The 115343-nt window shown below is 53.6% G+C and carries 100 protein-coding genes and 4 pseudogenes (2 of these 104 only partly in view); 48 read left to right on the forward strand and 56 right to left on the reverse strand.

Annotation, left to right across the window (positions count from 1 at the left end; translation table 11 throughout):
• Positions 1 to 446, forward strand: the 3' end of a protein-coding gene (locus JQ822_RS06410) for an S-(hydroxymethyl)glutathione dehydrogenase/class III alcohol dehydrogenase (protein ID WP_135321901.1). Its footprint begins 673 nt before the window's first position; 446 of the gene's 1119 nt are visible here — the last part of the coding sequence; the start codon falls outside the window, past its left edge; it ends in the stop codon at positions 444 to 446.
• A gap of 169 nt (positions 447 to 615) precedes the next feature.
• Positions 616 to 2304, forward strand: a complete 1689-nt coding sequence (locus tag JQ822_RS06415) for a methyl-accepting chemotaxis protein (RefSeq protein WP_213132739.1) — start codon at positions 616 to 618, stop codon at positions 2302 to 2304.
• A gap of 46 nt (positions 2305 to 2350) precedes the next feature.
• Here the strand turns inward: JQ822_RS06415 and JQ822_RS06420 are convergent, their stop codons facing one another.
• Entirely contained in the window at positions 2351 to 3274 is a 924-nt protein-coding gene (locus JQ822_RS06420) for a LysR substrate-binding domain-containing protein (RefSeq protein WP_213132740.1), read from the reverse strand.
• Positions 3275 to 3495: 221 nt separating this feature from the next.
• Between JQ822_RS06420 and JQ822_RS06425 the strand changes: the two genes are divergently transcribed.
• From JQ822_RS06425 to JQ822_RS06440, 4 genes are all read left to right on the forward strand, one after another.
• A complete protein-coding gene (locus JQ822_RS06425) occupies positions 3496 to 4398 on the forward strand; it encodes a manganese-dependent inorganic pyrophosphatase (RefSeq protein ID WP_213132741.1) in 903 nt (300 codons plus the stop codon).
• A 121-nt stretch (positions 4399 to 4519) separates the two neighbouring features.
• A complete protein-coding gene (gene hglS / locus JQ822_RS06430; protein ID WP_213132742.1) occupies positions 4520 to 5863 on the forward strand; it encodes a 2-oxoadipate dioxygenase/decarboxylase HglS in 1344 nt (447 codons plus the stop codon).
• A 193-nt stretch (positions 5864 to 6056) separates the two neighbouring features.
• Positions 6057 to 7712 (forward strand): glucan biosynthesis protein D, encoded by a 1656-nt coding sequence (locus JQ822_RS06435; protein WP_213132743.1) that lies wholly within the window; start codon positions 6057 to 6059, stop codon positions 7710 to 7712.
• Positions 7713 to 7878: 166 nt separating this feature from the next.
• Positions 7879 to 8103: a YdcH family protein gene (locus JQ822_RS06440; protein WP_003833168.1), complete on the forward strand. Its 225-nt coding sequence runs from the start codon at positions 7879 to 7881 to the stop codon at positions 8101 to 8103.
• Positions 8104 to 8159: 56 nt separating this feature from the next.
• Here JQ822_RS06440 and JQ822_RS06445 read toward each other — a convergent pair whose 3' ends face one another.
• Positions 8160 to 8606: a VOC family protein gene (locus JQ822_RS06445; RefSeq protein WP_213132744.1), complete on the reverse strand. Its 447-nt coding sequence runs from the start codon at positions 8604 to 8606 to the stop codon at positions 8160 to 8162.
• Positions 8607 to 8742: 136 nt separating this feature from the next.
• On the opposite strand from JQ822_RS06445, the gene rimL reads away from it, so the two are divergent.
• Entirely contained in the window at positions 8743 to 9288 is a 546-nt protein-coding gene (gene rimL / locus JQ822_RS06450; RefSeq protein WP_213132745.1) for a 50S ribosomal protein L7/L12-serine acetyltransferase, read from the forward strand.
• On the opposite strand, the gene ydcK is transcribed toward rimL, so the two are convergent.
• Positions 9280 to 10260, reverse strand: coding sequence for a YdcK family protein (gene ydcK, locus JQ822_RS06455; protein ID WP_213132746.1), 981 nt, complete (start codon positions 10258 to 10260; stop codon positions 9280 to 9282). The genes rimL and ydcK overlap by 9 nt on opposite strands.
• 113 nt (positions 10261 to 10373) lie before the next feature.
• Here ydcK and tehA point away from each other — a divergent pair, with 113 nt between their 5' ends.
• The 3 genes from tehA (at position 10374) to JQ822_RS06470 (ending at position 12812) form a co-directional block, all read left to right on the forward strand.
• Positions 10374 to 11375, forward strand: a complete 1002-nt coding sequence (gene tehA / locus JQ822_RS06460) for a dicarboxylate transporter/tellurite-resistance protein TehA (RefSeq protein ID WP_213132747.1) — start codon at positions 10374 to 10376, stop codon at positions 11373 to 11375.
• The gene (gene tehB, locus JQ822_RS06465; protein ID WP_213132748.1) at positions 11375 to 11971 is read left to right on the forward strand and encodes a tellurite resistance methyltransferase TehB; all 597 of its coding nucleotides are present in this window, start codon (positions 11375 to 11377) and stop codon (positions 11969 to 11971) included. The genes tehA and tehB overlap by 1 nt, the downstream gene beginning before the upstream one ends.
• A 169-nt stretch (positions 11972 to 12140) precedes the next feature.
• Positions 12141 to 12812: a DUF3313 domain-containing protein gene (locus tag JQ822_RS06470; protein ID WP_213132749.1), complete on the forward strand. Its 672-nt coding sequence runs from the start codon at positions 12141 to 12143 to the stop codon at positions 12810 to 12812.
• Positions 12813 to 12846: 34 nt separating this feature from the next.
• On the opposite strand, the gene JQ822_RS06475 is transcribed toward JQ822_RS06470, so the two are convergent.
• A complete protein-coding gene (locus JQ822_RS06475; RefSeq protein ID WP_213132750.1) occupies positions 12847 to 13755 on the reverse strand; it encodes a DMT family transporter in 909 nt (302 codons plus the stop codon).
• 189 nt (positions 13756 to 13944) lie between these two features.
• On the opposite strand from JQ822_RS06475, the gene JQ822_RS06480 reads away from it, so the two are divergent.
• Positions 13945 to 14814 carry a helix-turn-helix domain-containing protein gene (locus JQ822_RS06480; RefSeq protein WP_213132751.1) on the forward strand — a complete coding sequence of 290 codons (870 nt, stop codon included), beginning with the start codon at positions 13945 to 13947 and terminating at the stop codon, positions 14812 to 14814.
• On the opposite strand, the gene JQ822_RS06485 is transcribed toward JQ822_RS06480, so the two are convergent.
• Positions 14797 to 15963, reverse strand: a complete 1167-nt coding sequence (locus JQ822_RS06485; RefSeq protein WP_213132752.1) for a benzoate/H(+) symporter BenE family transporter — start codon at positions 15961 to 15963, stop codon at positions 14797 to 14799. The two genes, JQ822_RS06480 and JQ822_RS06485, sit on opposite strands and share 18 nt — an antisense overlap.
• 105 nt (positions 15964 to 16068) lie before the next feature.
• On the opposite strand from JQ822_RS06485, the gene JQ822_RS06490 reads away from it, so the two are divergent.
• Together JQ822_RS06490 and JQ822_RS06495 are read left to right on the forward strand one after the other, a co-directional pair.
• The gene (locus JQ822_RS06490) at positions 16069 to 16605 is read left to right on the forward strand and encodes a helix-turn-helix domain-containing protein (RefSeq protein ID WP_213132753.1); all 537 of its coding nucleotides are present in this window, start codon (positions 16069 to 16071) and stop codon (positions 16603 to 16605) included.
• Between the two features lie 78 nt (positions 16606 to 16683).
• A complete protein-coding gene (locus JQ822_RS06495; RefSeq protein WP_213132754.1) occupies positions 16684 to 18645 on the forward strand; it encodes a peptidase U32 family protein in 1962 nt (653 codons plus the stop codon).
• A gap of 3 nt (positions 18646 to 18648) precedes the next feature.
• On the opposite strand, the gene JQ822_RS06500 is transcribed toward JQ822_RS06495, so the two are convergent.
• The 4 genes from JQ822_RS06500 to JQ822_RS06515 all read right to left on the reverse strand — a co-directional run bounded on the left by JQ822_RS06500 (position 18649) and on the right by JQ822_RS06515 (position 21606).
• Positions 18649 to 18879 carry a DUF2554 family protein gene (locus JQ822_RS06500; protein WP_192464852.1) on the reverse strand — a complete coding sequence of 77 codons (231 nt, stop codon included), beginning with the start codon at positions 18877 to 18879 and terminating at the stop codon, positions 18649 to 18651.
• Between the two features lie 188 nt (positions 18880 to 19067).
• Complete coding sequence (locus JQ822_RS06505) at positions 19068 to 19193, reverse strand: DUF2474 domain-containing protein (protein WP_213132755.1); 126 nt, start codon at positions 19191 to 19193, stop codon at positions 19068 to 19070.
• Complete coding sequence (gene cydB, locus JQ822_RS06510) at positions 19193 to 20203, reverse strand: cytochrome d ubiquinol oxidase subunit II (RefSeq protein WP_213132756.1); 1011 nt, start codon at positions 20201 to 20203, stop codon at positions 19193 to 19195. Before cydB ends, JQ822_RS06505 begins: the two co-directional genes overlap by 1 nt.
• Entirely contained in the window at positions 20203 to 21606 is a 1404-nt protein-coding gene (locus tag JQ822_RS06515; protein WP_213132757.1) for a cytochrome ubiquinol oxidase subunit I, read from the reverse strand. Before JQ822_RS06515 ends, cydB begins: the two co-directional genes overlap by 1 nt.
• Before the next feature lie 168 nt (positions 21607 to 21774).
• Between JQ822_RS06515 and JQ822_RS06520 the strand changes: the two are divergent.
• The 7 genes and pseudogenes from JQ822_RS06520 to patD all read left to right on the forward strand — a co-directional run.
• Positions 21775 to 21858 (forward strand): annotated as a pseudogene (locus tag JQ822_RS06520) (type II toxin-antitoxin system HicB family antitoxin); the annotation flags it as partial.
• 93 nt (positions 21859 to 21951) lie between these two features.
• Positions 21952 to 23361, forward strand: coding sequence for an aminotransferase-like domain-containing protein (locus tag JQ822_RS06525; protein ID WP_213132758.1), 1410 nt, complete (start codon positions 21952 to 21954; stop codon positions 23359 to 23361).
• 328 nt (positions 23362 to 23689) lie between these two features.
• The gene (gene ydcS, locus JQ822_RS06530; protein ID WP_213132759.1) at positions 23690 to 24835 is read left to right on the forward strand and encodes a putative ABC transporter substrate-binding protein YdcS; all 1146 of its coding nucleotides are present in this window, start codon (positions 23690 to 23692) and stop codon (positions 24833 to 24835) included.
• A 16-nt stretch (positions 24836 to 24851) separates the two neighbouring features.
• Positions 24852 to 25868, forward strand: coding sequence for an ABC transporter ATP-binding protein (locus JQ822_RS06535; protein WP_213132760.1), 1017 nt, complete (start codon positions 24852 to 24854; stop codon positions 25866 to 25868).
• A complete protein-coding gene (locus JQ822_RS06540; protein WP_213132761.1) occupies positions 25869 to 26813 on the forward strand; it encodes an ABC transporter permease in 945 nt (314 codons plus the stop codon).
• Positions 26803 to 27609: an ABC transporter permease gene (locus JQ822_RS06545; RefSeq protein ID WP_213132762.1), complete on the forward strand. Its 807-nt coding sequence runs from the start codon at positions 26803 to 26805 to the stop codon at positions 27607 to 27609. The genes JQ822_RS06540 and JQ822_RS06545 overlap by 11 nt, the downstream gene beginning before the upstream one ends.
• Positions 27610 to 27630: 21 nt before the next feature.
• On the forward strand, positions 27631 to 29058 hold the full coding sequence (patD, locus tag JQ822_RS06550; RefSeq protein WP_213132763.1) for an aminobutyraldehyde dehydrogenase: 1428 nt from the start codon (positions 27631 to 27633) through the stop codon (positions 29056 to 29058).
• Positions 29059 to 29254: 196 nt separating this feature from the next.
• Here patD and JQ822_RS06555 read toward each other — a convergent pair whose 3' ends face one another.
• Positions 29255 to 30379, reverse strand: a complete 1125-nt coding sequence (locus JQ822_RS06555; protein WP_213132764.1) for a multidrug effflux MFS transporter — start codon at positions 30377 to 30379, stop codon at positions 29255 to 29257.
• Positions 30380 to 30480: 101 nt separating this feature from the next.
• Between JQ822_RS06555 and JQ822_RS06560 the strand changes: the two genes are divergently transcribed.
• Positions 30481 to 31260, forward strand: coding sequence for an AraC family transcriptional regulator (locus JQ822_RS06560; protein ID WP_213132765.1), 780 nt, complete (start codon positions 30481 to 30483; stop codon positions 31258 to 31260).
• Positions 31261 to 31381: 121 nt separating this feature from the next.
• Here the strand turns inward: JQ822_RS06560 and yncL are convergent, their stop codons facing one another.
• A complete protein-coding gene (gene yncL, locus JQ822_RS06565; protein ID WP_071524268.1) occupies positions 31382 to 31477 on the reverse strand; it encodes a stress response membrane protein YncL in 96 nt (31 codons plus the stop codon).
• A gap of 192 nt (positions 31478 to 31669) precedes the next feature.
• Between yncL and JQ822_RS06570 the strand changes: the two genes are divergently transcribed.
• On the forward strand, positions 31670 to 31843 hold the full coding sequence (locus tag JQ822_RS06570) for a GhoT/OrtT family toxin (RefSeq protein WP_096756988.1): 174 nt from the start codon (positions 31670 to 31672) through the stop codon (positions 31841 to 31843).
• 8 nt (positions 31844 to 31851) lie between these two features.
• On the opposite strand, the gene JQ822_RS06575 is transcribed toward JQ822_RS06570, so the two are convergent.
• Genes JQ822_RS06575 through JQ822_RS06585 form a run of 3 tightly spaced genes read right to left on the reverse strand, consistent with a single transcriptional unit; the run spans position 31852 to position 38301 of the window.
• The gene (locus tag JQ822_RS06575; RefSeq protein WP_213132766.1) at positions 31852 to 34011 is read right to left on the reverse strand and encodes a virulence factor SrfC family protein; all 2160 of its coding nucleotides are present in this window, start codon (positions 34009 to 34011) and stop codon (positions 31852 to 31854) included.
• Positions 34008 to 36989, reverse strand: a complete 2982-nt coding sequence (locus JQ822_RS06580; protein WP_213132767.1) for a virulence factor SrfB — start codon at positions 36987 to 36989, stop codon at positions 34008 to 34010. Before JQ822_RS06580 ends, JQ822_RS06575 begins: the two co-directional genes overlap by 4 nt.
• 4 nt (positions 36990 to 36993) lie before the next feature.
• The gene (locus JQ822_RS06585; protein WP_213132768.1) at positions 36994 to 38301 is read right to left on the reverse strand and encodes an SrfA family protein; all 1308 of its coding nucleotides are present in this window, start codon (positions 38299 to 38301) and stop codon (positions 36994 to 36996) included.
• Positions 38302 to 38580: 279 nt separating this feature from the next.
• Here JQ822_RS06585 and JQ822_RS06590 point away from each other — a divergent pair, with 279 nt between their 5' ends.
• Entirely contained in the window at positions 38581 to 40179 is a 1599-nt protein-coding gene (locus tag JQ822_RS06590; protein ID WP_213132769.1) for an ABC transporter substrate-binding protein, read from the forward strand.
• A gap of 17 nt (positions 40180 to 40196) precedes the next feature.
• Complete coding sequence (locus JQ822_RS06595; protein ID WP_213132770.1) at positions 40197 to 40430, forward strand: YdcY family protein; 234 nt, start codon at positions 40197 to 40199, stop codon at positions 40428 to 40430.
• Positions 40431 to 40475: 45 nt separating this feature from the next.
• Here the strand turns inward: JQ822_RS06595 and JQ822_RS06600 are convergent, their stop codons facing one another.
• Both JQ822_RS06600 and JQ822_RS06605 read right to left on the reverse strand, forming a co-directional pair.
• Positions 40476 to 40925, reverse strand: a complete 450-nt coding sequence (locus tag JQ822_RS06600) for a DMT family transporter (protein WP_213132771.1) — start codon at positions 40923 to 40925, stop codon at positions 40476 to 40478.
• Entirely contained in the window at positions 40922 to 41440 is a 519-nt protein-coding gene (locus JQ822_RS06605; RefSeq protein ID WP_213132772.1) for a GNAT family N-acetyltransferase, read from the reverse strand. Before JQ822_RS06605 ends, JQ822_RS06600 begins: the two co-directional genes overlap by 4 nt.
• Positions 41441 to 41477: 37 nt before the next feature.
• Here JQ822_RS06605 and JQ822_RS06610 point away from each other — a divergent pair, with 37 nt between their 5' ends.
• The 4 genes from JQ822_RS06610 to JQ822_RS06625 all read left to right on the forward strand — a co-directional run bounded on the left by JQ822_RS06610 (position 41478) and on the right by JQ822_RS06625 (position 44786).
• The gene (locus tag JQ822_RS06610) at positions 41478 to 42053 is read left to right on the forward strand and encodes a helix-turn-helix domain-containing protein (protein ID WP_213132773.1); all 576 of its coding nucleotides are present in this window, start codon (positions 41478 to 41480) and stop codon (positions 42051 to 42053) included.
• Between the two features lie 69 nt (positions 42054 to 42122).
• Positions 42123 to 43157 (forward strand): NADP-dependent oxidoreductase, encoded by a 1035-nt coding sequence (locus JQ822_RS06615; RefSeq protein ID WP_213132774.1) that lies wholly within the window; start codon positions 42123 to 42125, stop codon positions 43155 to 43157.
• 209 nt (positions 43158 to 43366) lie between these two features.
• Positions 43367 to 44428: a 7-bladed beta-propeller protein YncE gene (gene yncE, locus JQ822_RS06620; RefSeq protein WP_213132775.1), complete on the forward strand. Its 1062-nt coding sequence runs from the start codon at positions 43367 to 43369 to the stop codon at positions 44426 to 44428.
• 136 nt (positions 44429 to 44564) lie between these two features.
• Positions 44565 to 44786, forward strand: coding sequence for a YgdI/YgdR family lipoprotein (locus JQ822_RS06625; RefSeq protein ID WP_135321865.1), 222 nt, complete (start codon positions 44565 to 44567; stop codon positions 44784 to 44786).
• Between the two features lie 43 nt (positions 44787 to 44829).
• Here JQ822_RS06625 and ansP read toward each other — a convergent pair whose 3' ends face one another.
• Together ansP and JQ822_RS06635 are read right to left on the reverse strand one after the other, a co-directional pair.
• Entirely contained in the window at positions 44830 to 46272 is a 1443-nt protein-coding gene (ansP, locus tag JQ822_RS06630; RefSeq protein ID WP_213132776.1) for an L-asparagine permease, read from the reverse strand.
• Between the two features lie 169 nt (positions 46273 to 46441).
• Positions 46442 to 47983: a methyl-accepting chemotaxis protein gene (locus tag JQ822_RS06635; RefSeq protein ID WP_213132777.1), complete on the reverse strand. Its 1542-nt coding sequence runs from the start codon at positions 47981 to 47983 to the stop codon at positions 46442 to 46444.
• 508 nt (positions 47984 to 48491) lie between these two features.
• Here JQ822_RS06635 and JQ822_RS06640 point away from each other — a divergent pair.
• The 6 genes and pseudogenes from JQ822_RS06640 (at position 48492) to JQ822_RS06670 (ending at position 55106) form a co-directional block, all read left to right on the forward strand.
• Positions 48492 to 49490, forward strand: coding sequence for an MsnO8 family LLM class oxidoreductase (locus JQ822_RS06640; protein WP_213132778.1), 999 nt, complete (start codon positions 48492 to 48494; stop codon positions 49488 to 49490).
• Positions 49490 to 50611, forward strand: coding sequence for an amidohydrolase (locus tag JQ822_RS06645; protein ID WP_213132779.1), 1122 nt, complete (start codon positions 49490 to 49492; stop codon positions 50609 to 50611). The genes JQ822_RS06640 and JQ822_RS06645 overlap by 1 nt, the downstream gene beginning before the upstream one ends.
• A gap of 25 nt (positions 50612 to 50636) precedes the next feature.
• A pseudogene (locus tag JQ822_RS24335) lies at positions 50637 to 52894 on the forward strand (NtaA/DmoA family FMN-dependent monooxygenase).
• Between the two features lie 9 nt (positions 52895 to 52903).
• Positions 52904 to 53413, forward strand: coding sequence for a GNAT family N-acetyltransferase (locus tag JQ822_RS06660; RefSeq protein WP_213132782.1), 510 nt, complete (start codon positions 52904 to 52906; stop codon positions 53411 to 53413).
• A 9-nt stretch (positions 53414 to 53422) separates the two neighbouring features.
• Complete coding sequence (locus JQ822_RS06665) at positions 53423 to 54349, forward strand: amino acid ABC transporter permease (RefSeq protein WP_213132783.1); 927 nt, start codon at positions 53423 to 53425, stop codon at positions 54347 to 54349.
• Complete coding sequence (locus tag JQ822_RS06670; protein ID WP_213132784.1) at positions 54333 to 55106, forward strand: amino acid ABC transporter ATP-binding protein; 774 nt, start codon at positions 54333 to 54335, stop codon at positions 55104 to 55106. The genes JQ822_RS06665 and JQ822_RS06670 overlap by 17 nt, the downstream gene beginning before the upstream one ends.
• 36 nt (positions 55107 to 55142) lie before the next feature.
• On the opposite strand, the gene JQ822_RS06675 is transcribed toward JQ822_RS06670, so the two are convergent.
• On the reverse strand, positions 55143 to 56132 hold the full coding sequence (locus tag JQ822_RS06675; RefSeq protein WP_213132785.1) for a zinc-dependent alcohol dehydrogenase family protein: 990 nt from the start codon (positions 56130 to 56132) through the stop codon (positions 55143 to 55145).
• 89 nt (positions 56133 to 56221) lie between these two features.
• Entirely contained in the window at positions 56222 to 57151 is a 930-nt protein-coding gene (locus JQ822_RS06680; RefSeq protein WP_213132786.1) for a LysR family transcriptional regulator, read from the reverse strand.
• A gap of 142 nt (positions 57152 to 57293) precedes the next feature.
• Between JQ822_RS06680 and JQ822_RS24545 the strand changes: the two are divergent.
• Positions 57294 to 57386, forward strand: a pseudogene (locus JQ822_RS24545) (glutathione S-transferase); the annotation flags it as partial.
• Positions 57387 to 57429: 43 nt separating this feature from the next.
• Positions 57430 to 57657 (forward strand): tautomerase PptA, encoded by a 228-nt coding sequence (gene pptA, locus JQ822_RS06685; RefSeq protein ID WP_213132787.1) that lies wholly within the window; start codon positions 57430 to 57432, stop codon positions 57655 to 57657.
• A gap of 38 nt (positions 57658 to 57695) precedes the next feature.
• Here the strand turns inward: pptA and JQ822_RS06690 are convergent, their stop codons facing one another.
• Positions 57696 to 59672 (reverse strand): alkyl/aryl-sulfatase, encoded by a 1977-nt coding sequence (locus JQ822_RS06690; protein ID WP_213132788.1) that lies wholly within the window; start codon positions 59670 to 59672, stop codon positions 57696 to 57698.
• A gap of 217 nt (positions 59673 to 59889) precedes the next feature.
• Positions 59890 to 60462 (reverse strand): flavin reductase family protein, encoded by a 573-nt coding sequence (locus tag JQ822_RS06695; RefSeq protein WP_213132789.1) that lies wholly within the window; start codon positions 60460 to 60462, stop codon positions 59890 to 59892.
• A 158-nt stretch (positions 60463 to 60620) separates the two neighbouring features.
• Here JQ822_RS06695 and nhoA point away from each other — a divergent pair, with 158 nt between their 5' ends.
• Complete coding sequence (gene nhoA / locus JQ822_RS06700; protein WP_213132790.1) at positions 60621 to 61466, forward strand: N-hydroxyarylamine O-acetyltransferase; 846 nt, start codon at positions 60621 to 60623, stop codon at positions 61464 to 61466.
• Between the two features lie 45 nt (positions 61467 to 61511).
• On the opposite strand, the gene narI is transcribed toward nhoA, so the two are convergent.
• From narI to JQ822_RS06730, 6 genes are all read right to left on the reverse strand, one after another.
• Positions 61512 to 62192, reverse strand: a complete 681-nt coding sequence (gene narI / locus JQ822_RS06705; protein WP_213132791.1) for a respiratory nitrate reductase subunit gamma — start codon at positions 62190 to 62192, stop codon at positions 61512 to 61514.
• On the reverse strand, positions 62189 to 62884 hold the full coding sequence (gene narW / locus JQ822_RS06710) for a nitrate reductase molybdenum cofactor assembly chaperone (RefSeq protein ID WP_213132792.1): 696 nt from the start codon (positions 62882 to 62884) through the stop codon (positions 62189 to 62191). Before narW ends, narI begins: the two co-directional genes overlap by 4 nt.
• Positions 62884 to 64428, reverse strand: a complete 1545-nt coding sequence (gene narH / locus JQ822_RS06715) for a nitrate reductase subunit beta (RefSeq protein WP_213132793.1) — start codon at positions 64426 to 64428, stop codon at positions 62884 to 62886. Before narH ends, narW begins: the two co-directional genes overlap by 1 nt.
• Positions 64425 to 68165 (reverse strand): nitrate reductase subunit alpha, encoded by a 3741-nt coding sequence (locus JQ822_RS06720; RefSeq protein ID WP_213132794.1) that lies wholly within the window; start codon positions 68163 to 68165, stop codon positions 64425 to 64427. The genes narH and JQ822_RS06720 overlap by 4 nt, the downstream gene beginning before the upstream one ends.
• A 37-nt stretch (positions 68166 to 68202) precedes the next feature.
• Positions 68203 to 69588, reverse strand: coding sequence for a NarK family nitrate/nitrite MFS transporter (locus JQ822_RS06725; RefSeq protein ID WP_213132795.1), 1386 nt, complete (start codon positions 69586 to 69588; stop codon positions 68203 to 68205).
• 206 nt (positions 69589 to 69794) lie between these two features.
• Positions 69795 to 70373, reverse strand: a complete 579-nt coding sequence (locus JQ822_RS06730; RefSeq protein ID WP_213132796.1) for a TetR family transcriptional regulator — start codon at positions 70371 to 70373, stop codon at positions 69795 to 69797.
• Between the two features lie 121 nt (positions 70374 to 70494).
• On the opposite strand from JQ822_RS06730, the gene JQ822_RS06735 reads away from it, so the two are divergent.
• A complete protein-coding gene (locus tag JQ822_RS06735) occupies positions 70495 to 71982 on the forward strand; it encodes an MFS transporter (RefSeq protein WP_213132797.1) in 1488 nt (495 codons plus the stop codon).
• On the opposite strand, the gene JQ822_RS06740 is transcribed toward JQ822_RS06735, so the two are convergent.
• The 3 genes from JQ822_RS06740 to yddG all read right to left on the reverse strand — a co-directional run bounded on the left by JQ822_RS06740 (position 71983) and on the right by yddG (position 74945).
• Positions 71983 to 72423 (reverse strand): GFA family protein, encoded by a 441-nt coding sequence (locus JQ822_RS06740; protein WP_446715001.1) that lies wholly within the window; start codon positions 72421 to 72423, stop codon positions 71983 to 71985. It lies immediately after the preceding gene.
• Between the two features lie 83 nt (positions 72424 to 72506).
• Positions 72507 to 73604, reverse strand: coding sequence for a porin OmpD (gene ompD / locus JQ822_RS06745; RefSeq protein WP_213132798.1), 1098 nt, complete (start codon positions 73602 to 73604; stop codon positions 72507 to 72509).
• Between the two features lie 459 nt (positions 73605 to 74063).
• Positions 74064 to 74945 (reverse strand): aromatic amino acid efflux DMT transporter YddG, encoded by an 882-nt coding sequence (gene yddG / locus JQ822_RS06750; protein WP_213132799.1) that lies wholly within the window; start codon positions 74943 to 74945, stop codon positions 74064 to 74066.
• 232 nt (positions 74946 to 75177) lie between these two features.
• Between yddG and fdnG the strand changes: the two genes are divergently transcribed.
• Genes fdnG through fdnI form a run of 3 tightly spaced genes read left to right on the forward strand, consistent with a single transcriptional unit; the run spans position 75178 to position 79772 of the window.
• A complete protein-coding gene (gene fdnG / locus JQ822_RS06755) occupies positions 75178 to 78225 on the forward strand; it encodes a formate dehydrogenase-N subunit alpha (RefSeq protein WP_213132800.1) in 3048 nt (1015 codons plus the stop codon).
• Positions 78226 to 78238: 13 nt separating this feature from the next.
• Positions 78239 to 79123 (forward strand): formate dehydrogenase N subunit beta, encoded by an 885-nt coding sequence (gene fdnH / locus JQ822_RS06760; protein WP_115258486.1) that lies wholly within the window; start codon positions 78239 to 78241, stop codon positions 79121 to 79123.
• A complete protein-coding gene (fdnI, locus tag JQ822_RS06765) occupies positions 79116 to 79772 on the forward strand; it encodes a formate dehydrogenase-N subunit gamma (protein ID WP_213132801.1) in 657 nt (218 codons plus the stop codon). The genes fdnH and fdnI overlap by 8 nt, the downstream gene beginning before the upstream one ends.
• Positions 79773 to 79827: 55 nt before the next feature.
• Here fdnI and JQ822_RS06770 read toward each other — a convergent pair whose 3' ends face one another.
• The 5 genes and pseudogenes from JQ822_RS06770 to sra form a co-directional block, all read right to left on the reverse strand.
• Positions 79828 to 80112, reverse strand: coding sequence for a HigA family addiction module antitoxin (locus JQ822_RS06770; RefSeq protein ID WP_213132802.1), 285 nt, complete (start codon positions 80110 to 80112; stop codon positions 79828 to 79830).
• A gap of 28 nt (positions 80113 to 80140) precedes the next feature.
• Positions 80141 to 80218, reverse strand: a pseudogene (locus JQ822_RS24550) (type II toxin-antitoxin system RelE/ParE family toxin); the annotation flags it as partial.
• 187 nt (positions 80219 to 80405) lie between these two features.
• A complete protein-coding gene (locus JQ822_RS06775) occupies positions 80406 to 82121 on the reverse strand; it encodes an ABC-F family ATP-binding cassette domain-containing protein (RefSeq protein ID WP_213132803.1) in 1716 nt (571 codons plus the stop codon).
• Between the two features lie 309 nt (positions 82122 to 82430).
• On the reverse strand, positions 82431 to 84128 hold the full coding sequence (gene maeA / locus JQ822_RS06780; RefSeq protein WP_213132804.1) for a malate dehydrogenase: 1698 nt from the start codon (positions 84126 to 84128) through the stop codon (positions 82431 to 82433).
• Positions 84129 to 84306: 178 nt separating this feature from the next.
• The gene (gene sra, locus JQ822_RS06785) at positions 84307 to 84447 is read right to left on the reverse strand and encodes a stationary-phase-induced ribosome-associated protein (RefSeq protein ID WP_181619429.1); all 141 of its coding nucleotides are present in this window, start codon (positions 84445 to 84447) and stop codon (positions 84307 to 84309) included.
• Between the two features lie 228 nt (positions 84448 to 84675).
• Between sra and osmC the strand changes: the two genes are divergently transcribed.
• Positions 84676 to 85107, forward strand: a complete 432-nt coding sequence (gene osmC, locus JQ822_RS06790; RefSeq protein ID WP_135321831.1) for a peroxiredoxin OsmC — start codon at positions 84676 to 84678, stop codon at positions 85105 to 85107.
• A gap of 42 nt (positions 85108 to 85149) precedes the next feature.
• Here the strand turns inward: osmC and JQ822_RS06795 are convergent, their stop codons facing one another.
• The 6 genes from JQ822_RS06795 to JQ822_RS06820 are packed head-to-tail and all read right to left on the reverse strand — an operon-like array spanning position 85150 to position 90865.
• Complete coding sequence (locus JQ822_RS06795) at positions 85150 to 85920, reverse strand: 3-hydroxybutyrate dehydrogenase (RefSeq protein WP_213132805.1); 771 nt, start codon at positions 85918 to 85920, stop codon at positions 85150 to 85152.
• An 11-nt stretch (positions 85921 to 85931) separates the two neighbouring features.
• Positions 85932 to 87326, reverse strand: coding sequence for a GntP family permease (locus JQ822_RS06800; protein WP_213132806.1), 1395 nt, complete (start codon positions 87324 to 87326; stop codon positions 85932 to 85934).
• A gap of 43 nt (positions 87327 to 87369) precedes the next feature.
• Positions 87370 to 88293 carry a 3-hydroxyacyl-CoA dehydrogenase family protein gene (locus tag JQ822_RS06805; RefSeq protein ID WP_213132807.1) on the reverse strand — a complete coding sequence of 308 codons (924 nt, stop codon included), beginning with the start codon at positions 88291 to 88293 and terminating at the stop codon, positions 87370 to 87372.
• Entirely contained in the window at positions 88283 to 89488 is a 1206-nt protein-coding gene (locus JQ822_RS06810; protein WP_213132808.1) for an acetyl-CoA C-acetyltransferase, read from the reverse strand. Before JQ822_RS06810 ends, JQ822_RS06805 begins: the two co-directional genes overlap by 11 nt.
• A 10-nt stretch (positions 89489 to 89498) precedes the next feature.
• Complete coding sequence (locus JQ822_RS06815) at positions 89499 to 90155, reverse strand: CoA transferase subunit B (protein WP_213132809.1); 657 nt, start codon at positions 90153 to 90155, stop codon at positions 89499 to 89501.
• Between the two features lie 2 nt (positions 90156 to 90157).
• Positions 90158 to 90865, reverse strand: coding sequence for a CoA transferase subunit A (locus tag JQ822_RS06820; RefSeq protein ID WP_213132810.1), 708 nt, complete (start codon positions 90863 to 90865; stop codon positions 90158 to 90160).
• A 142-nt stretch (positions 90866 to 91007) separates the two neighbouring features.
• On the opposite strand from JQ822_RS06820, the gene JQ822_RS06825 reads away from it, so the two are divergent.
• Positions 91008 to 91898 (forward strand): LysR family transcriptional regulator, encoded by an 891-nt coding sequence (locus JQ822_RS06825; protein WP_213132811.1) that lies wholly within the window; start codon positions 91008 to 91010, stop codon positions 91896 to 91898.
• Between the two features lie 27 nt (positions 91899 to 91925).
• Here JQ822_RS06825 and JQ822_RS06830 read toward each other — a convergent pair whose 3' ends face one another.
• Genes JQ822_RS06830 through JQ822_RS06860 form a run of 7 tightly spaced genes read right to left on the reverse strand, consistent with a single transcriptional unit; the run spans position 91926 to position 98847 of the window.
• Complete coding sequence (locus JQ822_RS06830; protein WP_213132812.1) at positions 91926 to 92864, reverse strand: ABC transporter ATP-binding protein; 939 nt, start codon at positions 92862 to 92864, stop codon at positions 91926 to 91928.
• Entirely contained in the window at positions 92857 to 93843 is a 987-nt protein-coding gene (locus tag JQ822_RS06835; protein WP_213132813.1) for an ABC transporter ATP-binding protein, read from the reverse strand. Before JQ822_RS06835 ends, JQ822_RS06830 begins: the two co-directional genes overlap by 8 nt.
• Positions 93840 to 94733: a D,D-dipeptide ABC transporter permease gene (gene ddpC, locus JQ822_RS06840; protein WP_213132814.1), complete on the reverse strand. Its 894-nt coding sequence runs from the start codon at positions 94731 to 94733 to the stop codon at positions 93840 to 93842. Before ddpC ends, JQ822_RS06835 begins: the two co-directional genes overlap by 4 nt.
• The gene (locus JQ822_RS06845) at positions 94730 to 95752 is read right to left on the reverse strand and encodes an ABC transporter permease (RefSeq protein ID WP_213132815.1); all 1023 of its coding nucleotides are present in this window, start codon (positions 95750 to 95752) and stop codon (positions 94730 to 94732) included. The genes ddpC and JQ822_RS06845 overlap by 4 nt, the downstream gene beginning before the upstream one ends.
• Before the next feature lie 48 nt (positions 95753 to 95800).
• Positions 95801 to 97363 (reverse strand): ABC transporter substrate-binding protein, encoded by a 1563-nt coding sequence (locus JQ822_RS06850; RefSeq protein WP_213132816.1) that lies wholly within the window; start codon positions 97361 to 97363, stop codon positions 95801 to 95803.
• Between the two features lie 15 nt (positions 97364 to 97378).
• Positions 97379 to 97966 carry a D-alanyl-D-alanine dipeptidase gene (gene ddpX / locus JQ822_RS06855; RefSeq protein ID WP_213132817.1) on the reverse strand — a complete coding sequence of 196 codons (588 nt, stop codon included), beginning with the start codon at positions 97964 to 97966 and terminating at the stop codon, positions 97379 to 97381.
• Positions 97967 to 97980: 14 nt separating this feature from the next.
• Positions 97981 to 98847 (reverse strand): MurR/RpiR family transcriptional regulator, encoded by an 867-nt coding sequence (locus JQ822_RS06860; protein WP_213132818.1) that lies wholly within the window; start codon positions 98845 to 98847, stop codon positions 97981 to 97983.
• A gap of 399 nt (positions 98848 to 99246) precedes the next feature.
• Between JQ822_RS06860 and hdeB the strand changes: the two genes are divergently transcribed.
• Both hdeB and JQ822_RS06870 read left to right on the forward strand, forming a co-directional pair.
• Entirely contained in the window at positions 99247 to 99576 is a 330-nt protein-coding gene (gene hdeB / locus JQ822_RS06865; RefSeq protein ID WP_213132819.1) for an acid-activated periplasmic chaperone HdeB, read from the forward strand.
• Positions 99577 to 99731: 155 nt separating this feature from the next.
• Positions 99732 to 101675 (forward strand): methyl-accepting chemotaxis protein, encoded by a 1944-nt coding sequence (locus JQ822_RS06870; RefSeq protein WP_213132820.1) that lies wholly within the window; start codon positions 99732 to 99734, stop codon positions 101673 to 101675.
• A gap of 49 nt (positions 101676 to 101724) precedes the next feature.
• Here JQ822_RS06870 and JQ822_RS06875 read toward each other — a convergent pair whose 3' ends face one another.
• Both JQ822_RS06875 and JQ822_RS06880 read right to left on the reverse strand, forming a co-directional pair.
• Complete coding sequence (locus JQ822_RS06875; protein WP_213132821.1) at positions 101725 to 102864, reverse strand: HlyD family secretion protein; 1140 nt, start codon at positions 102862 to 102864, stop codon at positions 101725 to 101727.
• Positions 102865 to 102866: 2 nt separating this feature from the next.
• Positions 102867 to 103205, reverse strand: a complete 339-nt coding sequence (locus JQ822_RS06880; RefSeq protein ID WP_213132822.1) for a DUF3302 domain-containing protein — start codon at positions 103203 to 103205, stop codon at positions 102867 to 102869.
• 196 nt (positions 103206 to 103401) lie between these two features.
• On the opposite strand from JQ822_RS06880, the gene JQ822_RS06885 reads away from it, so the two are divergent.
• The 3 genes from JQ822_RS06885 (at position 103402) to JQ822_RS06895 (ending at position 105779) form a co-directional block, all read left to right on the forward strand.
• Complete coding sequence (locus JQ822_RS06885) at positions 103402 to 104040, forward strand: helix-turn-helix domain-containing protein (RefSeq protein WP_213132823.1); 639 nt, start codon at positions 103402 to 103404, stop codon at positions 104038 to 104040.
• A gap of 163 nt (positions 104041 to 104203) precedes the next feature.
• Positions 104204 to 104518 (forward strand): helix-turn-helix domain-containing protein, encoded by a 315-nt coding sequence (locus tag JQ822_RS06890; protein ID WP_135321811.1) that lies wholly within the window; start codon positions 104204 to 104206, stop codon positions 104516 to 104518.
• Positions 104511 to 105779 (forward strand): type II toxin-antitoxin system HipA family toxin, encoded by a 1269-nt coding sequence (locus JQ822_RS06895; protein WP_213132824.1) that lies wholly within the window; start codon positions 104511 to 104513, stop codon positions 105777 to 105779. The genes JQ822_RS06890 and JQ822_RS06895 overlap by 8 nt, the downstream gene beginning before the upstream one ends.
• A gap of 18 nt (positions 105780 to 105797) precedes the next feature.
• Here JQ822_RS06895 and JQ822_RS06900 read toward each other — a convergent pair whose 3' ends face one another.
• The 5 genes from JQ822_RS06900 to JQ822_RS06920 all read right to left on the reverse strand — a co-directional run.
• On the reverse strand, positions 105798 to 107165 hold the full coding sequence (locus JQ822_RS06900) for a glycoside hydrolase family 10 protein (protein ID WP_213132825.1): 1368 nt from the start codon (positions 107163 to 107165) through the stop codon (positions 105798 to 105800).
• Positions 107166 to 107177: 12 nt separating this feature from the next.
• On the reverse strand, positions 107178 to 107462 hold the full coding sequence (locus JQ822_RS06905; RefSeq protein ID WP_213132826.1) for a VF530 family protein: 285 nt from the start codon (positions 107460 to 107462) through the stop codon (positions 107178 to 107180).
• 158 nt (positions 107463 to 107620) lie between these two features.
• Positions 107621 to 108955 carry an HlyD family type I secretion periplasmic adaptor subunit gene (locus JQ822_RS06910; protein ID WP_213132827.1) on the reverse strand — a complete coding sequence of 445 codons (1335 nt, stop codon included), beginning with the start codon at positions 108953 to 108955 and terminating at the stop codon, positions 107621 to 107623.
• A gap of 2 nt (positions 108956 to 108957) precedes the next feature.
• Positions 108958 to 110697, reverse strand: coding sequence for a type I secretion system permease/ATPase (locus tag JQ822_RS06915; protein WP_213132828.1), 1740 nt, complete (start codon positions 110695 to 110697; stop codon positions 108958 to 108960).
• Positions 110698 to 110707: 10 nt separating this feature from the next.
• Positions 110708 to 115343 carry the 3' portion of a peroxidase family protein gene (locus JQ822_RS06920; protein ID WP_213132829.1) on the reverse strand. It continues 689 nt past the right edge of the window, so only the last 4636 of its 5325 coding nucleotides appear in the window; the start codon falls outside the window, past its right edge — the gene reads right to left on this strand; the stop codon is at positions 110708 to 110710.

The raw sequence follows: 115343 nt of genomic DNA on the forward strand, positions 1-115343 counted from the left end.
AACTGGCTGGCGAAATGGGCGCGACCGATTTCATCAACCCGAACGATTACGATAAGCCGGTGCAGGATGTGATTGTTGAACTCACCGACGGCGGCGTGGACTTCAGCTTTGAGTGTATCGGTAATGTTAACGTGATGCGTGCTGCGCTGGAGTGCTGCCATAAAGGGTGGGGCGAGAGCATCATCATTGGCGTGGCGGGTGCTGGTCAGGAGATCAAAACGCGTCCGTTCCAGCTGGTAACCGGGCGCGTCTGGCGCGGCTCAGCGTTTGGTGGCGTAAAAGGCCGCACGCAGTTGCCGGGTATGGTTGAAGAGGCAATGAGCGGGAAAATTCAGTTAGATCCGTTTATTACGCATCGCCTGCCGCTGGAGCAGATCAACGACGCGTTCGATTTAATGCATCAGGGCAAGTCTATTCGTACCGTTATCCACTTTGGCGATAACTGATTCATCCGCCAGCGGAACTCTCCGTTGGCACTTTCCTGAATTTTTTAGAATGATGTTGTGAAAGTGTGACGAATCCGGCGCTTTTCGCGGTAAGCAATCCTGGCGGATTGCCGATGACTATCTAACGGGCGTGTTTTCACGCATAAACCCTACAAGAGAGTCGACGGTCATGGACAACACAACATCGATGCAGGCCCAGCATAAACTGGGCTTTCTGCATCAAATCCGACTGGTTCCGCTGTTTTCCTCCATTCTCGGTGGCATCCTTCTGCTTTTCGCCTTAAGTTCCGGGCTGGCGAGCTATTTTCTTATGCAGGCCGATCGCGATCTGCGCGATGTGACCGATGAGATCCAGGTCAGGATGGGGTTATCTAACAGCTCTAACCACTTGCGCACCGCGCGTATAAATATGATCCATGCCGGTGCAGCGAGCCGTATTGCCGAAATGGACGATATGAAGGCCAATATCGCGGAGGCGGAAAAGCGGATTCAGCAGTCACAGGATGGTTTTAATACTTATCTGTCACGGGCGGTGAAAACAGCCGCCGGAGAAGCGTTAGACGCCGAACTAAGCGCCAGCTTTAAGGCGTATGTCGACGGTTTGCAACCGATGCTCAAGTACGCCAAAAACGGCATGTTTGAAGCGATCATCAACCATGAAAATGAACAGGCCAGGCCGCTGGATTCCGCCTATAACAAGGTGTTGCTGAAAGCGATAGAAATTCGTACCGCAAGGGCGAATCATCTCAGTGAGCAGGCTCACCAGCGTACGCAACTCGGCATGGCCTTTATGCTGGGTGCATTTGTTCTGGCGCTGGCCTTGACGTTGATGACGTTTATGGTGCTGCGCCGTGCTGTTATCCATCCGCTGCTGCGTGCAGCCCAGCGTATTGAGCAAATCTCAGCAGGCGATCTGACGATGCCGGATGAACCGACCGGGCGCAGTGAAATTGGTCGCCTGAGCCATCATCTGCAGACGATGCAGCATTCGCTGGGGAAAACCGTGGGTACCGTGCGTCAGGGGGCGGAAGAAATCTATCGCGGCACTAGTGAAATCTCCATGGGGAACACCGATCTGTCCTCACGTACTGAAGAACAGGCGGCGGCGATTGAACAGACGGCGGCCAGTATGGAAGAGCTGACGGCCACGGTGAAACAGAATGCCGATAATGCGCATCATGCCAGCAAGCTGGCGGAAGATGCTTCCGGTAAAGCCAGTCGGGGCGGCCAGATGGTTTCTGGCGTGGTGCAAACCATGGGCAATATATCGACCAGTTCGAAGAAAATCTCCGAAATTACGGCCGTTATCAACAGCATTGCTTTCCAGACTAATATCCTGGCGCTGAACGCGGCGGTCGAAGCGGCGCGGGCAGGCGAGCAGGGGCGCGGGTTTGCGGTGGTTGCCAGTGAAGTGCGCACGCTGGCAAGCCGTAGCGCCCAGGCAGCAAAAGAGATTGAAGGTTTGATCAGCGAATCCGTACGGCTGATTGACCAGGGCTCCGGTGAAGTGGTGGCTGCAGGCAATACCATGACGGATATCGTCGATGCGGTAAAACGCGTGACCGATATTATGCTGGAAATTGCCGCAGCCTCCGATGAGCAAAGCCGGGGTATTGTGCAGGTGAGCCAGGCGATTTCAGAGATGGATAAGGTCACGCAGCAAAACGCCTCGCTGGTTGAGGAAGCGTCTGCCGCTGCAGCCTCGCTGGAAGAGCAGGCGGCGCGTTTAACCCAGGCGGTCGGCACGTTTCGCCTGCAGGGTGGCAGCGTGAACAAACGCGTTCCCCTTGCCGCCACGCCGGTTTATTCACCGCCGCCAACGGCAGCATCCCACACCGAGAACTGGGAAACGTTTTAACCATAAAGGGACCATAAGGTCCCTTTATTTTTAACAGTGATAAACATCAAAAAGGAACGGTTTTACGGATTGCAGCGATGAGGATCTGCGCGGCAGCGGGAAGCTGAACGTCTACGCGGGTCAGAATACCGATTGGCTCGCCGGACCCTTGAGTGGGAACGGGCAGTGACACCAGCGTCGCCTGGCGCAAATCTTCTCGCACCGCGCCTGAAGGCACAAACCACACGTAGTCGTAATCCACCGTTAGCTGGCGTGACAACGATGCCGATAGTGTTTCAATACAACCACGCGGCAGTTCACATCCCTGGCTTTGTAGCAGAGCTTCCGCATGCTGCCGCGGAGCGGTTCCTTTTGGTGAAACCACGACCGGCCACTCCATCACCCGGCTTAGCGTGATGGTTTCCTGCAATAGCGGGTGGTTAGGACGTACTACCAGCTTGAGTGACTCAAGAAATAATAATTCGTAGTTCAGGCCAACCATTAATTCCGGATCGGCCATCCGGCCAATGCCGAGGTCGATTTCACCGGATTTTAACCCGGCCAGGATCATCGGGTTGCTCATGGTGGCAACCTGCAGCGTGGTCTCCATTTGCTGCTTGTGAAACGGACCAATGACAGCGGGAAGAATGCCCAGCGCCGCCGTCGGCAGTGCCCCGATGCGCACGACATCATTATGCGCTTCCTCCCGACGATTTAATGCCTGACCGGCGGTATTGAGCGCGTCAAGAACTCTTACCGCATGGGTAAGGAACTGTTCGCCGGGCAGCGTTAGCTGCGCACCAAGGCGACCACGATCAAAGAGGCGTGTCCCGGTCAGTTGCTCCAGTTCGTTGAGTGTTTTGGAGAGGGCGGGTTGACTCAGATTTAGGGTTTCAGCCGCGCGCCCCAGCGTTCCCTGTTGGGCAACGGCGACAAAAGTGTGAAGGTGGCGCAAGCGAATACGCTGATTGAACAGAACATTTTTTTCCATAAGCGATGTTAAGAACAGAGCCGTATCGGTAGCAAGTAGAGTTGTTGGTTTTTGATAACCTGATAGCAAAATATTATTAACATTTATCATGTTTTACTTACAAATAATTTATTTTGCTTATGTTTTGCACTGCCATCGCTGCGCAGTGGGATCATGGAAGGGAATGAACCCGGTCGTTATACTCTGCCTATTGTTCTTTTCTCATTATAAGGCACTGATTAATGATACATGTAATAGGGCACCTTAACCCCGATAGCGATGCTATTTGCACCGCCGCGATGACCGCTCGCTGGTTGACCTTACGCGGTCAACAGGCAACGGCATGGCGCGCGGGGGAACCTAACCGCGAAACGCAATTCATCTTTGAGCACGCGGGACTCACGATGCCCGAACTGCTGACGTTTCCGTTGACCGATCTCGATGTCTGGCTGGTTGATTTTACCGAACCCGCTCAGGGACCGGATTCCCTGGCTGAAAGTAACGTCGTCGGTATCATCGACCATCATCGCCTCGGTGGTTTAGTCACCCGTCTGCCGCCGGAAGTGTGGGTTAAACCGGTCGGCAGTAGCGCAACGCTGCTATGGCAACTGATGTCGGAAGAGGAGCGTAGCCAGATCTCTTCCACCGAGGCCGTTTTGCTGTTGGGGGCTATTTTGAGTGACACTGTCACGCTACGTTCACCCACCACCACGCCTGACGACCGCCAGGCGGTGGACGCATTGACTAAAAAAACAGGGGTGAGTCTGGAGACGTTCAGTCGCGATCTGCTGTCGGCCAAAACCAGCGTGGAAGGCATGAGTGCCCGGCAGCTTCTGAATAAAGATTGCAAAACGTTCACAATCCACGGGCATCAGGTCTGCGTGGCACAGCTCGAACTGTACGCGCTGGATCAGGTTGCGCCGGTGCTGGACGATTTGCGTCAGGAAATGGTGCGCTATGCGGAAGAAAGCCACGCCGCGCTGGTGGTTCTGATGCTGACGGATATCAACAAGGGTGACACCAGTTTGTGGTTTGCCGGAACGGAGCTGGCTGACATCGAGCAGCCCTGCATGGTCGAAGGGATGTTAAGCCGCAAAAAACAGATGCTGCCGTGGCTGGAAAGTCATTTAAAACCGCGCCAGTAAGCTCCGTTCACTGTCTACGTGGGTGGGGGAATTTATGCGGGATCACAGTTTGTAAATTCTTCCCACCGGACTCGGTGGCGTTCTCTACACTCCAGGTAATATTCACTGGAGACATGACATTATGGCGAACACCATCACGGCAGATGAGATTCGGGAACAATTTTCGCAGGCAATGTCAGCAATGTACCAGCAGGAAGTCCCACAGTACGGCACATTGCTGGAACTTGTTGCTGATGTGAATCTGGCGGTACTGGAAAATAATCCAACGCTGCATGAGAAACTGGCCAATGCGGATGAGTTAGCGCGGCTGAACGTTGAGCGCCACGGTGCGATCCGGGTGGGTACCGCGCAGGAACTGTCCACACTGCGGCGGATGTTTGCCATTATGGGCATGTATCCGGTCAGCTATTACGATCTCTCTCAGGCGGGTGTGCCCGTCCACTCTACGGCGTTTCGTCCCATTGACGATGCTTCGCTTTCGCGTAATCCGTTTCGGGTGTTTACCTCGTTATTACGCCTTGAATTAATCGATAACGTGGCGTTACGCCAGCGGGCTGCGGAGATCCTCGCCAGACGCGATATTTTTACGCGCCGTTGTCACGAACTGCTGGACGAGTTTGATGTGCAGGGCGGTTTTACGTCCGTGCAGGCCCAGGAGTTTGTACATGAAGCGCTGGAAACCTTTCGTTGGCATCAACACGCCACGGTAGATGAAGAGACCTATCATGCGCTGCACAACGAACACCGACTGATTGCCGATGTAGTGTGTTTCCCCGGTTGCCATATCAACCACCTGACGCCGCGCACGCTGGATATTGACCGCGTGCAGTCGATGATGCCAGAGTGCGGTATTGAACCGAAAATCCTCATTGAAGGGCCCCCGCGTCGTGAGGTTCCTATTCTGCTGCGTCAGACCAGCTTTAAAGCGCTGGAGGAAGCGGTGCTGTTTGCCGGCGAAATGCGTGGCACCCACACCGCACGTTTTGGTGAGGTAGAACAGCGTGGTGTAGCGCTGACGCCAAGAGGCCGGGCGTTGTACGACGAACTGCTGAGCAAAGCGGGTACGGGCAAAGATAACCTGACACACCAGTTGCATCTTCAGGAGGTGTTTAAAGCCTTCCCGGACAGTGAGTTTTTGCTACGTCAGCAGGGACTGGCCTGGTTCCGCTATCGCCTGACCCCGTCGGGTGAGGCGCATCGACAGGCGATTCGTCCGGAGGACGATCCGCAGCCGCTGATCGAGCGGGGTTGGCTGGTGGCTCAGCCCATCACCTACGAAGATTTCTTACCGGTGAGCGCCGCAGGCATTTTCCAGTCCAATCTGGGCAATGAAACCCAGGCACGCAGCCACGGTAATTCCAGCCGCGATGCGTTCGAACAGGCGCTGGGCTGTGCGGTGTATGATGAGTTTGCACTGTATCAGGAGGCGCAAGATCGCAGTAAACGACGCTGCGGTTTACTTTAATCGAATTTACACGGGATTCAGTCTGTTCCCATCGACATAAAATATTTTCGATTTTGTACAGATAATCGGCGACCAACAATTGGATTATTAATGAATTTTGTCTAGAGTGAGCGGTCAGAAATGTGCACTCTCTTGCCGCTGATAAAGACCAGCGCGGGACCATTCACACGACCAGAAGGACTTACTTTCAGGCATGAATCGTAGACGATTTATTAAAGGTTCAATGGCAATGGCCGCCGTGTGCGGAACCAGTGGTATTGCATCACTCTTTTCCCGTGCGGCCTATGCGGCAGAGTCTGACATTGCAGACGGAAAAACCGTACGTTTTGATTTTTCCGTACTGCAATCAATGGCCCACGATTTGGCACAGAAACCGTGGGGCGGCGCGCCGCGCGCGTTACCGGATACGCTGGCTAAACTGACGCCGCAGGCTTACAACAGCATTCAATACGACGCCGAGCAGTCTCTGTGGAACAATGTTGAAAATCGTCAGTTAGACGCGCAGTTTTTCCATGTTGGCATGGGTTTTCGTCGCCGCGTGCGCATGTTCTCGGTTGATGACAGTACGCATATGGCGCGTGAGATCCACTTCCGTCCTGAATTGTTCAAATACAACGATGCGGGCGTGGATACCAAACATCTGGAAGGGCAAACCGATCTCGGTTTTGCCGGTTTCCGCGTGTTTAAAGCCCCTGAACTGGCTCGTCGCGATGTCGTTTCCTTCCTCGGTGCCAGCTATTTCCGCGCCGTAGATGACACCTATCAGTACGGTTTATCGGCGCGTGGCCTGGCAGTAGATACTTACACCGACAGCAAAGAAGAGTTTCCGGACTTTACCGCGTTCTGGTTCGAAACGGTCAAACCGGGCGCGACCAGTTTTACAGTGTATGCGCTGCTCGATAGCCCAAGCGTAACCGGCGCGTTTAAGTTTGTGATCCACTGTGAGAAAACTCAGGTGATCATGGATGTGCAGAACCATGTCTACGCCCGCAAAGACATCAAACAGCTCGGCATTGCGCCGATGACCAGCATGTTCAGCTGCGGCAATAACGAACGCCGGATGTGCGACACCATTCACCCGCAAATTCACGACTCCGATCGCCTGGCAATGTGGCGTGGTAACGGCGAGTGGATCTGCCGCCCGCTGAACAACCCGCAAAAACTGCAATTTAATGCCTATACCGATGACAACCCGCGCGGGTTTGGCCTGCTGCAGCTGGATCGTGATTTCTCCCACTATCAGGACATTATGGGCTGGTACAACAAGCGCCCAAGCCTGTGGGTCGAACCGCGTAACCAGTGGGGCAAGGGGACCATTGGCTTAATGGAGATCCCAACCACCGGTGAAACGCTGGATAACGTCGTCTGCTTCTGGCAGCCGGAGAAGGCGATCAAAGCCGGTGACGATCTGGAGTTCAAATATCGCCTGTACTGGAGCGCGCAGCCACCAGTGCGTTCGCCGCTCGCGCGCGTGCTGGCAACCCGCACCGGCATGGGCGGATTCCCGGAAGGATGGGCGCCGGGTGAGCATTACCCGGAAAAATGGGCGCGTCGTTTTGCCGTTGATTTCGTTGGCGGTGATCTGAAAGCCGCTGCGCCGAAGGGCATTGAACCGGTGATTACGCTCTCCAGCGGAGAAGCGAAGCAGATTGAAATCCTCTACGTTGAGCCGATCGATGGTTATCGGATTCAGTTTGACTGGTATCCAACCTCGGACTCAACCGACCCGGTAGATATGCGCATGTTCCTGCGTTGTCAGGGCGATGCAATCAGCGAGACCTGGCTATATCAGTATTTCCCGCCAGCGCCGGATAAACGTCAGTACGTTGACGATCGCGAAATGCGTTAATCGCTATTTCTGTGGCTCTCCTGAAGGGGAGTCACAGACCGCATTCCTCCTGAAACATTCTGTACGCTATTTACTCGATCCTGTTCGCATTTTTCCCTATGTCAAATGGGTAAGCTGAAGGTGTGTATTTCTTCTACACATTTTTGTCCACTAACAGGGAGAAAGTATGTTTCCAGAATACAGAGACCTCATTTCCCGACTGAAATCCGAGAACCCTCGCTTTCTGTCTTTATTCGAAAAACACAACAGCCTTGATCATGAGATTTCCAGACTGGAAGGTTCGGATGGTCGGGGATACAGTTTGGATATTGTTCGCCTGAAGAAACAGAAACTTCACCTGAAGGAAGACCTGCTTAAAATATTGCAAAAAGAGAGTGTCAGTGAGAGCTAAATAGCACGACTCTCACTGCTTTATTAGGTTTAATGCCTGATTCTCGGGCATTAAACCTACAGCTTTTGTGCGATATCCCAGATAAACCCAAAAGGATCTTTAACGCGCGCTTTTAAATCCCCCCAGAACATTTCAGCGGGGGCATTCAGTACCGTTGCGCCAGCCTGCACCATTTCATTTACCAACGACGCAACATCATCAACGTACATATAGAAAATGAAAGGTGTCGGGGATTCAGTTGTTTGCGGACTTTTCAGATCAGAATCCCAGCCTTCTTTGTTAATCGTAAAGTTCGTGCCACGGTAGCGAATTCGGGCAAACAGCATCTCACCGTCATCACCTTCCAGTTCTGCAATGGCGACCATGTTCATTGCGCCGGTATAGAAATCAACGGCAGTTCTGACATTCGGCACGTTAAGCGCGGTGGTCAGCCAGGTGAGTCCTGAACCTTCCCATGGGTGAGTGCGGTTTTCAACGTTATTGAACCAGTTCAATTTATTCATTACAGTTTGCCTCACATCTTCTCAAAGTATAAAAATGTTGCCCGTTAGTGCTGGGGATATGTTATCAAAACCTTAAAAAAACACTGTATGAAAAAACAGGGTTGGCATTTTTTGCACAATCGTAATGGAAAGGAACATGCCAGAAATTATAACCATTAATGAAACGCTGGAACTGCGTGCGGTCGAAGAGCAACACGTCACGTCATTGCATCAATTGGTGCTCAAAAATAAGTCCTGGCTGCAGCAGTCGCTGAACTGGCCGCAGTTTGTGGAATCCGAGGATGACACCCGCAAGAACGTGCAGGGCAATATGATGCTGCACCAGCGCGGCTACGCCAAAATGTTCCTGATTTTTGAGCAAGAAAGTGTGATCGGGGTGATCTCATTTAATCAGATTGAACCGCTGAACAAAGCAGCCTACATCGGCTACTGGCTGGATGAGGCGCATCAGGGGCAAGGCATAATGTCCCGTGCACTACAGGCGTTGATTCAGCATTATGCGCAGCGCGGCGAGATCCGTCGTTTTATCATTAAATGCCGGGTGGATAACCGTGAAAGTAATCAGGTGGCGCAGCGTAACGGCTTCCTGCTGGAAGGTTGTATGACGCAGGCGGAGTACCTCAATGGTGAGTACCATGACGTGAATCTCTATGCCCGAATCATTGATAACACCTCAGAATAAACCAGCCAGAGGCGTGCGCGTAATACGCTGTTCACCATTAATCACTTTCGGGCCGCGCAGATGAATCGCGTCGTCCTCAAACGCCTCGATGTGAGTCTGATCAGTAACCTCAATGTGATGCTCGATCAACACTTCTCCCTGGATACAGGCGTGGCCTTCAATGAGGATGTAATCGTCAAGCAGGATTGGACCGCCGCGCAGATATGCATGACCCCCAACCAGTACGTGATGTTTCAGAACGCAGTTGCCCTCGACCACCGCGTGTTCCGCCACCTGTGAGCTATAGCGCAAAGTAGGGATGGCATCTTCATGAGTGCCGGCGATAAGTCGGGCATGCCCGTACACTTTCGCGCAATCGCAGATCCAGACGTTATTTTCTTCATTGCCTTCTATCCGCGCAAAATCAAAAACTTCAGCGCGATGTTCAATAAAAGCGTAGCTGACGACGGCGTCGCCATAGATCTGCACCTGATGCACCACGCGTGAATTACTGACAATGGCGCGGTCGTAAATGTGCAAAACCTGGTCACTTTCGCGGGTTAATCCTTTGGCGGCAATAATTTCTGAACGGCACAACACACGGGCTTCACCTGACAGGAGGCATTCCCCACGGACAGTGGAATCTCTTATCGTGACGTTGTCACGTATTTGTGCGCCATGGCTGATTTCCGCCTGATCAATCCATGCGTCATCACCAACCTGCGCACTATCTCTGATGATGCTTGCCTGAGTAATGCGGGCATTGCCGGAGATAGTCGCCCCGGCAAACGCCAGCGCATTCTCATCGTAAATCCAGCAATCGCCGTTTTGCGCCAGTACGCGTTCATCGTCAATCCAGCCACCCCGCGTCCCGGCTTGCACATCATTAAAGTCGGTGAGGGCGATTATCTGACGTAGCAATACGCTTTTTTTGTTGCCATTATCCTGATAACTGAAGGAACGTGGCTCATCGCTCAGACGGTATTTGGTCATAGAGAATTTCCCAGTTGCGCACCTTAGTTAAACGTAGCAAAGTTTTCCGCACTGGCTATACAGTCGGAAATTCCATAAAATGTATTTCAAATATACTTTAAAAAATAAACAAAATGAGTAATAACAAGCAGAGTGAGCGAGTCCTTAATCTTCCGGCCGGTTATTTTGGCATGGTACTGGGAACCATCGGTATGGGATTTGCCTGGCGCTATGCCAGTCAGATATGGTCGGTGAGCCACTGGTTCGGTGACGGATTAGTGATCCTCGCGATGGTCATTTGGGGATTGCTGACGCTGGCATTTCTTACCCGTCTGCTGCGTTTTCCCCACAGCGTGCTGGCGGAAATACGCCACCCGGTGATGAGCAGTTTTGTCAGTCTCTTCCCCGCCACCACCATGCTGGTGGCGATTGGTTTTGTTCCCTGGTGTCGACCATTAGCCGTGGGTCTGTTCAGTATTGGCGTGGTGATACAACTGTCGTACGCGGCCTGGCAAACGGCGGGGCTGTGGCGAGGGGAGCATCCAGAGGAAGCCACCACGCCGGGTCTGTATCTACCGACCGTAGCCAATAACTTCATCAGCGCCATGGCCTGTGGCGCACTGGGTTACAATGATGCGGGACTGGTGTTTTTGGGCGCCGGAGTATTTTCCTGGCTGAGCCTTGAGCCGGTTATCCTGCAACGTTTACGCAGCTGTGGAGAACTACCCGCAGTATTACGTACTTCACTTGGCATTCAGCTGGCTCCGGCTCTGGTCGCCTGTAGCGCCTGGCTCAGCGTTAATGGCGGAGAAGGTGATACGCTGGCAAAAATGTTGTTCGGTTATGGCCTGCTGCAGCTGCTGTTCATGTTACGACTGATGCCGTGGTATCTGTCTCAGCCGTTTAATGCGTCATTCTGGAGCTTCTCATTCGGCGTGTCGGCGTTGGCAACTACGGGGCTGCATTTAGGCCACGGCAGTGGGACAGGTTTTTTTCATACGCTGGCGATCCCGCTGTTTATTTTTACCAATTTTATCATTGCACTATTACTGATACGTACGTTTGCATTGCTGATGCAGGGAAAACTGCTTATTCGCACGGAACGTGCAGCATTACTGAAATCTGAGGATAAATAATGACCCGTTGTGACGAAAACTACTTTACTGAGAAATATGATTTAACCCGCACGCATTCCGATGTTGTCGACGCGGCAAAAATTGTTGCCCCAGGCAAAACGTTAGATCTGGGCTGCGGGAATGGCCGTAACAGTCTTTACCTGGCGGCTAACGGTTATGACGTTACCGCATGGGATAAAAACCCGATGAGCATCGCTAATCTGGTGCGCATTAAAGATGCAGAAGGGCTGACCAATCTGCACGCGGAGGTGGCAGACCTCAATGCGTTACGCTTTGACGGTGAATACGATTTTATTCTTTCTACCGTGGTGATGATGTTCCTGGACGCGAAAACTATTCCGGGCCTGATCGAGAATATGCAGCGTTGTACCAAACCGGGTGGGTATAACTTGATCGTCGCGGCAATGGATACCGATGATTTTCCGTGCACCGTTGGGTTCCCGTTTGCGTTTAAAGCAGGGGAGTTACGCCACTATTACGCCGGTTGGGAGCTGCTGAAATATAACGAAGACGTGGGTGAACTTCATCGTACGGATGAGAACGGCAATCGCATTAAACTACGCTTTGCGACAATGCTGGCGCGTAAAACGGTCTGACCTACCCATTTGTGATAACCCTTTCTACGTTCAGCATTTTTTGAGTGCTGAACATTAAGATAACGTTAAGATAAAATTGTGCGGTCCTTACCATTTTTAGTTCATCCAAAATGATTTCCTTTTGCTATTATTTCAGATGCATATGTGCAATATACTAAGGGATCGTTCCATGCGTGCTCAAACTTTATTTAAAGTTGCAGTGCTTACGGGTTTACTGGCGTTATCAGGCTGTGCCTCAAAAATAACGCAGCCTGATAAATATTCAGGTTTTTTAAAAGATTACTCTGGCCTGAAGGAAACAAAATCTGCCACCGGACAACCGGTGCTGCGTTGGGTTGATCCCAACTTTAATGAGTCCAAGTACGATAACATCGTTTATAACCCGATCACGTATTATCCGGTTCCTAAACCAACCACCCAGGTCGGTCAGCAGGTTCTTGATAAGCTGCTGAACTATACCAACACTCAGATGAAAACCTCCATTGCTAAGCGTAAGCCTTTGGTGACGACCCCAGGTCCGCGTAGTCTGATTTTCCGTGGAGCAATCACCGGTGTTGCGACCAGCAAAGAAGGGCTGCAGTTCTATGAAGTGGTCCCGGTTGCGCTGCTTGTTGCCGGTACGCAAATGGCGACGGGGCACCGTACCATGGACACCCACCTCTTTTTCGAGGGTGAGTTGATCGATGCGGCAACCAATAAACCCGTGATTAAAGTTGTACGTCAGGGTGAAGGTAAAGACCTGAATAACGAAAGTACGCCAATGGCGTTCGAAACGTTGAAGAAAGTTGTTGATGACATGGCGACCGATGCCTCCATGTTTGATGTGAACAAAAAACAGTAATGATGGGCGCACCATCTGTAGATGGTGCGTTTTTTCAGGCAACTCGTCGACGGTACAGCAGTTTCCCCATCAGCACTTCCGGGCGGGTAAACATCACCATATTCCCCAGCAAAATTAGCACTAATCCGGCAATCGCATTAACCTGCCAGACATATCCTTCGTACAACGTAGACAGCGTTAGCGCCACCAGTGGAAAAAGCAACGTGCTGTATGCCGCTTTACTGGGGCCGATGCGACCGACTAACGTGAAATAGGCGCCGAAGGCGATCACCGAACCAAAAATCGCCAGATACAACAGCGCGCTGAGATAACTGAAGGTCCACTGTGGCGTGAAGTTATCGCCGCGCACCAGCGCAATGGCGGCAATCAACACGGTGCCATACAGCATTGCCCAACTGTTGGTGGTCATTACCTCGAGACCTTTTTTCTGATGACGCAGGCTTATCATATTGCCCAGTGAGAATCCAAAAGTGCCGAGGGCACTTAAACCAATACCCAACAGCAGCGAGTGATTCAACCCACTGTTGACCAAATCCGGCCAGAATAAGGTGACGATACCTGTCAGCCCCAACCCGGCGGCAACATAAAAACGTCGTGGCGGTTTTTGACCAAAGAACAGGTAGCTATTGACCGCATTAAACAGGACCGCCATCGAGAAAATAACCGATTCGAGGCCGGTATTGATCCACGCAGCGGCAGTGTAAAAACACCAGAAGTTAAAGCAAAAAACGCATCCGCCTTGTAACAGACAAAACAGATGATCGCGCCCCGACAGCTTACGTAATTTCCCGCTTACCAGCAGGATGGCTATCATCACGGTGCTGGCGACGGCAAAGCGCCAGAAGATGGAGACCGGTGCGGCAACCGGGCCTTGTTGCAGGTAAATCGCAATCCATGTCGTTCCCCATATCACCACCACCAGACAGTACAACAGTGCGTTCATATATCGCTCTCATTTTGGCTATTCAGAGGCAGAATGTGCCACGCCAGTTCTGCGAATGCTTTCATCAGATTGCGGATAACTTGCAAAATCTTGCGCTTTTTTTTGTGTAAAGCTGAAAAGAGGGCTGTTAACACCCTGTTGCTGAGATAGACTGAAACTCTGCTAACAACGTCTTTTGAAAGTGATGGTATGCCTCAGCCCTACGATGCCTTTGAAAACTTACGCAAACATAATGCCGTGTTGCATGAGTCAGTTGCGTTACATTCAGGGATCCAACTGGCGGCGTGGTCGAACAAACGCGATACCATCACCCAATATTGCGATCACCACACGCTCAGTTTGTATGTGGCAGATGGCTACGAGAGTTACCACAAAACGGCGGGCGGCTGGAAGAACGGCGGCGGCCCGGACCGCTTCTGCCTGATGCCCAAAGAAAGCGAATCCAGTTGGGACATTCGCGACGATCTCTCCTTTGTTCATCTCTACTGTACCGACGCGCATCTGCGCGAAGTCGGGGAGAAAGTCTGGGACAAAAGCCCTTTTAGCTTCACGCTGGACGAACATACCTTCGGCAGCGATCCGGGGATCACCGCCGTGTATCGCCAGTTTTTACTCGGCAATGACTGGCAACAGCCCGCCAATCACCTCACGCTCAGTGCTGCGTCCTCGCTGTTATTAACGCACCTGATCCAGCATTACAGCAACGTACAATGGCGTCCGCCGGTGGTCACGGGAGGACTGGCGCCCGTCACGTTGCGTAATGTGCTGGCCTATATCGAGGCGCATTTGGCGTACCCCATCACGCTGAGCGATCTCGCGAGTGAAGCGGCGTTGAGCGATTTTCACTTTGCCCGAATGTTCCGCCAGTCGATGAACATGGCGCCCCATCAGTATGTGATGCAGCGTCGTATGGCGCTGGCGCAGCAGTTGGTCTGTTATTCTGCCCGCAGCCTGTCTGATATCGCGATGGCCTGCGGATTCAGCTCCGCCAGCCACTTCAGCAACCGCTTTAAACAGGTGACGGGTAAGACGCCCTCGCAGCTACGTGCTGCGCGCTAATCTTAGCACCGTGTAGCACAGCCCTCCGGCAATTAATCCCCAAAATGCAGAGCCAATCCCCAGCAGCGTCAAACCGCTGGCAGTGACCAGAAAAGTGATAATCGCCGCGTCGCGCTCGGTTTCATGATGCAGCGCCTGATACAAACTGCCGCTAATTGTCCCGAGCAATGCCAGACCGGCCAGCATCTGGATCCAGCTAACCGGCAGGGCTGACATCAATCCGGTGACCGAACCGCCAAACACCCCAGCCAACAGATAGAAGACGCCAGCCGCCGCCGCCGCGAGCCAGCGTCGTTTTGCATCAGGGTGTGCTTCCGGGCTTTGGCATATTGCGGCGGTGATGGCGGCAATACAGATGGAATAGACGCCAAAAGGCGAAAACAGCAGCGCCAGCAGGCCGGTAAACACGATCAGCGGTGAAACGGGTAATGAATAGCCGGAGGCTTTCATGGTGGCAATGCCGGGGGCATTTTGTGAGGCCATCGTCACCAGAAACAGCGGTAGGGCAATACTGATGCTGTGGGCGAGGGAAAAGTGGGGCGCTATAAACTCCGGCATTGCCGGTGAAATATTGACACCTTTAGTGACAACGACACCTTTTATCAGAGCGATAGCTATTCCCACCAGCATCGCAGCGATCACCGCATAGCGCGGTGCCAGAACTTTGAGCACCAGCCATGCCAGCAGCATACTGCCGCACAGCAGGAGTTCACTGTTCATACTGTTGAATGCCTGTAGCCCAAAACGTAGCAGGATCCCGGCCAGCATCGCCGACGCCAGCGAGTGAGGAATAACCTGCATCAGACGGGCAAACAGCCCGGTCACGCCGCACAGGACAATCAATGCATTGGCAACAATAAAGACGCCAATCGCTTCCTGAATGGTTAAACCCTGCAAACCAGTAACCAACAGTGCCGCGCCGGGCGTTGACCAGGCGGTTAATATTGGGGCGCGGTACCATAAGGACAGCGCCAGCGTGCTGACGCCCATCGCTATGCCTAGCGCGGTCATCCAGCCCGCAATTTGCCCGGTGGTTGCCCCGACGGCCATCGCCGCTTGCCAGATAATGGCCGCCGAACTGGCGTAGCCGACCAGGACGGCTACGAAACCAGACAGTATGGTAGGCAAAGGAAGTGAAAATGTGCGCATAGCGACTCCGCGTGCGTTATAACGGTCACTCACAGTAGCACTGTGCGTTATAGCGCACAAGTGATAGGCTATGGCTTTGCCACACGAGATTGAGGGAGCAAACGAATGGATAATGTCACTCACTATCTGGCGGCCACGCTCAGGGTATTACGTCAGAAACGGGAATGGAGCCTTTCGCGTCTGGCCCAGGAGACCGGTGTGTCAAAAGCCATGCTGGGGCAAATTGAGCGCAATGAATCCAGCCCGACCGTGGCGACGTTATGGAAAATCGCCACTGGACTGAACGTCCCATTTTCGACCTTTATCTCGCCGCCGGAAGCGAACTGCACGTCCACGTTTGATCCTCAACAGCAGGCGATGATTGTCACGCCGCTGTTCCCGTGGGATCCACAGCTCTGCTTTGACCATTTTTCGATACTGCTGGCGCCCGGCGCGCTGAGTGAATCCACCCCGCATGAAACCGGCGTTATTGAACATGTAGTGGTGATTAATGGCCTGCTGGATATGTGCATTGATGGCATGTGGCGAACATTAAAAAACGGTGAAGGGGTGCGTTTTGCCGGGGATACTGCGCACAGTTATCGAAACAGCAGCGGGCAAACGGTTCACTTTCATTCGCTCATCCATTACCCACGCAGTTAATCAGGAAAACTATTTCGCAACGTCGTGCTTCTGACTACAATAGCCGCCATTTTACCGCTTTTGGATGGTAACAACCGTATGCCTCAGCAACCTCATCGTCTTGAATTGTTAAGCCCGGCCCGTGATACCGCGATTGCGCGCGAAGCCATTTTGCACGGCGCAGATGCCGTTTACATTGGTGGACCGGGGTTTGGAGCACGCCATAATGCCAGTAACAGCCTGAAGGATATCGCTGAACTGGTGCCTTTCGCCCATCGCTATGGGGCGAAAATCTTTGTGACGCTGAATACGATTTTGCATGATGATGAGCTGGAACCCGCTCAGCGGTTGATTACAGATCTGTATCAGACCGGCGTTGATGCCCTGATTGTGCAGGACATGGGGATTCTGGAGCTGGATATTCCGCCCATTGAACTGCATGCCAGCACCCAGTGCGATATTCGCAGCGTCGAGAAAGCAAAGTTTCTCGGCGACGTTGGTTTTACCCAGATTGTGCTGGCGCGCGAACTGAGCCTGGAGCAGATTAGCGCCATTCATCAGGCCACCGACGCGACCATCGAGTTTTTTATTCACGGTGCGTTGTGCGTGGCGTATTCCGGCCAGTGTTATATCTCCCATGCCCAAACCGGACGTAGCGCTAACCGTGGTGATTGTTCTCAGGCTTGCCGCCTGCCGTATACCCTGAAAGACGATCAGGGGAGAGTGGTGTCATACGAAAAACACCTACTGTCGATGAAAGATAACGATCAGACCGCCAACCTGGGCGCGTTGATCGACGCCGGCGTGCGGTCCTTCAAAATTGAAGGCCGCTACAAAGACATGAGCTACGTGAAGAACATTACTGCCCATTATCGCCAGATGCTGGACGCGATTATCGACGAGCGTGGCGACCTTGCCCGCGCATCGGCAGGGCGCACGGAACATTTCTTTACCCCCTCCACGGACAAAACGTTTCACCGCGGCAGCACTGATTATTTTGTCACCGCCCGCAAAGGCGATATCGGCGCATTCGACTCGCCGAAATTTATCGGCTTGCCGGTAGGCGAAGTGTTGACGGTGGCAAAAGATCATCTTGACGTCGAAGTAACGGAACCGCTGGCTAACGGCGATGGCCTGAACGTGCTTATCAAGCGCGACGTGGTCGGGTTTCGCGCCAATACCGTCGAGAAAACAGGGAACAACCGATATCGGGTCTGGCCGAATGAAATGCCTGCCGATCTGCATAAAGTGCGCCCGCATCACCCGTTGAATCGTAACCTTGATCATAACTGGCAGCAGGCGCTAACCAAAACGTCCAGTGAGCGCCGCGTGGCGGTTGATATTGAACTGGGGGGCTGGCAGGAGCAGTTGATCCTGACGCTCACCAGCGAGGAGGGCGTGAGTATCACCCACACGCTGGATGGTTTGTTTGAGGAAGCGAACAACGCGGAAAAAGCGCTGAATAATTTGCAGGAAGGGCTGGCAAAGCTTGGTCAGACGCTGTATTACGCCCGCGATATTCAGATCAATTTGCCGGGCGCGCTGTTTGTGCCGAACGGTCAGCTTAATCAACTGCGTCGTGAAGCTGTCGAGATGCTGGATGCCGCGCGGCTGGCCAGCTATCAGCGTGGCAGTCGTAAACCGGTCGCCGATCCTGCACCGGTTTACCCGCAAACACATCTGAGTTTCCTGGCAAACGTCTATAACCGCAAAGCGCGTGCGTTTTACCACCGTTATGGCGTTCAGCTTATTGATGCTGCTTATGAAGCGCATGAAGAAAAAGGCGAAGTGCCGGTCATGATCACCAAGCACTGCCTGCGTTTTGCGTTTAACCTGTGCCCGAAACAGGCCAGGGGCAACATCAAAAGCTGGAAAGCGACGCCAATGCAGCTGGTGAACGGCGATGAAGTGCTGACGTTGAAATTTGATTGCCGACCGTGCGAAATGCACGTGATCGGCAAGATGAAACATCACATTCTGAAAATGCCGCTGCCGGGCAGTATCGTTGCCTCCGTCAGCCCGGATGAGCTGATGAAAACGTTACCGAAGCGTAAAGGCTAAGCGTTAACTTTGATGGGTATCGGGTTTGCGTGATTTTTGCCAGTGATGGTGCTCGCGGAGATCGGCGGCGGAGTCTTCCGCCGTCACCCGCAGTTCATCGCTGTCAGCCGTGTGTCGTAATAAGTGATCGGCATCCTGTACCTGAAGATATTCATGTCCCTGATTAGTAGCGAAAAGCTGGCCGGAGAAAAGCGCGCTGGTCAGCAATAACACCGTTAACCCTTTCTTAAACATCATGCAGCCTCTGGTACGTTTTAACAAAAATGGCGGTAATTTCGACGAGTGACTATTCAATATTTTAATCGGATAAATGGCAATCTCTGTTTTGCCAATTCGATGTTTTTTACATTTTTGTTTAGTCAACGTTAGGGTTTGTAACAACCGGGAAGCGCAGCGCCACCCGGTTGTTATCTGGAAGGGAATCAGGACTTAAAGCCAGCTGCCGTCATGAGAACACGAAAGAACATGCCGACAGCGGCCAGGGCCAGCACGCTGCCGCCCCACAGGACAACCAGCCACATCAGGCGTTTCCATATTGATTGTTGCATCAATGATACCCCTCACCATGTTGAACTTTGCCGCGAAAGACGTAATAACTCCAGAAGGTGTACACGAGGATTATCGGGATAATCAGTAACGCCCCCACCAGCATAAAGCCCTGACTTTGCGGCGGTGCCGCCGCCTGCCAGAGAGTAATAGACGGCGGAATAATATGTGGCCAGATGCTGATCCCCAGCCCGCTGAAGCCGAGGAAAATCAACCCCAGCGTCAGGATAAACGCCAGTGCATGACTCTGTTGCTGGCCCAGCGAACGCCACAGCCACAGGCTAATTAGCGCAACCAGTAGTGGAACCGGCATCAGGAACCACAGGTTTGGCAGGCTAAACCAGCGTTCAGCAATCGCACTGTGCGCCAGCGGCGTCCACAGGCTGATAATGGCAATCACCACCAGCAGCGCCAGTAGCAGTTTTTTGGCGACACTGCGCATTTTATCCTGCAGCGGGTTTTCGCTTTTCATCACCAGCCACGTCGCGCCCAGCAGTGCATAGGCCACTACCAGACCCACGCCGCAAAACAGCGTAAACGGGGTGAGCCAGTCGAAAGCTCCGCCGCTGTAGCTGCGCCCTGTGACCGAGAATCCATTGAGCACCGCACCGACGACAATGCCCTGGGTGAAGGTTGCAAGGATCGAGCCGCATAAAAACGCTTTATCCCAGAACGGCCGGTGTGCGGGCGTCGCTTTGAAGCGAAACTCAAAGGCCACGCCGCGAAAAATAAGGCCGATTAGCATCAGGGTTAAGGGGATGGTCAGTGCATCGACAATCACCGCGTAGGCCAGAGGAAAAGCGCCAAACAAGCCTGCGCCACCCAGCACCAGCCAGGTTTCATTGCCGTCCCACACCGGCGCGACGCTGTTAACCATCACATCGCGATCGTCAGGGTCCTGAATAGCCGGAAATAAAATGCCGATCCCGAGGTCGAAACCGTCCATCACGATATACATCAGCGTGGCGAACACGATGATAACGAACCAGATAACTGATAAATCAATGCCCATTAGCGGTGTGCCTCCGGTTGAGAATCGAGGACTGCAGCGGAAAGCGGTCGTGCAGGGGTGCCCGTTGGCGGTATCGTCGGATCATCTTCCTTAGGCCCTATACGGATCAGGCGGATCATATAGCTGTAGCCCACGCCGAAAACCGAACTGTACACTACAAAGAAAGCCAGCAGGCTGATACTCATATGTAGGTTGCCATGCGCGGAAACCGCATCAGCCGTGCGCTGCAGACCGTAAACGACCCACGGCTGACGACCCACTTCGGTGGTAACCCAACCTGCAAGAATGGCGATCAGGCCTGAAGGTCCCATCCATAACGCGAAGCGCAGGAAAGGACGTGAGGTGTACAGCCGTTGTTTGTAGCGTAGCCACAGCGCGAAGGTGCCCAGCAGAATCATCAGCATGCCCAGGCCTGCCATAATGCGAAACGACCAGAACACCATAGCGGAGTTGGGACGGTCTTCTTTTGGAAACTCTTTCAGAGCCGGAACCTGTTTATCCAGACTGTGGGTCAGGATCAGGCTACCCAGCGCCGGGATGGCCAGCCCGTAGCGGGTACGTTCCTGTTCCATATCCGGCCAGCCGAACAGCAGTAGCGGGGTGGGTTCGCCGGGCCGGTTTTCCCAGTGACCTTCAATGGCAGCAATCTTGGCAGGCTGATGCTTCAACGTGTTCAGCCCATGCATGTCGCCAATCAACGCCTGTAACGGGGCGACGATCAGCATCATCCATAGCGCCATAGAAAACATGGCGCGGATTGCCGGTGTGTTATTCCCGCGTAGTAAATGCCAGGCCGCCGACGCCGCAACAAACAGAGCGCTGCTCAGGAAGGCGGCAACGGACATATGCAGCAGACGATAAGGGAAGGACGGGTTGAAAATGACTGCAAACCAGTCCACCGGCACCACTTGTCCGTTGACAATTTCGTAGCCCTGCGGCGTTTGCATCCAGCTGTTGGAGGCGAGGATCCAGAACGTCGAGATAATAGTTCCCAGAGCGACCATACAGGTGGCGAAGAAGTGTAAGCCAGGACCGACGCGGTTCCAGCCAAACAACATCACGCCAAGGAAACCCGCTTCCAGGAAGAATGCGGTTAACACTTCATAGGTTAGCAGCGGTCCGGTGATGCTCCCGGCGAACTCGGAAAACCCGCTCCAGTTGGTGCCGAACTGATAGGCCATCACCAGGCCAGAAACCACGCCCATACCAAAGTTGACGGCGAAAATTTTCGACCAGAAATGATACAGCGAACGCCAGGTGGGATTTTTGGTTTTCAGCCACAGACCTTCAAGAACCGCCAGATAGCTGGCAAGACCGATAGTTATGGCCGGAAAGATGATGTGAAACGACACCGTAAACGCGAACTGAATCCGCGCCAGGTGAAACGCGTCAAGACCGAACATGCTTAACTCCGCAGGCAAAATTGATTTAGCGCAATTCTATGCCTGGGGAACGGTAGGGGGCAGAAACAGAACAGTTCTTTTTAACCATAACAGTTGTGGCGATGTTATCCGTTGGCGGAACTGATATGAAATCTGGACGCTGAGTTACTGTTATTAATTCGCGTTCTCCTTCTTCAACATGCGACGAAAATTGATGCCGTGCAGATTGCAGCACGCGCGCTAGGCAAAGAGCTTTCGTTAACCATGCAATGAAACTGTAAACCATAACAGTTGCCAGAATGTTGTTTATTTTACTGACTGATATACACTGCGGGCGTCACCTGCATCTGGCCCGCGAGAATTACTATGAAAAAATATCAACGACTGGCGGAACAAATTCGCGATCAAATCGCCTCTGGCGTCTGGCAACCCGGCGACCGTCTGCCTTCTTTACGCGAGCAGGTAGCGACCAGCGGTATGAGTTTTATGACCGTTGGCCACGCCTATCAATTGCTGGAAAGTCAGGGGCGAATAATTGCCCGACCGCAATCTGGTTACTATGTTGCCGCGCGCCCCGAACGTGAGACGGGGATCCCGCAGGCGCAGGTCGTGCGCGACGAAGCGGTCGATATCAACACCTATATTTTTGACATGTTGCAGGCCAGCCGGGATGCATCGGTTATGCCGTTTGCGTCCGCCTTTCCCGATCCTAGATTGTTTCCCCTGCAACAGCTTAACCGCTCACTGGCGCAGGTGAGCAAAACGGCAACGGCAATGAGCGTGATTGAAAACCTGCCGCCCGGTAATGCCGAACTGCGTTATGCCATTGCGCGTCGCTATGCCCAGCAAGGGGTAACCATCTCGCCGGATGAAATAGTGATTACCGCCGGGGCGCTGGAAGCCCTCAACCTGAGTCTGCAGGCGGTGACCGAGCCCGGCGACTGGGTGATCGTCGAAAATCCCTGTTTTTACGGCGCATTACAGGCCCTCGAACGCCTGCGTTTGAAAGCGCTGTCTGTTGCCACCGACGTGAAGGAAGGGATTGACCTTGTCGCACTGGAGCTGGCGCTGCAAGAGTATCCAGTGAAAGCCTGCTGGCTGATGACCAACAGCCAAAACCCGCTGGGGTTTACGCTCAGCGCAGAGAAAAAGGCGCATCTGGTCGCACTGCTGGAAAAATATAACGTGATGCTGATAGAAGATGATGTCTACAGCGAGCTGTATTTTGGCCGTGAGAAACCGCTGCCCGCCAAAGCCTGGGATCGCGGCGACAGGGTGTTGCACTGTTCATCGTTTTCAAAATGCCTGGTGCCCGGATTTCGCATCGGCTGGGTGGCGGCAGGGAAGCATGCACGGCGTATTCAGCGGCTCCAGTTGATGAGCACCTTGTCAACCAGTTCCCCAATGCAGCTCGCGTTGGTGGACTACCTGTCTACCCGACGTTATGACGCGCATCTGCGTCGACTGCGTCGCCAACTGGCAGAACGCAAACAGCAAGCCTGGCAAACGCTGCTGCGCCATCTTCCGGCGGAAGTCAACATTCACCATAATGATAGCGGCTATTTTCTGTGGCTCGAACTGCCCGAACCGCTTGATGCTGGTGTCCTCAGTACACAGGCGCTGGCGCACCATATCAGCATTGCGCCGGGGAAAATGTTCTCAACATCGGGAACCTGGACACGCTTTTTTCGCTTCAATACCGCATGGTACTGGGGTGAACGCGAGGAGCAGGCGGTGAAACAGCTTGGAAAATTAATTCGCGAGATGATGAAATAATATTGAGTGCGCTATTCAATATAAAAGAATAGCGCGTTCTTATTTTTGAAATAGCGCCAGCGAAATCACAGTGTTATTTCTTTCGGGTACAACCATACAAAATATCAATAGTTATTATTATTGCCCCTCTGTACCTAACCCCTTGTCTATACTCCAGAAGATTAAGTCACGCTGTTGCAATTACTAACGTAATGAGCGTTAGCTCACAACCTGATTAAATTTCCTTGCGCTAGCAGGAACGCAGGCGGCACCCCGACTACTTTTAGGAAAGGACATATATTTACGGCAAGGCTGCCGCTCAATATTCTTTCGACAGGAGTAAGACGTTATGAGCAAGCAATTTGCCCTCACGAGCCTGTGTGCGCTCAGCATGACGCTGATGACCGCCCACGCAGCCCAACCCCCTGGATCATTAGATAAGCCTGAAGGGCGCCTGGATATTATTGCCTGGCCGGGTTATATCGAACGTGGTCAAACGGATAAACAATATGACTGGGTCTCGCAGTTTGAGAAGGAAACCGGCTGCGCGGTTAATGTGAAAACGGCGGCTACCTCAGACGAAATGGTCAGCTTGATGGCAAAAGGCGGATATGACCTGGTCACGGCATCAGGTGATGCGTCACTGCGTCTGATTATGGGCAAACGTGTCCAGCCCATTAACACTGCGCTCATCACGAACTGGAGCACCATCGACCCGCGGGTCGTCAAAGGTGAATGGTTTAACGTCGGCGGAAAAGTGTACGGCACGCCGTATCAGTGGGGGCCAAACCTGCTGATGTACAACACCAAAACGTTCCCGACGCCGCCAGATAGCTGGAAAGTGGTGTTCGTTGAACAAAATCTACCTGACGGAAAAAGCAATAAAGGCCGTGTCCAGGCTTACGATGGTCCGATCTATATTGCGGATGCCGCGCTGTTCGTCAAAGCCACTCAGCCACAACTGGGCATTACCGATCCCTATCAGCTTACCGAAGAACAGTATCAGGCCGTCATCAAGGTTCTGCGCGATCAGCACGGGCTGATCCACCGCTACTGGCATGACACCACCGTGCAAATGAGTGATTTTAAAAACGAAGGCGTTGTGGCCTCCAGCGCCTGGCCGTATCAGGCTAACGCCCTGAAAGGTGAAGGTCAGCCTATTGCCACCGTTTTCCCTAAAGAAGGCGTTACCGGCTGGGCTGACACCACCATGTTGCACAGCGAAGCGAAACATCCGGTCTGCGCTTACAAATGGATGAACTGGTCATTAAGCCCGAAAGTTCAGGGCGACGTTGCCGCCTGGTTTGGATCGCTGCCGGTTGTGCCTGAAGGTTGCAAAGCCAGCCCACTGCTGGGTGAAAAAGGCTGTGAAACCAATGGGTATAGCTACTTCGACAAAATTGCTTTCTGGAAAACGCCAATCGCAGAAGGTGGGAAGTTCGTGCCTTATAGTCGCTGGACGCAGGATTACATAGCCATTATGGGCGGTCGCTGATTCCGCTGGGGGTTTTATGACGTACGCAGTGGAATTTGACAATGTCTCGCGATTGTACGGGGATGTTCGTGCCGTCGATGGGGTTAGTATTGCGATAAATGATGGTGAGTTTTTCTCCATGCTGGGGCCATCCGGCTCCGGCAAAACCACCTGCCTGCGCCTGATAGCAGGTTTTGAACAGCTCTCAGGCGGTGCAATTAGCATTTTTGGTAAGCAGGCCAGTGAGTTGCCGCCCTGGGAACGGGACGTTAACACGGTATTTCAGGATTACGCGTTATTTCCGCATATGTCGATCCTCGACAACGTGGCCTACGGGCTGATGGTTAAAGGGATGGATAAAAAACAGCGCCATGCCAGGGCGCGTGAAGCACTGGAAAAGGTGGCTCTCGGCTTCGTTTTTGAGCGTAAGCCGTCACAGCTTTCCGGTGGACAGCGTCAGCGCGTGGCGATCGCCCGTGCGCTGGTTAATGAACCGCGCGTTCTGCTATTGGATGAACCGCTCGGGGCATTGGATCTTAAGTTGCGTGAACAGATGCAGCTTGAGCTGAAAAAATTACAGCAATCCCTGGGCATCACCTTCATTTTTGTCACCCACGATCAGGGGGAAGCCCTGTCGATGTCCGATCGCGTGGCGGTGTTTAATAACGGTCGCATTGAGCAGGTCGATTCTCCTCGTGAACTCTACATGCGCCCGCGTACGCCGTTTGTGGCGAGCTTTGTCGGCACGTCAAACGTCTTTGATGCGGCGATGTCGGCGAATGTGTGTGGCCTGCAAGGCATGTTTTCCCTGCGCCCGGAACACATTCGGCTGAATGATTCTGGCGGCGAAGTGCAGACGCCGGGCGTTATCCAGGCGGTGCAGTACCAGGGGGCGGCGACGCGATTTGAGCTAAAACTGGCCGGCGGTGAAAAATTGCTGGTGAGCCAGGCGAACCTGACGGGAGAAACGCTGCCGTCAACGCTGTCGCCGGGGCAGCACGTCATGGCTTCGTGGTCACGTGACGTGATGGTGCCGCTGGTTGAGGAGAGGTGAATGGCTATGAACGTTTTACATTCGCCTCCACAGACCAGCGGACTGAATAAAATCTCGGGCTATTTCTGGCGCAATCCGGGGATGGGGCTGTTTTTACTGCTGCTCGGGCCGCTGATGTGGTTTGGTGTCGTCTACTTTGGTTCATTACTGACGCTACTGTGGCAAGGGTTTTATACCTTTGACGATTTCACCATGTCCGTGACGCCAGACCTGACGCTGGCGAATCTACGGGCGCTGTTTAACCCGGCTAATTACGACATCATTTTGCGTACGCTGACTATGGCGGTGGCCGTGACCATTGCCAGCGCGATTCTGGCGTTCCCGATGGCGTGGTATATGGCGCGTTACACCAGCGGCAAAATGAAAGCCTTTTTTTACATCGCCGTGATGTTGCCGATGTGGGCAAGCTACATTGTTAAGGCCTACGCGTGGACGCTGCTGCTGGCTAAAGACGGCGTGGCGCAGTGGTTTTTAACCCATCTCGGACTGGAACCTGTCCTGACCGCTTTTCTGACGTTGCCCGCTGTGGGCGGTAATACGTTGTCGACCTCAGGGTTAGGGCGCTTTCTGGTGTTCGTCTACATCTGGCTGCCGTTTATGATCCTGCCGGTACAGGCCGCGCTGGAGCGGTTACCTCTGTCATTGCTACAAGCCTCGGCGGATTTAGGCGCGCGTCCACGTCAGACCTTCCGCTATGTGGTGCTGCCGCTGGCTATCCCCGGCATTGCCGCAGGTTCAATCTTTACCTTCTCATTGACGCTGGGCGACTTTATCGTGCCGCAACTGGTAGGACCGCCGGGCTATTTCATCGGCAACATGGTCTATTCGCAGCAAGGTGCTATCGGCAATATGCCAATGGCGGCGGCATTCACCCTGGTGCCGATTGTGTTAATCGCACTGTATCTGGCGTTCGTGAAGCGTCTGGGAGCGTTTGATGCACTCTGAACGCGCACCGTTCTTACTCAAACTGGCCGCATGGGGTGGCGTAATTTTCCTGCACTTTCCCATCCTCATCATTGCAGCCTATGCTTTTAATACCGAGGAAGCCGCCTTTAGTTTTCCGCCTCAGGGGCTCACGCTGCGCTGGTTTAGCGTGGCGGCACAGCGTAGTGATATTCTGGAATCTGTGACGTTGTCACTTAAGATTGCCGCGCTATCGACTACCATCGCTCTGGTGTTGGGAACACTGGCGGCGGCGGCCCTGTGGCGGCGAGACTTCTTTGGCAAGAACGCAATATCGCTGTTGCTGCTATTGCCGATCGCGCTACCGGGCATTATCACCGGTCTGGCACTGCTGACTGCATTTAAAACCATCAATCTTGAGCCGGGGTTTCTGACTATCGTAGTGGGTCATGCGACGTTTTGTGTAGTGGTGGTCTTTAACAACGTCGTGGCCCGTTTTCGTCGCACCTCATGGAGTCTGGTTGAAGCATCGATGGATCTGGGTGCGAATGGCTGGCAAACCTTCCGCTATGTCGTGCTGCCGAATCTTGCGTCGGCGCTGCTGGCTGGGGGCATGCTGGCGTTTGCCTTGTCGTTTGATGAAATCATCGTGACTACGTTCACGGCCGGACATGAAAGAACACTTCCGCTGTGGCTACTCAATCAACTGGGACGTCCGCGTGATGTACCGGTGACTAACGTTGTGGCATTGCTGGTGATGCTGGTCACAACACTTCCGATTTTAGGGGCCTGGTGGCTGACGCGTGAAGGCGACACACTCGCCGGAAACGGTAAATAAACGACAATATGGGAAATTGCTATGCAACATCAATTACTGATTAACGGCGAACTGGTCAACGGTGAAGGTGAAAAGCAGCCGGTCTATAACCCTGCTACCGGTCAAGTCATCCTCGAAATTGCCGAGGCCTCAACCATGCAGGTTGATGCTGCCGTCCGCGCAGCGGACAATGCTTTTGCCAGTTGGGGGCAAACCACGCCGAAAGTGCGCTCTGAGCTGCTGTTGAAACTGGCGGACACCATCGCCGAAAACGCGCAAACATTTGCCGAGCTGGAATCGCTGAACTGCGGTAAACCTTTCCACTGTGTGCTGAATGATGAAATTCCGGCCATTGTCGATGTTTTCCGTTTCTTTGCCGGTGCTGCACGCACGTTGAATGGCCTGGCGGCCGGGGAGTATCTGGAAGGGCACACGTCAATGATCCGCCGCGATCCGTTGGGGGTGGTGGCGTCCATCGCACCGTGGAACTATCCGTTGATGATGGCCGCCTGGAAACTGGCACCGGCGCTGGCGGCAGGTAACTGCGTGGTGATCAAACCGTCCGAAATTACCCCGCTCACGGCGCTGAAACTGGCGGAGTTCGCGAAAGATATTTTCCCGGCAGGCGTAATTAACGTGCTGTTTGGTCGCGGTAAAACCGTGGGTGATCCGCTAACCGGCCATGAAAAAGTACGAATGGTTTCACTGACCGGTTCCATTGCCACCGGTGAGCACATTATTGGACATACCGCGCCGTCTATTAAGCGCACACATATGGAGTTGGGCGGCAAAGCCCCGGTCATTATTTTCGATGATGCCGATCTGGATGCGGTGGTAAGCGGCGTACGCACGTTCGGTTATTACAACGCCGGGCAGGATTGCACCGCAGCCTGTCGCATCTACGCACAAAAAGGCATTTATGACGCGCTGGTCGAAAAACTGGGTGCTGCGGTTGCCAGCCTGAAAACTGGTTCACCGAATGATGAATCGACAGAGCTGGGGCCGGTAAGCTCCCAGGCGCATCTCGATCGCATCACCAAAGCGGTGGATGAGGCCAAAGCGCTCGGACATATCAAAGTCATCACCGGCGGTAAAAAAGTGGAGGGCGCAGGCTACTATTTTGCCCCGACGCTGCTGGCAGGCGCGAAGCAGGACGATGCCATCGTTCAGCGGGAAGTCTTCGGTCCAGTGGTCAGCATCACCGTCTTTGATGACGAGGCTCAGGTGCTGGCATGGGCCAACGATTCGAAGTATGGGCTGGCGTCCTCGGTCTGGACGCGAGATGTCGGTCGCGCGCATCGTCTTAGCGCCCGTTTGCAGTATGGCTGTACCTGGGTCAACACCCACTTCACGCTGGTGAGCGAAATGCCGCACGGTGGGCAAAAACTCTCTGGCTACGGTAAGGACATGTCGGCTTATGGGCTAGAGGATTACACGGTTATCCGCCATGTGATGATTAAACATGAGTAATATACTAAGCCGCGAACGGTGAATGGGGCACGGATAGCTAAATATTGGCTGACGTGGCTCTATACTATGCGCGCCACTGGCCTCGTCGCCATCGGACGGCGGTAAGTTGGAATTATCCGCGAGGTCAGGCTAATTTGTAACAGAGCCACGACAGTTTGTCGTGGCTCTGTTGTTTAAGGAGCCTCAGTCCGCTTTATCAACGGCGCAAGCTGAAAAGCCAGGCGATGAACGCGCAGACGGTCAGAACCAGCCCCAGTTGCTGCACCATGCCAGCGAATCCCAACATCAATCCCAGTAGCAAGTAGTAGCTTAATCCGAACAGAGCACCGGCGGCACCTGCCTGTTGGCGATAGTGGTGCAGCGCCTGGCTAAGTACATTGGGGATAGCGATGCCATAGGCCACCACAACCCCGGCTACCGGTATCAGGATCCATGCTGAGTGCTGAACCCACCATGCCGCGAAACCCGACAACAATGCCAGTACACAGGCATGACGTACCAGTTGTTCCGGTGTTCGACCTGTCGTTAACAGCTTCCGGTTCAGGAGGCTGCCTGACAGTGAAGCAAGCGCCAGTACGAACCCCGTAAAGCCAAAGGCCCTGGAGCTCCACCCCAACTGCCCAAAAAGAAATGGAGCCAGGCTGTAATAGCTGAACAACATGGTATTCAGCAGGGCAACCAGCATTGCATTTTTCCAAAGCCTACCGTCCTGTACCATGCGGGAGACCAGACCCGTAAACTGGGGTTTGAGCGTATTTTCCGGTCGCGTTTCTGGCAGCAAAGCTGCTGTCAGTGTTAGCAGCAGTATCGCCAGCAAGATAAGCGTGACAAATACACCGGTATGGCCGTAGCGGCTTACCAGCCAGCCTCCACTCACCAGTCCGAACACCGGGCTTATTGCCAGTGCGGCTCCCAGAACGGAAAAGACACGTGACAGCATGGTGGATTCATAACTGTCCCTTAACATCGTCTGCACTACAACGGAACCGGCCGCTGCTCCCATGGCCGATACCATACGGGCCAGCAGCAGCACGCTGAAATCGCTGGCAACGACTGCCATTGCAGAACCTGCCCCGTAGCAGAGAAGGCCAGCCATCATTGCTCGCCGACGTCCGATGCAGTCGCTCAGCCAGCCCCACAGCGCCACGCCGACGGCAAAGGCGACAAAATAAACGGAAAGTGTTTGAGCAGCCCGCTCACTGCTTATTTGAAAAGAGGCCGCGATATAGGGCAACGCCGGGCTGTAAATGGTTTCCACCAGTTGCGGAAACATAATCAGCAGTGTGAGTAGCCATAAGGGCGGCCGGGTAAAGGTATTCATAACAACATCCAGAGAGACAGAAAACAGGAGGGGATTATTGCTGAAAAGAAAATGTCTCGTTACCATTAGAAGGACTATATATATTAAATATCGGACAGATAATGAAAATTGCCCCTGATGATGTTTTCGATGCGGATAGCTTTGCTGGACCGGTAGTCGGTATTGCTTCCGATATGGGAGTACATGATTCAGGGCGGCACAGCCACCTTCGTCATCAGCTACTTTTTTCAGCGGCAGGATGCATCACTATTGAGCTGGAGAACACTCTGTGCCTGCTTCCCCCCCGTCGCGCGGTCTGGATCCCGGCAGGTACCGTTCATCGCGCCATTATGCGTGGCGTGATGGCCTATCGCTCTCTGTATTTTTCAACTTCACTATCGTTATCTGAGCTTCCACTGCAGATAGTCGAGGTAAACCCTCTCTTTTTTGAAGTGATAGAACGGATGGCCTTCTGGTCATGGGAAATGCCGGAAGCGCAACAGGCCAACCTCATTCGCGTTTTTTGTGAGGAAATAAGAGCCGCACGCAGTGAAAACTGGACATTACAGTTTCCCTCAGATACACGCCTCAACGCATGGTTGGACGGGGTTCGTATGGGGGAATTACCCCCACGGCTTAATCAGTTATCCCGACAGGTTGGCGCGTGTGAGCGGACAATCAGTCGACTCTTTATCCGGGATACAGGGATGAATTATCAGAGCTGGAGGCAGCAGTTTAGACTGTTAAAGGCAATGGAAATGCTGGCAGATGGGTGTCATATCAGTCAGGTGGCGCAACAGCTGGAATTTGTCAGCGACAGCGCTTTTATCGCATTTTTTCGCCAGCATACCGGTACAACACCGACGCGCTATCCATGGGACATCATGCCGCAGAAGGATTAGGGGGATTACATATTAAGGATAATTTACCGGGCGGCGGTGGAGTGGGAAGATCGTTCACTAATGGCAGAGAGAACAACGTCTCTCTGCCAGCAGGCGCTGCAATTAATCAAGCAAAGTCACATCAAGCAAACCAGCCGAACCTTGCGGATATCAGGCTGAAAAGTCCTACAGCAGCAAAGATATTTATCAGTACCACGGTTTTACTGGAAACATTCATTTTTGCCACCTTTCGATTTAACCCTTATGGGTATAGTACGGGTTAAAACTATCCGCAATAGTACTAAATCTGAACATGACGAAGAACGGTTCTTTTTCATCCGTTTTTCTTAAAAAAATGAATAAATCTTGATGTGCGTCATAAAAAAGAGCATATTGCGCGCGATTTTCTCTTCTGGCCCGGATGCCCTAAATGTCTTTGTACCAAAATATGTTGGTTTTTTATGCGGTAATGGCCGCTATTGCGGCAATCATCACCTGGTTTCTTTCGCGCGATAAAAAGCGCATCCGCTTTCTCAGTGCAGTATTAGTTGGGGCGACATGGCCGATGAGCTTTCCCGTCGCACTCCTGTTTTCTCTTTTCTGATGACGAGATCAGCTATTCAGCAGCGAGAGTAATCGCGATCTGTCTGCTTCAGTCACATCCAACGGATGCCGATAGCCCACGTTTTCATTGGCGCGGGTATACAGGGCAACCAGCCAGTCATAAACGTATCGGCTTGCGCCGTGCAGAGGTTGCTCGTCCAGTTTTGCCAGTCGACTCATCGGCTGTTGCTGCGGGGCGCTAAAAATAGCCGCACCTTTTTGGATCCTGCTGGCAGGGCGCTGTTCCTCTGCAACACTAGCAAACCCAAGCCAGGTAATAAAATCACCGATATCCGCATGCAACTGCGCTGCACAGACGCTCTCGCGCTGCATAATACGCTGCAATCGTTGCGGCATCTCCAGTCGGTAACTGGTGGTAACAAGGATGTCGGCAACCTGTCTTAGGGTTTGCGGCTCCAGGCGCAGGCGACGTGCGTTATTTTCATTACGACACCACTGGCGCACATGGTTTACCCACATTTTATGCACCTGATATCCGGTCTCTTGACTCTCTTGCTGACGAGTGGTGTCCCGCACGTCGGCAAACAGGTCGATCGCATCATTAAATAATCCGCTAACCTGTTCCTCACGCGGTTGCTGAATGTGCAACAGCGACTCAAAGCTGCGCATCGGCGGTAGCAGCCCCTCCAGCAGTTCGCCATGCTTTGCCGCCTGAGCCTGTAGCTGGCGGATAAGTGATTCGCTCGCGCCAGTCTGCTCATCACCGATGTGAAGCCAGCTCATCAGCATGGCGCGAATTCGCTGTTGGTGCTGCTCGCGCAGGGAGGTAAACCGGGCCTGACGCTGAACGGGTGAGGTAGCCTGTGACAACCATTCAACCAGGCGCTGTAAGCTGTGCTTATCCAGCGCCTGCAGCGTGCCCCAGTGCAGTCCGGGTTTGCCCATTAATTGCTGAACGGCCTCATCGAGGTTTTGCTGGGTGCTAAAACGCGCATCCTGTGGGGTAATGGCCCACACCACGCCCGGTAACGCGGCGTCATGCAGCGGTTGGGTATCATTTACCCAGCCGAGCAGCGTACGGGTGATGGCGGGGGTTTGCGAACGGGCGGACACCGCGTTGCAGATAACCAACACATCGGGTTGCAGATGCTGGCGGTAATGCTCCAGCATCCAGCCTAATTTTGCCCGCCATAGCGGGTGTGGGTGCGCATCTGCAGCGAGGGGGATATCCAGCAGGTCCGCGCTCTCCAGCATCGTGTCTTCTACCGTCAACACCAGTTCACGGGTCAACAGCGCCAGAGACTCCAGCGACAGGCTGACCGCATTGAGCAACTGGTTATCGGCGATGGGATGCACCACCACATCGCTTGGTGCGTTATTCGCGGTCAGTGCGGCCTGGGTTAAAAAGCTTTCAGCGGGCAAGCCGAAATGGTCGACCAGCAGGCTGAGTGGCGCGGCTAATTCGCCCGCATGTCCGGTCTGTTGCAGCGTATGCGCCAGTGCCAAAAACTGCTGCGTAAGCTCCGGTTGTTCCCCCCACAGCAATGCCCAGGCGTGCGCCCGGGTGGTGAGATCCAGTGCCGGAATTAGTGTGGCAAACTGATGCCATAGCGCATCGTCAATTTGCTGCTGATTTGAGGGAACACGGGAGCGCCAGAAACGCGCAATGGCCGCCACGTCTTGTGCGCAGATCCCCTGTACAGGATGACGCTGGCGCAGCGCCTGCCATTTTTCTAACCGCGTCTCAATAATCGCTTTTTCAACCTGGCGGTTGTCGGGTGACGAACAGAACTGAGCGATAAACAGCTGAACCAGTTCCGCCTCGCTAATCAGCCGCAGGCGCAGCGGCCACGCACTGTCAACCAGGGTTTCTTCGCGCGTAAAGCGCAGTACCATATTGGTTGGTGCGTGACCGGGGTTAATGTGCGTAGAGTAATCGAAGCTGCGGTCCGGGGTGGTGATGTTCAGTTTTCCACCGGCATTGCTGCACAATGCGGATAACAAATGCGCTTTTGCTGCCTGTGAATGGCCGTACAATCCCACACACCCTTGCGACGCAAAGGTCGCGTTTAGCGCGGTTTCATTAACGGCCGCTAACGTGAGCTGAGCCAGCAGAGAATCCGCTTCATCATCCAGGCGTGCCGCGCGCGTGCGCGCATCCGTTACCCATTCGATGGCGGCCTGTGCGGTGTTTAACATCTTGCTCATTTCAGGTACACACTCCCGCTATCAATCCAGTAATGGCTGCCGCTGTGGCGGCGGTCTGCCAGCGTATTCAGTTTTAAGGTTAAGGCATTGGCCGCAACGGGCGTGCCGTCCTGCAGCCAGGCATCGCTAAGGACAAAAAATTCCGGGCCGGTTTCTTTGCTACCACCGCGTAATTGCAGACGCACGTTTAATACGCCATCACCGGCGATAGTTTTCGCCAGTTCAGCAGAGTTGATACTGAGCGTATACAGCGGGGTGGCAGGCCAGCGGCTGTTCGCCAGTTGACGGAAACCTAACGTCACGTTGCCACGCAGTGGGAAATTCAGACGCGCATCCAGCTTTGCACCCGGTTTATCGAGGTCGATATCGTGATACCAGATATTCTCATCGCGCAGCGTATTGACCGTATTATCCAGCACGCCAAGATAACGCACCGTCGAATACGCCCCGATATCGGCGGCTTTAAAGTTAAAGCGTGGCAGACGCAAATCCAGCGCCAGACTGCACAGCATAGCGCCAACGGCGGCGGTAGACTTCGGATTGCCAATGCGTCCTTGCTGGCTAAACGGATACCACTCGTGTACGCGGTAGCTGTCCATCCAAATCATGCGATTAGCCGGAACGGGTTGCAGGTGACGAATCAACGCCTGCACGCCAGGTAAACAGGCGGGTCTGCCGGTCACCAGCAAAATGTCGCAACGATAGTGCGAGATGGCTTCACAAACGGCGTGCAGCGGAGAGGTCAGGGTAAACTGGCCTGCTAGCAAGGCTTCTTGTAACTGTCTGAACTGCACCTGCAGCGGTACGCTCAGCACGTCAAAGGCTGGTGAACCTGCAGGTAATGCGTGATCGATAGCCTGTTGGATATAGTTCATCACGTTGCGCGTCGGGGGCTGGGCCAGCAGCTCGCCAAAGGTCGCATGCAGTCCCGCCACCAAATCGTTAACGTCGCTTTGCTCCCAGGCCGAGAGTACCGCATGACCGAGCGGCATAAACAGTTGCAACGCCGTTTGCTGGCGTAAGATCGCCTGGGTGTCTATGCGCCCTGAGTCGCCAAACAGCGTGGCCAGCAGAGCGGCCGCGTCGGTAACGCCCGCCTGTTGTAAGCGGGTTTGCAGGGCGGGTAGCACACAGCGCTGGATGACATCCAGCAGCATGTCATCTCCGGCGACCTTAAATCCTTCACGAAACAGCAGGTGCGGCGTAATTTTGACATTCGCCCCTACGCCGTCATCCAACTGATAGTGGACCACGGCCATATCCGTGGTGCCGCCGCCAATATCGATCGAGGCCACGCGCAGGGCGCGACCTTTGACTTCATCCGGCTCCGGCAGACGATCCGGACGGGCGAGGGCGTTGAAGAACGACTCGGTATGTCCGTCATAATGTGAAATCGCTTCGTTATATAACCACACCAGTTGTCCACAGCTGGCTTCATCCCATTCCATCTGGATCTCCGGGACGGGAACGACGCTTTTTTCCTGCTGTTTGCGGGTGGTAAAGTCTTCATCCTGCGGGTGCCAGCCCATCGCTTTCCACACCAGTGCAATGGCCTCAAACATGCGCAGGCGGAAGATCTCGCGCTCTTGTTTCGGCATAGCAGACGGTAGGGTCAGGATCAGCGTACGTAGCTGACGGGGAGAGGCCGGAAAACCGAGGCGCAGACGCGTCGCCACACTGTTAATTTGCCCCAACGCCTGCGCCAGAATTTCACACAGCATATGGGTCATCAAGGTGCTGCGACTGTACTGCGGAGAGAAGACCGGTAGTCGATCATCCTGCGGCAGGCTAAACAGCGGCTGCCCGTCATCGTTCATCAGATTCATTAGCGGGAAGGCGGTTGCCAGCGGTTCGCGCTGGGTTTTGCCATTCATCTGGCTAAAGCGCCAGTCATGTAAAACCGGCGTTTCATCCCACAAATAGCGGCGCGGGCTGGAGATGCCGCTGCTGCCTTCGGTGCCGACACGCTGCATTGCCAGCTTGCGGGCCTCATCGCCGACGCGAACAATCGACGGCCAGATAAAGGCATCGTCACGGCCGCTCTCTACGGAAAAGTGCTGCTTACCAAAACGCGCCTCGGAAAACTCCAGTCGGCTGGTGAACAGCGGGTCATTGAGGTATTGAGGCTCGCTCAATGAACGCACCTGCAATTCAGCGGTCTGACGCAGGCCGTCGTTGGCGTCGCCGTGATCTTCAATCAATACGCCGCAGGTATGGGTGTTGCCGATATCCAAAATGAGATCGACAGGAATGGCGGGCGTACTCAGGGTGTGCGTCACCAGCTTCACTTCCGGAATGGAAAGCTGCTCGCCTAATAAGGTCAGTACATTCAGCCAGTGCGCCTGATACTCAAAATTTCGCAGCGCGAGCTGGATCTCCTGTTCGGCACGGTTTTCTTCTTGCGCGACATGGCGCAAAAAGGATTCACGCAACCAGCCGTCAATCCACGTCTGATCGAGGAAATCAGCAATTTCGTTATCGTGCCAGGCCAGCGCAAATCGCGTGCCGTTGAGCAGATCGTTCGCATTTGGGGTCAATGCGGCGGGGGCATGCTCGGTCAGCTGACTGTCCAGCGCCACGGTAACACGGTGAGTGTTACCTGCGCTGTCCGGCTGCGTCAGCTTGCGTACCTGAACGCGCGCCCAGTTATCCGGGCCTTCGACGAACGTGCGCGGCGGGTTAAAGCGCAGGAACGGCAGTGGCAACCAGACGCCGTCGAGCACGTCCAGTGAGTAATGTAATGTCTGGGTACTTTCCGGCTTGACCACTTCGGGTTGCCCGCCGGTGCTGCCCGGTAACGTATAGCGACCCGTTGTCAGGTCGAAATCCAGTCGTAGCAGCGGACCATTGGCCGTTTTGCGCACAAAGCGCCCGTGATGCGCGGATTCCTGCGGCGTCAGGCCAAAATCCAGAAACTGCACGCCGCTATTGGCTATGAGCGTTACGCTCTGTTTGTAATCACACAGATTCACCAACATAAAATCAGGCACCTATCTTTTTGATGGTCATTGGTATCTCAGCGTGATCGTCATAACGTGCGGTACAGGCGGCGACGTCGTTGGTTCCCGCTTTACAGGTGATTTCCGGCATCGGATAACGCGAGCCGTCCGTACAACGTGCGTTCCCGCGACTTTTAATCATTAATTCACCCGACTGATGCAGACCGGAGAAAATCTCCGCGCGACAAACCACATTGTCGCCATGGACAACCCGCGCTGTGCCTTTATTGGTCTGGATCTGATAACGCAGTGATGGCGCTTTGCCGCTGACCGGATCTTTAATGTCGACCATCACGCGCCAGTTGCCGTTGAGAAAACGGGTGGTACCGACCTTCATCTGATTCGCCTCCATCACCAGCGCATCTTTCGGGATAGCGGCAATCACCACTGGTCCTTCGACGGGCTTCTCTTTTTGGGCCGTCGGGATCACTTCCGCCCGATGCAGCGGCAGCGAAGGCGTCAGTGCGGGTAGCGGTTTAACGTCAACCTTTGCAATCTCAACCGGTTGCGTTGCGGGCGTGGGATGTGTTTCCTGTTGTTTCCACAGCAGCGGCCCAACGATGGCGGCAATGATGACTGCGGCAACCGGCAGGCTCCACAAAGGCAGCCGATGCGCAGATTTCGGCAATACTGGCGGTGGTGTGGCCTCGGGTTCACTCACGATGACCGGGGGTTGCGGCTCAGGCTCTGCGGGTTTGGGTATTTCAACGACCGGCGTCAGTAACGGAGCATCGGCTTCGGTGAAGGTGATTTCCGGGGCTATTTCTTCTTCAGGTTCGGGTTCCGCTGCGGGGACAACCGGGGGAACATCAGTAATCCGCAGGCAGTCGAGTACATCGTCACGGGTATTTTCATTCAGATTGACGAAACCCCAAAACGTAATCACCGGTTTGCCGTCAACCAGAAAAACGTGATTATCCCCGGGAAACTGTACCGCTTTCTCGAGCAGTGAGCCGAACAACTGCAGGGAAGTTTTGCCCGATTGCAGGCTTTTACGACTGAGGGCCGCGGCGTTATCCAGCGTACTGGCCAGATAGCGCAGCGCCCGAAAACGCGCGTCTTCATCAGCGGCTTTCCACGCAATGGCCTGTCCTTCAATCGGGGAATACCAGTCAACCCGATCGCCGTTATCGTTAATTTGCGGGATCGCCAGACAATCGGCCATTGCCTGCTGTTTTCGCAGGCGAAGCGTTTCACGAATTTGCAATGCTGAATCAAAAACGGCCTGACCACCGCCGCCCACGGCCTGATAGTCATCCAAATTGCCGCTGCGCAAGAGAGTTTTTGCCACGTTGTTATCCCTTAGACTTCTTCACACATCTACTTTACGGCTTATAAAAACGAGCAAACGGCGGAAGAGAGGCAAAAAGGGGTGAATTTTCATGGCATAGAGCGTTGGGAAAAATCTTGACGTTTTGAAAAAGACTTAAGGGAAATTATTTCACCGGCGCTGTCGAATTAATCAGCGAAAACCACCGAATTAGAATAACCTGATAGTGATTTGTTATTAGTGAGTCTTTGCCAGCTATGCTCTGATATACGACTTAATAAAATAAAAAGGCTTATCACCATGATTGCAAGGAAAACGCTGCTCGTGCTGGCGCTCAGCGCGATATTACCGACCGGCGCTGCATTCGCGGCAAATACCGACACCATCATCTACTGCTCAGAAGCGTCTCCCGAATCATTTAACCCACAAATCGCCAGCTCAGGCCCGTCGTTTGTGGCCAGTTCGCAGGTGCTGTATAACCGGCTGATCAATTTTGATCCGGTAAAAAATACCCCGGTACCGTCTCTGGCAACCGACTGGACGATTTCCCCGGACGGCTTGACATATACCTTTACCCTGCGCCAGGGCGTGAAGTTCAACAGCAATAAATTCTTTAAACCGACCCGTGATTTTAACGCCGATGACGTGGTGTTCTCGGTATTACGCCAGAAAGATGCCGATCATCCGTATCATAAGGTATCGCAGGGCAGTTACGAGTACTTCAACGATGTCGGGCTGGACAAGCTTATTAAAGAAGTAAAGAAGGTTGATGATTATCATGTCCAGTTTGTGCTTAACGAACCCAATGCGGCGTTTCTGGCCGACTGGGGAATGGACTTCGCATCCATTCTCTCTGCGGAATATGCTGACCAAATGCTGAAAAAAGGTACACCGGAAAACGTCGACACCTGGCCGATTGGCACCGGACCCTATGTGCTGCAACAGTACAAGCAGGATTCACAAATTCGCTATCTGGCAAACCCGAACTACTGGGATGGCGCGGTCCCGACGAAACATCTGATTTTCTCTATTACGCCAAATGTGCAAACGCGGCTGGCGAAACTGCAAACCAATGAATGCCAGATAATCCCCGCGCCTGCGCCGGTACAGTTTGAAGAAATTAAGAAAAACAGCGAGCTGACGCTGCACTCGGTTGACGCGCTGAACGTCGGTTATCTGGCGTTTAATACCGAGAAAAAACCGTTTGATAATGTGCTGGTACGCCAGGCGCTGAACTACGCGACCGACAAAAAAGCCATCATTAACGCCGTCTTTTTAGGCTCTGGCACGGTGGCGAAATCGCCGATTCCGCCAAATATGTTGGGATTCAATAAAGATCTGAAGGACTACGAATACGACCCGCAGAAAGCGAAAGAACTGCTGAAGAAAGCGGGGCTGGAGAACGGTTTTGAGGCGACGCTGTGGTCGATGCCGGTTCAACGTCCGTACAATCCGAACTCCCGTCGGATCGCTGAGATGATCCAAAGCGACTGGGCGAAGGTTGGCGTGAAGGCAAAAATCGTGTCGTACGAGTGGGGCGAATATCTCTCCGGAATGCGTAAGGGCGAGCATGATACCGCGCTGTTTGGCTGGATGTCCGACAACGGCGATCCGGATAATTTCGCCGATGTGCTGCTGGGCTGCAACAGTATTAAAACCGGTTCAAACGCCGCACGCTGGTGCGATAAAGCGTATAATGCGCTGGTGCAAAAAGCGAAACTGGTGAGCAAACCGCAAGAACGCGCCGCGCTTTACCAGCAGTCGCAAGAGATTTTCTACCAGCAGGCTCCGTGGATTGCGTTAGCTAACGGCAAAACGTTCTATGCCACACGCAGTAACGTCAGCGGGTACAGCGTGAGCCTGATGGGCAGTGATTTTTCAAAAGCGAAATTAAATTAATCAGTTAAGGAGAAAGTATGTCGCACCTGGATGAGGTCAGCGCACGCGTCGACGCCGCTATTGCAGAGGGCGTCATTACGCATATGAACGAACTGCTGATTGTGCTCAGCGATGACGCAGAACTGAGCCGGGAAGATCGCTACACCCAGCAACAGCGTCTACGTACAGCGATTGCGCATCATGGTCGTCAGTATAAAGAGGATATGGAAGCCCGTCGCGAGCAGCTCACCAAAGGCGGTTCCATTCTCTGATACTTCTGGCCTACGGATACGTTATCTGTAGGCCGTATCAGGCAGTTAAAACGAGCGTCTGGCCACCAGCCAGGCACCTACGACCAGCAAAACCGCACCGCAGACTGGCCCCACCAGCGCACGCAGCGGTACGCCGTGACTGCGCAGAATATCCAGCACCAGCCCTCCGATAAGCTGACTGGCAACCAGCACCGCAATGGTGGTGGCGGCCCCCACGTTTTGATAACCGCTAATGCTGGCAAAAACAAAGAACGAACCGAGTAAGCCGGGAATTAACGTCCACCAGCGCACGCTGGAGACCAGCTCGCCAAACCCCGCAACACCTTGCTTAAACCACAGTATGCTGACAAACAGCACGATACCCACCAGCGAATTGAGCAGCATGGCAATCAGGATGGTGGAGGATGTCTGGGTAATACGCACCATCAAGGTGTTTTGCACCACCAGACCAATGCCTGCGGCAATCAGAAAGGAGAGGGTCAGCGTCTGGTTCATCCGCGCGCATCCGGTTCGCTGCGATCGTCCAGCTGCAGCTGCATAAAAGTCAGATCCAGCCAGCGCCCAAATTTAGTCCCGACCTGCGGCATTTGCGCTGTTAATACAAAACCCAGCGTGCTGTGCAGGTGCAACGATGCCTGATTCTGCGACTCAATTCCCGCCACCATTACATGCTTACCGCAGGTGCGTGCCTCATCAATCAATCGGCTGAGTAACGCGCGCCCCAGGCCTTTTCCCTGATGGTCCGGATGCACGTACACCGAGTGTTCGACGGTATGACGGAAACCATCAAAATTACGCCAGTCGCCGAAAGAAGCATACCCGGTGACCACATCATTCTCTTCGCTCACCAGCACCGGATACCCCATCAGCTGCCGGGCTTCATACCAGGAAATACGGTTTTCAGCATCGACAGTTTGATCGTTCCAGATAGCCGCCGTATGCAGCACCGCGTGATTATAGATCTCTGCAATGGCGGCGCAGTCTTCTTTGCTGGCAAATCGAATGGACATGTTGAACCTCAGGTGTTGTTCACTATAGTATTACAATATGAATACTATTGAAGACAACATAAATCAACGGATCGGTGCAAGAATTCGCATCGAGCGGGAATCTCGCGGCTGGTCGCTGACGGAGCTTGCCGAGCGAGCGGGCGTGTCGCGGGCGATGATCCATAAAATTGAGCGCGGAGAGAGCAGCCCAACGGCAACGTTACTGGGGCGGCTTTCCGGGGCGTTTGGCATCAGCATGTCGATGCTGATTGCGCGCGCTGAAATGCAGGAGGGCAAGCTGCTGCGCTTCGCCAACCAGCCCGTCTGGCACGATCCGCAAAGTCATTACCTGCGCCGCCATGTCTCTCCGCGTAGCGATCTGCCCATCGATCTGGTGCAGATAGAGCTGCCTGCCGGGAGCGACGTTCCCATGCCTGCCTCGTCCTACGTGCAGGCCAGACAGCTTATCTGGCTCCAGCAGGGTGAGCTCGTGTTTGTCGAAGGGGACACGCGCCATGAAATGAAGGCGGGCGATTGTCTGGAACTGGGCCCACCGAATGACTGCCGGTTTATCAATGAAACCGCGCAATCCTGCGTTTATCTGGTTGTGCGGTTAAACTCCGTCGGCAATTAATGTGAAAGCATCGCCAGCGGAGGACGTCTACTATTGATGGATTCATGCCAAAAGCAGAGGAGAACATCAATGGGTCAACAACTGCAACGTAATCGTCGCTGGGTCCTGGCTTCACGTCCCCATGGCGCACCGGTACTCAGTAATTTCCGCCTGGAGGACGAAGCGGTCGCCACGCCAGGCGAAGGACAACTGTTACTGCGCAACGTTTATCTGTCTCTCGATCCCTACATGCGCGGTCGCATGAGCGATGAGCCCTCGTACTCCCCACCGGTTGAGATCGGCGCGGTGATGGTCGGCGGTACCGTCAGTCGCGTGGTGATATCGAATCATCCTGACTATAACGTGGGTGAATGGGTGCTGAGCTACAGCGGCTGGCAGGACTTTGCCCTCTCTGATGGCAGCGGGCTGGTAAAATTAGGCGCTAACCCGGAACATCCGTCATGGGCGTTGGGTTTGCTGGGTATGCCGGGCTTTACCGCGTATATGGGCCTGCTGGATATCGGTCAACCTAAAGCCGGAGAAACGCTGGTGGTGGCGGCCGCTACCGGACCGGTAGGCGCAACCGTCGGGCAAATAGGTAAACTTAAAGGATGCCGGGTAGTCGGTGTGGCCGGTGGAGCGGAAAAATGTCGTCATGCGACAGAGGTTCTCGGCTTTGACATTTGCCTCGATCACCATGCCACCGATTTTGCGCAACAGTTGGCGCAGGCGTGTGCGCAGGGTATCGACATCTATTATGAAAATGTCGGGGGAAAAGTCTTCGACGCCGTTCTGCCGTTACTCAACACCTCCGCGCGAATTCCTGTTTGTGGCCTGGTCAGCGGGTATAACGCCACGGCGTTACCGGCTGGGCCCGATCGTTTACCGTTGCTGATGGCAACGATACTGAAAAAGCGTATCCGGATGCAGGGCTTTATCATTGGTCAGGATTACGGGCATCGTATTCATGAGTTCCAGCAGGAAATGGGACGCTGGGTCAAAGAAGGTAAGATCCAGTACCGTGAGCAAATTACGGATGGTCTGGAAAACGCACCGGAAGCCTTTATCGGCCTGCTGACCGGGAAAAACTTCGGCAAGGTTGTGATTCGGCTTGCTGAGGATTGATCGTTAAAACCCTGCGTGCCGCTCTGTTTGTGAGCGGCACGTTAAGCATTCATGGAGAAAATAAGAAGGTTGTTGCCAGAAAGCGAATAAACGCTCCACTTTGAGATAAATAATGATTACTATTCTCATTCTTAAAAAGGCAAAACCATGATTTTGCTTATTGAAGCTATGTGAAGCAGTAACAAACGAATTTATCAAAGGGAGTCGTCATGTCTTTACGTCATCTGTTTTCGCCGCGTCTGCGTGGTTCTTTACTGTTAGGTTCACTGCTCGTTGCATCATCATTCAATACGCAGGCGGCGGAAGAACTGCTGCGCAAAGCCGTGGGCAAAGGTGCCTACGAAATGGCGTACAGCCAACAGGAAAACGCGCTGTGGCTTGCTACCTCCCAGAGCCGTAAGCTGGATAAGGGCGGGGTGGTTTACCGTCTCGACCCAGTCACGCTGGAAGTGACTCAGGCTATTCATAACGATCTGAAACCGTTTGGCGCTACCATCAACAACGCGACGCAGACGCTGTGGTTTGGTAATACCGTCAACAGTGCGGTGACAGCAATGGATGCCAAAACCGGCGACGTAAAAGGCCGTCTGGTACTGGACGCGCGTAAACGTTCTGAAGATGTCCGTCCGCTGCAGCCTCGCCAACTGGTTGCCGACGACGCCACCAACACGGTTTACATCAGTGGGATCGGCAAAGAGAGCGTGATCTGGGTCGTTGACGGTGAAACCATCAAACTGAAAACCACCATTGCGAACACCGGTAAAATGAGCACCGGTCTGGCTGTCGACAGCAAGGCTAAACGCCTGTACACCACCAATGCTGACGGTGAATTTATTACCATCGATACCGCAGACAATAAAATTCTCAGCCGTAAAAAGCTGCTGGATGATGGCAAAGAGCATTTCTTTATCAACCTGAGCCTGGACACCGCGGGTAACCGCGCGTTTATCACCGATTCAAAAGCGGCAGAAGTGCTGGTTATCGATACCCGTGATGGCAAGGTACTGGCGAAAGTGGCCGCGCCGGAATCGCTGGCCGTGTTGTTCAACCCGGCGCGCAATGAAGCCTATGTGACGCACCGTCAGGCCGGTAAAGTCAGCGTGATTGACGCGAAAAGCTACAAAGTCGTCAAAACGTTCGACACCCCAACTTTCCCGAACAGCCTGGCGCTCTCCGCTGATGGCAAGACTCTGTATGTCAGCGTGAAACAAAAATCCTCACGTGAGCAGGAAGCCACGCAGCCGGACGATGTGATTCGCATCGCGCTGTAATTGCCCGGAGGGGGAAACCCCTCCTGTCATTTATCCATACCCCACGATACGCCTCGTTACACCCCGCCAGTAGCCTGACCAACGTCATGGACTTACACTACGCCCTCAACGGCTAACTGAATAACACGGGAATACCATGAAAAAGCCATTTATCTGTCTTTGTGCAGGCGTAATGCTGTTTACGTTGGCAGGATGCACGACCGATTACGTCATGACTACGAAGAGCGGACAAACCATCACCACCCAGGGTAAGCCAAAACTGGATAAAGAGACGGGGATGACCAGCTATACCGACCAGGATGGCAATGCGCGGGAAATTAACAGCAATGATGTGGCGCAGTTAATCGAAGCCAACTAAAAAAGAAGGCCTGACGGGGAGACGTTGTCAGGCCTGAATGCGATTACGGCGCGGTGCGCTGGATTTCCGCCACGCGTTTACGCACGCCATACCATCCGGCGACTAACAGAATGGCAATCAACGGTAAAGACGCGATGGTGTAGGTACCGTTCGGATAGTCAAAGGCCATCAGCACCAGGACACTCAGCAGGAACAACAGCGTTAACCACGATGTAAACGGCGCACCCGGCAGCTTGAAGCTGACGTCTGCCGCTTTGCCTTCCTTAATGGCCCGACGCAGACGCATCTGGCACACCACGATGAATCCCCACGACGCAATAATGCCCAGCGAGGCGAAGTTCAGCACGATCTCAAACACCTGCGATGGCACCAGATAGTTGAGAAAAACCCCCACCACATAGACCACCAGAGTGGCGAGGATCCCGGCCCAGGGCACCTGTTGGCGGCTCATTTTAGCCATAAACTTCGGCGCAGAACCGCCCATCGACATCGAACGCAAAATACGTCCGGTGCAGTACAATCCCGAGTTCAGGCTGGAAAGGGCGGCGGTCAACACCACAATGTTCATGATACTGCCGATATACGGCACGCCGAGTTTCGAGAAGAAGGTAACAAACGGGCTTTGCCCCGCCTGATAGGCGTTCCATGGCAGCAGCAACACCAGCAGCACAACGGAGCCGACGTAGAACAGACCAATGCGCCAAATGACGCTGTTGATCGCTTTAGGCACCATGGTTTGCGGATCTTTGCATTCCCCGGCGGCCGTTCCTACCAGTTCAATGGAGGCAAAAGCAAAGACCACGCCCTGCACCAATACCAGCGCGGGTAACAGGCCGTGCGGGAAGAAACCGCCATTGTCGGTGATCAGATGAAAGCCGGTGGTGTTCCCGTCCAGCGGTTTTCCTGTGCCTAAAAAGACTGTACCGACCACCAGAAAAATCACAATCGCCAGCACTTTTACCAGAGCAAACCAGAACTCCATCTCCGCGAACCATTTCACGCCGATCATGTTCATGGTTCCGACAATCGCCAGTGCACCGAGGGCAAACACCCATTGCGGGACGTCGCCAAACGCGCCCCAGTAGTGCATATACAACGCTACGGCGGTGATATCAACAATGCCGGTCATCGCCCAGTTGATGAAGTACATCCAGCCTGCCACGTAGGCCGCTTTCTCACCCAGGAACTCGCGTGCATAAGAGACAAAACTGCCGCTGGAAGGGCGGTGCAATACCAGTTCCCCGAGCGCACGAAGAATAAAGAATGAAAAAATACCGCACACCAGATAAACCAGCGCCAGAGCAGGACCGGCCATCTGCAAGCGTGCACCTGCGCCTAAAAACAACCCGGTACCAATTGCGCCGCCAATGGCGATCATCTGCACCTGACGGTTGCCCATCGCTTTGTGATACCCCTCTTCGTGAGCATTCAGCCAGCGTCGTTTCGCCGCATGTTGCTCTGCGGCTTGCGTGTTGTGTGTGTTCATTACGTTTCCTGTTGACCTGACAAAAATACAAAATCCTTTTTGCCGCACCTATTGCGGCGAAAACAGCGTTACCCTTCATTGTGTTACAGGGGAAAACCGCCGGCCGAGCATCCTACATTCAATTAATCAGTGACGCAAAGCCTGGCCCGTAAGAAGAGGGTGATTTGTATTATGCCGAAACGCCAAAGACCTGAACGGCCTGCTGCAGTCGTGAGGAACGCTGGGTTAAATCGGCGGTGGCGTCAGTGACGCGTTCCACCATATCGGCGTTATTGTGGGTCATGGTGCCTACACGTGAAATCGAATCATTGATCAGATCCAGCGCCTGAGTTTGCTCCCGAGTGGCGAGACTTATCTCTTTGATCATCATCGACATTTGCAACACGTTACCAATCATACCTGTGAGGTGCGTTTCCGTCTGCTCCACCATTTTCACGCCGGAATTGACGTTCGCGACGTTCTTTTCAATAAGCTGCTTGATCTCTTTAGCCGCTGATGCAGAGTGTTGCGCCAGATTTCGCACTTCTGCCGCCACGACGGCAAAACCGCGCCCGGACTCTCCGGCACGCGCCGCCTCGACGGCAGCATTCAGTGCCAGAATATTGGTCTGAAAGGCAATACTGTCGATAACACCGATAATGTCGACGATCTGACTGTTATCCCGTGAGATAGCCTGCATCATGGCGATAGTTTGTTTCATGATATCGCCGCCTTCTGCCGCATTGACGCTGGTCTTATCGGCCATCGACATCGTCTGCGCGGCGGTATCTGCGGTTTGCTGCACCGCGCTGCCGATTTCCTCGATGGCGGCAGCCGTTTGTTGCAGATCGGCGGAGGTCTCTTCGGAACGCGTATGCAGCGCAACGCCTTCCTTTGATACCCGCTGGCTGATCGCACGGATCCCCGCGATTTGGGTACTGACGTCATCCACCAGTGAATTTAGATTCAGCCCGGATTGATTAACCAGTCGCATCAGCATCCCAATTTCATCCACGCGATGTAAATGACAGTTATCGGGTTTACGACCGGAGACGACTTTTTTCATTTGATTGAGCAGCGTATTAACTGGCTGACAAATTTGGCACTTAAGGTAAATGGCGAATAATAAAAACAGCGCCAGTAAACCACCTGCCTGAATAAATGAATTTACTGGTGCGAATGTTAACAATACGGAGAGTAGGGCCATTACTCCCAGCGCATAATTGACGCGCTGACTAACGCTCAACCATGTAAACATGGAAGTCCATGCCATTACGCCGCGGCGAATAACGATACCTTTAAACAGTCGGAAACCTTTAAATTTCTGGCTATTTATTTTTTCGTACAGTTGTTCACTCTGGGCTATTTCTTCCCGTGATGGCACGGTGCGCACCGAAATATAGCCGGTTAATTTCTCATGGTGCCAGACGGGCGTGACGTTGGCGCGCACCCAGTAATGATCACCATTTTGTCGGCGATTTTTCACCATCCCCGTCCAACTGTCGCCCTGTTGTAGGGTGTGCCACATGTCGGCGAAAGCGGCAGAGGGCATATCTGGATGGCGAATAATATTATGCGCTTCGCCCATAAGCTGAGATTCATTAAAACCGCTGGCGTCGATAAAAGCGGAGTTTGCATAGGTGATATGACTTTCTTTATCCGTCGTCGACAGCAACGTCGCTTTAGCGTTAAGCGTGTGCTCAATTTGTGTAACGGGCGTGTTACTTTTCATAAAGGCCCCATGATGGTATGTATAAGTCATACAAAAAATCCCCGGAATAAAACCAGGGAATATTAAAAAGCTGTTTTAAACCGTTTTAATAAGAACCGCTGCATTCTCTACTAATCATCAGTTCGGCGAAAGTATTTAAAATAAAATTTTTACTGTGTATTGTTAGTGAATAGTCATAAATATGAAACAATAAATACAACCGCATAACCTGAGAAGTCGTTTCAACTGACTTAAATTAAATTCAGCGTAAATGTCGTGCGCAAAAATAAAACTAACTCAAAATGATATTGTGGGGTTTTTAGCATAAACAAAAAGCCTATTATATTTTGTAGGGTATGAATACAAGACATTTTTTCTGATTGGTGTGACGGCCATTGTGAGGTCTTAGCCACACGAGAACCAGGGTCGGTTAGCTGTTTTTTAGCTGAGCAAATGTGAATTAAATGCTTCTGTATGGTTATTTGATAACTTAATAATAATGACATGTTAATAAATGTGGGCCTGTAACATGTCATATCGTCTGAGTATTCTCGACAAAAGCCCCGTAGGGGAAGCTGAAACTGCGGCCATTGCGCTTGCCCGCACGCTGCACCTGGCACAGCTGGCGGAAGCGTGGGGATATCACCGTTTCTGGATAGCTGAACACCACAATACGGTCCAGCTCGCCAGCCCATCTCCGGAGCTGGTGATCGCCTGGATCCTCGGTCAAACGCAGCGTATTCGCGTTGGGTCTGGTGGCGTTATGCTGCAACATTACAGTCCGTACAAAGTGGCGGAAAACTTTAATCTTCTGGCTTCACTGGCCCCCGGCCGCGTTGATCTTGGCGTTGGAAAAGCGCCGGGCGGCTTACCGCTGTCAACGCAGGCGCTCCAGCAGGGGATTCACCAGAAGGAAAAGGGGTGCTTTGCCGGGCAACTTTCTCAGCTCAACGGCTGGCTGGCGTTGACCGGGACAGAAACCGGGCAAACGGTATTCCCGACGCCTATCCCGCCTACGCCGCCACAACGATTCGTGCTGGGAGCCAGCGTGGAAAGCGCACAGCTGGCGGCAGAGTCTGACTGGAACTTTATCTTTGCCGCGCACCTCAACGGTGCCCCGACTCTGCTGCGCGATGTGCTGACATACTGGCAAGCCAACAGTTCGCGCCCGACGATTGTCGCCGTGCAGGTCATTGTGTCACACAGTGCAGAGATCGCCGCTCAGCTGGCGGAGAACGTGCAAATCTGGGGCGTTGAGCTGGAGGACGGTCAACGCGTGACGGTCGCCAGCGAAGAGCAGGCGCTGGCGTTCGCCGCACAGGCGGGCAGCGCACCGCGAAAAATTGCCCGTCGTGCGCAGACGTTGTTGCACGGTACTGCCCTGGAGGTGGCGGCAAAACTCCATGCCCTGCACGCGGAATACGGCATTGATGAGTTCATCATCGATACCCCGGTGGCGGAAGGTCATGCGCGTCTGGCATCGCTACGTTTGTTGGCACAAGCCCATAGCGCCGTGGAGGTGGTCTGATGTCACTGGCCTCGACGCTTATCGGCTGGCGCCGTGAACTGCACCAGTACCCGGAACTGTCGCTGCAGGAGGTGGCTACCACGGCGCGTATTCACGACTGGTTGTGCGCTGCTGACGTCAACATTCTGCCGTTTGAATTGAATACCGGTCTGGTTGCGGAAATCGGTCAGGGGGACGATGTCATCGCCCTGCGGGCAGATATCGACGCCTTGCCGATAGAAGAGAATGCTAATGTTGCGTTTCGCTCCGTGATACCGGGAGTGATGCACGCCTGCGGACACGACGTTCACACCAGCGTTATGCTTGGTGCGGCGCTGCTGTTGAAACAGCAGGAAACCGAATTACCGGGGCGGGTACGCATTTTGTTTCAGCCCGCAGAAGAAAACTTTGGCGGCGCGAAAACGTTAATCCGCGCCGGGGCGCTACAAAACGTGGCGGCAATTTTCGGCATGCACAACGAGCCGGGGTTGCCGGTGGGTGAGTTTGCCACGCGGGGCGGCGCATTTTATGCCAACGTTGATCGCTTCGTGCTGCGCATCCACGGCAAAGGCGCACATGCCGCGCGACCGCACGAAGGCAAAGATGCCATTCTGCTTGCCAGTCAGTTGGTGACGGTGTTGCAAGGCGTGGCCAGCCGGGAGGTTAACACGCTGGACTCGGTGGTGCTGAGCGTCACCCGTATTCAGGGCGGCAACACGTGGAACGTGCTGCCAGAATCCGTTGAACTGGAAGGGACGCTCAGGACGCATCAAACAACCGTTCAGCAGCAGGTCAAAAAGCGGGTCAGCGATATTGCTGCCGGTTTTGCTCACGCCTTTGGCGCACAAATTGACGTTACCTGGTATGCCGGTCCCACGGCGCTGGTGAATGATTCACGCTGGGCAGAGATTGCCACCGAGGTGGCAAAAAAGTCCGGTTACACCACACACTATGCCGACCTGCATATGGGCGGAGAAGACTTTGCTGTCTATTTGCAAAATACGCCCGGCGCATTTGTCAGTATTGGTAGCGCCAGTGAATACGGATTACATCATCCGGGATTTAATCCGGACGAACGTTTAATTGAACCCGCCGCGCATTACTTTGCACATTTAGCAAAAACGGCATTCGCACACCTTTAAGTTTACCTGTTGGGTAGGGGTTATTATGGCTAAAAATCGGCAACTACGGCTCGGCACTATTTTGCATGGCGCATCGGGAAATATGTCCGCATGGCGTCATCCGGCAGCGATTGCCGACGCCAGTATTAATTTTGAATTTGTCAAAGATACCGCGTTAATTGCCGAAGCAGGCAAGCTTGATTTTATTTTTGTTGCCGATGGTTTGTATATCAACGAGAAATCCATTCCGCATTTTTTAAATCGTTTTGAACCGCTCACGGTACTATCAGCACTGGCGAGCATAACCAAAAATCTGGGACTGGTGGGCACGGTATCGACGTCATACAGCGAACCGTTTACTACCGCACGGCAATTCGCCAGCCTGGATCATCTCAGCCAGGGGCGCGCCGGGTGGAACGTGGTGACATCGCCGCTGGAAGGCTCGGCAAAGAACTATTCGCGGGCGCAGCACCCGGAACATGCTCAGCGTTACCGCATTGCCGATGAGTATTTACAGGTGGTGAAAGGTCTGTGGGATTCCTGGGAAGACGATGCGTTTACCCGTAATAAAGCGAGTGGTGAATTCTTTAATCCGCAGAAACTGCACACGCTCAATCATCATGGCGATTATTTTCAGGTCGCCGGCCCTTTAAATATTGGCCGTACGCCGCAGGGACGACCGATTATATTTCAGGCTGGGGCGTCTGAGGATGGTAAAAAATTAGCGGCGCAGCATGCTGACGCTATTTTTACTCATCAGGAGTCGCTGGCAGAGGCTAAAATTTTTTATCAGGATGTAAAAAATCAACTCGAAACCGCCGGGCGACATGCCGATCAACTGCATATATTCCAGGGCGTCAGCGTCATTGTTGGCGACAGCGAACAGGACGTTGAACAGCAATATCAAGCTACCGCCGCGCTGGTCTCCATAACCGACGCCCTGAACTACCTTGGTCGCTATTTTGAACATCATGATTTTGCACAGTATCCACTGGATGCGCCGTTCCCGGATATTGGCGACCTCGGACAAAACAGTTTTCGCAGTACCACCGATGAGATCAAACGCAATGCGCGCGAGCGGGGATTAACGCTACGTCAGGTGGCGCTGGAGGCTGCCAGCCCGCGTCCGCGCTTTAGCGGCACGCCGGAGCAGGTAGCCGACGGTCTGCAACAGTGGTTCGACGAGAGAGCTGCAGACGGTTTTATCATTCAGGGCGGAACGCCGGACACCTTCCCGCGCTTTGTTGAACAGGTTATTCCGCTGCTTCAGGCACGCGGTCTGTTCCGTCTTGAATACCCCGGCACAACCCTGCGCGCAAGCCTGGGTTTAGCGACACCTGCAAACCAATTCGCACAATAAGAGAGAACGCTATGCAGAAAAAATCATTACTCCTGGCGCTGTCACTGGCATTTAGCGCTACCGTCTGGGCAAATGACGTCACCATCAACGGCACGGGCGTGAGCCTGGAGGCCAATAAAACGCCGATCAACACGGCGAAAAATCCACAGGCGATCGCACAGTTGCCCGCCAACCTGCATTTGGCCGTACCGGGCAAATTCACCGTGGCGATTGCCGGGCTGAGCCAGCCGCCGCTGACCGTCTTTGCGGACGACAATAAAACGCTGATCGGCAGTGAGGCGGATATCGCTCGTCTGGTGGCAGACAGCCTGGGGCTGGAACTCAACGTCGTGCCCACGTCATGGGAAGACTGGCCGCTGGGCGTGGCTTCCGGCAAATATGATGCTGCGATCAGCAATATTACCGTCACCAAAGCGCGTAAAGAAAAGTTCGACTTCGCGACTTATCGTAAGGATTCACTCGGTTTTTACGTCAAAACCGGCAGCAAGTTGACCAAAATTGAACAGGCAAAAGATATCGCCGGACTGCGCATTATTGTCGGTTCCGGGACGAATCAGGAAGCCATTCTGCTGGCGTGGAACGAAGAGAATCTGAAGAAAGGATTGCCCGCGTTTACGCCAGTTTATACCAAAGATGATGCCGCCCAGACGCTGGCGCTGCAGTCAGGTCGCGCCGACGCGTATTTTGGCCCTAACGTTATCGGTGCCTGGAAAGCGGCGTTGAACGGTAAAACACAACTGGTGGGTAGCGTCGATGGCGGCTGGCCAAAAGCGGCGCATATCGCCGTGACGCTGAAAAAAGACAGCGGTCTGGTGCAGCCGGTACAAACCGCGCTTAACGGCGTGATTGGCAACGGCGACTATGACAAGGTCCTGAACCGCTGGGGCGAAGGCGTGGAGCGCATTCCACAATCTGAAATCAATCCGGCCGGTTTAGGCGACTAAGGGGGCTATGTGAGCGATCAATTCCGCGTGGTCTCACCTGAAGCCAGCGAGCTGCGGCCAATCCTTAACGGACTGTTTGGCGAATATTCCGCGCGCTACGGTGATTATTTTTCCCGTGATGCTGAAATTGAGCTGACGGAATGGTACCTGGCGCCGCAGGGGATCTTTGTGGTGCTGGAGCGCGACGGCAAGATTATCGCCACCGGGGCCTACAAACCTTATGACCAGGACACGGCTGAGATTAAACGTATCTGGACCCAAAGCACCCTGCGTAAGCAGGGACTGGCAGCACGCGTGGTACAGGAACTGGAACGACGGGCGCTACTGGCAGGCTACAGCCGTATCTACCTGACCACCGGTTTTCGTCAGCCGGAGGCGGTTCAGCTGTACTTAAGTCAAGGCTACGACCCGCAATTTGATATTGCTCGGGATCCCGAAGAGTACAGCCAACCACCATTCGACGGACGGCTGCGCTTTACCAAACTGTTGACTGTCGCAGGTCAGGCAAAAATTGCCTGAGGAGAAAAAATGAAAACGACGGAAACCATCAAAGTCGTCCCGGCACGCTATCCGCTGCGTACGGCAGGTGCGATCGTTGCGCTGTTTGTACTGGCGACGCTCGTTCAGTCGGTGGCGTTTAACCCGCGCTGGGAGTGGGGCGTGTTTGCCCGCTGGTTCTTTGACCCGGTGATTGTGTCCGGTCTGGGGCAAACGTTGCTGTTGACTCTCATCGGCACGCTGTTGAGTATCGTGTTCGGTGGCCTGCTGGCGCTGGCCCGGCTCTCATCGTCCTGGTTGTTGAATAGCCTGGCGTGGGGATATATCTGGCTGTTTCGCTCGCTGCCGCTGATCGTAGTGCTGATTATTTTGTACAACTTCTCGTATCTGTACGACACGCTGGCGATTGGCATTCCGTTCACCGGCGTTCAGTGGGGTAACTTTGCGACCATCAATGTACTGGGTCAGTTCTCCACTGCGGTGGTGGGCCTGACGCTGGTGCAAAGCGCCTATACTGCTGAAATTATTCGCGGGGGATTTCTGGGGGTTGATCACGGTCAGTATGAGGCCGCGGCCGCACTGGGTTTACCGGCCTGGCGACGTACTCTGCGCATTATTCTGCCACAGGCATTGCGCACCATATTGCCTGCCGGATTCAATGAAATTATCAGTCTGGCGAAAGGTACGGCGATGGTTTACGTGCTGGCGATGCCGGAGCTGTTTTACACCATCCAGATGATCTACAACCGCACGCAGGAGGTGATCCCACTGCTGATGGTGGGGGCAGTGTGGTATCTGGTGATCACCAGCGTCCTGTCGTTTATTCAGCACCTGGTTGAACGTGCGCTGGCCCGCAGCGAACGGCGTTCAGCCATCAATACCGCCCGGGTGAGTCGTGCGGAAAAGCGCCGCCGTCAAATTTCGCCGCAGGAGACCGTCCATGTCCCACTCGCCTGAAGGCCACATTTCCATTACCGGCGTCAGCAAGTACTTCGGTCGCCATAAAGCACTGGATGACGTGTCGCTGGAGATCCCTCCAGGTACGGTGACGGTGATTCTCGGACCATCGGGTTCGGGGAAATCAACGTTACTGCGGGCCATAAACCATCTTGAGCGCGTTGACGAAGGCTTTATTCAGATCGATGGCGACTATATTGGCTATCGTCGTCAGGGAGATAAGCTGTATGAACTGAAAGAAGCGGAAATCCTGCGCCAGCGCGTCAACGTGGGATATGTGTTTCAGAACTTTAATCTCTTTCCGCACTTAACCGTGCTGGAGAACTTGATTGAAGCGCCGATAGCCCACGGGCTGGCATCACGTAAAGGCGCTACCGAGCGGGCATTATCCTTGCTGGACGCGGTAGGTTTGCGCCATAAAGCCGATGCCTGGTCGCGTCACTTGTCCGGCGGGCAGCAGCAGCGCATTGCCATCGCTCGTGCGCTGGCGTTGAATCCACGCGTGATGTTGTTTGATGAACCGACTTCCGCATTGGATCCTGAACTGGTGGGTGAAGTGTTGGATGTCATAAAAGCGCTGGCAAAGTCCGGCACGACGTTGGTGGTGGTGACGCACGAGATTGGTTTTGCCCGGGAAGTGGCGGATCAGGTGGTGTTTATGGTCGATGGCAAAATCGTTGAACAAGGCAGCAGCGAGCAGGTGCTGAATCATCCTCGCCATCTACGTACCCAGCAGTTTTTATCGAAAGTGCTGTAATGATAATGTGCGGCACAAGGCTGTGCCGCACAGGGATTACAGGGTGACGACGATTTTACCCACCTGTCCGTTGGACTCCATATACTGGTGGGCCTTAACGATATCGTCAAAAGCGAAGGTTTTATCAATCAGCGGCTTGAGCTGACCTGATTGCAGACCTTCAATGATGAACCGTTTTGCCCGCGACAGCTTTTCTGCATCCATAGTGATTTCAAAGATCTCATAGCCACGGAAGGTGAGATGGCGACCGAGGATCTCAAAAATCGGGATCGACAGATCGCGGGTATCGAGTGAACCATACTGGAAAAAGAGTCCACCAGCAGGCATCACCTGGGCAATTTTCGTCACGCCCGGCCCACCGACCGGGTCAAAGACTACGCGTGTTCCTGCGCCGTCAGTGATACGGTTGATTTCAGCCACCAGATCCTGCTCCTGGCTGGCGATCACCTCTGCTGCGCCCAATTTCAGTAGCAGATCGCGTTTTTCACTGGTGCGCGTCATGGCAATGGGTTTTGCCCCCAGCATATTGGATATTTGTATTGCTGCGAGACCGACGCTGCTGGAAGCGGCGTTGATCAACACGTTATCACCTGGCTTAATATCACCGTATTCCACCAGCGCGCCGAATGCGGTCGTATACATCATCCAGCTCGCCGCAGCTTCTTCGAAGTTAAGATTCTCAGGATGCTTTACGACGGCGTGAACCGGGGCATTCACGACTTCACCGTACATACCATATTCGTGAAAGCTGAATGCCGGAATAACGCTAACGTTATCGCCGGGCGCAAACTCACGCACGTTATCTCCCACGGATTCAACAACGCCGGAAGCCTCATAGCCCAGACGAGCCGGGAATTTGGGTTGATAAATATACTGGCCGGTACGGTACATAATTTCCGCACGGTTGATGCCGATTGCGCGTACGCGTATCTGAACCTCATCCGCACGAGGAGCCGGAACCTGCATATCCTGAATCGTCAGGACGTCAGCGCCACCTGGTTGATTAAAAACCACGACCTTAGACATAGCAAACCTCTGTAAATTGTTCTGTATGGGGTCTGCACAATTTAACGGCTCAGGTGAGGGTGAAAAACCGCCGTTGCGGAATTTCACTGTTATTCAGATTGTAATAATCCCTGAAGCCGCGGTTTTTGCTGGGTAAAAAGCTCGCACAGCCAGTCTATAAACACCCGAACGCGGGGTGCGAGATGACGCCTGTCCGGGTAGAGCACGGAAACGGGTTTTGATTCCCCGGCATAATCGGCCAGTACCTCAACGAGCTGTCCAGACTGGATCCAGGGGGCCAGGACGGCATGTACGCCATGAATGATGCCGAGTCCAGATAAACAGCCGGTTAGCAGGATGTCGGAGTTATCAACGCTTATTCGCCCGGCTGGCGTGAGCGACACGGTTTTCCCCTCATGGACGAAGGACCACTCCAGCGCTTCACGATGACGTTCGCTAAAAAAGTTAAGTGCCTGATGCCGGATTAAATCTTCTGGCGTCTGCGGTACTCCTTGTCTTGCCAGATAATCCGGGGACGCGCAGGTGACCATTTTTACCTCGCCAAGCCGCCGTGAAACCAGAGAAGAGTCTTGTAACTCGCCAATGCGAATCATGCAGTCGATGCCTTCGGCAAGCAGATCGATCCTGCGGTCGGTGGAGGTGAGGACAATCTCGATATCCGGATACCGCGACTGGAAATCTTTCAGGGCCGGGACTAATACGGAATGTGCCAGCGACAAAGGGGCGTTAACTCTGAGTTTTCCGCGTGGAGGGCGGGTGGGTGAGAAAGAGGCCATGATGTCATCAACATCACTGAGCAATATTTTTGTGCGCTGATAAAACGCGTCGCCTTCATCAGTCAGACTCACTTTGCGGGTCGTGCGGTTTAGCAGCTTAGCCCCCAGATCGTCTTCAAGATGTTGGATGGCTTTAGTCACCGCAGGACGATGCAGGTGTAACACCTCTGCGGCTCTGGCAAATCCACCTTGCTCAACAACCTGCACAAAAATGCGCATGTATTCAAACATACTGGAACGCATCTCTTACACTCTCCCGGTATCCGTTCAGACAGTAATTGTATCTGACTATTGTTATTATAAAATTAATAATCATGTCTGCATAGGCAGTCGAATGCTGCTCTACACTTAGGGTTTTAATATTGAGGGTTGCAGGATAATTAATGAGGACAATACGCCCAATATCAGCGCTATCGCTGATGCGGTTTGTCAAACACCGCGGATGCGTACTGTCCCGAAAAATAATAAGATTATTTGAGCAAACTCTATTACCTGCATCCCAGAACAATAAGGAACCTGCTATGCCGCACGTTGATATCAAATGTTTTACCCGCGATCTCACTGACGAGCAAAAATCCGCGCTGGCGGAGGATATTACCAAGGTGATCATTCGCCATCTACAAAGTAAAGACAGCTCGGTGAGCATCGCGCTGAATGAAATTGAGCCGGATGCCTGGCAGGCGGTATGGGACGCGGAAATCGCACCGAAGATGGATGCGCTGATTAAAAAACCGGGTTACAGCATGTGAGAGAAAACGGGCGGGAAATCCGCCCGTTTTCGTTGTGTTTACGGGGTAACGATATTGAACCAGAATTCGAACTTATCCATATAGCCAAGCATGGTGTCGAGTTTGGCTCCGTCGCCGGTAATCTTCACATCGCCACTGTCCTGCGCCTGTTTCAGCGTTACTTCCTTAAGGATGATTTTGTTCAGCGTATCGCGATTCAGTGTGATAGTGGCGTCAGCATCTTTCGCTTCGGAATTGGCGGTGTGGTTCAGTACGCCATTTTCCAGTTCAAGCTTATATTTACCGCCGTCGCTACCAAGGTCGATGTTAAACACCGATTTCGTATCGCCCGCTTTCTGCCCGTTAATATGCACCGCCAGATAGTCGAAGAACATTTCCGGCGTCATCGCCCGGACGGTATCCGGGCTGGCGGTATTCGGGGTTGGCCCTTTAACCACGCCGTTACGCAGCTCCTGTGCGCCGGTCAGGTAGAAGTTACGCCACGGACCTGATTCTGCCTGGTACCCCAATTGCTCCAGCGCATCGGCTTCCAGATTACGCGCGGCCTGGTTATTTGGATCGGCAAACACCACTTTACTTACCACCTGCGCGACCCAGCGGTAGTTACCCTGGTCATAGTCAGCCTTCGCTTTCTGCAAAATGGCATCTGCACCGCCCATATAGTCGACGAATTTCTTCGCGGCTTCTTCCGGCGGCAGTTCGTCCAGCGTTGCCGGGTTGCCGTCAAACCAGCCGAGATATAGCACATAGGTGGCTTTCACATCGTGACTGACTGAGCCATAGTACCCACGGTTAGCCCAGGTATGGGCCAATGAGTCAGGCAACTTGAAGTTAGCGGCGATTTCATCACGGGTCAGACCTTCGTTGGCCATGCGCAGCGTCTGGTCGTTGATGTAACGGTACAGGTCACGCTGGCTTTTCAGCAGATTCACCACCTTCTCATTACCCCAAGTCGGCCAGTGGTGTTGTGCCATCAAAATTTCTGCTTTATCACCCCAGCGCACAATCGCTTCGTTGATGTATTTAGACCACGGCAGCGGCTCACGGATTTTGGCCCCGCGCAGGGAATAGGTGTTGTGCAGGGTATGCGTCACATCTTCGGCGGATTCGATGAGTTTCTTCTCTTCGATGTACCACAGCATTTCTGAAGGTGCTTCTGAACCCGGTGCCAGCATGAAGTCATAGGTCAGGCCGTCAATGACCTCTTTTTGCCCATCTTTCTCAATGATGTTGGTAGGCGCAATCAGGGTGACCGTACCCGCAGAGGTTGTGGTTCCCAGCCCGGCGCCGACCTGGCCTTTGGCATCTGGTTTTAGCAGGTTGCCGTACATATAGCTGGCGCGACGGCTCATGACGTTACCGGCCATAATGTTTTCTGCCACTGCGGCTTCCATAAATCCGGCTGGCGCATAAATCTTCACTTTGCCCGCTTTAACGTCGGCTTCATCAACGACACCGCGCACGCCACCGTAATGGTCAACGTGGCTGTGGGTATAAATCACTGCAACAACCGGCTTTTTACCCCGGTTTTTAAAGTAGAGATCCATCCCCACTTTGGCTGTTTCTGCGGAGACCAGCGGATCAACGACGGTGATGCCTTCTTTGCCTTCGATGATGGTCATATTTGATAAATCGAGGTTACGGATCTGGTAGACGCCATCCGTCACTTCAAACAGTCCGCTGATGTTGATTAACTGAGCCTGACGCCACAGGCTTGGGTTAACCGAATCCGGTGATTTATCACCTTCTTTAATAAATGCGTACTGCTGCGGGTTCCAGACAACGTTACCTTGCTCACCTTTGATGACGTCCTGAGGAATCGGGGCGATAAAGCCTTTATGGGCGTCGGTAAAGTCGGTGTTATCGGAGAACGGCAGTTGATTGTAGAGCGCATTGTTCGCTTGTTGCGTGGCGGCAGTTGCGTCTTTTGGCGCTTCGGCTGCTATGACGGGGAGTGTAAAAGAAGTTAATAACCCAGTAAGTATAAAACTTTGTGCGATTCTATTAAGTTGCATCGTAAAACCTCTCTGACACTTCACCACGTACAGGTCCAGGGGGGATGCTGCAATACGGATAGCGTTTTGAATAGACATTTGAGTTAGAGCAAACTTAACTATAATCCACACCAATGAATCAGCAAGGTGACGAAGGAGTTTTTATCCAATTGGTTTTTCGGAGATTTTAAGCAGGGAATACGGATGACAAGGGGCGTTGTCATCCGGTCAGATTCTGTTATTCACCGGCAGTAATACGTTTTCCACTGGTGATAAATGTGCCCGCGCCAAGATGATGCAGGGTGTTAAGTTTGTCATCATCAAACTGCCAGCGACCGTCGACAAAGGCGCGTTCGTCTGCGGCGGCAGAAACGACCTGACCGAACAGGGTGTCATACTTCTCCTGCGCCGAAGTTGCAGGTAGCAGGCGACACTCCATCCACGCCAGGCATTTAGCCTCTATCAGCGGTAAGCCCAGCACCGGACCTTTTACCACCGGAATACCATAGCAGTTAAATTTATCTTCCACGCGACCAGATACGCTGCCCACCGCCCAGGTCCAGTTGGTTGCCGCAACGCCGGGAATAACAATGCCAAACATACCGCTACGTTCGATGAGTTCGCGCGACCAGGCAGTCTTATCCACCACGATGGCAATACGTGGTGGTTCAAACTCAACGGGCATCGACCACGCTGCTGCCATCACATTCCGCCGCTGCGTATTTTCGTCACGGCTGGTTATCAAAACCGTTGGACCGTGATTTAACAGTCGACTGGCATGGTGTAATTCAACCGGACGAAAATGACTCATGGCAGATCCTCATGAAAGTAGATATTGCATCGCATTTAGTATTGATAGTAACGGGATTAGCGATTTTGTCGCGTGAGCGGGGGGAGCAGCGCACAAAATCGACGGCGTAAAATTGAAAATGCGTTATAAGTACAACATCAAACGCACAGGGATCCCGTATGACGCCTTTTTTAACCGCTTATTTTTCCCGTATTGGTTGGTCAGATACGGTCAGAGTCGACATTGAAACCTTAAAAGCGCTGCATTTACTGCACAACAGCGCGATTCCATTTGAAAATCTGGATGTGCTGCTGCCACGAGAAATGCAGCTCGACGATCAGTCGCTGGAAGAAAAACTGGTGACTGCGCGCCGCGGCGGCTATTGCTTTGAACAGAACGGGGTATTTGAGCGTGCGCTGCGGGAGATTGGTTTTACCGTACGCAGTTTACTCGGGCGCGTGGTGCTGGCGAATCCGTCCAGCTTGCCGCCGCGTACGCATCGTCTGTTACTGGTCGAATTGCAGGGCGAGCCGTGGATTGCCGACGTCGGCTTTGGCGGACAAACGCTGACCGCGCCGATTCGGCTGCAGGCCGACATTGAACAAAAAACGCCGCACGGTGAATATCGTCTGATTCAGGAGGACGAGGACTGGATCCTGCAGTTTCATCATCATGAGCACTGGCAATCGATGTACCACTTCGATCTGGTCACCCAGCATCAGAGCGATCATCTGATAGGCAACTTCTGGTCCGCACACTGGCCGCAGTCGCATTTTCGCCACCACCTGCTGATGTGTCGCCATCTGCCGGACGGCGGTAAGCTGACCCTGACCAACTTCCATTTTACACACTATGAAAATGGTCATGCGATAGAGCAGATTAACTTACCTGACGTGACGAGCCTGTATGCACTGTTGCAGAACCGATTTAGCCTGGGGGTCGATGACGTCAAACACGGCTTTACCGAGGCGGAACTGGCGACGGTAATGGCGGCGTTTGATACGCATCCGGAGGCGGGGAAATAGGGCGTTGGCCCGGTGAACGCAAGTGCCACCGGGCATCAGAGACAATTAACGGCGGGACCGGACAATCTGGTTGCGACGGGTGAAGTATTCGACCGGCGCACTCCACACGTGGACCAGACGGGTGAACGGGAACAGCAGGAAGATGGTCATTCCCAGAACCAGATGCACGCGGAAAATCAGCGCCACGCCATCCAGATGCGTGGACGCGCCGCCCTGGAAGGTCACCACCGACTGCGCCCAACCCACCAGTTTCAACATTTCACTGCCGTCCGGGTGTTGCGCCGAGAACGGTATCGTGGTTAACCCGAGGATGCACTGAACCAGCAAAATGCACAGGATCAGAATATCCGCCGTCGAGGACGTGGCGCGCACGCGCGAGTTGGTCAGACGGCGCACCAGCAAACCCGCGCCGCCGACCAGCGTCAACACGCCGCAAATCCCGCCCGCAATCATCGCCATTTGTTGCTTCACCGCAATCGGCAGGAACCAGGCATACATCCAGTGCGGGGTTAACATGCCAAACAGGTGACCGAAGAAAATTCCCAGAATGCCGATGTGGAACAGGTTTGACCACAGCACCATACCGCGTTTATCGAGCATCTGGCTGGAGGAGGCGCGCCAGGTGTACTGGCCATAGTCGTAGCGAAGCCAACTGCCGAGGATAAATACCGTACCGCACAGATACGGGTAGATGTCGTAAAAAAAGACGTTAAGGTACTGTATCATTTCGGGCCTCCCGAGCTGACATCAACATACTGTGGCGCCACGTCCTGACTAAAGCGCCGTTGGTAGCTTTGTAACGGTGAACTTTCGCAGGCGGTGGCGTTATCCTCAATAAACTTCACCTGTTCCTCTTCCCAAACGGCGTCCAGCGCCTGGCGAGTATCGTCACGGGCTTCCGCTCCTACCTGTTTCGTGACACTGTCACTTGAAAGCTGGCTGCCCGCCAGCGTGAGCAGGGCGTCAAACAGCTGATACCACGGGGTATCGCGCTGCTTTAAACGCCCGCCAAGCAGCGCCAGAATCGGCGCGACGTTTTGTAATCCTTCTTTGGCCTCTGCCTCCGGCAGTACGCTCAAATATTCCAGATACAACGGCAGGTGATCCGGCAGCTCCCGACAGGCGAGCTGTAGCCCGACTTTTTCGTACTGCGCCAGCAGATCGACCATCGCCTGACCGCGATCGCGTGATTCCGCATGAACGTGTTCGAACAGCAGCAGCGAGGTGGCACGACCACGGTCAAATACCTCGCACCATTCGGCTTGCTTATCCAGCAGCGGGGCCGTTAACAGTTCGCGAGTGAATTCGCTCAACGTCGGCGCATCGCTGGCGACCAGCGCCAGCGCATCGTCCTTGCATTCCCACAGCAGCTCGTCCGGATACTCCATCAGCAGCCCGATAATCTTGAGGATTTGCATTATTCACCCTTCGCTTTATTGCGCACTTCGGTAATGTCGATAGCATCAATGCGGCTGCTGTTGAACAAATTGAATTTGGTGTCGGAACCATGGCAACCGTCGCCGAAGGTAAAACCGCAGCCGTTTTTCTCCGGGAAAGCATCGCGGGCCATTTCGCGGTGGCTGGTCGGGATCACGAAACGGTCTTCATAATTGGCGATCGCCAGATAGCGATACATTTCCTCGACCTGTTCAACGCTCAAACCGACCTCTTCGATGGCACGGGTATCCGTCACGCCTTCGACGGTTTGCGAGCGCATATAGTGGCGCATAGCCATCATGCGTTTCAGCGCGCGCAGCACCGGGCCGGTGTCACCCGCGCTGAGCATATTGGCAAGGTACTGGATTGGGATACGCAGGCTTTCGACGGCAGGCAAAATACTGTCGGTCTGCGGCAGACCACCGGCATCGGCGTAAGACTGGATCGGTGACAGCGGCGGCACATACCAGACCATTGGCAGAGTGCGATACTCCGGATGCAGCGGCAGCGCCAGCTTCCAGTCCATCGCCATTTTATAAACCGGTGAACGCTGGGCCGCTTCAATGACGTTTTGCGGGATCCCCTGTTTCAGCGATTCTTCAATGACTGCCGGATCGTTCGGGTTGAGAAACACATCGCACTGGCGCTCATAGAGATCGGTTTCATGCTCGGTGCTGGCCGCTTCCTCGATGCGATCTGCATCGTACAGCAGTACACCGAGATAACGGATGCGGCCAACGCAGGTTTCCGAACACACTGTGGGCTGGCCGGATTCAATACGCGGATAACAGAAAATGCATTTTTCTGACTTGCCGCTCTTCCAGTTAAAGTAGATTTTTTTATATGGGCAACCGCTGATGCACAAACGCCAGCCGCGGCATTTATCCTGGTCGATCAGTACAATACCGTCCTCTTCGCGTTTGTAGATGGCACCGCTCGGGCAGGTTGCCACACAGCTGGGGTTCAGGCAGTGTTCACACAGGCGCGGCAGGTACATCATGAAGGTGTTTTCGAACTGGCCGTACATCTCCTTTTGCATCTTCTCGAAGTTACGATCGCGGGCGCGTTTGGAAAACTCGCCGCCCAGCAGTTCCTCCCAGTTCGGCCCCCAGATAATCTTGTCCATTCGCTTGCCGTCAATCAACGAACGCGGACGGGCGGTAGGCTGATGCTTGCCTTCCGGCGCGCTATGCAGATGCTGGTAATCGTAAGTAAACGGCTCGTAGTAATCATCGATTTGCGGGATCACCGGGTTGGCGAAAATTTTGGTGATAACGCCCATCTTGCCGCCCAGACGCGGTCTTATCTTTCCGTTAACGTCGCGAACCCAGCCGCCTTGCCACTCTTCCTGGTCTTCCCAGTTTTTGGGGTAACCAATACCCGGTTTGGTCTCGACGTTGTTAAACCACGCGTATTCCATACCTTCACGCCCGGTCCAGACGTTTTTACAGGTGACGGAGCAGGTGTGACAGCCAATGCATTTATCCAGATTCAGAACCATGCCTACCTGTGAGCGTATTTTCATTTTTTCGCCTCCTGTACCTGATCGCGACCTTCATCATCCAGCCAGTCAATATTTTTCATTTTTCTAATCATGATGAATTCATCGCGGTTAGAGCCGACCGTGCCGTAGTAGTTGAAGCTATAAGCCAGCTGCGCATAGCCGCCAATCATGTGGGTCGGTTTCGGACACACGCGGGTCACTGAGTTGTGAATACCGCCACGCATACCGGTGACTTCGGAACCAGGAATATTCATGATTCGTTCCTGTGCGTGGTACATCATGGTCATCCCCGGCGGTACGCGCTGGCTGACGACCGCACGGGCGGTCAGCGCGCCGTTGGCGTTGAAGGCCTCTATCCAGTCGTTATCCTCAATGCCCAGCTCTTTGGCGTCGGTTTCACTGATCCAGACAATCGGCCCCCCGCGCGACAGCGTCAACATCAGCAGGTTTTCACTGTACGTGGAGTGAATGCCCCATTTCTGGTGTGGCGTCAGGAAGTTGAGCGCTTTTTCCGGGAAGCCGTTCGGCGGAACCTCGCGCATTTCAGTCACGCTGCGGGTGTCAATTGGCGGTCGATAGGCTACCAGGCTTTCACCAAAAGCACGCATCCACGCGTGATCCTGATACAGCTGCTGGCGACCGGACAGGGTACGCCACGGGATCAGTTCGTGGACGTTGGTATAGCCGGCGTTATAGGAAACATGCTCGCTTTCAAGCCCAGACCAGGTTGGGCTGGAGATGATTTTGCGCGGCTGGGCCTGAATGTCGCGAAAACGGATCTTCTCGTCTTCTTTGTTCAGCGCCAGATGCGTGTGGTCACGTCCGGTCATCGCTCCCAGCGCTTGCCAGGCTTTCACGGCCACCTGACCATTGGTTTCCGGCGCCAGCGTGAGGATCACTTCAGAAGCGTCCAGCGCGGTGTCGATCAACGGTCGACCTTTTGCCGGGCCTTCGCGCTTGGTGTAGTTCAGCTTACCGAGGAAATCGACCTCGGTCTGGGTGTTCCACGAAATACCTTTCCCGCCGTTACCCAGTTTGTCCATCAGCGGACCGAGCGACGTGAAGCGTTCGTAAGTGGCGGGGTAGTCGCGTTCCACAACGGCAATATGGGGCGCTGTTTTACCGGCAATGAGATCGCATTCTCCTTTGCGCCAGTCCTGTATATCAAACGGCTGCGACAGCTCTGCCGGAGAGTCATGCTGGAGCGGTTGCAGCACCACGTCAGTTTCCTGGCCCAGATGCCCCACGCAGACCTCGGAGAACACTTTGGCGATGCCCTTATAAATCTCCCAGTCGCTTTGAGATTCCCAGGCCGGATCGACCGCCGCCGACAGCGGGTGAATAAACGGATGCATATCCGAAGTATTCATGTCGTCTTTTTCATACCAGGTGGCGGTAGGCAGCACGATGTCGGAGAACAGGCAGGTGCTGGACATGCGGAAATCAAGCGTCACCAGCAGGTCAAGCTTGCCTTCGATGGCTGCTGATTGCCATTCCACCTCTTCAGGTTTAATACCGTCGCTTGCGCCCAGCGCTTCGCCCTGAATACCGCTTTCGGTACCCAGCAGATATTTGAGCATGTATTCATGCCCTTTACCGGAAGAACCCAGCAGGTTCGAGCGCCAGACGAAGAGGTTGCGCGGATGGTTACTGCCGCTGTCCGGCTGTTCACTGGCAAAACGAATATCACCGGACTTCAGCGCCTGCGCGGTGTAATCCGCCGGAGACAATCCTGCCTGGTCCGCTTTGGCTTTGACGGTTAACGGGTTCAGGTTGAGCTGTGGGGCAGAAGGTAGCCAGCCCATACGCTCGGCGCGCACGTTGAAATCGATAAGATGCCCGGTAAATTTCGACGCATCCGCCAGCGGGGAGAGCAGTTCCTGGGCGGTGACTTTTTCATAGCGCCACTGGCTGGAGTGGTTGTAGAAAAACGAGGTGCTGTTCATCTGACGCGGTGGACGGTTCCAGTCCAGCGCAAAAGCCAATGGTAGCCAACCGGTCTGCGGACGCAGTTTTTCCTGACCGACATAGTGCGCCCAGCCGCCGCCGCTCTGGCCGACACAGCCACAGAACACCAGGATGTTAATCATCCCGCGGTAGTTCATGTCCATGTGATACCAGTGGTTGACGCCCGCCCCGAGGATTATCATCGATCGGCCATGGGTTTTGTGCGCGGTATCGGCAAATTCGCGGGCAATTTGTTCGATATGACGGCGAGGTACGCCGGTGATTTGCTCGCCCCAGGCCGGGGTGTAGGCTTTAATCTCGCTGTAATCGCGGGCTGCAAGCTCATCATCGAGTCCACGATCGAGACCGTAGTTCGCCAGCACTAAATCGTAAACACTGACCACCAGGCAACGACGTCCGTCGGTGAGAGTGAGGTGCTTAACCGGCAATTTACGCACCAGCACCGGCTCCTGCTTCACGCTGCGAAAATGCGGGTTTTCGTTACCGCCAAAATAGGGGAACGCCACCCCGGCCACTTCGTCGTGCTGGCCGAGCAATGACAGCGACAATTCAGTTTCCGTGCCGGCTGCCAGCGATTCGAGGTTCCATTTGCCTTTTTCACCCCAGCGAAAACCGATAGAACCATTCGGTACTACCAATTCACCTGCGCTGTTAAAAGCCACGGTTTTCCACTCAGGATTATTGCTTTCACCCAGCCCGTCGACAAGATCGGAGGCACGCATCATCCGTCCTGGTACAAAGCTGCCGTCATCACGGGCATCCAGCAGCACCAGCATCGGCATGTCGGTATAACGGCGGCAATAATTGAGGAAGTAGTCGCTGGGCTTATCAAGATGGAATTCTTTGAGGATAACGTGGCCCATTGCCATTGCCAGTGCGCTGTCGGTGCCTTGCTTTGGCGCCAGCCACTGGTCGCACAGCTTAGCGACTTCCGAGTAATCCGGCGTAATGGCGATGGTCTTGGTGCCTTTGTAGCGGACTTCGGTAAAGAAGTGGGCATCTGGCGTACGGGTCTGCGGGACGTTAGAGCCCCAGGCGATGATATAGCTGGAGTTATACCAGTCAGCGGATTCCGGTACGTCGGTCTGCTCGCCCCAGGTCATTGGGGAGGCCGGAGGCAAGTCGCAGTACCAGTCATAGAAACTCAGGCAGGTACCGCCGAGCAGGGAGAGATAGCGTGTCCCCGCCGCGTAGGAAACCATCGACATGGCGGGAATGGGGGAAAATCCGGCAACGCGATCCGGACCGTAGGTTTTCACCGTCCAGACGTTGGCGGCGGCGATCAGTTGATTCAACTCTTTCCAGTTTGAACGGATAAACCCGCCGCGTCCGCGTACCTGCTTGTAGCTCTGGCATTTTTGCGGATCGCTCATTATGGACTCCCACGCCAGAACCGGGTCAGGCTGGCGGGAAAGGGCATCGCGCCACAGTTCGATCAGGCGTTTACGTACCAGGGGGTATTTCAGACGGTTGGCGCTGTAAAGATACCAGGAATAGCTGGCACCGCGCGGACAGCCGCGGGGTTCATGATTGGGCAGATCCGGGCGGGTACGCGGATAGTCAGTTTGCTGGGTTTCCCAGGTGACCAGACCGTTTTTAACATAGATTTTCCAGCTGCATGAGCCGGTACAGTTGACGCCGTGGGTCGAGCGTACAATTTTATCGAACTGCCAGCGCTGACGATAGCTGTCTTCCCAGTCCCGGTTGGTGTGCATCACTTGCCCGTGTCCGTCGGCAAACGTGTCGCCCTTTTGTTTAAAGTAACGAAAGCGATCCAACAGTTTACTCATGACATTTCTCCTGCTCCATTATGTGTCAGGGGTGTTGTTATTTTTTTTGTGATTTACGGCCATAGACCAGCCAGGTCACCAGCACGCAGACGATGTAAAACACGAGGAAAATTTTCATTGCGCCTACCGGTGAACCGGTCAGCGCCAGCGATGAACCAAACGCTTTGGGGATGAAGAAGCCGCCCACCGCGCCGATAGCAGAGATAAACCCGAGAGCGGCAGCGGTATCAGTGACCGCCTCACGCTGGGCCTGTTCTTCCGTACCACCGTGCAGTTTCACGCGGTAAATGGTGATTTTGCGAAAGATCACCGCAATCATCTGGAAGGTTGAGCCGCTGCCCAGACCTGCGGTCAGGAACAGTCCCATAAATACCAGGTAGAAGGCGGTGAAGCTGCCCGACCCCGACCCTGGTAAGGTGAGAAACAGCAGGGCGCTAAACAGCGCCATAAACATGAAGTTGATTAACGTCACCCGCACGCCGCCAAATTTGTCCGAGATAACGCCACCCGCCGAGCGCGCCAGTGCGCCGATAAACGGCCCAAAGAACGCCAGTTGCAGAATATTCACATCGGGGAACTGGGTTTTTGCCAGCATGGCAAAACCGGCGGAAAAACCGATAAACGATCCGAAGGTGGCGAGATACAGCAGGCTTAACAACCACAGATGAAAACGCTTCAGTACCGGCAACTGCGAGGCGATAGAGGCTTTTGAACTGGCGATATCGTTCATGCCGATTCCCGCCGCCAGCGTTGAGAGCAGCAGCAACGGCACCCAGATCCAGGCCGCGTTGGCCAGCGACAGTAACGATCCATCGGGTTGCGGCACGCCCTGCACACCCAGAAAGGTAAAGATAGGCAGAAAAATCACCAGCGGGGCGATCAATTGCATCACGCTGACACCCAGATTACCGAGCCCACCGTTAACGCCCAGCGCACTGCCTTGTTTCGCTTTCGGGAAGAAGAAACTGATGTTGCCCATGCTGGAGGCAAAGTTGGCACCGGCAAAACCACACATCAGTGCAATAACGATAAATACACCATATGGAGTAGCGGTGTTTTGCACGGCAAATCCGAGCCACAGGCAAGGAATGATAAGAATCACGGTGCTAAAAACCGTCCAGCGGCGGCCACCAAATATAGGCACCATAAAGGAGTAGGGGACGCGTAATATTGCGCCAGAAAGGGAAGGTAATGCGGTTAATAAAAAGAGTTGATCGGTGGTGAAATTAAATCCTATCTTATTTAAATTTACGGCAACCGCACTGAATAACATCCAGACGCAGAAGGCAAGCAGGAGGCAACTAACTGATATCCAGAGGTTTCTTCGGGCAATATGCTTGCCTTTATTTTCCCAAAAAGCGGGGGTTTCAGGTTTCCAGTTGGTTAAAAGATAACGATTATTTTTCTCATTTGAAGATGCCATATTTTCCTCACATGCGCACGTCACCAGGAAATAAACGCATACAGAGCCGTACTGGCCCTATTTAGAAATTATTGAAAAGTTTTAGGAATATTGACTGAAAGAATAGATAAAAAAGCGCAATAGCGCGGAGGGATGAGGGAATAACGCGTTGCTTAAGTGTTACTAATTGTAACCATGAAGGATGTATTGTTAATTCACCTATAACATCAGCTAAATAATTCCAGCGTAATCATACGATCCAGGTGGCGTGTGAAAGCAGGGTCAGCCATTTCAGCGATCCCCAGCACATACATACCATCGAGGCCACAAACCAGGCCAATTAGACGCCAGGCAACGTCAGCGGCATCGGGTTCGGCCAAAAACTCACCCGCTTGCTGACCGCAAATAATGATAGCCGCTGTCTCTTCATGCCACATGCGCATAGTCAGCAGGTAGGCGCTTTTGATTTCGGGATCTTTGTCCGCCAGGATCTGCGCTTCTCGCCAGAGTTTAATGTATGGCTCAAACCCGCCGTCTTCACTACCGAGCATGGCATGCAGACGCTCGCGGAAGGTGGCACATTCGCTGACCTGTTCCGCATCAAGCAGGGTACGAATCAGACGGATAAACGCCTGAGATTTAAGCTCGCCGGCAGAGGTAAAATGGTGATGGAGTTGGCCGGTTGCCACTTTCGCCTCGGTAGCAATGCGTCGCACCGTCATAGCGGTAAATCCCTCTTCCAGCGCGACGCGCATTGCCGCCTGCAGGATCACCTCGCGACGCTCATCCCGATTCAAATAACTCATACATCCTCCCGTACCGTCCCCATGTTGTCCGCAGTCTAACAAAAAGTTGGACATGCGTTCAAATTTCCGTAGGATCGCTAAAGCTGGACGCGCGTTCAATTTGGATTTTGTCGGGAGTTTTATGTTTCGTCAGTGGTTAACGTTAGTGATTATTGTGCTGGTCTACATCCCTGTTGCAATTGATGCAACGGTGCTGCACGTTGCCGCGCCCACGCTGAGTATGACGTTGGGTGCCAGTGGTAACGAGCTGCTGTGGATTATTGATATTTATTCTCTGGTGATGGCAGGGATGGTGCTGCCGATGGGAGCTTTGGGCGATCGTATTGGTTTTAAACGCCTGCTGCTGTTGGGCGGTGGGTTGTTTGGCCTGGCATCTCTGGCCGCTGCCTTTGCGCATACCGCCGGATGGCTGATCGCCACCCGCGCCGTGCTGGCTATTGGTGCGGCGATGATCGTTCCGGCTACGCTTGCCGGTATTCGTGCAACCTTTGCTGAACAGCGCCAGCGCAATATGGCGCTTGGCGTCTGGGCGGCGGTCGGTTCCGGCGGGGCGGCATTTGGTCCGCTGGTTGGCGGTATGTTGCTGGAGCACTTCTACTGGGGCTCCGTGTTCTTAATCAATGTTCCGATTGTATTAGTGGTGATGGCATTGACCGCGCGCTTCGTTCCGCGCCAGGCCGGTCGCCGCGATCAGTCATTAAATTTTGGCCATGCAATTATGCTGATTGTCGCCATTCTGCTGCTGGTGTATAGCGCAAAAACAGCCCTGAAGGGGCATACGGCAACCGCTGCGATCGTGCTGACGCTGTTAATCGGTGCGTTACTGTTGGGGCAGTTCGTGCGCATACAGCTCGCCGCATCGCGCCCGATGATTGATATGCGACTGTTTACACATCGCATTATCTTAAGCGGCGTCGTCATGGCGATGACCGCAATGATAACCCTGGTAGGCTTTGAACTGCTGATGGCCCAGGAGCTGCAGTTTGTACACGGGTTAACGCCGTATCAGGCGGGCCTGTTTATGCTGCCGGTAATGCTGGCGAGCGGATTCAGCGGGCCGATTGCCGGGATGCTGGTGTCGCGTCTGGGATTACGCTGCGTGGCAACCGCGGGTATGGCGTTGAGCGCCGTCAGCTTCTACGGGCTGGCGATGACCGATTTTAGCACTCAGCAAATACAAGCCTGGATATTAATGGCTCTGTTAGGGTTCAGCGCCGCCAGCGCGCTGTTGGCCTCTACCGCAGCCATTATGGCCGCCGCACCGGCAGAAAAAGCGGCCGCCGCCGGGGCTATCGAAACCATGGCCTATGAACTGGGCGCGGGTTTGGGGATCGCGATTTTTGGTTTACTGCTGAGCCGGAGTTTTTCCGCATCGATCATGCCACCTGCAGGGCTTAACCCGCAGGAGCTTGAGCGTGCCTCATCGTCTATGGGAGAAGCGGTGCAACTGGCGCATACGCTCCCGCCATCACTCAGCGAGGCGTTGCTGACTGCCGCCAGAGAAGCCTTTACCTGGTCACATAGTGTGGCATTGAGCAGCGCGGGCAGCATGCTTATCGTATTGGCGACAGGAATGTGGTTCAGCCTGGCGAAGGTGAAACGTCAATAACTAGTGGGCTAAATGACAGGGGTAATCCATCTCTTCGACTTCTTTGCCACTGAGTCGAGCGTATTGCCCCGTCAGTCTCCAGAACGCAGGCTGTGTTTCAGTGTAGATCTCTGCTGCCAGAATCAGGCGGCGGCGGTCTACTTCGTTAAGTTCCAGCAATGTCCACGGAATAAAGTAGCGTTCACTGTCGGTCAGCGTAAACCACAGTGGGCATCCGCAGCCGGAACAAAAGAAACGTTCACCACGGGTTGAAGAAAGAAAGTGCGAAGGTTCTGCTGATTCTGGTGACATCAGCGGATGACCGCTGGCCTCCAGGTACATGGCAATGCCACCAGACCACTTCTGGCACAGCGTGCAGTGGCAGGCATAGACATCAAGCATGTCGACGTTAACGGTAAAATGGCTCTGCCCGCAAAGACAACGACCTGTGAACGTCTGCACGTCATACTCCTTATGACCGAGTCTATATCAAGAGAAAAAGCCAGCCCGGGGGGGACTGGCTTTGTATTCAGCTTACAACAAAATTAGAACTGGTAGTTCAGGCCAACAGCCACGATGTTGTCAGTGCTTACACCAGCAGCGCGTGTGAAGTTGTTGTCGTCCAGCAGGTTGATTTTGTAATCAACGAAGGTAGACATGTTTTTGTTGAAGTAGTAAGTAGCACCCAGGTCTACGTACTCAACCAGATCCTGGTCGCCGAAGACTGCAATGTCTTTACCTTTGGATTTCAGGTAAGCGATGGACGGACGCAGACCGAAGTCGAACTGGTACTGAGCTACAGCTTCAAAGTTCTGCGCTTTGTTTGCGATACCGTTGATGTTAACACCGTTAACAGAGCCACCAAAGGTAGTCATGTTACGGGTTTCGGAGTAGGTGGTTGCCAGGTAGATGTTGTTCGCATCATATTTCAGGCCAGCAGCCCACACTTCAGCGTTTTCACCGTCAGCTTTGAATACGCCATTGTGGTTGTTCTGGGAGTCAGTACGGTCAGATTTCGCATAGGTCGCACCTACGCCGAAGCCTTCGTACTCATAAGTAGAAGACAGACCGAAACCGTCGCCATTAGCTTCTTTGTCGTTGCTACGGTCGTTTTTACCCTGGTACTGCAGGGCAAAGTTCAGACCTTCAACCAGACCGAAGAAGTCGGTGTTACGGTAGGTTGCAACGCCGGTAGTACGGCCGGTCATGAATACGTCGGTCTGGGTCCAGGTATCACCACCGAACTCAGGCAGAACGTCGGTCCATGCGCCGATGTCATATGCTACGCCGTAGTTACGACCGTAGTCGAAAGAACCGTACTCAGCGAATTTCAGACCCGCGAATGCCAGACGAGTTTTGTCGCTGTTAGAACCACCGGTGGATTCAGCACGGTTGCCTTTGAATTCATATTCCCACTGACCAAAACCAACCAGCTGGTCATTGATCTGAGTTTCGCCTTTGAAGCCCAGACGTGCGTAGGTTTTGTCGCCATCGCTGCCGGTATCGTCAGAGAAGTAATGCTGAGCGTGAACTTTACCGTACAGATCCAGTTTGTTTGCGTCTTTGTTATATACCTCAGCTGCGTTTACCGCGCCTGCTGCCAACAGGGAAGTCACTGCCACTGCAACTAATTTAAGTTTCATTCTAAATAATCCTTATAATTTTTTCTTGGTGTGATTCCTAAACCATTGCTAAACGAAGGGGTTCGTCAATGGCAAACTATTTTTAAATGACCTTGTGGTATGAGTTCAATAATAAGTTTCATAATATTGCAGAATATTTGAATTTGTGTGATCCAGATCTACATAATACAACTGATTATATTAATCGTATTAAGTGATTTATCGGGGTGGGTATATTTACGCAGGGGACTATTATCGTGGCTATGGTTTAATTAGCGTTAGTTACGTATGTATAATATATACTTGCAAAGTATTATAAATAACCACGTAATACTTTCGGGGGTTAATTAATTACCATATATTTAACATTTAATTAAACAAAATAAAACATAGCGCGCAAGAAAAATGAACAATAATTATTCATTAATTTGACTACAGTGTAGCCGGGTTTCGATTTTATGCTAATCCCGGCATCTTTTTTTAGGCATTACGTGTTGCCAGCCAGCATAGCAACGAACCTGCGCAGACCATTAGCGCGCCTTGCCAGAATGAAAACGACAGTGGGGCGTTCAGCAACACGGCGGCGAGCGCTGAAGACAGTACTGGGGTGAAATAAGAGCCGACGGCCATAATCGTGACGTTCCCATGCAGGATGCCGATATTCCACGCTGCATAGGCAAATCCTAAGGTGAATGCTGCTGTAAACAGTTTAATGGTCACTGGCGTGCTGAACACCATTTCAGGTTGCGGTGTCATGAAATAATAAATCCACAAACTTGTGGCCGTCAGTAACACGAACACGGTGATACCGTTAAAACCTTTTGCATATTTGTTGGTCACCGTGCAATAAGTTGCCCAGATAAACGCACCGAGAAAAGCGAGAAAATAGCTGAGTGGGCTGCTGGCAACGTTGCTGATAATTTCACCAGGATTGAGTCCATTCTCACCGCCTAATACCCAGCAGACTCCCGTTAACGCGACGATTAATCCAGGGATAACCAACCAGGTTGTTTTTTGACCATTAAATAATATCGCAAACAATATTGTCAGGCTGGGCCAGAGATAATTGACCATGCCGACCTCAATCGCCTGATGCCGGGTAGCGGCATAGCCCAGGGCCAGCGCTAAACATATTTCATAGCTGACGAACAGTACGCTACCGGCGATTAAATACCGAACAGGGAATTTACGGATATTGGGAAAGCCAACGGTGAATATCAGCAGCAGGCCGCTTAATGAGAATATCATGGCGGCACCGCCTGCGGGCCCCAAACCTTCGCTGACTCCCCGAATCAGCCCAACCATCGTACTCCAGAGCACAATGGCAATAAGCCCAATTAGCGTTGCTTTTTGTTTCGTCATTTTGTTTGTCTGTCCACGGCACTGGCAAAAAATGAAGCTGAAAGGTATAGCATTTTTACGCCATGACGCGCCAGTTTATTCCCTTTTGAGCTAACTCCTTATGAGTACACGGGTTAAGCAATTTGCACTATTTAGTAGCGGAACCGTTTCATTATTGATTTGACGCAAAATTTTTATGGATATAGCTGTTAGTTTCATCGCGAAGTTATAACTCTGATAAAAGAGGGATGCAATGGACGTCAGCCGCAGACAATTTTTTAAAATCTGCGCGGGCGGTATGGCGGGAACAACAGTCGCTGCATTGGGTTTTGCACCCAAGATGGCACTGGCTCAAGCGCGAAACTATAAGTTGATACGCGCGAAAGAGATCCGAAACACCTGCACATACTGTTCCGTAGGTTGCGGGCTATTAATGTATAGCCTGGGAGATGGAGCAAAAAATGCCAAAGAGTCGATTTATCATATTGAAGGGGATCCGGATCATCCGGTAAGCCGTGGGGCGTTATGCCCGAAAGGCGCAGGATTACTGGATTACGTACACAGTGAAAACCGTCTGCGTTACCCTGAATATCGCGCACCGGGCTCTGATAAGTGGCAGCGCATTAGTTGGGATGAAGCATTCACCCGCATTGCAAAATTAATGAAAGCCGACCGCGACGCCAACTTCATTGAGAAAAATGAACAGGGTGTAACGGTAAACCGCTGGCTTTCAACCGGGATGCTGTGTGCATCTGCGGCAAGTAATGAAACCGGCATGCTGACGCAAAAGTTTGTGCGCTCACTCGGCATGCTGGCGGTAGACAACCAGGCGCGCGTCTGACACGGACCAACGGTAGCAAGTCTTGCTCCAACATTTGGTCGCGGTGCGATGACCAACCACTGGGTTGATATCAAAAACGCTAACGTCGTGATGGTGATGGGCGGTAACGCCGCTGAAGCACATCCGGTGGGATTCCGCTGGGCGATGGAAGCCAAGAACAACAATGATGCCACGCTGATTGTTGTCGACCCTCGATTTACACGTACAGCTTCGGTTGCCGATATCTACGCGCCGATTCGTTCCGGCACGGACATCACGTTCCTGTCCGGTGTATTGCTGTACCTGATTGAAAACAACAAAATCAACGCTGAATACGTTAAGCACTACACCAACGCCAGCCTGCTGGTGCGGGATGATTTTGCATTCGAAGATGGCCTGTTCAGCGGCTACGATGCACAAAAACGGCAATACGATAAATCGTCCTGGAACTACCAGTTCGATGAAAACGGCTATGCCAAACGCGATGAAACGCTGTCCCATCCGCGCTGTGTCTGGAACTTGCTGAAACAGCACGTGTCCCGCTATACGCCGGACGTGGTGGAAAACATCTGCGGTACGCCAAAAGCCGACTTCCTGAAAGTGTGTGAAGTGCTGGCCTCCACCAGCGCGGCCGATCGTACGACGACCTTCCTGTACGCGCTGGGCTGGACGCAGCATACCGTTGGGGCGCAGAACATCCGCACCATGGCGATGATCCAGTTGCTGCTCGGTAACATGGGAATGGCGGGCGGCGGCATAAACGCCTTACGCGGTCACTCCAACATTCAGGGATTAACCGACTTAGGCCTGTTGTCGACCAGCCTGCCGGGCTATCTGACGCTGCCGTCTGAGAAACAGACGGATCTGCAAACTTACCTGGCTGCTAATACACCAAAAGCAACGTTGGCCTCCCAGGTGAACTACTGGGGTAACTATCCTAAGTTCTTCGTTAGCCTGATGAAATCTTTCTATGGCGATGCGGCGAGTAAAGAGAACGACTGGGGCTACAACTGGTTGCCGAAGTGGGATCAGTCCTACGACGTCATTAAATACTTCAACATGATGGATAGCGGAAAAGTCACCGGCTACATCTGTCAGGGCTTTAACCCGGTTGCGTCCTTCCCGGACAAAAACAAAGTGGTGCAGTCTCTGAGCAAATTGAAGTATCTGGTGGTTATCGATCCACTGGTAACGGAAACCTCAACGTTCTGGCAAAACCACGGCGAATCCAACGATGTCGATCCGGCATCTATTCAGACTGAAGTTTTCCGTCTGCCATCAACCTGCTTTGCGGAGGAGGACGGCTCAATTGCCAACTCCGGACGCTGGCTGCAGTGGCACTGGAAAGGTCAGGATGCACCGGGTGAAGCCCGCAATGACGGCGAAATTCTGGCCGGTATTTACCATCGACTGCGCAATATGTATCGCACAGAAGGCGGTAAAGGCGTAGAGCCGGTACTGAAAATGAGCTGGAGTTACAAGCAGCCGGACGAACCGCATTCAGAGGAAGTGGCAAAAGAGAACAACGGCTATGCGCTGGAAGATCTCTATGATGCCAACGGCGTGCTGGTTGCGAAGAAAGGCCAGCTGCTGAACAGCTTTGCGCTGCTGCGTGACGATGGCACCACGGCATCCTCCTGCTGGATTTACACCGGTAGCTGGACCGAGCAGGGCAACCAGATGGCTAACCGCGATAACTCTGACCCGTCCGGTCTGGGTAATACGCTGGGTTGGGCATGGGCATGGCCACTGAACCGTCGCGTGCTGTATAACCGCGCATCAGTAGATCCACAGGGTAAACCGTGGGATCCGAAACGCATGCTGATCAAATGGAACGGGACGAAGTGGACGGGTAACGATATCCCTGACTTCAACAACGCGCCGCCAGGCAGCGCGACCAATCCGTTTATTATGCAGCCGGAAGGACTGGGTCGTCTGTTTGCCATTGATAAGATGGCGGAAGGGCCGTTCCCGGAACACTACGAGCCGATGGAAACGCCGCTGGGGACGAACCCGCTGCACCCGAACGTCATCTCCAACCCGGCAGCGCGTCTGTACGAAGCGGATGCGTTACGTATGGGGAATAAGACAGACTTCCCATATGTTGGGACGACCTATCGTCTGACCGAGCATTTCCACACCTGGACCAAGCACGCATTGTTGAATGCGATTGCCCAGCCAGAGCAGTTTGTGGAGATCAGCGAAACGCTGGCGGCGGCGAAAGGGATTGCCAACGGCGACCACGTGAAGGTCAGCAGCAAGCGCGGATTTATTCGTGCAGTTGCGGTGGTTACTCGTCGTCTGCGCTCGCTGAACGTGAACGGTCAGCAGGTTGAAACGGTGGGGATCCCGATTCACTGGGGCTTTGAAGGAGTCGCGCGTAAAGGCTTTATCGCCAACACCCTGACGCCAAATGTCGGTGATGCCAACTCGCAAACGCCGGAATACAAAGCGTTTTTAGTTAACATCGAGAAGGCGTAAGGGAGGCTGCCATATGTCTATGGAAACGCAGGACATCATCAAAAGGTCCGCTACCAACTCCATCACGCCGCCACCTCAGGCACGTGATTACAAAGCAGAAGTCGCGAAACTGATCGACGTTTCCACCTGTATAGGCTGTAAAGCGTGTCAGGTGGCGTGTTCAGAATGGAACGATATCCGCGATGAAGTCGGCCATTGCGTCGGGGTGTACGATAACCCTGCCGATCTCAGCGCCAAATCCTGGACGGTGATGCGTTTTACCGAAACCGAACAGAACGGCAAGCTGGAATGGCTGATTCGTAAAGACGGCTGTATGCACTGTGAAGATCCGGGCTGCCTGAAGGCATGCCCGTCTGCCGGGGCAATCATTCAGTACGCCAACGGGATTGTCGATTTCCAGTCAGAGCATTGCATTGGCTGTGGTTACTGTATTGCCGGATGTCCATTTAATATTCCGCGCCTCAATAAAGAGGATAACCGCGTGTATAAATGTACGCTGTGTGTGGATCGCGTCAGCGTCGGGCAGGAGCCTGCCTGCGTGAAAACCTGTCCAACCGGGGCGATACACTTCGGCACCAAGCAAGAGATGCTGGAAATGGCCGAGCAGCGCGTGGAAAAGCTGAAATCGCGCGGCTACGAACATGCCGGTGTCTACAACCCGCAGGGTGTGGGCGGGACGCACGTTATGTACGTCCTGCATCACGCCAACCAGCCGGAGTTGTACCACGGTTTGCCAAAAGATCCGCAGATAGATACCTCTATCAATCTGTGGAAAGGGGCGCTGAAACCGCTGGCCGCCGCCGGATTTATCGCCACCTTCGCCGGGCTGATTTACCACTACATCGGTATTGGCCCGAACAAGGAAGTGGACGACGACGAGGAGGATCATCATGAGTAAGTCGAAAATGATTGTGCGCACGAAGTTTATTGACCGCGCCTGTCACTGGACGGTGGTGATCTGCTTCTTTCTGGTGGCGCTGTCGGGGATTTCGTTTTTCTTCCCGACGCTGCAATGGCTGACGCAGACCTTCGGCACGCCGCAGATGGGGCGCATTTTGCATCCGTTCTTCGGCCTGCTGATTTTCGTCGCGCTAATGTTCATGTTTGTACGCTTTGTGCACCACAACATCCCGGATAAGAAAGATATTCCGTGGCTGAAAAACATTGTGGAAGTGCTGAAGGGCAATGAACATAAGGTGGCGGATGTCGGTAAGTACAACGCCGGTCAGAAAATGATGTTCTGGTCGATCATGAGCATGATTTTTGTGCTGCTGATTACCGGGGTAATTATCTGGCGTCCGTACTTTGCGCAGTTCTTCCCGATGCAGGTTGTGCGCTACAGCCTGTTAATCCATGCTGCTGCGGGCATTATTCTGATGCACGCCATCCTCATCCATATGTATATGGCATTTTGGGTGAAAGGATCGATTAAAGGCATGGTAGAAGGGAAGGTGAGCCGTCGCTGGGCGAAGAAACACCACCCGCGCTGGTATCGCGAAGTCGAAAAGGCCGAAGCCAAAAAAGAGAACGAGGAAGGGTTGCAATAATCCATTGACGTTCTTCTAATAAAAATGGCGCTACCGATGTAGCGCCATTTTTTTATCACTGCATCACCAGACGGCGAAGCCGGGAAATATCAACGCTTTTTTCAGCTTCCGCCAGACTCCAGGCATTTTGCAGGTTTAACCACATTTCAGGCGAACTGCCGATCACCACAGAAAGTTTGATCGCCATTTCAGGCGTCAACGCCGCTTTACCGGTTAACAAGCGGCTTGCCGTTGAAGGTGCAATCTCCATTGCTCTGGCAAACTCACGCAGACTGACATTTAGTTCGTCCAGCGCTTCCTGAATAATATCCCCCGGACGGGGATGATTTGCCATTTTCATCAATGATAATCCTCGTAATCTAATATGTACGCGTCGCCATAACGCCAGATGTTCGTCCATGAAGAAACAAGTCGCGCAATCCTTTGTGCCTGAAGTTCATGATCATCCATTCTCTCCTTGTTCCCTCAAAAGGAACACCATCATTAATGTTCCGCTTCGCGCAACATTAATCGCTATGTTTTACAAAATTGTGCGGCGAATAGGCTAAAAGAAAAAGCGGGAAGGGGAATATCTGGAAAGCGTCACGCAAGATTTGCCGGACAGGGCATAACACCGTCGTCCGGCAATGGGGTTTACTCCAGTTGTGAATTCAGACGCTCAATCTCTTCACGCCATTGCGCCTGTAGCTGCGGTTTCTGATGTTTCGGTTTGCGGGCAAGGTCGTCGGCCAGCCGCTGCTCCAGTTCAAGAAGTTTCTCCAGAATTTCGTCTCCATTATGATGGGAATCAGGAACAACCTCTGCCACGGTTTTGCTCACCGTTAACTCACTGGCGGTTTCCTGAATGCGGGCGTTGATCGCCTCCAGATCGTGCCATTCGCTAAGCTCACCCTCATCGATAAACCAGAAGCGGTTACAGCTTTGGCTGATAAGTTGACGATCGTGGCTGACCAGCAGTACGCCGCCGCTAAAGGTGCGCAGTGTGCGCGCCAGCGCTTCTTTGCCCTCCATATCCAGATGGTTGGTCGGTTCGTCGAGCATCAGCAAGCTATAGCGCGCAAGCGTCAGCCCGATAAACAGCAGCCGTGATCGTTCACCGCCACTTAAGGTTCTGACCCGCTGCGGGTGACGAACCCACGGGAACCCCGCGCTGATCAGCGCCATCTTGCGAACATCCGGCTGCGGGGCAAACGGCTCCAGGGCGTCGAACAACGAGTCGTCATCCGCAAGCTGGTGCAGCGACTGATCGTAATACCCCAGCGTGACGCGCGGGTGCAACACCAGCGATGTCGAGGTCATCTGCGTCTGGTATTGCTGCCAGATAAGCTTTAACAGCGATGATTTCCCGCAGCCGTTGCGCCCGACAATCGCCACGCGATCGCCGCTTTTGATGCGAATGCCCGCAATGGAAAACAGCGTTGCTGCGTCAGGCGCCGGAGAGACCGGCAGGTCTGTCATTTCCAGCAAGCGGTCGGCACGCAGGGCATCACCCTGTAATGTTAGTAACCACTGACTTCCGGCAGTGACTTCCGTCTGGTCATCCTTCAGGCGTAGCACCTGTTTTTCCATCTGCTTGGCCTTACGGGACAAATCTTCGTTGTCGTAGACCCGTCCCCAGGTGGCCAGACGTTTGGCGCTGGCGGTGATGCGATCGATTTCCTTTTGCTCTGCTTTATGGCGCAGTGCGTCGCTGGCATCTCTGTCCACTAGCGCCCGGCGCGCCGCGCTACAAGGGAGATCGAAAGCGTGCAGCGTGCGATCGCGCAGGATCCACGTTCCGTGCGTCACCGCATCCAGCAGTTGCGGGTCGTGAGAAACCACCACAAAACTGCCAGTCCAGCGCTGTAAAAATTGCTCCAGCCACAGCAATGTGGGCAAATCCAGATGGTTACCCGGCTCATCCAGCAGCAGCAGATCCGGATTGCGCATCAGCGCACGGGCTAACAGCAGGCGCGTGTGCTGCCCGCCGCTCAGCGTTTGTGCGGTGAGGTGCAAATTCTCCGACGTAAAGCCCATTTCTGCGAGCAGCGACTCAACCCGCCACTGCTGACCCGCGCGTTCATGCTCGGGAAGCTGGGCCAGTACTGCCTCCTGCAACGATAGCGGCAGGATTGCGTCCGGTAAATGTTGTTCTACGCGGGCCAGGTGGCAGTGGTGCGCCTGGGCAATGGATCCGCTGGTGGGTGAAATTGTGCCATCGAGCAGCTTTAACAGCGTGCTTTTGCCGCAGCCGTTGTAGCCGATAAGCCCGATGCGGTCGCCTTTTTTCAGCGTAAAGGTGAGTTCGTCAAACAGCGTGCCGAATGCTGTATCAACGTGTAAGGATTGTGCGGTTAGTAATGTGCTCATTGTTGCTTACTCAAGAGTTACAGGCGCAAAAACGCCTCGTCAAACATCGCTGACGATAACCCGGTAAGCCCGAGAGAAGGGGATTTAGAAGTTAGCTTCGCTCAAGCAGAAGTTATCGCAGCACGATACCGATAACGCTTGAGCACTGGCGATCGCCAAAAGCATGTGAAACGATCAAACGTTCACAGTACAGCATAAGTATCCTCCTTGTATTTTTCCGAATGTTAATCGATGGTGAAAGTGTAATCGCAAGCTGCTGGATTGTGCAAGTGTTGAACACCCGGCGGCAGGGTACCGCCGGGTAAATCGTCAGATAGACGTCCGACGGTAGTCGCGGTATTCCGCTTGCCAGAAGTTCTCGTCAATCGCCTGCTGCAAAGCTTCTGCGGAGGTTTTCACCGCCATGCCTTGTTGCTGGGCCATTTTACCGACGGCAAACGCAATGGCGCGGGAAACGGTCTGAATATCCTTCAGTTCCGGTAACACCAGCCCTTCGCCGTTGAGCACCAGCGGTGAATACTGCGCCAGCGTTTCGCTGGCCGACATCAGCATTTCATCGGTAATGCGTTTGGCGCCAGAGGCGATTACGCCAAGGCCGATACCCGGGAAGATATAGGCGTTATTACACTGCGCAATCGGGTAGATTTTATCTTTCCAGGCTACCGGGGCGAACGGGCTACCGGTGGCAACCAGCGCATTGCCTTCGGTCCAGGCGATAATATCTTGCGGCGTAGCTTCTACGCGCGACGTCGGGTTAGACAGCGGCATGACGATTGGGCGCGGACAGTGCTTGTGCATCTCGCGAATAATTTCTTCGGTAAACAGACCCGTTTGGCCAGAAACACCGATCAGAATATCCGGCTTAACGTTGCGTACCACGTCGAGCAGCGACAGCACATCTTCCTGCGTATCCCAGTGCTGCAGGTTTTCGCGCTTTTGCACCAGTTTGGTCTGGAACGAGAGCAGGTTAGGCATTTTGTCGGTTAACAGGCCAAAGCGGTCAACCATAAACACGCGCTGACGCGCGGCGTCTTCACTTAATCCTTCACGCTGGATTTGCGCGATGATCTGCTCGGCGATCCCACACCCGGCGGAGCCCGCGCCGAGGAAAACAATGTTCTGTTCGCTCAACTGACTGCCCGCCGCGCGGCTGGCTGCTATCAGCGTCCCCACAGTGACCGCCGCCGTGCCCTGAATATCGTCGTTAAACGAGCAGATTTCATCGCGATAGCGGGTCAAGAGCGGCATGGCATTTTTCTGCGCGAAGTCTTCAAACTGCAGCAGCACTTCCGGCCAGCGATGTTTCACTGCCTGGATGAATTCATCAACAAATGCGTAGTATTCATCGTCAGTGATGCGCGGGTTACGCCAGCCCATATACAGCGGATCGTTCAGCAACTGCTGATTGTTAGTACCGACATCCAGCACCACCGGCAGAGTGTAGGCCGGGCTGATGCCACCACAGGCGGTATACAGCGACAGTTTCCCGATAGGAATGCCCATCCCGCCAATCCCCTGATCGCCAAGACCCAGAATACGTTCACCGTCGGTCACGACGATGACTTTGATATTGTGATTCGGGACGTTTTGCAGGATATCGTCCATGTTATGACGGTTCTGATAGGAGATGAACACGCCGCGTGCGCGACGGTAGATCTCAGAGAAACGCTCACAAGCGGCACCCACCGTTGGGGTATAGATAACAGGCATCATCTCATCAAGATGATTTTGCACCAGTCGGTAAAACAGGGTTTCGTTGGTGTCCTGGATGTTGCGCAGGTAGATATGTTTGTCGATTTCGGTTTTGAATCCCTGATATTGGATCCAGGCGCGTTCGGCCTGTTCTTCAATCGTCTCGACCACTTCCGGCAGTAACCCCAGCAGGTTGAAGTTACGGCGTTCTTCCACGCTGAAAGCACTCCCTTTGTTCAGTAAAGGAAATTCCAGCAGTACCGGGCCAGCGTAAGGGATATAAAGGGAACGCAGTTTTTTAGTTTCGTTTTCCATGTCACTCACTCTTTTTTGAATAACCCTCCCTGGCACTCTTTATGATCGTAGGTTGCCTTCCGCCAGGGAAACGGGCGAAGTATAAAGCATTGTGAATGGCTTAAGGGGTTTTATAAGCAAAAACACCACTGCGGTTGCAATGGTGTTTATCTCGTTATTCAGTGTGGCGTGCAGAAAACTACTTGGCGTCAGCGCGGCGTTTTCTTCCGGTAGGGTTGTTGACCACGCTGGTTTTGTCGCCTTCGGTCACGGCTTTACGTTGATTGGAGATTTTGTGGTCCAGTCCAAGAATATGACGGGCCTGACGGTTCGATTTCATTCTAACTCCTTAATCCTGTTACTGGTTTCAAGGGCGAGCCCGTATGAGAACGGACGAAATACAACCTGATAGAAAGCCGATGTTTAGAATAACGGCTTTCTGGATGGTCGGTCATTTAATGTGAAAGGTCAATGCTTAAGCGGTAAATGCAGAACTATCCTGTATGTGTCATGCATTTTCCCAGACGTCCTATACTTGTTACTCCGACGACAACACAGGAGAACGGTAATGACTATCCATAAGAAAGGTCAGGCACACTGGGAAGGCGACATCAAGCGCGGTAAAGGCACCGTGTCGACCGAAAGTGGCGTGTTGAATCAGCAACCGTATGGGTTTAATACACGATTTGAAGGTGTGAAAGGCACCAATCCTGAAGAGTTGATTGGCGCGGCCCATGCTGCTTGCTTCTCGATGGCGCTTTCGCTCATGCTGGGCGAGGCGGGATTTACCCCAGATGCCATTGATACCACTGCCGATGTTTCTCTGGATAAGGTAGATGCAGGTTTTGCCATCACCAAAGTGGCGTTGCACAGTGAAGTCGCCGTGCCAGGCATTGATGCCGCAACCTTTGACGGCATTATTCAGAAGGCGAAAGCCGGATGTCCGGTATCGCAGGTACTGAACGCGGAAATTACGCTTGATTACCAGTTGAAGTCCTGATGGCTGCGTGCCGGATGCGACGCCGCATCCGGCCTGCATAACTTACTGCGCCACCCAGCCGCCGTCCATATTCCACGCCACACCGCGCACCTGTGCGGCAGCGTCTGAGCACAAAAACAGCGCCAGCTCTCCCAGTTGCTCCGGGGTGACAAACTCGCGTGACGGCTGCTTTTCCGCCAGCAGAGCGTCACGAGCGGCTTCAGGCTCAGCGCCTTCGGCAATGCGTTTGTCGATCTGCTGCTGCACCAGCGGCGTCAGCACCCAGCCAGGGCACAGCGCGTTACAGGTCACGCCGGTCTGCGCCGTTTCCAGCGCCGTGGTCTTGGTTAATCCCACCACGCCGTGCTTCGCCGCGACATACGCCGATTTGTCTTTTGACGCCACCAGCCCATGCACAGAAGCGATATTAATGATGCGTCCCCAGTTACGCGCAAGCATGCCGGGGAGCGCCAGACGGGTGGTGTGGAAAACGGAAGACAGGTTAATGGCAATAATCGCGTTCCATTTTTCGACCGGGAAGGTCTCCAGCGGTGAAACATGCTGGATCCCGGCATTGTTGACCAGAATATCCACGCCGCCAAATTCGCTGTCTGCGTAGCGCATCATCTCAGCTATTTGTGCTTCATCGCTGAGATCCGCACCGTGGTAGCCAGGCGTTTTGCCATACTGCGCCACGGCGTCTTTTGCCGCCTCTGCATCACCAAAACCGTTAAGAATAAGGGTGGCACCGGCTTTCGCCAGCACCTGCGCGATGCCTAATCCGATCCCGCTGGTAGAGCCGGTAACCAGGGCAACTTTTCCCGTTAAGTTCATGATGATTCTCCTTAAACAATTCCGGTGGTGTAGAAAACGCCGATCACAAAAAGCACGGCCAGACTTTTAATTATGGTAATGGCGAAAATCCCGCCATATGCCTGACGGTGGCTGAGACCGGTAATAGCCAACAGCGTAATAACCGCCCCATTATGCGGCAGGGTGTCCATACCACCACTGGCCATCGAGGCCACGCGGTGGAAGACTTCAAGCGGAATATTGGCGGCATGGGCGGCGGCAATAAAGGTGTCCGACATTGCCGCGAGCGCAATACTCATCCCGCCGGATGCCGAACCGGTGATCCCGGCAAGCGTGGTGATGCTGATGGCTTCATTGAGCAGCGGGTCGGGGATCGCCGCCAGCGCTTTTGACAACACGAGGAAGCCTGGCAGGGCGGCGATCACTGCGCCAAAACCGTATTCTGATGCGGTGTTCATTGCTGCAAGGATTGCGCCGCCAACCGCCGTTCGGCTACCTTCCGCCAGCCGACCTTTAATATTGCGGAAACCAAAAATGACGACCAGCAAAATCCCGGCAATCAGCGCGGCCTCCACCGCCCAGATAGCGGTGATCTTGCCAACTTCGGTGGTAATTGGCTTGGCAAGACCCGGCAGCTCCAGCTGATGCGTCGTGCCATAAAACACCGGGATCCAGCGGGTAAACAACAGGTTAAACACGCCGACCAGAATCAGCGGAGAAATCGCAATAATCGGGTTTGGCAGGTTAATGTTATCCGGCGTTTCAGGCTCGTTTAACAGTTCAGTGCCATAGCCTTCGTTCTTTGCCTGCGCTTTGCGACGCTGACGCTCAAGGTAAATCAGGCCAACAAAAATAATAAATAGCGATCCTATCAGCCCGAGCCAGGGTGCGGCCCAGGCGTTAGTCCCGAAGAAGCTGGTCGGGATAATGTTCTGGATCTGCGGCGTACCAGGCAGAGCGTCCATAGTGAAGGAGAACGCGCCCAGTGCCACAGTTGCCGGGATCAGCCGCTTAGGAATGTTACTCTGACGGAACAGTTCAGCCGCGAACGGATACACCGCAAACGCGACCACGAACAGCGATACCCCGCCGTAGGTCAGCAGCGCGCACACCAGCACGATCACCGGGATGGCGTGACGACGCCCGAGGATGTTGATGGCGGCGGCGACGATGGAACGGGAAAAACCGGATAACTCGATTAACTTGCCAAACACCGCTCCCAGCAAGAACACCGGGAAGTACAGCTTCACAAAACCGACCATTTTTTCCATAAACAGGCCAGTAAAAGCAGGGCCGACGGCGCTGGGTTCAGTCAGCAGAACAGCACCTAATGCCGCGATGGGGGCAAACAGGATAACGCTGTATCCGCGATAGGCTGCCAGCATCAGCAGGCCCAGCGCTGCCAGGGCGATTAATACACTCATCATGACTCCTCAATATCATTGTTATAGTGGGGTACAGAAAGAGAAGTTACGGTTTCAGGGCAAAGCGCAGCTGATGCTCTCTGCGTTGCTGGATGTATTCCTTGCGCGAATCATCCCAGCGATAAAACCCCTGACCACTGCGCAAGCCGGTGTCACCGCGGGCAACCTTATCAGCAACCAGCGACATCATGTCGCTGCCGGTAGCGAGCGTTGGTAGCAGATGTCGACAGATGTCCTGCACTGTAGAAAGCCCGGTCATGTCCGCCGCTTCCAGCGGACCGACCATCGCGTAGCGGCGTCCAAGCGAGGCGCGCATCACCTGGTCCACCACTTCAGCGCTGGCAATACCGCTCTTGACGATATGCAGGGCTTCGCGCAGCAGGGCAAACTGCAGACGGTTGCCGACAAATCCCGGCGCGGCGCGGTCGAGCACGACGGCCTCAAGCTGTATGGCGACGAGAAATTGCTGCAATTCGCTGAGATATTCCGGCTTCGTTGCCGTGCCCGGCACGATTTCGACCAGCGGGATAAAGTGCGGCGGGTGCCAGAAATGCGCGATCAACAATCGCTCAGGATGCGCGAGTTTTTCCGCCAGCGCATCCGGCGGCAGGCCGCTGGTATTACTGGCGATAATGGCTTCAGGTGAAATCACGGCTTCCAGTTGTGTGTACAGTGCGTGTTTAAGCTCGAGTCGTTCCGGGATCGCTTCAATCAGTAATCCTGAGGCGGCGATATCCGCCAGAGAAGTTGTGCCATGCAGTCGCCCAAGTACCGGTGTTTTTTCAGCGGCGGCAAACTGTTCGGCGGTAATCAGTTCATCCAGAATGCTGCTGGCGACAGCCGTCATTTCTGCAATGCGGTCGCTATCGGTGTCATACAGCCAGACATTGTGACCATAACGGGCGAAGTGGGTGGCGATGCCGACGCCCATTAACCCGGCCCCCAGTACGCTGATGTGATTAGTCTGCATGTTGTGCTCCTGTTGGACGTTCCACCGTCAGCGCCACGCCATGGCCGCCGCCAACACACAGCGTGGCCAGCCCTTTGGCGACGTTGCGCCGCGCCATTTCATGCAGCAGGGTGACCAGAATACGGCAGCCGGATGTGCCAATTGGATGACCGAGTGCAATCGCACCGCCGTTAACGTTAACTTTGCTGCTGTTCCAGTTCAGCGATTCGCCGACCGCCAGCGCCTGTACAGCAAAGGCTTCATTGGCTTCGATCAAATCCACGTCATCCAGCGTCCAGCCAGCACGCTTCAGGCACTTCAGCGATGCCTCCACCGGGCCAATACCCATGATGGCCGGATCAACCCCCGAAACGGCATAACCCGTGATTTTTGCCAGCACCGGAAGATTTAATTCAGCGGCTTTGGTCGCGCTCATCAGCATCACCGCCGCCGCACCGTCGTTTAATGAGGACGCATTGCCTGCCGTCACCGTGCCGTTGCCGGGGCGAAATGCGGGTCTAAGCTGCGCCAGTTTTTCTGCCTGGGTATCCGAGCGGGGTTGCTCATCGCGGTCTACCACGCGTGGCGATTTTTTCCCTTGCGAAACGCTGACCGGGGTGATTTCCACGCTAAAACGACCGGCTTCCATGGCGGCAGCCGCTTTTTGCTGGGAGCGCAGGGCAAAGGCGTCCTGCTGTTCGCGGCTGATGGCGAATTTATTCGCCAGATTTTCGGCGGTAATGCCCATATGGTAGTCGTTGAACGCATCCCACAGTCCGTCATGCACCACGCTGTCTTTCAGGCTGGCGTGACCCAGACGCAGGCCGGCTCGCGCGCCGTCGAGAAAATAGGGCGCATTGCTCATGCTTTCCTGACCGCCCGCAATCACGATATCCGCATCGCCGCAGCGAATAGCCTGTACCGCCTGATGCACCGCCTTCAGCCCCGATCCACACAGCAAATTGATGGTTGTCGCGGGCGTGGTTACCGGTAAACCGGCACGTAGCGCCGTTTGTCTGGCTGGATTCTGGCCGCAGCCGGCAGTCAGGACCTGGCCTAAAATCACCTCGTCTATTTGTTCTGGTTCTACGCCGGTTTTTTCTAACAGGGCGCGAATGACGGTTGTGCCTAACTCTACGGCAGATAGCGACGCCAGTGCGCCATGAAAACTGCCAATCGGGGTGCGCGTTGCCGCGACAATAACAACATCCAGCATGGTCAGATCCTCAGTTAAAGTGCATTTCTGGCACATTTTCGGGAACGATCAGCTTGCCGGCGGTTCTGGCAATGATGTCGTCCACGCTGACGCCCGGCGCCCGTTCGCGCAGAATGAACGCGCCATCGGCGATTTCCAGCAGCGCCAGATCGGTCAATACACGTTTGATGCAGGCCACACCGGTCAGTGGCAGAGTGCAGGCGGGCAGCAGTTTGGACTCACCGCTCTTTGAGGCATGGGTCATCACCACAATGATGTTTTCAGCTCCGGCCACCAGATCCATTGCGCCCCCCATGCCTTTCACCATTTTTCCGGGGATCATCCATGAAGCGATATTGCCGTTCGTGTCCACCTCAAATGCGCCGAGCACCGTCAGGTCGACGTGGCCGCCACGGATCATGGCGAAGGACTGCGCAGAGTCGAAAATTGCCGCGCCTTTACGCGCCGTCACGGTTTGCTTCCCGGCGTTGATCATGTCGGCATCAAGTTCGTCTTCGGTTGGGAACGGCCCCATGCCAAGTAGACCGTTTTCCGATTGCAGCATCACGTCCATGCCGTCCGGGATATAGTTCGCCACCAGAGTGGGGATGCCGATACCGAGGTTGACGTAATAGCCGTCGCGCAGCTCGCGGGCGACTCGCATCGCCATTTGTTCACGCGTTAACATGGTCAGGCTCCTTTCTGGCGTAGAGTGCGTTGTTCAATACGTTTCTCGAACTGACCCTGAATAATGCGATTGACGTAAATTCCGGGGGTGTGAATAGCGGCGGGGTCCAGCTCGCCGGGAGGCACAATCTCTTCCACTTCCACCACCGTGATACGCCCGGCAGCCGCCATTAACGGGTTAAAGTTCTGCGCGGTATGGCGGTAGATGACGTTGCCGTACCAGTCGGCTTTCCAGCCCTTGACCAGCGCAAAATCACCGACGATCGCCTGCTCTAAGATGTAAGGACGCCCGGCAAATTCGCGCTCCTCTTTGCCTTGCGCGACTGGCGTGCCGTATCCGGTAGCGGTGAAAAAGGCGGGGATCCCCGCGCCGCCTGCACGTAACTGCTCCGCCAGCGTGCCCTGTGGCGTCAGAATGGCTTCCAGCTCACCGTTCAGCACCTGCTTTTCGAACAGGGCATTTTCACCGACATAGGACGCCACCACTTTGCGTACCTGGCGCGTTTCCAGCAGTACGCCGAGACCAAAGCCATCGACGCCGCAGTTGTTTGATACCACGGTCAGACCCTGAACTTCCCGACGGCGTACTTCTGCAATCAGGTTTTCAGGGATCCCGCATAAGCCAAAACCGCCCGCCAGCAGCGTCATGTTGTCGGTCAGTCCTTCCAGCGCCTGTTGATACGTGGCAACCCGTTTATCCAGTCCAGCCATACACTTGCCCCTCCAGTTGTCCCTGGCGACATCATTGGGGGTGAATAATGATTTGTTAATTTTAAATTTGTGACTCACTCATTGGGTTTTTTTATCAATTTAATGTTAACTAAAGGTATTCAATAGGTTAAAGGAATGAGCAATGAGAATGAGCATCAAACAGTTACGCGCGTTTTTAGCGGTAGCTCACACTCTGAATTTTGCGCATGCCAGTGAACGACTGAATATGTCGCAGCCCGCGTTAAGCCTGGCGATAAAAGGACTGGAAGAGTCGCTGGGTGGCGCTTTGCTGCTGAGAACTACCCGCAAGGTGACCCTGACGCAAGAGGGTGAAACGCTGTTGACCATGGGGCGACAGCTGCTTGCCGACTGGGAGAATACCGAAGAAGCGATGCGCCAGCGCTTTACGCTGCAGCGCGGTAAAATCTCGATTGCCGCCATGCCGTCATTCGCCGCAAACGTGCTGCCGCCGGTGCTCAAAACGTTTCGTGATTCCTATTCCGGTATCAACGTCACGGTGCACGACGTGATTAACGAGCAGGTGATTGAAATGGTCAGTGAGGGGCGAGTCGAGATGGGGATTGCCTTTGAGCCGGACTATACCGGACACCTGCATTTTACTCCGCTCGGGATGGATCGTTTTATTGCCATCGTCCCGCCGACCAGTCGTCTGGCGGGTCGGGAACGCATTGCATGGAAGGAGCTGCTGACGCTGGATTTCATCACGTTGCAACGGCCGTCTGCCGTGCGTCTGATGCTGGAAGAACAACTGGTGCAAAGCGGTCATGCGCTGGAGGTGGCGCTGGAGAGTCATCAACTGGTGACCATTGGTCGCCTGGTGGCGAACGGTTTAGGCGGTAGCGCCGTGCCCGCGCTGTGCCGCACGCAGATGACCGAGCTTGGCGCAACCTGTATTGAACTGGACAGCCCGGTGATCCAGCGGCGTATTGGGATCCTGCGCTCTGCGCATCATAAGCTGTCGACCGCGTCTGAAATGTTGGTGGACTCACTGAAAAAGGCGTACCGGGCCTGATGTGCCCGGCACCATACGCCCACTCGGTCAGACTCTGTTAACCACCCGCCAGCAGCGGACTTCGCTATCGGTCTCACTCTTTAGTAATAGCTGTTTCTTCTCGCATCCCTGAGTCGCCAGCGGGCAGCGGTCGCGGAAATAGCATCCTTGCGGTAGCGTCCGGTTTCCCGGTAATTCGGTTTTACGTAGCACCAAATCTTCCGCCAGCGGCGCGCCGGTTTTGGGAACAGAATCCAGCAACAGACGCGTATACGGATGTTCCGGATGGGTTAATACCTGCTGCGCATTGCCCAGCTCGACAATTTGCCCCAGGTACATTACCGCCACGCGGTCGCTCATATGCCGCACTACGGATACGTTATGAGAGATCAGCACGTAGGTCAGGTTTCTGCGCGCCTGAAGCACAACCAGCAGGTTGAGAATTTGCGCCTGCACGGAAATATCCAGCGCCGAGGTGGGTTCATCGAGCACAATCACATCGGGCTCTGATGACAACGCTCGAGCAATAGCAATACGCTGGCGCTGGCCGCCGGAAAACGCGTGCGGCAGACGGTCGAGATATTCTGGACGGATGCCCACCTGTAGCGCCAGCTCTTCGGCCAGCGCGCGGCGTTGACGTTCGGAGCTGTGTTTCTGGATCCACACCGGTTCAGTGATAATCCGCCAGACCGGTAGGCGCGGATCAAGCGAGGAGAGCGGATCCTGAAAGACCATTTGCATGCCGCTGTGTTTTTCCGCGCTGCGGCCGCATTGCCCCTGACTCGGCTTGAGCATGCCCATCAACAACTGCGCCAGCGTACTTTTGCCACAGCCAGATTCGCCAACAATGCCCAGCGTTTCCCCCTGACGGATCTGTAAATCCATCCCGTTGAGCGCATGCACGCGCTCAGTAACCTTGCCAAGCCAGTTTTTACGGGTAGGGAAGTTGACATGAACATCCTGTAACGACAATAAAATGTCAGTCATGGATTGTCTCCAGTTGTGGATACCAGCAAGCGGACTGCTGATCTAAAAGCCCCTGGCTGCGTAACGCCGGGACAGCCTCACACTGCACACCGGCGGCATAACAGCGTTCGCGGAATGCGCATCCAACAGGCAATTGGGTTAAGTTCGGTACGGTTCCCGGAATAGCGGGCAGCGGTGCGCGAGGCTCTCCGTGTTCCGGCGCGCATTTCAGCAAGCCAATAGAATAAGGATGCGTCGGGTGTTGAATCACTGTATGCGTCGGGCCGCTTTCAATCACGCTTCCGGCGTACATGACGTACAACCTGTCGCACAATTGCGAGACCACCGCCATATCATGGCTGATAAACAGCACCGCCGTGCCGCTGGCCTGCGCTTTATGCTTCAGCAAGCGCAGCACCTGTAGTTGCACCGTTACATCCAGCGCGGTGGTTGGTTCATCGGCGATGATCAGATCCGGCTCGCAGGAAAAGGCCAGCGCGATCATCACGCGCTGGCGCATACCGCCGGAAAGCTCAAACGGGAAGCGCGACATGACCTCGGCGGCGTCCGGAATTTGCATCTCTTCCAGTAACGTGATGGCTTTCTGACGGGCATCCGTGCGGCTGAGTGATTGATGATGGCGGATCACCTCCACCATTTGCTGACCAATTCTCCGGGTCGGGTTGAATGCCGTCATCGGCTCCTGGAAAATCATCGCCACACGAGCCCCGCGCCATTTGCGCATCTGTTTCTCGCTGGCATTCAGCACATCTTCACCGAGCAGCGAAACACGCCCCTGGTGAATGCGATAGCTGCCCTCCGGCAGCAGGCGCATGGCGAGCATGGCGGTGACGGATTTTCCGGAGCCGGATTCGCCGACCACACCGACAATCTCGCCCCGGTTGATGTGCAGCGAGACGTGGTTCAGCGCGTGGACGTCGGCTTTATAGCCCGGGAAGCTCAGGTGTACATTCTCAATTTCCAGTACGGGTTGGGTCATGACTGTTTTCCTCCGGCTTTCGGGTCCAGCAGGTCACGAATACCGTCACCAAAGAGATTGAAACCTACGGCGGTAATCAGAATGGCCGCGCCGGGAAACGCGCAGTACCACCACTGGTCAAGTACGTAGTTGCGACCAATCGCCACCATCGCTCCCCATTCCGCGCTCGGTTGCTGCGCCCCAAGACCGATAAACCCGAGCGTGGCGGCCATCAGGATCGCACTCCCGATGTCGAGCGACGCCTGTACGATCAGCGGCGGCAAGGAATTACGTAAGATATGCCAGCTAATCAGATGCCAGCGGGACGCACCGTAGGTACGGGCCGCCTGCACAAAGGTAAACTGGCGTACCACCAGGGTTTGCCCACGCGCCAGGCGCACGTAGAAAGGAATGCGCACAATCGCGATAGCCAGCATGGCGTTAAACAGGCTGGGTCCCAGCGCGGCGGCAAGCGCCATCGTCAGCACCAACGAGGGGATCGACAGCATCACGTCCATCATGCGCATAATAATCGCATCAGCACGTCCGCCCATCACGCCGGACAGACAGCCGACCAGCGAGCCAATTCCTCCGGCGATGCCCACCACCACCAGTCCGGCGACGATCGACTGCTGGCTGCCAACCAGCACACGACTGAACAGATCGCGGCCCACCTCATCGGTACCAAACCAGTGCGCGGCAGAAGGCGGCAGCAAACGCGCGGTCAGGTCAATGGCGTTGGGATCGTAAGGCGTTATCCACGGAGACAGCACCATCATTAACAGCATCAGCACGATGATCACCCCGCCAATCAGCGTCAGCGGACTGCCTTTAATCATCCAGAACAGTTTTGCCCAGTCACGGCGGCGGGCGGGTGGCGAAGCCGCAGGCGTTTCTTGCGAGAGCATCATTGTGTACCTCCGCGTCCGATACGCGGGTCAATCCACAGGTAGAGTAAATCCACCACCAGGTTAACCAGCACATAGGCAAAGGAAACGACCACGGCAAATCCCATTACCGCCGGGAAATCGAGCGCCTGAATGGATGTCACCACCCAGGCGCCCATACCCGGCCACGCGAAGACCGTTTCGGTGAGTACCGCGCCGTAGAGCAAATCTCCCAGTGCCAGGCCGAGAACGGTGATGGAGGGGATCAGCGCGTTGGGCAGTGCATAACACAAAATGATGTACCAGCCCGGTAAACCGCTGGCGCGGGCGGTGCGGATATAATCTTCGCTAAGCTGTTCGAGCATGGCGGAGCGGATCTGGCGGGCGACAATCCCCAGATGTACAAAGGCCAGCGTCAGGGACGGTAATATCAGGTGCTGGAGCGCATTGAAAAACACCTCACCACTGCCTTCCAACAGCGCATCTATCAGGTAAAACCCGGTAACGTGCGTCGGTGGTTCCAGCCAGTCGTCAAGCCGTCCACCGCCGGGCAAAATTTGCAGATGACCATAAAACAGCACGATAACCCCGAGGCCGAGCCAGAACGCCGGTGTCGAAATGCCGGTGATTGCCATCAGACGCACAAGGTGATCGAGCCAGCGGTTACGCCAGACTGCGGATAGAATCCCCAGCGGAATACCGATAATCAGCGCCAGCAGCAGGGAGCAAAAGGCCAGCTCAAGCGTGGCGGGGAAGAAGACGCGTAGCTCGTCCATGACCGGACGTCCGGTACGAATCGACGTGCCTAAATCTCCCTGAAAAACATCGCTGACGTAGCGAAAAAATTGCACGTACAGCGGCTGATTGAGGCCCAGCTGTTGGCGAATGTTTTCAACAATTTCATCGCTGGCGCGATCGCCGGCCAGCAGCCGCGCGGGGTCGCCCGGGATCAGGTGCGAAATAATAAAGGTGATCACGCAAACACCGGCCACCACCAGGATAAGTCCCCAGCAGCGCTGGCGTAAAATGCTCCAGAAAGTCATTGGCTTCCCCTTGCGGAGCCAATGCGGCTCCGCATAAACGTGGTGAGATTATTTACTCATGGTGGAGAGATTAAAGACCTGTTCCAGCATCGGGTTGAACACAAATCCTTTGACGTCTTTGTTCATCGCCAGCTGGTAGTTTTTCTGGAATAAATAAACGTAGGCCGCTTCATCAATCACGATAGTTTGCGCCTGCTGATAATCGTTGGTTCTGGCAACCTGGTCAGTGGTTGACAGCGCACTGCGCAGCAGCTTATCGACATCGCTGTTTTCATAGAATGAACGGTTACCCGGCAGGCCTTTCTTATCGGACTCAAACCAGTAGTTCATAAACATGTATGGGTCAGCAAAGTCCGGACTCCAGTTGCCAATGGCGATGTCGTAATCACCTTTCCCGACGCGATCACGCATGGTGGCGTTCGCCAGTTTCTCCAGCTTCACTTTGATCCCCAGCTTGCCAAGACTGGCCTGAGTGGCGAGAGCAATCGGCTCCCAGTTTGGATCATTATCCGAGTACAGGAAGCTCAGGCTGTCAGGCTTGGTCGCGACTTTGTCCCATTCGGCTTTGGCTTTGGCTTCATCAAAGCTGTACTGCATCGCTTTTTCATCAAAGCCCCACATGCCTTCGGGGATCGGGCCGCGCATCTGCTTACCGTTGCCGCTGAGGATCCCATCCACCATCCCCTTATAATCGGTTGACCACGAAATGGCACGGCGTAAATCCACCTGGTTGAGCGGCGCTTTACTGTTGTTCAGGTACAGGTAAGTCACGCGCAGCGACGGATAATCCGCGACCTTGACTTTGCCTTCTTGTTTTAAAGCGGCAAGCTGGTCGACGGGCAGCGCATCGGCGATGTCGATATCGCCGCGCGACAGTTGCAGACGGCGGGAGGCGCTTTCACCGATGATTTTTACCGATACGCGCTTAAACACTGGCTTTGGCCCCGCCCAGTGTGGGTTAGGCACCAGCACCAGCTGCTGTCCTTTTTGCCAGCTCTTCAACATGAAGGGACCCGAGCCCGCCGTATTCTGGGCAAGGAAACCGCGCGCATCGTCAGCGGCATGTTCTTTTAAGATGAGCGGGTTGATTATCGAAGCCCCGTCATTCGCCAGCGTGTACAAGAACGGCGCGAACGGCTGGCTAAGGGTAAACTTCACCGTCGTGTTATCGATGGCCTCAACCTTCAGATCTTTCGGGAATGCTTCAGCTGGTCCCTGACCAATTTTGAGCAAACGTTCAAAAGATTGTTTTACCGCATCAGCCGTTACCGGCGTTCCGTCGGCGAATTTGGCATCGTTTTTCAGGGTGAAGGTCCATTCTTTCTGATCGTCAGACGCTTTCCAGCCGCTGGCTAAATCACCTTCCACTTCCGTAGAACCTTTGTCGCCTTCGGTTTTGTACTGCACCAGACGCTGGTAAGACGGGTAGGTCACCGTCCAGTCGTTGTTATCAATCGTGACGGCAGGGTCGAGCGTTTGCGGGTCGGCGGCTTTACCAATCACCAGCATATCCTTGGGCACCGCAGCCTGCGCAGCGGGCAGGGCCGCCGCTAATGCGAGCGCTATCAGAGCGGGGCGAAACAGCGATGTTAAGGCGTGTGTTGTCTTCATAACCGGGCTCCAGAATTAAAAGGGGTGTGATGTTGTTATTTGTGGTGCAGAGAAACACGCAATACAGTCATCAAGCAGGGGATAGCGGGCAGCGTCAGGTAATTCAAAATGCCACCATTCGCTGCTGATCCCGACAAAACCGCCGCCTGACATAATGGCGTTAAGCAACAGTCGATTACGCTGCGCTGATGGGGGAACCGAAGGATGCCAGGCATGGGAACGATCGTGCATTTCATCAAAACCGGCGCCCATATCGAGAACATTGCCGCGTTCATCCATCAGCGTCACATCAATGGCTGTGCCCCGGCTATGGTTGGAGCCAATCGCCACGTCCACGACATACTGCGGGTCGGGACAGGCGTTCCACAGCATCGCCTGCGCCTGCTGTGGGCGATACGCGTCGTACACCACCAGGTTCAGGCCGGCCAGCTGCGCAATACTGATGCTTTTGGCCAGCCCAGTGACAGCATCGGTGTGTAACAAACAGCGCGCTTCCCGGTAGACGGGCGCGCCGGTAATGTTATCGCTGGTGGCGTATTTGAGATCGATATGCAGTGACGGAAATATCACCGACAGATCGACCAGTACGGGAGTCTCTGGCATAGCACGTTTCCTGTTTATTGTTCGAATTGACCAAACTGCTGTTGGAGTTGGCGATTGGTTTGCAGACGTCCGGCGAGGGCGTCGCCCAATTGCGCCACCACCGCGGAGAGTAATAAGTTGAACAGACAGCTGACGGGGGCTAGCGAATCCCAGAAATGTCCGGTGTCGGTTTTCACCTGGAGTAAATCAATGGCGTAGTCTCTCGCCCAGGGACACCAGACGTCGGTTATCAGCGCAAGCGGGATGTGACGTTCGCTGGCGACCCGGCAATATTGTCGTGACGTCGCGGAGTAGGCGCGCGTATCGGTTATCACCACATAAGGCTGGTTAAATCCTGAATTCAGTGACTCAACCCAGCTACCGGAAAGGCCTTCGGAGTAACTCACTTTGGGTCGCAGATATTCCAGATGGCTGAAAAAGGCGTTGGCGATCCCTCGGGTGGACTGAATGCCGAGGATATACACGGCCTCCGCGTGCGCCAGCTGCCGCGCTATGCGCAAAAATGTCTCGCTTTGCGCCAGCTGATAAACATGGGTAATGGCGTCAATTTCCAGCAGCAGCGACTGCTGCGCCCGGTCCGGCAGGCTTTGTTGCTGATGCCAGGAATCGAGGCGCTCATTCATTCCCCAGGGCTGGTAAGGGATTGCAGGCAGTTCGCGCAGGCTGGCTTTGGCGTCTTCCAGATTGCGAAAGCCCAGTTTGCGCAGGTAGCGCCCAACGGTAATCCCACTGGTTCCTGTCGCTTTGGCAATACCGTCGGCAGTTTCGAACGGGATCTGTGCAGCGTGTGCTAACAACCAACCGGCAACGCGCTTTTCACTGGGCGTTAGCTGGCTGAAAGTGTGTTCTACGCGGGCGAATAATTCAGGTTTGGATGTCATTACCGTCTCGCTGTTAGTTTTTTGTCAGATACCGTTTCGCTGTTACTGGATTAACAATGCAGGACGCGTGCCATGTTTACGCCGCCGTTTTACTGGCTTCATTTGTTAAAAAACGAGATATTTAATTAACCAATGATCAACATTTGTGCAGCGTAGTTCAGATTTGGTGCAACGGCATGGGAAGCGGGGTATGAATATGCTGAATTCGTCGGGACGATCACATTGTGGGTGAGATTTCCCCATCAACATCAGAATCGGTCACCTTAAATATAAATTTCAGCCATATCAACGACCACAATCTTTATTATTTTGACGGCAGGGGTATTATTTTTCTCGAACTACATTAACGGTTTAAAGCGCAAGTGTAGATATTATCTATATTATAAATGGAGTACTACAATGAATAAATTCTCCCTTTCTACAGCAGGTATTCTGGTTGCCGCGCTGTTAACCAGTGTCAGCGTCAGTGCAGCAACAGAAACAAACAAAACTGAAGTGACGCCGAAAGGTATGAGCTGCCAGGAATTTATTGATTTGAACCCGCAAACCATGGCTCCGGTTGCCTTCTGGGTGCTGAACGAAGATGAGGACTTCAAAGGTGGCGACTTCGTAGACTATAACGAAACGATCACCACTGCGGTTCCATTGACCGTTGAACTTTGCAAAAAACATCCGCAGAGCGAATTAAGCAAAATAAAAGCAGAGATCAAAAAAGAATTATCCAAATAAGATTAAAGACTTATTAAAACCCAGCCAAAGTGCTGGGTTTTGCTATAAGTGACAACGTCACTTATTTGTTTTGTAATACTTAAGAAAACCTTATAAAGATATAAACTCCGGTGCCGATACTGCATAAAAGTTAGCCTTTTGCAGAAGGAGTTTGTATGGCCTGGTATCCTACTCGTATTTCTACACGTTTAACCATTGGCGGCATTCTGTTGCTTGCCGTCACCACCCTGGTAATTGTCGCCATTATGCTTTGGCGCGGTCAGCCGCGCGTCGTTGAGATCAATACCGCCCTGATAGAAGAGACAGGGCAAGGTTTAACCCGCCAACTGAGTACCGTGTTGTCGCGCATTGAAGGCGAAACGGTCAGTTTGTCACGACTGGCCGAGGTGCTGCCTAACGATGAGTCCCTGTACCAAAGCGTGGTACCGCATCTGATTGGTGAAGATAATCATTCGATTATTACCGGTGGCGGGATCTGGCCAGAGCCGGGAGCGTTTACCGCCGGCGTGGAGAAACGGAGCTTTTTCTGGGCGCGTAATGCTGAAGGAAAACTGGTGTTTTCTAATGACTATAACGTCGACGGTTCAAGTGGTTATCATAATGAAAGTTGGTATCAGCATGCCAAAGGACAGCCGCAGAATAGCTGCCTGTGGTCTGATGTTTATCAGGATGCCAGTTCCGGCGTTAATATGGTGACCTGCAGTATCCCATACCAGCTCTCGGGCAAGTTCGCCGGGGTGGCGACCACCGATATTCGTCTGGATAATGTTGCCACCTTTATGCAACAACAGGGTAACAGCACCGGCGGCTATGCGTTCGTGGTCGATAAACAGGGGCAGATCCTGTATTTCCCACAGGCCGATAACGAAAAACATAAAACATTTGGCGATCTATCTCGCAGCGCACCATGGCTGGCTCCGGTCGAGAAGGGTCTGAAGTCGCTTCGCGTCGCAGACGGTGTGAAGAGCATTACGCTGGAAAATGACAACGTGCTGAATGCGCCGTCGCGGGTGATGCTGTTCCCGATGGCGGATACCGGCTGGGTTGTGGGTCTGGTCACGCCGGAATCGCGCATTGTTGGCCTCGCTAAAGTGATGATGCAGGACGTGCTGGAAGTGTTGATCCCGATTATGACGGTTCTGCTGGTGGGATCCTGGCTGGTGGTTCGCCGACTGATCTCGCGTCTGGACGATACCCGCCGTGCACTCGATGATATTGCGCAGGGCGAGGGCGATCTTACCCGTCGTCTCGATGTGCGCGGCAAAGATGAGATATCAGCCATCGCCGAGGCGTTTAATCTGTTCGTCGATAAAATTGCGGCCATTCTGATCACCGTCAGAAGCAGTAGCGTGGTGGTCGCCAATAACGCGGTTAGTCTGGCTGACAGCAATATGGAACTCTCTTCACGGGTTACACAGCAGGCGGCGGCACTGGAAGAAAGCTCAGCGGCGATGGAACAGTTAAATGCGACCGTTCATCAAAATGCGAGTAACACGCAGCTGGCGGACGAGCTATCTGATAATACCGCGCAAACGGCCAACCGCTGCGGTGATGTGATGCAGGGCGTTATCTCCACCATGGATAATGTCAGCGGCTCATCTGGCAGAATGGTGGAAATTGTCGCGGTGATCGACAGCATTGCTTTCCAGACCAATATTCTGGCGCTGAATGCCGCCGTTGAAGCCGCCCGTGCGGGCGATGCGGGCAGAGGATTTGCCGTTGTTGCCTCTGAAGTTCGCACGCTGGCACAACGTAGTGCGACAGCCGCGCAAGAAATCAAAGCGTTGATTGATGAGTCTGTTTCTCATGTTGGCAGCGGCAGTCAGCAGATCCACAATGCCGGCGAGCGTCTGGAAGAGCTGGTTAATAATGTGCGTCAGGTACGCCAGTTGATGGGCGAAATTCGCGTGGCGGGGGAAGAGCAGCGCAAAGGCGTGTCTGAAGTCACGCTGGCGGTGACCGAAATGGACAGCACCGTGCAGCAGAATGCGTCGTTAATCGATGACGCAGCCGCGCGTACCCAGGTGCTTAAAGAAGAAGCCGAACAGTTAGCGCTGCTGGTTTCGACTTTCAGATTGCCTGAACCGTCAGTTGCCTGAGAGTCGTAAAAGCCGTATCCGGGCGCAGATGTTGCGCCCGGATACGCAATTAATGATCCAGATAGAGGTAGTGCATCCAGCTGGTCATGCGTAAAAGTATTTTTCGTAGCAATGACAAAGCTTCAAAATGGTGAGCGGAATAGACGGCAACCTGCGCAGTCACACCATCTGGCAGTTGCTGTTCAGCCTGGTTGTCATCGACATCGATGCTGACGAGCACTTTGTTGCTACCTGACGCTACATTCAGCGATTGTAACGTTCCTTGCGCGTAATAGGCCCCGGTTGGGATTACCGGTGCTACGTTCACAACTTTTCCTGTGATCACCTGTCCGGGCAAACCATTGAAGACAATCTCCGCGTCGTCGCCCACGTTAAGACGTAAAATCGAGTTCTGGCGAAAAGCCGCCACAATTTGATTTTTGTGGGCAGGAATGAATACCATCACGGGTTTAAAAGGGAGCCTCGAGGCATACGTTCCCGGACGAACCAAAAGCTGGCTGACATAACCGTCGCTTGGGGCACGAACAATGGTTTGTTCATAATTAAATCGCGCCTCATCAATCTGTGCCTGTAAACTGGCGATCTGCGAATTTTGACCATTGATACTGCTGTCGAGCTCTTTTTGAATACTGTTCAATTCAGCATTGGCGGCATCCATTGCGGCATTCTGTGCCAGATAATCCTGACGAGCTGTATCAATATCATTGGCGGTAAACGGGTTGACCTTAGCCCGGCTTCCTTGCTGGTAGCGCTGATAATTTTTGTAATACTTATCGCGCTCAGCTTTTGCCTGCTCAAACTGAAGACGCGCGCTGTTGCGTTTTTCTTCCAGCGCCATAACTTCATGTTTTTGTGTGACGATATCCGCTTCCAGTTTTTCCAGTTTAGCTTTATAGCGGGTCGGGTCGATTTTAAAAATAATCTCACCTTTTTTGATTGGCGTATTAATTTTATCCGTAACTTCAGACACCACACCCGTGACCTGTGGGACAACAGGAATACCGACCACCAGTTTTTGCGCATCTTCAGTGTAGGGATGGTTATAATTCATCGTGAGAATTAACGCGCCCAGCATAACTATCCCACCGAGCACCGCCGACGGTACCGTCCATTTATTTAATGGCACTTTAAATATTTTGAAAATGACATAAACAATAGCTGCGTAGGTTAATATTAATAATGTTTCCACGTTCAATTCACCTTCGATTCCTGCACGTTGCTGGGTGCCATTTGTTCAAGGGTTTTCTCTAATGAAGCGATACGCGCTGTAAGTTCTGCCGCATCATTGAATGGGGTATGGCCATGCCAACCATTTTTATCGCTGTATAATGTTGCCCATATCCACAAAAATGGCCAGATTGCATGCAGTGTAAACAGACTGACCCAACCGGCAACATGAATAGCATCCCGGTGTGGATGATTGCGCTTTTTGGCAATTTCATAGGGAATGTCATGCAATATCAGCACACCATAAAAAATAATTAAAAATACGAAGACGAGCATCGCTAATGCTATATAGTTAAGTAACATAAAAACTCCTGTTGTTAGCGTGTATTATCACTGTTTTTTAATGGCAAAGAATTTTAATATGTTAAAAGTATAAAATAAGACTTTCTCAAAAAACTCAAAATATAAGTCAATCCAAAATTGGATTTTCCCAATTTGATTTTTTCCCTTATACGGATAATGATTAAAGAAAGACAAAATAAATAATTTTGAGCGTGCTATGACAAATCATCCTGATCAATCTGGTAGCTGTGCAGAACTTCTGTCGATAAATATCGCCAGACTTTTCAAAGCATTATTACCACTTTCCGAGCCCCAATCCTTATATCGCAGTGGGTCTTTTATCATGGACTCTCAGGGGGAGAACGGGATTTGGCTGCTAACCGAAGGCAGGATTGTGATCAGGCGCCGCATTGACGGACTTGTTCTGGCAAGCCAGCAGGCCCCAATAATGTTAGGGATGGCCGAATTTTTTCTCCCCACCGGGCATAATTTTTATGATATTGAGGCCGTCAGTCCTTGTACGACACATGTGGTCAAGAAAACAGATTTTATGACGATCGTGAATCGCGATCAGTTATGGGAATCGGTCGCGATAGTTGAAGCCTACATCATCCAGGTGATGAGTCAGCGCGATCGCCTCATTACCAGTCGCAGCGCAACGGATATGGTCTGGGGGCACCTCGAACTGCTGCAACAAGAGCCAGAGGAGATCAGAAAAAGAATCTCTGCAGCACAGTACATCAGGGAACGAACCGGGCTTTCCCGCAGTACCATTATGGATACACTTGCCAGACTCAAGCGGCAGGGGGCAATCCAACTTCAGCGCGGTCATCTGGTGTGCATCTGTACAGACTAACATCCCTCATTTTTCTTCACCATAAATCCAATATAACGGCCCTTATATTGATTTAACGTCGTTAACTCCCTTTTATTGTGTCTTACAAAACTTTGTATCACTCTGTGTTTAACTCTATAATATTGGGTGTAAAGGTCGATTTTCACAGATAAGGGCCAATATTATGGATTTATCCCTCCAGACACCCGCCGATATTGTCAAACTGCTTTGCGATCGGTTACGCAAAGAGCGACTGGCAAAGCAGATGACGCAAGCTGATGTGGCCGCCCGTTCGGGCATTGGGGTCAACACGGTATCGAATCTGGAAGCCGGTAAGAACGTAGGATTTGAGAATCTGGTAAAAGTGGCCATGGTGTTAGGCTATGGCGACGCACTTGCAGAGCTGTTCAAACCTAAAATTGACAGTCTGGATGATATTTTACGTTATGAGAAGAGCGCTGCGCGTCAGCGGGTGAAAAGGAAAAACGCGGATGCCTGAACAAGTTGATGTCTTTTATGAAGGCTGGGGTGAAAAATGGCTATGGGGGAAACTCATTTCCTCTACGGCGTTAACCGGGCGACCGTTGATCGCATTTGAATACAGCGAAGAAGCCATACGCAGAGGACTGGAGCTATCCCGGTTAATGCTGCCGCTGAATGGACCACGTTTACGCAGAGATTTTCCTGCGCATCAGTTGGGATTACCCGGTCCGGTCTATGACTCACTGCCCGATGGCTGGGGGATGTTGCTGATGGACAGGCTATTTAAGCGCCGTGGATTAAACGCCGCCCGCATTGGCCCTCTGGAGCGACTCAGCTGGGTAGGAGATAACGCCATGGGATCAATGACGTTTCAGCCTGTACAGGCAGACGCCCGGCAGTTATCAAATGAAGACGTCCCCCTCGACCAGCTCGCCTGCGAAGTTCAGGAAGTACTGAGTGGTGAGGGCGGAGAGTTTCTGCAAAGGCTGCTCCAGATGGGGGGATCACCACAAGGTGCAAGGCCGAAAGCGTTATTATATCGTGACACTGTCACGCTTAAATTCACAACAGTACCGTTTCCAGGCGCCGAGAGTTGGCTAATTAAATTTCCGGCAAAATATGAACACGCAGAAGTGTGTGCGATAGAAGCCACTTATGCCGAGTGCTTACGCCAGTGCGCAATCAGCACACCTGATACGGCCTATTTTAGCCTGCCAGGTGGACAGGCTGCATTTGCCACCCGCCGGTTCGACCGTTCTCATGAGATGCGAATTCCAATGCAAAGTCTGGCGGCGCTCACCGGTGCCAATTATCAGGTACCTGGCGCGCTTGATTACCGGGACTTTTTGCGCGCCACGCAAATTTGTACCAATGATGTCAGAGAGAAAGCGAAAGCGTTTGAGCGCGTCGTTTTTAATGTGGCTTTCAATAATCGGGATGACCATCCGAAAAACTTTGCGTATTTAATGTCGGCAGAAGGTCACTGGACCCTGGCTCCGGCTTACGATGTTACGTACTGCGACGGGCCTGGCGGATACCATCAAATGGATGTGCTGGGAGAAGCGTTGGATATTGAAAGAAAACATCTCGCAGGGCTGGGTGAGCAGGAAGCAGAATTATCTACGGTTAACGTCGCTGAGATAATCGAGAAAGTGTGTACGGTTGCTGAGAATTTTAGCCAGATAGCCAAAGACCGGTATCCCGGGCAAATTACGCCTGCCATGCTGAACGTGATACAGAAACAAATGAATGAAAATATCCGCCGCTTAATGTCATAGCGGCGGATAGCGGCAACATTACTGCCCCCAGCGATTGCGGATATAGGTCACCGCGTCCTGGGTCTGGGGCTGATTGAGGTAATCTTCTCTGAACAAAATCGTACCGTTGATGTGCGGCTCAGACTCGTTCATATCGAGCTGCTTTTTCAGTTCCGGGACGCCGCCGTTGACCGCCCAGTCGGGTTCTTTTCTCGACGGTTCACCGACCTTATACAGTGCAACGCCAATATACAGGCGGGTGTTAGTTGACTTGACCACGTCTGCCCACCACTTCGCCAGCACATCATAACGCGCGGCATCGCGGGCAAAAGGCCAGTAAAGCTGTGGGGCGATGTAGTCCAGCAGACCCAGTTGTACCCAGCGGCGAGTATCGGCATAGGATTCATCATACGCCGCCGCGCCACGCGTGTCGGAACCGGCCGGGTCGTGCGAACGGTTACGCCATACGCCTGCCGGACTGACGCCGAACTCCACTTCGGGATTTAGTTTCTTGATGGTTCGCGAAACCTGTTCGATCAACTTTTCCGTGTTATGTCGCCGCCAGTCCGCTTTCGAGGCGAATCCCTGACCATACTTTCTGAAGGTCTGGCTGTCGTTAAGCGCCGAACCGGGCGACTCGGTATAGAAGTAGTCATCAAACTGAACGCCGTCGACGGGATACTTCTCAACCACTTCCGCCACGATGCTGGCTATCCAGTCTCTGACTTCGGGAATGCCCGGGTCGAGAACAAAACGTTCTCCCGCCGTGCGGATCCACTCCCGATGCAGGACAAAGACGCTCGATGGATGTTGGGACAGGGTATTGTTTAACTCCGTCACGGTCCCCGACTTTGTGTTGACGGAAACGCGATAGGGGTTAAACCAGGCATGGACTCTCATGCCGCGCTTGTGCGCTTCGTCGAGCATAAACTGCAGCGGATCGTAACCCGGATCTTCGCCGATCTTGCCTGTCAGGGTATCTGACCAGGGTAAAATTTTAGATTGCCACAGCGCGGTGGCGTCAGGTTTGACCTGAAAAAACACGGTGTTGATCCCGAGGCGTTTTAGATTATCCAGCTTATCCGTCAGCGCTTTTTGCTGTTGGCTAATACGCAGGGTGGGCGAACTGACGTTAACGGAGGCGACCGGCGGCCAGTCCAGACGGGAAACTGTCGCCAGCCAGACGCCGCGCATGGGCTCCAGGCTGCGCTGCGGTTTAGTCAGCGGAGGCTGCGGGGGCGTTTTTGTCACCGGCGGCTCGGAAGAGCAACTGCCGAGTAAGAGCATGCTGCCGACGAGCGCGGCGAACCATTTCACGTTGGTTATCGGGAGTATGTTGCGAGAACGGGCGATGAGACTCGCCAGCTTTTTCTGATAATGACCTGAAATAAAACCGAATGCTGACATCTGATAAGGCTCTTATTTCTTAATACGACTATTAGCCCAGGGGTCAAAGGCAGGAGACTCTGTGTTTTCCGGGGCGTCATCATTCAGGGAATCAAGATACAGCGCTTCAACTTCAGCACGCGCCCATGGCGTGCGGCGCAGAAATTTTAAACTGGATTTAACGCTGGGTTCGTTTTTAAAACAGTTAATGTTGATGAGCTGGCTCAGCTCAGCCCACCCAAAGCGAGCAACCAGCGCATTGACCTGCATTTCAAGCGTTACGCCATGTAAAGGGTCTTTAGAAGTATGAGCATTCATATGAAGTCCAGTTCAGGAGGGCCAAATTAATCATTCGCACACGCAGTAGGCCTGCGAAGGGGAAGGTTACAAGAAAGCAGGGCGACCAGCAATGGCATAAACCGGCCTGATGCTCGCGAATGAGCATCAGGGTTTCTGTCGCGGTATAGAATTGACGATCAGTACTCTTTAAACGCCAGTTCCAGACGGGCGAGCAACGGTTTAAACAGGTAGCTCAAAAATGTCCGTTCACCGGTTTTAATCGTCACGCTGGCGGGCATCCCGGCTTTGATCTTGTAATCGCCCAACAGACGCGCACCTTCAGTTGAGACCTGCACTTCGGCGAGATAATAAGGCTGCTGCGTGGCTTCATCAATTAAACGGTCTGCGGAGACGGTTAATACATGCGCAGGCACCGACGGCAACAGCGCGTGGTTGAGGGCGGGGAACAGCACATCCACGGTTAACCCTGGGGCGAGTTTATCAATAGCATGCACCGGTATTTTGGCATCGATTTGCATCGGTTGGCCGGCGGCGACAATATCCATCAGATGCTCGCCTGGCTGAATAACGCCGCCGATGGTACTGACTTTCACGTCCAGCACCACGCCGTTAATCGGTGAGCGAATTTCAGTATTATCCAGCTCATGACGGATGGACACCAGTTCGTCTTCCAGCATGGCAACTTCTTTTTGGTTTTCAGTCAGCTCAGACTCCACCTCGCGCAGATACTGATGACGGACCTGATACGCTTTGATTTTCAGTTCGTTTTGCTGAGATTTGAGTTTGGCAATATTTAGAATATCTTCCGAAACACTGCTGGATATTTCAGCCGCCTCGCGTTCAAGCACCAACAATTGCGCTTTCGGATAGTAGTTTTTTTCGCTCAGCGCACGGATCGCGCCGAGCTCCCGGTTAATCAGAGTGAACTGACGATCGCGATAGCCTTTTATTTTGTTTAAATTATCCGTTTGCCCGATCAGGCCATCGAGCGTTTCCTGAATCATCGACAATTCATCCTGAATCGTTTTACGCCGGGTATCAAAGAGTTTGGCCTGCAAGTTTCTGACCTCTGTCAGACGTTTATTCCCGGAAAATTGCTGGGTCAGCGTGCTATTGAAGGCAATTTCCTCCAGACTGTCCCGTTCTGCCATCAGCCGATCTTCGATACTTTTTGCTGAAATATATTGGGCGTTTAGGGCGCTAAAACGCATATCGAGCTGCATTTTATCCAGACGGACGAGCACCTGATTTTTTTTGACCAGGTCACCTTCTTTAATAAAAATATCCGTGACGCGTCCACCGCTCAGATGTTGAATTGTTTTGCGGTTGCTTGATACGGTCACCGTGCCATCCGCGACGACGCCTGCATCCAACGGCGCTTGCACCGCCCAGAGCAGAAAGCCGCCGACGCCGAGCACAATGACGACGATCCCCCGAACGATCGGCGCCCAGATATTAGTATCCACATCAGCGGAACCCGAATTCCCGGACCCTTTATGGTTCTTTTTCATCTTCACGCCTCGCGTTTTTGTTCATTGTTGGATGAAGACGCTGTCGCCACCGGTTTCAATACGTTGGCCTGGCGTAAAGTGGTAAACACCTGGTCGCGGGTGCCAAACTCCTGGATTGCGCCGTCATTAAGCAGCAAGACCTTATTGACCACGCCGAGCAGCGTGGGTCGGTGGGAAATGATAACGGTGGTTTGTCCCTGCGTTCTGAGCGTGTTAATGGCCTTGATGAGGGCGAACTCGCCGGCATCATCCAGGTTAGCATTCGGTTCATCAAGGACCAGAAATGCAGGGTTGTTATAGACGGCGCGCGCCAGTCCAATACGCTGGCGCTGTCCACCGGATAGCTGGTGGCCGCCAGAACCCAGCAGCGTGTCGTACCCCTGCGGCAGGCGCAGGATCATCTCGTGTACGCCCGCCAGCAGCGCGGCAGCCACAATGAGTTCGCTGTCATTCTTCGTAAAACGGGCGATATTTTGCGCGATTGAGCCGTCAAACAGTTCGACATCCTGTGGAAGATAGCCGATAGACGGGCCGAGCAATTCTTTATCCCACTGGCAAATATCCGCGCCGTCTAACCTGACTTTTCCCGATATCGGTTTCCATACGCCGACCAGTACTTTAGCCAGCGATGTTTTTCCTGATGCAGACGGGCCGATAATCCCCAGCACTTCGCCTTGTTCAAGCTGAAATGAGATATTACGCAACAGTGGCGCATGCTGGCCTGGCGCCGCCGCAAAGACGCCTTCGACGCTGATATTCCCTTTTGGCTTCGGCAGAGTCAGAACATCTTTCGGTACCGGGTACTCCTTCAGCAGCGTCGAGAGCTGGTGCCACGCGCTGCGAAACTGCACGAACTGCTTCCAGCTGCCGATCACTTGCTCAACCGGGTTCAGGACTCGCCCCAGAATAATCGAAGCGGCAATCATCAGGCCGGGGGTAATTTGCCCCCCGATCACCAGTAATGCTCCGGCCCCCAGCGCAATGGACTGCAGCAGAACCCGAACAAAGCGGCTCAGACTGCTTAATCCTGCCGTTTTATCGGCGATTTGCGTTTGCAGTACCAGCACTTTGTCATGCTGTTCCTGCCAGTGAGATTTGAGGGTAGAGAGCATCCCCATCGCCTCAATGGTATCGGAGTTTTGCAGTTGCTTATTCAGTTTGGTGGCATTGTTGATGGTCAACGCATGGGCCTGCTGAATAGGGCGTTTAGTCGCTATTTCAGAGACCAGCGTCAGAATAAACAGCAAGGATATCCCGCCCAGCGAGAGATATCCCAACAGGGGATGGACAAGAAACGCGATAAATAAATAGATGGGCGTCCATGGGATATCCAGCAGGGCAAACAGACTGTTGCCAGAAAGAAACTGACGAATCTGATCAAGCTCAGCTATTGACTGCGCAGGGTTGTTATCACCGGTGGCAATCTTTCTTTTAAACGCCGAGTTAAAAATCAGCTGGCTTAACTTCACATCCAGCCGATTCCCCAGACGCACCATGACCTTAGCCCGGGCTGATTCAATCATGGCAATAACAATATATAAGCCGACAATAAGCAGGGTTAACATTAACAACGTAGTGGTGTTTTTACTCACCAGAACGCGGTCGTAAACCTGCAGCATATAAATTGCCGGCGCCAGCATAAGCATATTAATCACACAACTAAAAAACAGCAGTATAAGAAAAGTGGGTTTCGTTCCTTTTAAAGCATTATTCAGTTCTGTTGGCGTATGCTGGCGCGACATAGTCTTCTCCTTATACGATCAACGATCCATTGCCGTTGTTACTGGCAAGGGTGTTTGGCATTTCCAGATAAAAATCACCAATAGTGACGGTGCTTGAATTGACGCCGACCAGCGTAATGTTGTCAGTACCGATGGTGACGACGGTATTACCGTTGCTGCCGGTAATGGACACGCTGCTGGCAAAATTACCCGCATTAATCCCTAGCAAGACCAGATCCAGATAATCCTGGCCGCCGTTAGGGTTACTATCAAAGCCGGTAATACGGTCTCGCCCAAAGGCGGTGCCAAAGGCGAAGATGTCATTCCCGGTACCGCCATCCAGATTGTCATTGCCTTCCTGACCATTGAGAATGTCGTCGCCGTTGCCGCCGGAAAGGGTATCGGCACCTGCGCCGCCAATCATGACGTCGTTACCGTTTCCACCCTGCAAGTTATCAACGCCATCGCCGCCATCCAGGAAGTCATTGCCGACGCCGCCGAACAGCTGGTCGTTGCCTCCCATACCAAACAACTGGTCGTTGCCCGCACCACCTGTGATGATGTTGGCAAGACTATTCCCGGTACCGATAAAACCGCCGCTGCCGGTAAACACCAGCTCTTCCACGTTATCGGTCAGGTCATAGCTGCTGAGATTGGTGCGAACCACATCCGTCCCGCCGTTCAGACCTTCGATCACCACATCACCAAAGTCATTCACGATGTAGGTGTCATTGCCGCTACCCCCGGTCATGCTATCCGCCCCCAGACCGCCGTCGAGGGTGTCGTCTCCGGCATCACCCTGCAGCGTGTCTTGTCCCGCGTCACCAAACAGGTTGTCGTTTCCGGCTCCACCAACCAGCAGGTCATCACCCGCAGCACCCGACAAGGTGTCATTGCCGTTTTCACCGCGCAGAATGTCGCTCCATGCGGTACCTGTCAGGGTGTTGTTTCCGTTGTTACCAACAATCAGGTCACCAACCGGTTGGGTGGTTGTTGATGTCAAAACAACCGGGGGGTTGCCTTCGTCATCAACAACGGTGACCACCACCTGCAACGTCCGTCCTACAGCCGCCTGACCGGGCGTGTAGGTGGCCGAGGTAGCGCCGATAATGTTGACGAATCCGGTTGGGGTACTCATTCTCCATTGGTAGCTGAAGTTACCGCCGCTCAGACCATCGGCATCGGCAATACCCGAAACAACCGCAGTCAGCGTCAGGCTCTCGGTTGGCGTCAGGTCATTAATCACCGGCACACCGGTGGTCGCCTGATTACGAGGCATGATCGCCTGGGTTTGCGCAGAGACTAAGGTTTCCGCATCGCCCATGCGGTCGTTAAAACTGGCGACGACGCGCAGCGGAGCGCCCTGGATTGTCCCCGGTACCCTGAACTCCACCCCGGTCGCCTGATCCCGCCATTGCCCGTTAACAAATGCCTGCCAGGTCATAGTAATGGCGACATCCGCCGCGAGGCCGTTGCCATCCAGCAAGTCCGCTACGTTGACGCGCAGCAAGTCGCCCACCGAAGGTGCTACGCTACTGATGTTGACGTTGCCCGTCGCTTTCTGCGCCGTTACCCACAGCTGTTGGCCATCACCGAACTCCAGTTTTTCAATGTTCAGCAGGCGATCGGTACCATCATCCAGATTCAAGGCAGCATTTGGCGTTGCGTGGTCAACCCTGAGACTGCCGTCTGCCATACGGGTAAAGGCATAGTTACTGCTGACATCGCGGTAGACTGCCACATCAGTTTCAGTGCCATCGCCCTCATGCAAGATTTCACGCACGATAGACAGTTGATTCGGTTTCAGCGTGCCCGACAGCATGTACGATTTTAACTCGGCCATGCTTTCGGCGCTGGTCAGTCCCGCCATACCGGTGACGGCAATGCGTACGTTCAGCCAGGCATCACCATCAATGATGTCATTACCCGCTTTACCCATAATGCGGTCGCTGCCGCCGCCGCCGAGTAAAATATCGCTACCATCATCAGGGTTCAGGAGTACCGCGTTAGGATTAGCCGAGCGTTCTACGCCGAGAATGGCCTGTAAACCGTCAATTCTGTCAGCACCTTCCTGAGTGAGATTGTTGGAGAGGGGAACGCCCTGAACCGGCGCCGTACCAAGCGGCTGTTCCGTACCGGTTAAGATATCGTTGTATTTCCATCCCGATAGTCCTTCAACCAGGTCGAAACGGTCGCGCAGTATAAATTCCTGCTGATTGACGAAAATCGGGATCCCGAGGTCAGAGTTCGCCGCGTTCGGGTCGCCCTTATGGATAGCCCAGTCGAAACCGGCCATACCATTATTGCGCTGGATGCCCGCACCCTGAACCATGATGTCGTCACCGCCTTCACCATCGTAGTCAGTATCGTTGCCCTGACCATTCAGAACGTCGTGACCCACAATGGTACTGTTGAAGAACAGTTCAGAGTTGTCTCCGGCAAGGGTGTCAAATCCGTCGCCACCTTCCAGCCAGTCGTCACCTTCGTTCCCCATCAAGAAATCAGCGCCCGATCCCCCCAGTGCAAAGTCATTATCCTGCCCCGAGAAGACTTCCTGGGCATCTTCGCCGACGACCACGAAGTCACTGCCGCTGCCGCCAAAGACCAGATCGTTCCCGTTACCGGAGAAGATGACATCGTGTCCGGCATCTCCGTGCAAAAAGTCGGCATCGCCAACGGGCGTACCGGTGTCAGTAATGATGTCATCGCCGTCACCGCCGTGAACCACGTCCGCTTCATCGCCCCCGTCCAGACGATCATCACCGCCGTCGCCCCACAGGCTGTCGATGCCTTTCCCCCCGATTAACGTATCGTTGCCTGCCGTACCGCCAAGTACGACGTGCCCATCACCGGTATATTTCAGATATCCACCGTCGGCAAAGCCATCACCGTTCACATCAGCACCCGGATCGCGGCGTACCAGGAGCGGTGAGAGCAGATCCTTCAGTGGATTCCCCCATTTAGGATCAATTTCCGTTTGCAGGACGCGGTTCACTTCGAAAATATGGTCTGGTGTCTGGAACAGGTTGGCGGGCAGGTGGGAGGAACCATTTTCACCCAGATCGCTATTCCGCATGACCAGAGCGGAAAACGAGTTAGCCTCCAGTTCGTTGAGCATGTTCAGACCCTGAACGCGGCTCAGATAATAGAAACGGTCGCCGTCCTGCAACATTTCCATTTGCGTTTCAAAAACAAAGTTGAAGGTTGAACCCAGCATGCCGCCAAATTCGTTTTTGCGTTCAGCCAGCCCGCCGATCCAGAAATCGATCATGTTCAGGCCCGTTTCTTTGGTCGCCCACGCACCGGTACTGTTGAAAAAATCCATCGCATCCGCTGGTGGGGCATTGTTAGCGTCGCCAAACAGTAAGAAGTTAACCGCTGCGCGCTTACCTTCGAGGCTGGTAGCATTGAGGATCAGCTCGTGCTGACCATAGGCGGCCATAAAGTTAATGATCGAGGCGGGGTTTTTCAGGTACGTCGTAAAATCGGACCAACTGGTATAGGGCCGTAGTTGGCTATCACCGCTTAAGGCAAAGAACTGCTCACGGGCCTGATTCAGCGTTGGCATTGCCGTCTCACGTCCACGGGCAATGTTAAGCGCGCCTAAATCAAGCGGCAAACCGATGAGATTATTACGCAGGGCATCAGTAATAAATTCATCAATTTCGTTGCCGACTTGTCGCGTCATACCGCGCACAATCGCGCCGATAGCCTGTTCATCAGAAACGGTGGCACCGTTAATTTCATTAAATGCCACCGGATTAAGGAACGCCGCAATCAGGCCGATATCACCGTTTTGCATGTCAATGTCGGTACGCGCCACGGTCTCTGTCAGCATAGAGTGCCCGAAACGGTAAACGACATGTGCAAACTCGGCAAAGATCAGTGGGTTAATATCGGCCGTGTTTGAGAAGACAAACGGATCGACCGCAGGTTGTACAGTACGCGCAAATTCCTCGAAGACGAGGTGCTGGTACTGCATTTCCGTGGAGAAGCGTCCTGCCTGGAATAAATACTCTCCGTTCCATACCAGGGTGCTGGTATCCGCCGGCAGCTCGGTTATTTGGTGGTTCGGCATCAACCATTGGTTGATAAGGGCAACATCACCGGTTTCCAGCAGGGTGGTTTTATATTGCTCTACCAGGCGATTGTGTTCGCTGTGAAATACGGCGTGGACCGCGGTTAAACCAATGTTTTCATTACCGCGTCCGTCGCCGGTGATAAAGTGGCGGTCGAGCATTTCATCATCGTAGGTTCCAGTCGCCTGTGTGCCACCAATGACATCATCATTGTCGGCCACCAGACCCGTTTTTGGCGCGGCAGTATGCGCAATGTCATCAAGAAAAGCATGCCCGGTACGCAGCGTATCTGCGGATAAGACGCTACCGTTCGCTTCGACTAACCCGGCGGTCGTGACGATCTGCACTTTGCCATTTTCACTTAAAATCAAATTACCGTAACGATCGGTCGCCAGCAGGGGAACATTAAAAACGTCCTGATCGGTGAGTTTAATACCGAGCAAGTGTTCAGCCTGGTTTTTGACGTCAGCCCAGGTCGCCAGCCCACCGTTAGCCCCGCCTAATAAGTTACCGGTAGGCTCTGGTTTACCGTCGATTAATACGTATTCGCGGATAAAAATCTGATGCGAAGGATGGGAAGTGTAGGTT

The sequence above is a fragment of the Citrobacter sp. FP75 genome (genome assembly GCF_018342065.1).
Classification (GTDB): domain Bacteria; phylum Pseudomonadota; class Gammaproteobacteria; order Enterobacterales; family Enterobacteriaceae; genus Citrobacter.

Coding starts and splice junctions, on each gene's coding strand:
- JQ822_RS06415 (WP_213132739.1), top strand. CDS start 616: ATGGACAACACAACATCGATGCAGGCCCAGCATAAACTGGGCTTTCTG.
- JQ822_RS06420 (WP_213132740.1), bottom strand. CDS start 3,274: ATGGAAAAAAATGTTCTGTTCAATCAGCGTATTCGCTTGCGCCACCTT.
- JQ822_RS06425 (WP_213132741.1), top strand. CDS start 3,496: ATGATACATGTAATAGGGCACCTTAACCCCGATAGCGATGCTATTTGC.
- hglS (WP_213132742.1), top strand. CDS start 4,520: ATGGCGAACACCATCACGGCAGATGAGATTCGGGAACAATTTTCGCAG.
- JQ822_RS06435 (WP_213132743.1), top strand. CDS start 6,057: ATGAATCGTAGACGATTTATTAAAGGTTCAATGGCAATGGCCGCCGTG.
- JQ822_RS06440 (WP_003833168.1), top strand. CDS start 7,879: ATGTTTCCAGAATACAGAGACCTCATTTCCCGACTGAAATCCGAGAAC.
- JQ822_RS06445 (WP_213132744.1), bottom strand. CDS start 8,606: ATGAATAAATTGAACTGGTTCAATAACGTTGAAAACCGCACTCACCCA.
- rimL (WP_213132745.1), top strand. CDS start 8,743: ATGCCAGAAATTATAACCATTAATGAAACGCTGGAACTGCGTGCGGTC.
- ydcK (WP_213132746.1), bottom strand. CDS start 10,260: ATGACCAAATACCGTCTGAGCGATGAGCCACGTTCCTTCAGTTATCAG.
- tehA (WP_213132747.1), top strand. CDS start 10,374: ATGAGTAATAACAAGCAGAGTGAGCGAGTCCTTAATCTTCCGGCCGGT.
- tehB (WP_213132748.1), top strand. CDS start 11,375: ATGACCCGTTGTGACGAAAACTACTTTACTGAGAAATATGATTTAACC.
- JQ822_RS06470 (WP_213132749.1), top strand. CDS start 12,141: ATGCGTGCTCAAACTTTATTTAAAGTTGCAGTGCTTACGGGTTTACTG.
- JQ822_RS06475 (WP_213132750.1), bottom strand. CDS start 13,755: ATGAACGCACTGTTGTACTGTCTGGTGGTGGTGATATGGGGAACGACA.
- JQ822_RS06480 (WP_213132751.1), top strand. CDS start 13,945: ATGCCTCAGCCCTACGATGCCTTTGAAAACTTACGCAAACATAATGCC.
- JQ822_RS06485 (WP_213132752.1), bottom strand. CDS start 15,963: ATGCGCACATTTTCACTTCCTTTGCCTACCATACTGTCTGGTTTCGTA.
- JQ822_RS06490 (WP_213132753.1), top strand. CDS start 16,069: ATGGATAATGTCACTCACTATCTGGCGGCCACGCTCAGGGTATTACGT.
- JQ822_RS06495 (WP_213132754.1), top strand. CDS start 16,684: ATGCCTCAGCAACCTCATCGTCTTGAATTGTTAAGCCCGGCCCGTGAT.
- JQ822_RS06500 (WP_192464852.1), bottom strand. CDS start 18,879: ATGTTTAAGAAAGGGTTAACGGTGTTATTGCTGACCAGCGCGCTTTTC.
- JQ822_RS06505 (WP_213132755.1), bottom strand. CDS start 19,193: ATGCAACAATCAATATGGAAACGCCTGATGTGGCTGGTTGTCCTGTGG.
- cydB (WP_213132756.1), bottom strand. CDS start 20,203: ATGGGCATTGATTTATCAGTTATCTGGTTCGTTATCATCGTGTTCGCC.
- JQ822_RS06515 (WP_213132757.1), bottom strand. CDS start 21,606: ATGTTCGGTCTTGACGCGTTTCACCTGGCGCGGATTCAGTTCGCGTTT.
- JQ822_RS06525 (WP_213132758.1), top strand. CDS start 21,952: ATGAAAAAATATCAACGACTGGCGGAACAAATTCGCGATCAAATCGCC.
- ydcS (WP_213132759.1), top strand. CDS start 23,690: ATGAGCAAGCAATTTGCCCTCACGAGCCTGTGTGCGCTCAGCATGACG.
- JQ822_RS06535 (WP_213132760.1), top strand. CDS start 24,852: ATGACGTACGCAGTGGAATTTGACAATGTCTCGCGATTGTACGGGGAT.
- JQ822_RS06540 (WP_213132761.1), top strand. CDS start 25,869: ATGGCTATGAACGTTTTACATTCGCCTCCACAGACCAGCGGACTGAAT.
- JQ822_RS06545 (WP_213132762.1), top strand. CDS start 26,803: ATGCACTCTGAACGCGCACCGTTCTTACTCAAACTGGCCGCATGGGGT.
- patD (WP_213132763.1), top strand. CDS start 27,631: ATGCAACATCAATTACTGATTAACGGCGAACTGGTCAACGGTGAAGGT.
- JQ822_RS06555 (WP_213132764.1), bottom strand. CDS start 30,379: ATGAATACCTTTACCCGGCCGCCCTTATGGCTACTCACACTGCTGATT.
- JQ822_RS06560 (WP_213132765.1), top strand. CDS start 30,481: ATGAAAATTGCCCCTGATGATGTTTTCGATGCGGATAGCTTTGCTGGA.
- yncL (WP_071524268.1), bottom strand. CDS start 31,477: ATGAATGTTTCCAGTAAAACCGTGGTACTGATAAATATCTTTGCTGCT.
- JQ822_RS06570 (WP_096756988.1), top strand. CDS start 31,670: ATGTCTTTGTACCAAAATATGTTGGTTTTTTATGCGGTAATGGCCGCT.
- JQ822_RS06575 (WP_213132766.1), bottom strand. CDS start 34,011: ATGAGCAAGATGTTAAACACCGCACAGGCCGCCATCGAATGGGTAACG.
- JQ822_RS06580 (WP_213132767.1), bottom strand. CDS start 36,989: ATGTTGGTGAATCTGTGTGATTACAAACAGAGCGTAACGCTCATAGCC.
- JQ822_RS06590 (WP_213132769.1), top strand. CDS start 38,581: ATGATTGCAAGGAAAACGCTGCTCGTGCTGGCGCTCAGCGCGATATTA.
- JQ822_RS06595 (WP_213132770.1), top strand. CDS start 40,197: ATGTCGCACCTGGATGAGGTCAGCGCACGCGTCGACGCCGCTATTGCA.
- JQ822_RS06600 (WP_213132771.1), bottom strand. CDS start 40,925: ATGAACCAGACGCTGACCCTCTCCTTTCTGATTGCCGCAGGCATTGGT.
- JQ822_RS06605 (WP_213132772.1), bottom strand. CDS start 41,440: ATGTCCATTCGATTTGCCAGCAAAGAAGACTGCGCCGCCATTGCAGAG.
- JQ822_RS06610 (WP_213132773.1), top strand. CDS start 41,478: ATGAATACTATTGAAGACAACATAAATCAACGGATCGGTGCAAGAATT.
- JQ822_RS06615 (WP_213132774.1), top strand. CDS start 42,123: ATGGGTCAACAACTGCAACGTAATCGTCGCTGGGTCCTGGCTTCACGT.
- yncE (WP_213132775.1), top strand. CDS start 43,367: ATGTCTTTACGTCATCTGTTTTCGCCGCGTCTGCGTGGTTCTTTACTG.
- JQ822_RS06625 (WP_135321865.1), top strand. CDS start 44,565: ATGAAAAAGCCATTTATCTGTCTTTGTGCAGGCGTAATGCTGTTTACG.
- ansP (WP_213132776.1), bottom strand. CDS start 46,272: ATGAACACACACAACACGCAAGCCGCAGAGCAACATGCGGCGAAACGA.
- JQ822_RS06635 (WP_213132777.1), bottom strand. CDS start 47,983: ATGAAAAGTAACACGCCCGTTACACAAATTGAGCACACGCTTAACGCT.
- JQ822_RS06640 (WP_213132778.1), top strand. CDS start 48,492: ATGTCATATCGTCTGAGTATTCTCGACAAAAGCCCCGTAGGGGAAGCT.
- JQ822_RS06645 (WP_213132779.1), top strand. CDS start 49,490: ATGTCACTGGCCTCGACGCTTATCGGCTGGCGCCGTGAACTGCACCAG.
- JQ822_RS06665 (WP_213132783.1), top strand. CDS start 53,423: ATGAAAACGACGGAAACCATCAAAGTCGTCCCGGCACGCTATCCGCTG.
- JQ822_RS06670 (WP_213132784.1), top strand. CDS start 54,333: ATGTCCCACTCGCCTGAAGGCCACATTTCCATTACCGGCGTCAGCAAG.
- JQ822_RS06675 (WP_213132785.1), bottom strand. CDS start 56,132: ATGTCTAAGGTCGTGGTTTTTAATCAACCAGGTGGCGCTGACGTCCTG.
- JQ822_RS06680 (WP_213132786.1), bottom strand. CDS start 57,151: ATGCGTTCCAGTATGTTTGAATACATGCGCATTTTTGTGCAGGTTGTT.
- pptA (WP_213132787.1), top strand. CDS start 57,430: ATGCCGCACGTTGATATCAAATGTTTTACCCGCGATCTCACTGACGAG.
- JQ822_RS06690 (WP_213132788.1), bottom strand. CDS start 59,672: ATGCAACTTAATAGAATCGCACAAAGTTTTATACTTACTGGGTTATTA.
- JQ822_RS06695 (WP_213132789.1), bottom strand. CDS start 60,462: ATGAGTCATTTTCGTCCGGTTGAATTACACCATGCCAGTCGACTGTTA.
- nhoA (WP_213132790.1), top strand. CDS start 60,621: ATGACGCCTTTTTTAACCGCTTATTTTTCCCGTATTGGTTGGTCAGAT.
- narI (WP_213132791.1), bottom strand. CDS start 62,192: ATGATACAGTACCTTAACGTCTTTTTTTACGACATCTACCCGTATCTG.
- narW (WP_213132792.1), bottom strand. CDS start 62,884: ATGCAAATCCTCAAGATTATCGGGCTGCTGATGGAGTATCCGGACGAG.
- narH (WP_213132793.1), bottom strand. CDS start 64,428: ATGAAAATACGCTCACAGGTAGGCATGGTTCTGAATCTGGATAAATGC.
- JQ822_RS06720 (WP_213132794.1), bottom strand. CDS start 68,165: ATGAGTAAACTGTTGGATCGCTTTCGTTACTTTAAACAAAAGGGCGAC.
- JQ822_RS06725 (WP_213132795.1), bottom strand. CDS start 69,588: ATGGCATCTTCAAATGAGAAAAATAATCGTTATCTTTTAACCAACTGG.
- JQ822_RS06730 (WP_213132796.1), bottom strand. CDS start 70,373: ATGAGTTATTTGAATCGGGATGAGCGTCGCGAGGTGATCCTGCAGGCG.
- JQ822_RS06735 (WP_213132797.1), top strand. CDS start 70,495: ATGTTTCGTCAGTGGTTAACGTTAGTGATTATTGTGCTGGTCTACATC.
- ompD (WP_213132798.1), bottom strand. CDS start 73,604: ATGAAACTTAAATTAGTTGCAGTGGCAGTGACTTCCCTGTTGGCAGCA.
- yddG (WP_213132799.1), bottom strand. CDS start 74,945: ATGACGAAACAAAAAGCAACGCTAATTGGGCTTATTGCCATTGTGCTC.
- fdnH (WP_115258486.1), top strand. CDS start 78,239: ATGTCTATGGAAACGCAGGACATCATCAAAAGGTCCGCTACCAACTCC.
- fdnI (WP_213132801.1), top strand. CDS start 79,116: ATGAGTAAGTCGAAAATGATTGTGCGCACGAAGTTTATTGACCGCGCC.
- JQ822_RS06770 (WP_213132802.1), bottom strand. CDS start 80,112: ATGAAAATGGCAAATCATCCCCGTCCGGGGGATATTATTCAGGAAGCG.
- JQ822_RS06775 (WP_213132803.1), bottom strand. CDS start 82,121: ATGAGCACATTACTAACCGCACAATCCTTACACGTTGATACAGCATTC.
- maeA (WP_213132804.1), bottom strand. CDS start 84,128: ATGGAAAACGAAACTAAAAAACTGCGTTCCCTTTATATCCCTTACGCT.
- sra (WP_181619429.1), bottom strand. CDS start 84,447: ATGAAATCGAACCGTCAGGCCCGTCATATTCTTGGACTGGACCACAAA.
- osmC (WP_135321831.1), top strand. CDS start 84,676: ATGACTATCCATAAGAAAGGTCAGGCACACTGGGAAGGCGACATCAAG.
- JQ822_RS06795 (WP_213132805.1), bottom strand. CDS start 85,920: ATGAACTTAACGGGAAAAGTTGCCCTGGTTACCGGCTCTACCAGCGGG.
- JQ822_RS06800 (WP_213132806.1), bottom strand. CDS start 87,326: ATGATGAGTGTATTAATCGCCCTGGCAGCGCTGGGCCTGCTGATGCTG.
- JQ822_RS06805 (WP_213132807.1), bottom strand. CDS start 88,293: ATGCAGACTAATCACATCAGCGTACTGGGGGCCGGGTTAATGGGCGTC.
- JQ822_RS06810 (WP_213132808.1), bottom strand. CDS start 89,488: ATGCTGGATGTTGTTATTGTCGCGGCAACGCGCACCCCGATTGGCAGT.
- JQ822_RS06815 (WP_213132809.1), bottom strand. CDS start 90,155: ATGTTAACGCGTGAACAAATGGCGATGCGAGTCGCCCGCGAGCTGCGC.
- JQ822_RS06820 (WP_213132810.1), bottom strand. CDS start 90,865: ATGGCTGGACTGGATAAACGGGTTGCCACGTATCAACAGGCGCTGGAA.
- JQ822_RS06825 (WP_213132811.1), top strand. CDS start 91,008: ATGAGAATGAGCATCAAACAGTTACGCGCGTTTTTAGCGGTAGCTCAC.
- JQ822_RS06830 (WP_213132812.1), bottom strand. CDS start 92,864: ATGACTGACATTTTATTGTCGTTACAGGATGTTCATGTCAACTTCCCT.
- JQ822_RS06835 (WP_213132813.1), bottom strand. CDS start 93,843: ATGACCCAACCCGTACTGGAAATTGAGAATGTACACCTGAGCTTCCCG.
- ddpC (WP_213132814.1), bottom strand. CDS start 94,733: ATGATGCTCTCGCAAGAAACGCCTGCGGCTTCGCCACCCGCCCGCCGC.
- JQ822_RS06845 (WP_213132815.1), bottom strand. CDS start 95,752: ATGACTTTCTGGAGCATTTTACGCCAGCGCTGCTGGGGACTTATCCTG.
- JQ822_RS06850 (WP_213132816.1), bottom strand. CDS start 97,363: ATGAAGACAACACACGCCTTAACATCGCTGTTTCGCCCCGCTCTGATA.
- ddpX (WP_213132817.1), bottom strand. CDS start 97,966: ATGCCAGAGACTCCCGTACTGGTCGATCTGTCGGTGATATTTCCGTCA.
- JQ822_RS06860 (WP_213132818.1), bottom strand. CDS start 98,847: ATGACATCCAAACCTGAATTATTCGCCCGCGTAGAACACACTTTCAGC.
- hdeB (WP_213132819.1), top strand. CDS start 99,247: ATGAATAAATTCTCCCTTTCTACAGCAGGTATTCTGGTTGCCGCGCTG.
- JQ822_RS06870 (WP_213132820.1), top strand. CDS start 99,732: ATGGCCTGGTATCCTACTCGTATTTCTACACGTTTAACCATTGGCGGC.
- JQ822_RS06880 (WP_213132822.1), bottom strand. CDS start 103,205: ATGTTACTTAACTATATAGCATTAGCGATGCTCGTCTTCGTATTTTTA.
- JQ822_RS06885 (WP_213132823.1), top strand. CDS start 103,402: ATGACAAATCATCCTGATCAATCTGGTAGCTGTGCAGAACTTCTGTCG.
- JQ822_RS06890 (WP_135321811.1), top strand. CDS start 104,204: ATGGATTTATCCCTCCAGACACCCGCCGATATTGTCAAACTGCTTTGC.
- JQ822_RS06895 (WP_213132824.1), top strand. CDS start 104,511: ATGCCTGAACAAGTTGATGTCTTTTATGAAGGCTGGGGTGAAAAATGG.
- JQ822_RS06900 (WP_213132825.1), bottom strand. CDS start 107,165: ATGTCAGCATTCGGTTTTATTTCAGGTCATTATCAGAAAAAGCTGGCG.
- JQ822_RS06905 (WP_213132826.1), bottom strand. CDS start 107,462: ATGAATGCTCATACTTCTAAAGACCCTTTACATGGCGTAACGCTTGAA.
- JQ822_RS06910 (WP_213132827.1), bottom strand. CDS start 108,955: ATGAAAAAGAACCATAAAGGGTCCGGGAATTCGGGTTCCGCTGATGTG.
- JQ822_RS06915 (WP_213132828.1), bottom strand. CDS start 110,697: ATGTCGCGCCAGCATACGCCAACAGAACTGAATAATGCTTTAAAAGGA.